The following is a 115,343-nucleotide window of genomic DNA, read 5'->3' as shown; positions in this document are numbered from 1 at the left end:
GGTAAATTAGTGAGTTAGTGAATTGTGATTGAGTGATTTTTATATGGTATAATAAATACTTAAAAAAGCACAATTATTAACTCGCAATTCACTAACTCACAACAACTTACTCATGGCATGACTTTTAGTAATCTGTCTATTATCAAGATAATTCCATAGTCATGCCATGAGTAAAGATTCACAACTCATCACTCACAACTCAAAACTCTAGTTGTTCCATTCAAAACTTACAACTTGTTCTAAGTCTGGGTGGAGGCTTAGTGAAACTGGGCATTTATGTGCCGTGTTTTCTAGTTTTTGAATTTGTTCTGCTGTCAGGACAATATTTGTCTTCATTTTTAAGTTAATTTCCAAACGAGCTACTTTTCTTGGAGGTGTTTGAGACATGATTTTTGAGACCTCTACGCTTGAGCCCGACAATTCAATTTCATCACGTTGAGCAACAATTGCCATTGTCGTTAGCATACAAGTACCCGTAGCTGTAGCCAATAAATCTGTAGGAGAAAAGGCCTCTCCTTTACCCATATTGTCTGTAGGTGCATCAGTAAGTAATTGTGTACCAGATTGCAAATGTGTTGATTCTGTGCGAAGTTCGCCTAAATAAGTAGTTTTTACAGTTGGCATTATGTTGTTGTTATGTGTTAAAAATTTGATGATTTTTGTCCTAAATTTAAACAAATAGCATCATATTACGTATTTTTATTGTAATTATATACTTTAAACCGAAAGTGATTCCTAATTGGTAAGCACTCAATCGGAATAGTTGTGTCAATATCAATATTCATTGTATGGTTATTTCATTCATATAAAATTTTTGATTAAAGCATTGTGAAAAAACTACTAAATACATTCTTATTCTTCATTTTTGCTTTGTTATCGTTTTATTCGATAGAAGCTCAGCGTAGAAATTCATCTCCTACTACTGCTACTAAGCCTGCGGCTAGCAGGACTACACAACAACCTCGTGAAGTAGTGGATGAAGAAAATTATCATTCTATTTTGTCATTTGGATTAACTACTAATACTAATTCTGGTTTACTAGGAGGGTTGATGGCTCGTAAAGAAATTTTGATTGAAAACAACTCTTTGCACCGTCAATTTCATTATTTCAACCTTGAAATCGTGAATGTAAATCATCCTAGAGAAAATACCCTCAGCTTATTAGGAAACGGAGGAAGTTATGTAGAAGAAAAACAAAACTATCTTTTTGCTATTCGTCCACAGTATGGTCGCGAAATAAATTTATTCCATAAATCATCTGACGGAGGCGTAAATGTAAATGGTATTATAGCGGGTGGTCCAACTATTGGGGTTGTAAAACCTTATTATGTACAGGTTTTTTATGGTAGAGGAGTTATCAGAGACGAAGCTTATGACCCAAGCAAGCATACTATCAATAATATTTATGGAAGCGGAGGTTTTTTTGAAGGCATTGGGCAGTCGACGATAGTACCCGGAGTGAATTTAAAAGCGGCCTTGAATTTTGAATTAGATGCTTTTCGCCAGTCGAATATTAGCTTAGAGATTGGTTTTTTAGCAGAAGCGTATACTAAAAAAGTAAATATTTTGGCTAAAGGAGATAATAAAAGTGTGTTTACTTCGGGCTATTTAACCATCTTCTTTGGTGGAAAAAAATAGTTAATGCAATGATTTTAGAAAAGATAAGCGTGTTATAAAGGCTTATTATTGATAAATAATACCCGTTATTAAAAAATAGCGTCAGGAAAATGTAAACCAATTTCATTTTCCTGACGTTTTTATTTTATTAGCATTTAACTTTGTAGTGTAATAGCGTTTTGTACAAGGAATAGACAGAAAATGATAGAACTTCCAGTAATAGCTCCGAAAGCGGAGACTGCCTCAAAGCATTCTAAAAAACCAAGTTGGTTAAGAGTAAAACTGCCGATTGGTCAGGAATATGCAAGGGTACGTAATATTGTAGATGAATATAAATTACATACCATTTGTCAGTCAGGAAATTGCCCAAATATGGGTGAATGTTGGGGTGCAGGTACGGCAACCTTTATGATTTTAGGAAATGTGTGTACTCGTTCTTGTACATTTTGTGCAGTAGCGACGGGTCGCCCGAATGAATATGACGCAGATGAACCACGCAGAGTAGCTGAAGCCATTAAATTAATGGGTGTAAAGCATGCTGTAATTACTTCGGTAAACCGCGACGAACTAAAAGACCGTGGAGCTGAGGTGTGGTATCAGACAGTAGTACAAGTAAAGGAGGCGTCGCCAACTACAACGATTGAAACTTTGATACCTGATACAAAAGGTAACTGGGATGCGCTTTACAGGATGATTGAAGGAGGGCAAGAGGTAGTATCGCATAATATGGAGACGATAGAACGTCTTTACAGAAATGTGCGTCCACAAGCTAAATATGCACGTTCTTTAGAACAAACCAAACGTACCAAAGAATTTGGAAAAAGAACCAAATCAGGTATTATGTTGGGCTTGGGCGAAACCCAGGAAGAAGTATTTAAAGCAATGGACGATTTAGTAGAAAATGGTTTGGATGTATTGACATTAGGACAATACCTTCAACCTACTAAAATGCACCATGAAGTAATAGAATGGGTACATCCAGACACTTTTGCGATGTATAAAGAAGAGGGGTTGAGCCGTGGGTTGAAATATGTAGAATCTGGAGCGCTAGTTCGTTCTAGTTATCATGCTGAGAAGCATATTTAAGAACATAATTTATTATATTATTAACGAAGCCTCAGTTTTTCTGGGGCTTTGGTGTTTCTGGGCTTGTCGTTTTATAGGCTGGAAGCCTAATGATAGTCGTCACTCGTTAGAAACGAGCGACTGCTTTAGAGAATAGGACAAATTAGTGTGTTTTACGATAAGTCTCTGAAAATATTTAGTAAATTCGTTTAATAAATGGATGGAATTATTTACTTGATATACAGTTTTTTATAAAAGTATTTTGTCAAGCTATGATTACCAAAATTTATTATCGGTTAGTTAAACATTATCTAAAATTTAACCTAAGTGTCTACCATGTCAAAGAATGTAAATATCACTCCTAGTGGAATAAAAAAAGTACTTAAAAATTATGACTCAAAACTCGCTATTGCTGAATTTATCTGGAATGGTTTTGATGCAAAAGCAGATACTGTTCACTTGAATTTTAAAATTAACGAACTTGGTACCGTTGAAACAATTGAGGTAGCAGATAATGGTTACGGTATTAATTTTGAACAATTAAGCACTAAATTCGATTTGTTTTATTCCTCAGAAAAAGCCATAGAGGTTAATTCAAGAGACGAGAAACATATTTCTACCATCCACGGGAAAAATGGCGTGGGAAGATTAACCTTTTTTACTTTTGCTCAAATCGCTCAGTGGCACACAACTTTCCAGAAAAACAGGTTATTATTAGACGGAAATATTACCATCAACACAGAGAACATCAATAATTATAATGCTTCTGAGGTAACGAAAAGCCAAAAGGATAAAACAGGTACAAATGTTATTTTCTACAATATTACTATTAGTAAAGAAGAATTAGAAGGAGAGATTATTCCTTTTCTAAAAAGTGAATTTTGTTGGTTTTTAGCGTTGAATAAACCTAAAGGCTTTTCAATTATCATTAATGGTACTCCTTTAGACTATCAATCATTTATAGAGGATTCGGAGAGCTTTACGCTTACTTATGAAGAAAGCAATACAAGTTTTTATTGTAAATACTATCAATGGAATAATAAACCGCATAAGGAACTATCAAAATTTTATTATCTCAATGCAAAGCACGAAGAAGTGTATAAAGATTATACTACGCTAAATAATAAAGGTGACGAGTTTTATCATAGTGTATATATTACAAGTAGCTTTTTCAATGATTTTGATTTTCAATCCAAAGAAAACAATCAGCAAACAAACCTTTTTAGTAAAGTAAAATATTTGTCTGAATATAAATTTCTTGATAATAGTTTAAATGAATTTCTTCGTAAAAAAAGAAAGAATATTCTTCATAAAACATCAACTAAACTCATTGAAAAATATGAACAAGACGAAATTTTTCCAACATACGAAAACGATTTTGATAAGTCTCTGCTTGAAGAAACATTGATAAATCTTTATGAAGTACAACCAAAATTATTTATTTCGCTTAATGTTGAGCAGAAGAAATTTTTTGTACGGCTTTTAAATTTATTATTAGCCTCAGAAGAGCGTGAACATATTTTAGAAACGTTAGAAGGAATTATTGAAATGGATTCAGAAGAAAAAGAAAGCCTTTTTCAGTTATTCCAAAAATCAAGCTATACGTCGTAGCGGCAATTCCTTACGGTTGTCGTTTTACCACAAGACGGTAACCGCAAGGATTACCGCTACTTTTTTCAAGGTTCTTTTTTAGGTTGGAAGCCTAATGATAGTCGTCACTCGTTGGAAACGAGCGACGACGTGATGCCATCACTAGCGAGTGACTTAAGTCACTCGCTAGTGATTTTTGGTATATTTGCTTAACGAATGATTGCTTCGATTTACTTTAAATGCTTATTTAAGAAAGTTATAATTTCTTTCCTAAGATACTCTGCATCAAACATTTCACCATAATGTGGTGCGTCTTTTACGATAAATACCTGATTCTCTATACCTGAAAGCTTTAACCAAGAACTTAGTAAAACAGATTGTGAATAAGGAACAGATTGATCTTTTTCTCCGTGAATGATTAAGAATGGAGGGTCATTTTTATCTACGTACGTCACTGGACTAGCCCATTTGGCTAAATCTGGTCTTTGCAAAGGCGTGTCTCCTAATAAAATACTTTCAGATGTTTTAACTGCACCTGCTGGTTCAAGGTTTTTGGGAATAGCCAGAAAGTCTGAAGGGCCATAAAAATCCACGACGCCCTTAATCTTGAAAGACATCTTATTGTCTTTGCCATAAAAATCCTTCACTTTATTATTATTTGATAAAGCTAGGAGGGAAGCCAAATGTCCACCCGCCGAAAACCCGACTAACACAATCCGATTTTTATCTAAGGAATACTTTTCAGCATTTTGGTACAGAAATTCAATCGCCTGATTACAGTCTTGTATTTGTGCAGGAAATATTGCCTGAGTGCTATAACGATAATCGATAGATGCCAAAGCATAACCATTTTCTACAATAGTACGAATGGTATTTTTCATATAACTCATGTCTGCATACTTGTCATTCAGCATCCATGCACCACCATGTATCCAAACCACTAGCGGCGTATTAGGCTTGGCATTAGCAGGCAAATAGATGTCTAGAAGATGATGTTTGGAAGTATCTTTGGCATAGGGTACATTTCCATAAAGTGTAGTATTGGCAGGAAAATAGTTTTGGACTCTATTGGTAGTTTGTCCAATAGCTTGATTTGTAAAGTATAATAATATAAATAAAAAGAGTGGATAATATTGATTTTTCATGTTATTAGGGAGGATAATATTAGCGTGTAACCTTCAAAGGCTTTGGATAACTAGCAAGTAAAATATTACATTAAAGCTAATATAATTAGAAGAAGTATTTATCCTTTTTAGTCTGCTTTATGTTGAGTATGAGTAAGTGATATAAAATTAAATGATAAATAAGGCAAGTAATTCAGGAAAACGTGCATCTTTGGTGTTATAAAAACACCCTATAAGAAAAAACCTAAAACAGCAAATAAATGTCTAATATCAAATTAATCATCGAAGAACGACCAAGTAATATTGGGAATTTTATGGTGGGTCGGTTATTACCTTTCAGAGAAAAAAGAATGGTAGGTCCATTTTGTTTTATAGACCACATGGGGCCTGCACAACTAAGCGACCATGAAAATTTAGATGTTGGGCCACATCCACATATTGGACTTTCAACGTTAACTTACCTTTTTGAAGGAAGCGTAATGCATAAAGACAGTCTGGGAACAGAAATGGAGATAAAACCCAATCAGGTAAACTGGATGACGGCTGGTAATGGCATTGTGCATTCTGAAAGAACTCCCGAATATTTGCGCCATTCAGATAAAACGTTGCATGGTTTACAAATTTGGGTAGCATTACCGAAAGAGCTAGAACAAATGCAACCAAGTTTTGCACACGTAACAGAAGAAGAGATTCCTACATGGGAAACAGATGGTATTGCCTTTAAATTAATAGCAGGCGAGGCATTTGGCAAAAAATCGGCTGTACCCGTTTATAGTCCTTTGTATTTTATAGAAATCAAAAATACAAGCCCTCAGACTGTAAATATCGGGAATGATTTATTTGGAGAAAGTGCCTTGTATATTTTAGAAGGAAGCATCAGTAGCGAGGGACATACCTATGAGCCAAAGCATATTTTGATAGCGAATGATAGCAAGCTATGTAGCTTTGAAATGGCAGAAAACACAACAGTGTATATTTTTGGAGGAGAACCTTTTCCAGAAGAAAGATTCATTTATTGGAACTTTGTAGCCTCGACGAAAGAACTAATTGAAGATGCCAAGACTAGATGGATAGAGCAATCTTTCCCGAAAGTACCAGGCGAAACAACATTTGTACCACTTCCACAACCTTATAGAAAATAATGGAAATAGTAAACGCACACATAGGCAAAGAACTGTATAAAACTACTATTCAGACAGCCACAAATACCATTATCTCGGATGAACCAGAAGAGGTTGGTGGAAAAAATTTAGGCTTTAGTCCTAAAGAACTATTGGCTGCAGCGCTATCAGCTTGTACTTCGGCTACTTTAAGAATGTATGCAGATAGAAAAGGTTGGGATTTAGCAGAGGTGAAGGTAGAAGTACAGCTTGAAAGAGATGTGAAGGAAAACAAATCTTTTATCACGAGAAAAGTCGAACTTTTGGGTAATTTAGATGACGAGCAACGAGCAAAATTGTTGGTGGTAGCCAATAGTTGTCCTCTTCATAAAATATTGACAAACCCCATAGAAATTACTACTGAATTGGTTTGAATGAAGGAAAAGTAAGAAGTCATTATAATAATATTTCAAAGAAATCAGTCTTTAGTATGAAAGAATACCAATCTTCATGCTAAAGACTGATTTTTATTTTATGCTGACCCCAGGTTAAAAACTAGTTACGAAAATTTAGTTTTACCTAGATTATCCATATATTTATATGGATTTGATGAGTCAAATAAAACCCAAAACCGTCACTACCTTTAATTAAAATCAACAAATGAAAAAACAAATACTAACGCTTGTAGGATTATGCCTTTTAAGTACAGCCTCTTTAGCTCAAAAAACACTTATCCATTGTGGAACACTTATCGATGGTGTTCAAAATGAAGCCCAAAGCCAAGTAACCATTGTTGTAGAAGGCAAAAAAATAACGGCTATTCAAAAAGGTTTTACAGCTCCATCTGGAACAGATAAGGTAGTGAATCTGAAAACTCAAACCGTAATGCCGGGACTTACTGATATGCACGTGCATTTAGAAAATGAAACTAGCAAAGGCGGAGAATTGAAAAGGTATCAACAAAACCAAGCTGATGTAGCCTTTGATGCTGCCAAATATGCCAAAACTACTTTGATGGCTGGCTTTACTACCGTTAGAGACTTAGGTGGCTCTGGCGTAAATATTGCGCTACGCAATGCTATTAATAAAGGTACAACCATTGGTCCAAGAGTATTTACTTCTGGCAAAACTATTGCTACTACTGGTGGACACGGTGACCCTTCCAATGCTTTGGCAGATAAATTAAGCCTAGACCCCCAATATTTAAGTGGAGTGGTCAATGGTGCAGACGAATGTCGTCAGGCTGTTCGTCAACGTTATAAAGAAGGTTCAGATTGTATTAAAATTACCGCAACAGGGGGAGTATTGAGTTTAGCAAAAAGTGGTAAAGCACCACAATTTACAGAAGATGAAATTAGAGCCATTGTAGAGACCGCAAAAGACTATGGTTTCCATGTAGCTGCCCATGCTCATGGTGCAGAAGGGATTAAAAGAGCCATCAGAGGAGGCGTAACCACTATTGAACATGGTACATATATGGACGATGAAGCCATAGAATTGATGAAAAAATATGGTACTTACTTTGTACCTACTATTATTGCAGGTAAAACCGTGGCCGATTCAGCAAAAATCCCTGGCTATTATCATCCCTTGGTAGTTCCCAAAGCGTTAGAAATTGGTCCACTGATTCAAGCTACTTTTGCCAAAGCATATAAAGCAGGGGTGAAAATTGCCTTTGGTACTGACTCAGGTGTTTCTATCCACGGGTACAATGCTTATGAATTTCAATATATGGTAGAGGCTGGTATGCCTGCTATGGAGGCTATCAAGGCTGCTACGATGACTCCTGCTATCATTATGGGAACTCAGAAAGAAGCAGGTTCTATTGAAACAGGTAAGATTGCGGACATCATTGCTACTGATGGCAACCCTTTGCAAGACATTAAAGTAATGCGAAAAGTATCGTTTGTGATGAAAGATGGTATAGTGTATAAAACGCTGTAAGTATAAACAAGGATTGAATAATTGACTAAAATGATTAATTTACGAGCCAAATAAAACAATACTATTATTTCAATTCACAAACATGAAAAACATTTTTATAATCATTACGTTGGTATGCGCTTCGTTATCAACAATTGCCCAGAAGCCGAATACGTTGACTTCTCAAGAAAAAAAACAAGGATGGAAACTTCTTTTTGACGGTAAAACGTTGAACGGTTGGAGAAATTTCAATAAGAAAGACCTTGGACCAGCTTGGAAAATTTCGGATAATGCCATTATGTTAGACAATAGCCAAATGGATGGTTGGAATGCTGAAGGTGGTGGAGAGTTGACTACTGATGGTATTTATGAAAATTTTATCTTGGCTTGCGACTGGAAAATCTCTGAAGGAGGAAACTCAGGCATTATTTTCAATGCACAAGAAGACGATGCTACTAAACATCCTTACTCGTGGTATACTGGCCCTGAATTTCAGGTATTGGATAATGACGGACATGCTGATGGTAAAATCGACAAACACAGAGCAGGTAATTTATATGATTTAATCAAATATGAGCCTGAAAATGTAAAGCCAGTAGGTGAGTGGAACAAAGTAATGATTGAACAAAAGAACGGTCATGTAAAATTATATGTGAATGGCAGAATGGTCATTGAATATACCATTGGTAGCGAGGAATATAAAAAATTAGTTGCTGTGAGTAAATTCAAAGGAATGGAAAACTGGGGGACTTATACGAAAGGTCATATTGTATTCCAAGACCACGGTAATAAAGTTTGGTTCAGAAACATCAAAATAAAAGAATTATAGTTTAATAATCTTGATAGTATAAAGCAAAAACTGTAAGTACATGAAAGCATGTCACTTACAGTTTTTTGCTTTATAACACTTTTATTTTCTGTATATTGCACCCTTATATATTAATGATATCACGTTTTCTAAACAATTATATAATGTTAAAATCAATGACTGGTTTTGGCAAATCGGTGATAGAAGCTCCGCATCTGACCGTCACTGCCGAAATAAAAACCTTGAACTCTAAGTTTACAGATATTTATTGTAGAATTCCTAAAAGTCTATCTTTCAGAGAAATAGAAATTAGAAACCTGCTGACACAGAATTTAGAAAGAGGTAAAATCGAACTAAACCTAAGTACAAACTATACAAACGTTGCTAGCTCAGGAACAAGTATCAACCGCCCTTTAGTGGATGCTTACATGAAGGATTTGCAGGATACGGGTAGTGGGTATGGTGTAGAGAATACGACAGAGTTGTTCAAAATAGCCCTTTCTTTGCCTAATGCTTATAATACTGAAACTGTTTCGGAAGAACAAGCAGAGGAGGAATGGAAGATAATTTTGTCGGCTGTAAATCAGGCAATTAGTGAATGTACTAAATTCCGTTTGCGTGAAGGCGATATCGTTACGAATAAATTCATTGAATACATTGATAAAATAGGAGAGTTACTAAAAGAGGTAGAAGTGCAAGATAAACTTCGTATTCCTGCTGTTCGTGAAAGATTGAGAAGGTCTGTAACAGATTTATTAGAAGCAGATGATTTTGATAAAAATCGCTTTGAACAAGAGCTGATTTATTACATAGAAAAATACGATATTTCAGAAGAAAAAGTACGTTTAGGAACACACTTAGTATATTTCAAAGAAGTATTAAAAGAAGGAAACGGCAAAAAATTAAACTTCCTTTGCCAAGAAATTGGTCGTGAAATCAATACAATCGGTTCTAAAGCAAACGATGTGGTGATTCAAAGAATGGTCATCAATATGAAAGATGAATTAGAAAAAATCAAAGAGCAGACTTCTAATGTTCTGTAATAATTAACTTACTCTTAGGGTGTGACTTAAGTCACACCCTAAGAGTAAAGCTACTTCATACTGACCAAAGTAACGCCCGCGCCTCCTCTATCAGCGTGTTCGTCTTGTGTACTCGCTACTTGTTTATACCCTCTGAGATGTTGACGAATTAAATTTCTTAAAATACCATCTCCCTTGCCATGCACAATCCTTAGTTCGTTATAGCCTACCATGATGGCATCGTTCATGAATTTATCTACTTCTACCAATGCTTCTTCGCCACGTTTGCCTCGTAAATCAAGATTGAATGAGAAATTCATCAACTTATCATTCATATCCACGCCAACAATTTTGGTAACTGATGTTGTCCTTTGTTTGAATTCTTTCCGAGATATTTTCTCTAAACGATTTATCTTCACCGTAGTTTTCAAATCACCAATCGCAATTTCAGCATCTTTTCCACGTAAACTCAATACTTCACCTAAAGCTTCCTGTCCTTTAATTCTCACTAAAGAACCTACTGAAATTTCGCCCAAAATCACTTCAATCTCCTCACGTTCTTCTTTCTCTTTTTCTTCTTTTGGACTTGGCTTTTTAGCTGCTACTTTTTCAAGGACTAAACTTTCCTGAAAATCGACTAAATCTTGTCTGATTTCTTTTGTAGCTAATTTTTCAGCGCCTTGTTCACGGATTTCCTTAATAGTCGCTTCAATCTTCTGGTTGGTATTCTTGATTAACTCCTTCGCTTGAACCTTCGCTGTATTTAGAATCGTTTTCTTTTCTGTATCCAGATACGTTTTCAAAGAGTTATACTGTTCTAGCAATTGATCGAGCTTGCGTTGTTTCTGTGCATTCTCTACATTCTTATCAGCAAAAACTTTCTTTTCAATTTCTAGTTCTTTAATCAACTTCTCGAAACTAACCTGTTGATTACCAATTTTTTGCTTCGATTTATCAATAATTGCTTTTGGTAAACCAATTTTATAGGCAATCTCAATGGCAAAAGAACTTCCAGGTTTTCCTATTTCTAGCTCATACAAAGGCTCAAGGTGTTCGGCATCGTAGCGCATCGCACCATTTACCAAACCTTTGGTACGGTCGGCAAAAGTTTTTAGATTAGTATAGTGTGTATTGATGGCTCCGTACGCGCCTGAACGATTCAAATCTTCTAGGATACTCTCTGCAATGGCTCCACCCAAAGTTGGTTCTGTTCCTGTCCCAAATTCATCAATCAAAAACAATGTTTTTCTATCTGAATTAATCAGGAAATATTTCATATTGGTAAGGTGTGACGAATATGTACTCAAATCATTTTCAAGACTTTGCTCATCTCCAATATCAATAAAAACACTTCTGAAAATACCGATGGTTGAGTGTTCAGCCATTGGCACTAACAACCCACATTGATACATATATTGCACCAACCCAAGGGTTTTTAATGTAACTGATTTACCACCTGCGTTAGGGCCTGATATTAATAAAATCCTTTGGTCTGAGTCTAACGTAATGCTAAGAGGCTGTACTTTTTTCCCTTGTTTTTTGAACGAAAGAAAGAGGAGGGGATGTACCGCATTTTTCCAATCGACAATTTGGCTATTCAAACTCAATGGAGCTATCCCGTTAATTTCAATGGCTAATCGTGCTTTGGCACGGATAAAATCAATGATACCTAAAAATGTATAAGCTTTGCGTAATACCGACACATGCGGACGTACTCGTGTCGTTAATTCCATCAGAATTCTGATGATTTCACGTCTTTCCGCCGATTCTAATTCTCTGATTTCATTGTTGGCTTCCAATACTTCGGTTGGTTCCATAAATACTGTTTTACCAGTATCAGATTCATCATGAACAAAGCCTTTTATTTTGCGTTTATGTTCGGCTGCGATTGGAATAACCATTCTACCTCCACGTAAAGTCAAAGAAAAGTCATCCGAAATCCAGCCATTTGAACGTGCCATTTTCAGGATACTTTCTAACTTTTTACGTAATTCTATTTCCTGACTTTGGATTCTGCGACGAATAGCCTGTAATTCTGGACTGGCGTTATCTTTCAACTTACCACGATCGTCGATTACCTTATCTAATGAATCCAGAATTTGACGAAGGTTTAAGTCGGCTGAGAAAGCCGTACCAACTAATTCTCTTAATTGCGGATAAGCGTCAGGCTCTTTGTTATCAAAAAAACGCAAGCACTCTTGAATCGTTCTTAAAGAAAGTTTTAAATCAAAAAACTCTTCTTCAGTCAAGAATGCTCCTTCAATAGCAGCTTTAGAAAGTTGATGGTTGACATCAAGATAATTTTGAGCAGGGAAAGCCTGTGGCTCAAACTGCAAAATATCTTTCATTTCGGCTACTTGCCGAATCATCTTTTGAATTAAATCGTAATTATCGGCAAAACGAATTTTATTGACGAAGGCTCTTCCCAGAGAACTCACACACAATTCATTGAGGTGTTCTCGGATGCGGTCAAAGCCTAATTTTTGCTCTATATTTTGTGGGTATAACATGTCATATTGATTGCGGAATTTAGAGTACGGATTGTAGCGCTAACAATTTAGTCGTCACATTGTTATTCGATTGATACTGTAGATTCAGCAGGATTACTAAATTTTTAAATAAATATTTACTCTTTTATAAAACCCATGAACACAACACAAAGTTCGAAGGTTTAAATACATGGATAACTGACTATTTAGCCGTGAAAGTAAAGGTTCCGTCTGGATTGGGTAGCAATTCTTCAACTTTTAAGATAGCATCTTTGTTTAGCCTTCCGTATAAATGCGGAAAAGTATCGGCATTACGAACAGTTTCAAATCGAAGTTCAGCACTCAATTTGTCCATATCAAGATGAAGTAATAATAGCTGGGCTTTACCTACAAAATAATTGTTTAGCGTACCTTGTACTTGTCCTGAAGTAGAAAGATGAATAAATTTTTCTACTGAAAGTGTTTCTGATTCATAATAATCTAAATCCGAAAACTCAGCCCACCATTCTGGACTCACGATGTGATAAAGTGTTGGTTTCATTGCTTAAATTTACTACATTGTTGTGAGCTAATTGGTAAAAAAATAAAATTATGTATGATATCATCATCGTTGGCGGAGGCTTGGCTGGTTTGGTCAACAGTATTTTGCTTTCAAAAGCTGACAAAAAAGTACTATTGATTGAGAAGAAACACTATCCTTTCCACCGTGTTTGTGGTGAATATATTTCTAATGAAACACGTCCGTTTTTACAGCAGTTAGGACTTGATTTTAGTCAGTTAGATACCAAAGAAATTACAAGATTTCAATTTACCTCGCCCTCAGGGAAAGTTTTAGAAACAACCCTTGATTTAGGAGGATTTGGCATTAGTCGCTATACTTTTGATGAAGCTTTATATTACTTAGCTCAACAAAATAATGTTCATTGTTTATTAAATAAAAATGTCGAAAATATTGATTTTCAGAATGACCAATTTACGGTAAGTACCTCCAATCAAACTTTTGAATCCCGTTATGTTATTGGGTCATTTGGAAAAAGAACAAAACTAGATGCTACTTTAAACCGTAGTTTTTTTAGCAAAAGAAGCCCGTATATTGGGGTGAAATATCACATCAAAACTGATTTTCCACAAGATTTAATAGCCCTTCATAATTTTAAAGATGGTTATTGTGGCATCTCTGCCATCGAAGGAGATAAATATTGTCTATGTTATCTTACTACCAGAGAAAACCTAAAAAAGCATGGTGCTATTCCTGAAATGGAGAAAAATATTCTTTGGAAAAACCCGCACCTTAGAAAGATATTTACAGAATCAGTTTTCCTATACGACAAGCCAGAAGTAATCAACGAAATTTCTTTTACGCCAAAAACAACCATCGAAAATCATATTTTAATGGTAGGTGATTCGGCAGGACTGATTACACCTTTATGTGGAAATGGAATGGCTATGGCTATCCACGGGGCTAAAATTTTATCCGAACACATCTTACAACATTTCGACGACAGGACATTGTTAGAACAAAATTACCAAAAAGCATGGAAAAAAACTTTTGCTCAAAGACTTTGGGTAGGACGAACAGTCCAACAATTATTTGGTAACGAAGTGCTTTCTGAAATAGCCTTATTAAGTTTGAAAAACTTCAAGTTTGCCCTAAAAGCCATTATCAAAGCCACTCACGGAGAGGTGTTTTAATCCAGAAATGTCATTCAAAAAATGCCTATTTCCTAAACACAATAGATTTAACAGGTTCGATACGGGTAATGACAAAAGTTGGAATAATTAATACGAACAATACCAAAGAAACAGTAGCTAAATTAAGTAAAAGAATCACGGGCCAATTCATCATTATCGGAACGGTGTTCATGTAATAATTCACAGGGTCTAGCGGAATAATTTTGTAGTGTTTTTGCAATAAACAAATGCCAATGCCTAACAAATTGCCATAAACAAGGCCTCTAAATATCATAGAAAAGCCACTCCACAAAAATATTTTCCTGATTTGCCAATTACTTCCTCCCAATGCTTTTAATACGCCAATCATTGGTGTACGCTCTAGCATCAATACCAACAGAATTGAAATCATATTAAAGGAAGCTACAAACAAAATTAAGCTTAGGAAAATAACCATGTTTCTATCCAACATACCTAGCCAGTCGAACAAACCCATATAAGTAGCTGTTACTTTCTCTAATTTCATATCTGGCTGTATTTTACGCTGAATTTTCTTGGCAACAGCATCTATTTGCGTAAAGTCGCTGATATAAATTTCATAACTACCCACAGAATCCACTCCCCAATTATTCATTTTTTGAATAAGCCTGATGTCGCCAATGATTAAATTCTTGTCAAACTCCTCCATTTGGGTTTCATAAATACCTTTCACCACTAATTTTCTAGGGCGGTCGGGGGCATTCAAAAAATATATAATTACATCATTACCAACCGCTAAACTCAATTTATCGGCAATAACTTTACTGACAAGAATTTCCTTTGAATATCCACTTGTATCAAAGCTAATCTGTTTGCCTTGAATGATATTCGGTTCAAACCTTTTGAAATCAAAATCACGATTGATGCCTTTCAAAACCACGCCTAAAATATCCTGACGAGTCTTTAGAATGCCAGCCTTTAAAGCTGAGGTCTGGAAATGACTAATTTCCTTAATACTTTTATGGTTTCTGAATAAATCACTTTGTTGCGTAATAGGATTTTCTTCATACGATTCATTAGCGGAAAACTTAGAAATTTTGATGTGTGGTGTAAGGCTAAATAATTTTTGATGGATGGCATCTTTGAAGCCAAATAACACTGCAAAAGCAATAATCATTACAGACAAACCAATTGCTATACTTCCCACACCGATTTTAGTAACCGTACCCGAAAAAGAGGTAGTTTTAGTATTTTGAATGCGCTGAGAAATGAAATAAGGGAAATTCATGCAGTATTTTGTAATTTTGTTTCTTGACTACAAATTAAGTAGTTTTTACTGGTAAATTGATTAATGAGTCTATTTTCGTGCGATGGAATTTGGTAAAGACCTTGCTTTTATGTCGAAGCTGTTTAAATTTTCCCTTTTGGGTTAAACTAAGTCTTTTAGAATAGCTTGTTCCAAAATTCACTTAACGTAGCGATGCTATGCTTCGTAAATTTTGAAAAAATCAATTCAAAAATACAATACTTTCACCTCAGAAACGGAAAGTTTAAACAGCTTCACCTTTTAAAATGAAATAACAAGTGCAAAAAAACAAAACTCATTACTCAAAACTCATAACTTGCTTTATGCTTCATTCAACAAAAATCTTTTTTATCCTAACAGGCTTATTGCTTATTTCTTGTGTAAGCAGTAAAAAAAATACAATCGCTACCCTGCAAACAGGAGCAGAGCAGACAGCAATATACCTGCCCCTTTTGAAAGGCAAAACGGTAGCTTTGGTTGTAAATCATACTTCGGTAATAGGCAAAATACATTTGGCTGATTCCTTAATTAGTTTGGGAGTAAAGATAAAAACGATTTTTGCTCCAGAACATGGCTTTAGAGGAACAGCTGATGCAGGCGAACACATTGCGAATGGCATTGATAAAAAGACTGGCTTACCGATAGTATCCTTGTACGGTGCTAATAAAAAACCTAGCCCTGCTCAATTAGAAGGCATAGATGTTGTAATTTTTGATATTCAGGATGTAGGAGCAAGGTTTTATACGTACACCTCTACAATGCATTATGTGATGGAAGCTTGTGCCGAAACAGGTAAAGCGGTATTAGTGTTAGACCGACCAAATCCTAATGGACATTATGTAGATGGACCAGTGTTAGATAAGAAATTTGCATCATTTGTAGGTTTAAATACTATACCAGTAGTACATGGTTGTACTGTGGGCGAATTAGCACAAATGATTAATCAAGAAGGTTGGCTAAAAGATGGCGTGAAGGCTAACTTAACTGTTGTAAAGTGTTCGAATTACCATCATTCAATGGTTTATGCACCACCCATTGCACCTTCACCTAATTTACCCAATTTACAATCAATTCTTTTGTACCCTTCCATCTGTTTTTTTGAAGGAACAGACGTAAGCGTTGGTAGAGGAACTGACAAACAGTTTCAAGTGATAGGTTCGCCTAATCAAGCTAACAGAGCTTTTACTTTTACACCTGAAGATAAGCCAGGGGCTAAAAACCCACCTCAAAAAGGTAAATTGTGTTATGGGTTAGATTTAAGCCAAATTGATGCTCGCAAACAAGGCTTTACCTTAAAATATGTATTAGACTTTTATCTGCAATCAGTCGATAAAAATAAGTTTTTTAGTAATAACGCTTTCTTTAATCTATTGGCGGGATCAGATGTTTTAAAAAAGCAAATTATAGAAGGGAAAACAGAAGCAGAGATTCGAGCGTCTTGGGTAAAAGACCTAGACCAATATAAAGCAATCAGGAAGAAATATTTATTGTATGCAGAGTAATATTTTGATGATTGATTCTAAAGCGATAACATTATAAAATCACATATTTTGAAATTATTAAAGTTTATACTAAAACTGTTTTTGATTGGTTTTTTGCCATTGTTAGCCATTGATAGTGCCAGAAAGTTAGATTTGATTTTCGACCCACGCTCACAAAATGCTTATATAGCTACTATTATCGATAAAACAAAAATGCTAGCGACCGTACAAAGCCCTAGATTAGTTTTAATGAGTGGTTCAAGCATGGCATTTGGTGTTGATAGCGATATGCTAGAGAAAGAAATTGGTTTGCCAGTGGTGAATGCAGCATTGCATTTCAATTTCGGAAGTAAGTATATGATGGAAGAGCTGAAAACTTATTTGAAAAAAGGAGATGTGGTGTTGATAACGTTAGAATATATGGTTACGTCTGAAGGAAAATATGAAGAGCAACTGATAGCTGCAGATTTTTTTCCGCCTTCCCAAAAATGGATTCATTTTCCATCTATTACCGAAAAAATAGGCAATTATGCTACCCACCGATTGACTGATTGCAGATTGATGATTGGTGAAGCTTTGAACCATTCAAGAAGTAAACCAATAAGTATAGCTGATACAACTTCTATTTTTTACCGAAATTGTTTTTCACCCAAAGGAGATTTACTTTGCCATTTGAATAATCCTCCGACTAAAATTGTCTATCCAACAATACCATCTGACCAAGATTTCACTCAACAAATAAAGGATTTAAACGATTTTTATGCTTTTGCCCAACAGAAAGGAGCTAAAGTGTTTTTTACCTTCCCTTGTTTAGCACAAAAAAGTTTTGAAGAAAATGCCAGCATTATTAAAAAAATCAGTGGGCAGATAAAGAGCCAACTCAAAATCCCAGTATTGGGTACGCCCCAATATGCTTTGATGGACGATACTTTGTTTTATGATAATGCTTATCATCCAAATAATAAAGGAAGAGAAATATTTACTTCAAGGATTCTACAACTTTTTAAAAATGAAGGTGGTATATAATTTTTTTTATTTTCAATATTACATTAGAAGAACAATAAATCATTCTATAAAAATTTAAATCATTAAATAATGTCCCAATTTTTTAGTAAAATTACTTTATTAATTGTACTGATTGCGATAACTATTTTAGGAATCATATTCATATTCAGCAAAGAAATTCATCAGAATTTCTTTGCTGGAATTGCTGATAAACATAAATGGGCAGCATCTATCAAAGAACCTAAAATCATTTTAGTAGGCGGTTCAAATTTAGCGTTTGGGGTTGCTTCTGATTCAATAGAGAAAGCTTTACACCATCCTGTTGTAAATTTAGGGCTTTATGCGGGTTTTGGATTAGACTTTATTCTGAAAGATGCTTTAACTGAAGTGAAAAAAGGAGACTGGGTAGTATTATGCCCTGAATATTATCTTGATAAAGCAGGAGATAACTATAGTAAACAGGCAACGACTATGTCATATCCAGAGGCGAATAAATATATTAATTATACAAACCTTAAAGATAAATTTGAAAAAAAAGCCCTTTTTTTTATTCGCTATGCAAGAAACTTGATTTTTTTTCCAAATCGTATTTCAAATCCTTCCATTGAGGATACCATTTCTGATTACTTTAGAAAAGGGTTTTCCGAGCGAGGTGATTTAGTATCTCATTTAAATAATGTCCCACATAAATTGGATAAATTCGATAAAGTTGAGTCACAAGATTATTCCCCTGAGATTGTTTTAATAAATCAATTTATTAAAACTGTAGAAAAAAAAGGAGCTATAGTCTATTGGACTTTTCCATCATATAGTTACAGTGCTTATAAGGGAAATTTACAAGGGTTATCTTTTTTTGAAAAACAAATTATAGAAAAGGTGAATTGTAAAAAAATTAGCCAAATTAAAGATGATATCTATCCAGATGATTGTTTTTATGATACTCATTTTCATTTAAATGGTGATTGTCGTATTCAGAGAACAAACAAATTAATAAGTGCATTAAAGAAAAATATCCACTAAACCTTACTGTTCCATCCTCAAGCTCTTAAAGAGAAATAAAGAGCAAAGAAATTTTCTCAGATATGTTATTTAATTCTATTGATTTTTTAATCTTTTTTCCCATCGTTACGGTATTCTATTTTTTAATACCCTATCGTTTTCGTTGGTTATTATTATTGGTAGCGAGTTGCTATTTCTATATGGCTTTCGTACCTATTTATATGCTTATTTTGGGTTTTACCATTGTAATAGACTACTATGCTGGGATTTATATAGAACAGTCGGAAGGTAAAAAAAGGAAATTATTCTTGACAATGAGCCTTATTGCAAATATTGGCGTTCTGGCAATTTTTAAATACTATAATTTCTTGAACGAAAATATAGGCTTTCTATTAAAAGGCTTTGCCCTTCAAAACCCTATTCCTTACCTCAAAATTTTACTACCCATAGGGCTGTCTTTTCATACTTTTCAGGCGATGTCTTACACGATAGAAGTATATAGGGGCAAGCAGAAAGCTGAACGACATTTTGGGATTTACTCGTTGTATGTAATGTTCTATCCACAATTGGTGGCTGGACCTATCGAAAGACCACAGAATGTATTACATCAATTTTATGAAAAATTTGATTTTGATTATCAGCGCGTAACAGATGGCTTAAAGCTAATGGCTTGGGGAATGTTCAAGAAAGTTGTGATAGCCGACCGTCTTGCGGTGATGGTAAATCAAGTATATGATAATCCTTTTGACCAAAAAGGAATACCGCTGATAGTCGCTACTACTTTATTTTCAATTCAAATTTTCTGTGATTTCTCAGGATATTCTGATATTGCCTTGGGTTCGGCACAGGTAATGGGATTTGATTTGATGAAGAATTTCGACCGTCCTTATTTTTCAAAAACCATTTCTGAATTTTGGCGTCGCTGGCATATTTCACTTTCTACTTGGTTCAGAGATTATCTGTATATTTCACTAGGCGGAAATAGAGTGTCTAAATGGCGAAGAGAATACAATCTTTTTATTGTTTTTCTGGTTTCAGGTATTTGGCACGGAGCTAGCTGGAATTTTGTTATTTGGGGAGCTATGCATGGTTTTTACTTAATTTTTGCAAATCTTACCGTTGATTTTAGAAATAAAGTAGTTGATGTAATAGGTTTGAAAAAATTGCCATTTCTTTATAAAATTATTCAGATTCTTACCGTTTTCTGTTTGACTAGCTTCGCTTGGATTTTCTTTCGTGCCGTTGATTTCAAATCGGCATATTATATTGCAACACATTTGTTTTCTGGCGTCGGTGAACAACTTTCGCAACTTACTAACAGAAGCTTTATTAATAAAAATATTTTCTTAGGACAAGGCTTTGCCAATTTTGTTATGGTTGTTTTCTCTTTGTTAGTGATGGAAACGGTACATTTTTACCAAAGAGGTCAGCGTTTAAGAACCGTTGTAAGTCAAAAACCACTATTGTTTCGTTGGGTACTTTATTACGGAATAGTATTAGCGATACTCTTTTTAGGAATGTTCGACGCTCCAGCGCAGTTTATTTATTTCCAGTTTTAAAAACACTGAAGATATATTTTATAAAAAAGTAAAATTTATTACTTCAAAACCGCAAATTTTCCCGAAATTTGCGGTTTATTTTTTAGCATAGTTTTCGGAAGGCTCAATTTTGCAATCCGAATTCAGCAATCCGAAATCGAAAAATGTCCGAAAAAATTCTTATCCTCGACTTTGGTTCACAAGTCACTCAATTAATTGCCCGCAGAGTTCGTGAACTTAATATTTATTGCGAAATTCATCCTTACAATAAAATCCCATCAATTGGTGAAGATGTAAAAGGCATAATATTGTCTGGTAGCCCATGTTCAGTACGTGATGAAGAATCGCCAAGAGTTGACATGAGTCTTTTCAGAGGCAAACTGCCAGTATTAGGTATTTGCTATGGTGCACAACTATTGGCTTATATGGGTGGTGGAGAAGTATATAATGCTGGACATCGTGAATACGGAAGAGCTAAATTGCAAAAAGTAGCTGAAAATCCGTTGTTGAATGATGTTTCTGAAAACAACCAAGTATGGATGTCGCATGGAGATACAATTATGTCGATTCCAGAAGACTTTGAAATCATTGGTTCAACTGAATCTGTGAAGATTGCTGCTTTTCATATCAAAGGAGAACAAACTTACGGCATACAGTTTCACCCAGAAGTGACACATTCATTAGAAGGCAAAACGATGTTGAAAAACTTCGTTGTTGGCGTTTGTGGATGTTCGCAAGATTGGACGGCAGATTCTTTTGTAGATACTACAGTGGCTGAATTGAAAGCTCAGTTAGGGGATGACAAAGTAGTTTTAGGACTTTCAGGCGGTGTAGATAGCTCAGTAGCAGCGGTGTTGATTCATAAAGCAATTGGCAAAAACCTTTATTGTATTTTTGTTGACAATGGTTTATTAAGAAAGAATGAGTTTGAGGATGTACTTGAGTCATATAAAAACCTTGGCTTGAATGTAAAAGGAGTGGATGCTAAAGACCAGTTTTATACAGCATTAGCTGGTTTGACTGACCCAGAAGCAAAACGCAAAGCCATCGGTAAAGTATTTATTGATGTGTTTGATCAGGAATCACATTTGATAGAAGATGTAAAATGGTTGGGACAAGGTACAATCTATCCAGATATTATTGAATCTGTTTCGATTAAAGGACCATCAGCTACGATTAAATCTCACCATAATGTTGGCGGTTTGCCAGATTATATGAAATTAAAAATCGTTGAGCCACTAAAGACACTCTTTAAAGACGAAGTACGTTTGGTAGGTAGAACGCTTGAAATTCCTCAGTTTATACTTGGCCGTCACCCATTCCCAGGGCCAGGTTTAGGAATTAGAATTTTAGGAGATGTTACTGCTGAAAAAGTACAGATTTTACAAGAAGTAGATGCCATTTTTATCAATGGACTAAAAAGCAAAGGCTTATACGATAACGTTTGGCAAGCAGGAGCAATGCTTCTACCGATTCAGTCGGTTGGTGTAATGGGCGACGAACGTACCTATGAAAGAGTAGTAGCATTAAGAGCGGTTTCGTCTGTAGATGGAATGACAGCCGATTGGTGCCATTTACCTTATGAGTTTTTAGCAGAGATTTCAAACGAAATTATCAATAAAGTAAAAGGAGTAAACAGAGTTGTTTATGATATTTCGTCGAAACCACCAGCAACGATTGAGTGGGAATAAGCATAGAAAATAAGTAAAGATAGAAAGCTCGGTTGTCAATCGGGCTTTCTATCTTTAATTTTATACCGTTTAATAAATTTTAAGCTTTATTATTTACCATATTTCTTACATTTAAGTCTTGAACGCTAAAAATTATCCTAATGAAAAAAATCACCTTATTCATTATCACATTGATTTCTATCATTTCTTTTACTGCCTGTGAACAAAAGTTTGGTTCTGATGTTGTGCCTAAAGCACCAGTGAGCATTGTAGGGAAATGGACTGTTTCAGGTTTTGGAACTATCACGAATGCTAAAACATACGAGGCAACATTACAAGAAATAAAAAGTGCCCCCAAAGCTGATACGACACTAGTTAGTGCATTGGCACAATCTTTTGCATTTGAATTTAAACAAGATGGTACGTTTGGTGGTGGTGCAGGAGGTACTTGGAAATTAAATGATAGTGCCAAAACAATAGATTTAACTAGTAAGGATAAAACTGGAAAAGAATCAGTTCAGACATTTTCTGTGTTGGAACTATCAGAAAATAGTTTGGTATTAGGCAGTAAGAAATTTACAGCCAATGCTAGTGGTAATATTGAAATTACTAATTTCCAAGATTTACCCTTCTATATAATGGGTACTCTAGCTGTTATGGTAAAAGGTAGCGAACAAGAATTGGATGATGCTACTTCTCTTCAAGGTACCCTGATTTTTAAACGATAATGTCAAAAAAAGAGAGTATTTAATTACTTCTACGTTTTGATAAATATACTTTCTTGCTAAGAAATCGTTATATTTCTTTAAGAAAAGCGTTTGTAATATTTTAACAACTCTAATAAAGCCCAATGAAGATTAAATTCCTGATGTTTTTGGCATTGATAACATGCCTTCCGACTTTCGCACAGAAAGTTACTCAAAATGCCAATTACCAGTTTTTTATTGATTTAACAAAAGTTCAAAACGATAAATTAGAAGTAACATTGACTACTCCTAAAATCTTGAAAGATGAAATAGTGTATAATTTCCCCAAAATTGTTCCTGGTACTTATGCCAACTACGATTTTGGCCGTTATATCACTGCATTAAAAGCTTTTGATGACAAAGGAAAAGAATTGACCGTCAATAAGGTTGATGCAAACAGCTATAAAATTAAAGGAGCGAAGAAACTTAGTAAAATCACGTACTTAGTAGATGATACTTGGGATTCACCAGAGATTTCGGGTGAATATGTTTTTGAACCAGCAGGTACTGATATTGAAGAAAATAAGCTTTTTGCCATTAATACGCATGGCTTTTTTGGATACTTTGATGATTTAAAACGCAGTACTTATGAAGTGACCTTTACAAAACCTACAGGTTTTTATGGTGCATCGTCATTAACGGCTATTAAATCAGATGATACAAAGGATGTTTTCAGTGTTTCAAATTACAATGATTTAGTAGATGCACCTATCATGTATTCAAAACCTGATACAACTATTTTGAAAGTTGGTGGTGCAGATATTTTAATTTCGCTTTATTCGCCTAATAAAAAAGCTACTTCTGCTGAAATTGCTGAGAATGTAAAAACATTATTAGAAGCTCAGAAAGAATATTTAGGAGGAACATTGCCTATTAAGAAATACGCCTTTGTGATTGTACTTTCAGATAATTTGAAAAATGGAAGCTATGGTGCTTTAGAACACTCATACTCATCTTTCTATTATTTGCCTGAATCTTCATCAGACGAACTGGCACAAACGGTGAAAGATGTTTGTTCGCATGAGTTTTTCCATATCGTTACGCCGCTTAGTATTCATTCAAAAGAAATAGGTGAGTTTGATTTTAACCATCCTAAAATGTCTAAACACCTGTGGATGTATGAAGGAATTACAGAATATGCAGCGGGACACATGCAAGCAAAATATGGTTTGATTGAGTTGCCAATGTATATGAACATGCTTCGTTCTAAAATTGGCAATATGTATGACCATTATAAAGATGACATCCCTTTTACGGTAATGTCGGCTGATGTATTGGAAAAATACAAAGACCAATACCAAAACGTATATGAAAAAGGAGCATTAATAGGGCTTTGTTTAGATATTAAACTTCGTCAATTATCAGGAGGAAAATATGGAACACAGAATTTGATGAAAGATTTATCTAAATATTATGGTAAAGATAAATCGTTCAATGATGATGAACTTTTCGATAAGATTACTGAAATAACTAAATTCCCAGAGATTCGTCAGTTTTTTGCTAATTACGTGGAGGGTAAACAGCCTTTACCTTTAATAGAAACCTTGAATAGTGTGGGTATCAACTTCCAAAAAACGAACAAGAAACTAGAAAAAACGTTAGGCTTTTCTGTATATAACTTAGGCATCAATCCTGAAACAAAAGGGATTTTTATCATTGATGATGAAGGAATTGATGCTTTTGGTGCAAAAATTGGGTTTAAAGCAGGGGATGAGTTAGTTTCTTTAAACGGAAAACCATTAGACCTGAATACGTTCAGAAATACTCGTTCTGATTTTATCAACAACACTAAAGAAGGTGATAATGTTGAATTTGTTGTGCTTAGAAAAGATGGAGATAAAAAAGTAGAAACCAGACTTGCATCTAAAATCTTTATTCCAGAAGTAATTGAGAAAAACCTTCTTTCTCCAGCAGAGAATCCGACAGAAGCACAAATTGCTCTACGCAAAGCTTGGTTAGTACCAGCAGAAGAAAAATAAATCATTAATATTATTTAAAAGCCCGTCAGGAATTATTCCTGACGGGCTTTTAAATAATGCTATCATGCAACTGAAAATCACCTAAATTTGTCTAATTATTAGCTAACTATATCTGGCCAATAAGATTGAATAAGAACAAGTTTTATCATGAAGACTATGGAAAAGATGAATACAAATCACTTTAGTGTGAAAGTTATAATATTAAGTGTGTTCTTCGCTTTGAGTTTCCTAGTTCATCAATCCGCCAATGCTCAAACTTTGCCAGCAAAGTATCTTTTGGTTTTTAAAGATAAAAGCAATTCACCTTATTCGGTTTCCCAACCTTTAGCCTATTTGTCCCAACGTTCAGTCAATCGTCGTCAGAAACAAAATATTGCTTTCACAACGAAAGACTTACCCGTAAATCCAGCTTACATAGATGAAGTAAAAAAGAAAGGTGCAAAAGTAATCTATACTTCTCGTTGGATGAATGCTGCCTTGATTGAATGTACAGCTACCGTTTTAACAAGTGTTTTACAATTATCCTTTGTAAAAGGGTTAGAAATCAATACTTCAATTGATAATCCTAGCACTCGCACAGCCAGAAAAACAACTAAGTTTGAAAGTTTAGGTACAGAAGCCTTGGGCTATGGTTTATCTAAAACTCAGATAGAAATGATTGGTGCAGATAAAATGCACGACCAAGGTTTTCATGGCGAAGGAATGATGATTGGCGTATTGGATGCAGGGTTCAATAACGCTAATAATATTGCTGCATTAAAACCACTTTTTGATGAAAACAGAATAGTGGGTACTTATGACTTTGTGAAAAATGAAAAGAACGTTTATGAAGACGATGCCCACGGAACAGCAGTTTTATCATGCATGGGTGCTTATCTAGACGGACAGGTGATAGGTACTGCTTATAAATCCTCTTTCTTATTATTACGTTCAGAAGATGCTGCTTCAGAATATCTTATCGAAGAAGCCAATTGGCTATTTGCCGCTGAATATGCAGATAGCGTAGGCGTAGATTTAATCAACTCATCTTTAGGTTATTCAGAATTTGATGATGCTAGCACCAGTCATAAATATGCAGATTTGAATGGCAAAACCACCATAGCGGCTAGAGCTGCCAGTTGGGCAGCTTCCGTAGGAATTGTCTGTGTGATTAGTGCAGGCAACGAAGGAAATGCTGCATGGCGTTATATTTCTACGCCTGCTGATGCTGATTCTGTTATCACTGTTGGAGCAGTGGATGCGTTAAAATCGTATGTGAGTTTTAGTTCTATTGGCCCTTCGGCTGATGGTAGAGTAAAGCCTGATTTAGCCGTAATGGGCAGGAGTGCTGCTGTGATTACGCCTAATGGCAATGTATCAACCAGTGATGGTACTTCTTTTTCTTCCCCTATTTTGTGTGGTATGGTAGCAGGTTTTTGGCAAGCCAATCCTACTTTAACAGCCATGACAGTGATTGATAGAATGCGGAAATCGGGCAGTCAGTATCAGAATCCAGATACACGATTAGGCTATGGTATTCCTGATTTTACCAGAGCCAATACACCAACGGTATTATCAACTGAAAGCGAAAATAATCAACTATTTAACGTATATCCTAATCCTACAACTTCAGAAATTACTATTCAGCTTAACGATACTAAAGTCAACAATTACTCTGCCATTTTAATGGATATTTCGGGCAAAACACTTCTTTATCAGCCTATTACTACGCTCTCTTTTAAACTATCATTGACGAACTTAAATGCAGGAATTTACTTTTTACGTATTGGCAATGAGCGTAAAAGTGCGTTGGTGAAGGTTTTGAAAATAGAGTAAGGTTTTATTTTGTAAGCTAAACGGTAACCATAAGGGCTACCGCTGTTGATGCTGGTAATAAGTTTTCCTATGACCCAAAATAAGAAAGAGTAGCACGTTCGTATTTATTTGGATTTTGTAGTAATTGGCTAACATCATTGCAAAACTAATTCTAGGAATCAATTGATAATTTCGCTTCTTAAACCATTATCTTAGGATCTTTAATCTTCTCAACACAAACACATCATTGATGAAAAACTTTTTAGCCTGTATTTTATTAGGTTTCATAACCATCTTACAAACAAACGTCTATGCCAGTACAGATTTGGATTATCATTTTGACATAAAGCCAAAAGTGATGCACGTCACGTTGAATTATCGCCCAGTCCAGCATGATAGCACTGTTTTTCAATACGGAAACGAATATTATGGCGGTATGAAAGACTTACTAAAAGGCTTAATCAATATTCAAGCTTCTGTAATATTCAAGGTTGATTCAGCAAAAAGTCAGCTTACTTTTTATCATCCCCAAAATACCCCGATTCAGATACAATACGATATTATTGATACCCACAAACCCCAACAAAAGGTTCGTGGTGAAATGTTTCGTCCGATAATTACAGATAGCTACTTCTTTTCGCTTTCACACTCACTCTTTTTGAATCCTCAAATAGATGAAAAACGACAGGCAAGTATGATGATGTCGGTAACCTTAGAGAAAAATCCAGCGTTTCCGATGTACTTTAGCTTTGCCCCAACACTAACAGCAGGCAAAACGGTAAGCCTTAAATTCTCGGAAGGAATGAATGCCTTGGTAACGGGGGCGTCTGACCTCCACATTGTCAAACGAAAATTGGCAGGCATTCAAAACTATGTGGTGCTACGCATAAACCAGAAAAATCCGTATAACCTCAAACGTTTTATGGACTATTTTGATAAATTTCTACCCGCCATGACCAACTTTTGGGGCAATCTCAATGGGACTTATTATTCCCTAATTGCCTCGCCTTTTCTTGATATTAAATATCATAATATCTCAGGCACGGCCTTCAACTCAGGCTTTCATGTAAAGTATTCGGGCGATACCATTTTAGCCAATGAAGAAGTAGTCACCACGATTTCGCATGAAATTATGCACCGCTATATTGGTGCGGGCTATGTATCAATGGGCGAAAACAATCAATGGTTTGATGAAGGCTTTACCGATTATACCACTTGGTACTTGTTGGCAAAAGCAGGAATTTTCTCAGAACATAAATTAGCCAAAATGGTAAAAGATACCTATCAACAATTATCTGCCAACCCCGTAAAAAATACAGCCAATGAAGACATTCTAAAGCACTTCTGGGAAAATCATAACTACGAAAAAATACCCTATCATCGAGGCGCATTGTTTGCAGCCTATATCAGCAAAAGGATTACCGAACAAAGCAAGGGAACTAAAAGCTACCAAGATTTTCTAAGAAGCCTAAAAGCCTTAGCGGAACAAAAAAAGCAATTGCTAACCATAGAAGACTTTATCGCAGTAGCCTCTGCCTATATCCCAAAAGCCGAAATAGAAGCCTCCATTGAACAGTATATTATTAAGGGAGAAATGATAGAGGAGGAGAGGATTTAGTAGAGTTTCGTTAAATCTTAAATACTCTCTTTTGAAATTAAGAATAAATAATTATCTTGAAAGGTGAAATCAAATTTCTACATACTAATATATATAACTTTAGCATACTGACCAGCAATATTTAATTGAGTAACAGGAAATGTAAATATGGGGCAATACTGTGAACTTTATATATCAGATTATCCGATCTCAACTACAAAGAATGAGATTGACACCTTTATTCTTTCTCTTTTTCAGCCTGATGATTTAAATCATTTTGACCGACGCATAATTGACCGAAATCAATTGTTATATGGACGTGGGGATTATGAAGACGAAATTGAGCATGCAGTTGAGTATTCAAATACGTCTAAAAATATTAAAGATCGTTTAGAAATTATGGGTTTTACCTTAAAGAAGGCAATCTCCGAATTTAATAATAGTAAAGTAGAATCGATAGAAACTCTTAAAGGATATATTAATGATAAAAACTTTTCAAGTAATCCAGAAATTAAAGCCAAGTTAATATTCGAAAAAGAACTACTTGAGAAATCATCTTATAATGACTTTCTAGTAGCTTGTAAAGAAATTATTGATAATGGGTACGGATATAAAGTTAAAAAAGAAGACTTGCCAAAAGAAACTAATCCATTAATCTATTATCTACTTGAATATGGAAATGGACTTGACCGGTTCCCATACATTTACGACCAAAGAGTATTATTACGTTCTTTACTTGAGATTACTCAAGATGAAAAGAAAGTAACTTATGACATAACAGAACTAATAGACCAAGAATATTATGAAGATAAAATAGAAAATATTTATACAGACACCATTCTGAATGTAACTTATGATTACGAGCTTGGAGAAAAATTTCTAATTCTTACCGAAGGATCATCAGATATTCAAATTCTTAAATCAGCAATGGCAATATTATATCCTCATTTAATGGGATATTATTCATTTATGGACTTTGGAATATCAAATGCGTCAGGTAGTGCCAGTTCTCTAGTTGCAAGTGTAAAATCTTTTGTAGGTGCTGGAATTAAAAATAAAGTTATTGCATTATTTGACAATGATACAGCAGCTGAATCTGCAATAAGAGGATTTCAAAAAACCATAATTCCCAGTAATATAAAGATTCTTCAATATCCTAACATTAAAATTGCTGAAAATTATCCAACCTTAGGCCCTACTGGAATTTCACTTATGAATATTAATGCTTTGGCATGTAGTATTGAATTATATTTAGGGAAAGACATACTAAGCAAAGATGGACAATTTATTCCTATTCAATGGAAAGGCTATGACCAAACATTAGGAAAATATCAAGGTGAGATTATTGATAAATCTAGAGTTCAAAATGAATTTCAAATAAAAATTGATGAATGTTTGAATGATTCAGCTAAGATAAATAATTATGACTGGACTGAATTAAAACAATTATTACATACAATATTTGATGCATTTAATAACAACAACGTAGATAATTAATTCAATATTCCAATGTTTAATTGAATCCTTAAGATGACAAATAAATTATAAATTAGACCCAAAAATAAATTCAGGCTCTATCTCTATTCAATGATAGACAGTAACATTCTCTGAAAGTTCTGGCATTTGGGTGTAAATCTTAAAGTCTACTGTATTCTGTCAGGCTTGTTATTATTGACTTGAAGCCTGATAAATAGTCGTCACTCGTTAAAAAAACGAGCGACTGCTAAAAAATAACCTAAGCATATACTTTGATTCAAAACCCCAAAAACTATGACCACGAATGCTGGTAATACTTTTTTTGCCCCAGAGCTTTATATCAATAATGGGGTAAAGGATATTTCATTCTATAAAAATGCTTTTGGTGCTACAGAGAATCTATGTTTTAGAAACGAAGATGATACTATTCACGTAGCAGAACTTTGTATAGATGGTGCTATTTTTCATGTTCATGAAATAACCTCCAATCTTTTTTTTCCTCCTGATAAACACAATGGCTGTACCTGTTGCATTGGTTTATTTGTACCAGATGTAGATGCCGTAATGAACCAAGCAATCATTGCGGGTGCCATCGAAATAAGCCCTGCCCAAGATTATGATTATGGTTACCGACAAGGAACATTAAAAGACCCTTTCGGGCATTATTGGCAAATTCAAAAAAAGATAGGATAAGGCTTATTCGCTCCACTAGTCCAAGCCATAGGCTTGAACTAGTAAGAGTTTATATTTTTGGATTAAAGTCTATTTTATCAAAACATCTTCTTCTTAAAGTTCTCAAATCCCAAAGTCTCCCAATCTTAAAGTCCTAAAGTCCCCCAATACCAATCATTTACACTTTTTTACACTCTTTTTACACATTTATTGCCTGTATAGTGGGTATTAAAGATAGCTTTGTTTGCCCTTGTTGTTATTTCATTAACAAGGGCGGAGTGTATCAACAGTATTTAAAGTCAAATCCTAACAGAAAAGAGTTAATGACAGATTTGATAATACAGAAAAATTTGACAAATGACAATGTATAAACTTAAAAATCCATTTTTCGCTTTTCTGTTAGTGTTCATATTTGTTACATTTTGTAACGGCCAAACAAAAAGTAAACGAACAAATGAAATTGTTGTGAAGCAACAATCATTTACCAGTAAAAATACAAAGCTGACCAAAACACAAGGCACAGACCAATATCAGCAAGTTGGTTGTAGTTTAAAGGATAAGTCAGGAAATATTTGGTTTGGTACCACAGGCGAAGGTGTTTATCGATATGATGGAAAAGTATTTACCCAGTTTACCCAAAAAGACGGTTTATGTGGGAATGGTATCTTTTTTATCCTACAGGATAGATTAGGCGACATCTGGTTCGGCTCGAAACAGGCAATATCCCGTTTCGATGGAAAGAAATTTACAAACATATCAATCCCCACTACTATTGGAAGCAATTTTCCATATAATAATTCTTTCAACAATTACCCATCAACAAAGAATGAACTGTGGAGTATGATGCAGGATAGAAGTGGGAAAATGTGGTTAGGTACAACTGATGGTATTTATTGCTTTGATGGAAAATATTTTACCCGTTTTTTAAATAATAATATCCTAAATATAGGCAACGTTAGCCTCAAATGGACACAATGTATTTTTGAGGACAAATCAGGGAATATTTGGTTTGGGTCATGGGTGCTTGCCAATGAGGGTATTTGCCGTTTTGATGGAAAAACAATCACGCAATATAAACCTTATGGAGAAGGATGGGTTCGTTCTATATTAGAGGATAAAAATGGAGCTTTGCTAATTGTAACCAGACACAACGGTGTATGTCGTTTTAATGGCAGAAATTTTACAAATTTTACAGAAAAAGGAGGCATTCAAAATGGTTCTATTAATTTGACCTTTGAAGACAAAATGGGCAATCTTTGGTTTGGGACAGAGTTAGGTAGCGGAGAGCTAAATGAGGATGGTGGACTATGGCGTTACGATGGTAAATCCTTTACTCGGTTTACAAGAAAAGACGGCTTGTGTCACAATGGTGTATATTCTATTTTGGAGGATAATGATGGAAACATTTGGATAGGTAGTAGAAATACTGATTTATGCCGTTTTGATGGAAAAACCTTTACCCGTTTTTCAGAATAAATAAAGGCTAATTGAAAATATGACAACTTCGCTGGTCTAAGCGTTTGTTCACTTAGACCCCAAAATAAATGCACTTTTCGAAGAGTAAATTGAAATACAGATAACAACGTTCGCTGAACGTCTAAGTAATGATGTTTTGGACTAAAAACTTTTTAACAAAATTTCTTAGTTCCTAAAGTTCTTCAGTCCTAAAGTCTCAAAACATTGTTTAAGCTTCATCTTTTATTGAACGTATTAGACTTATTCCTGAAGAAAAGAAAATAAAGCCAATAATTCCATAAGTAATAAGAGATTTCACATTGTGTCCACCTGATTTATTGACAAATAACGTGGCAGCATAAATAAGTCCGATGACACCTAATAGGGTGAGCAAAGCTCCAAAAATTCGTTTTATGTTCATGAAATTATGTTGTTATATTGATAAAAATTATCTTGTAATATGTTTATTGGGTATTAAATAACGTGATGCAATAAAGAATTTTGTATCATCAAAGGTAAAATACTACTTTACCTAATGTGTTAAATAATTGTGCCAATGACTTACACTGTTTAAGCTGTTCGATTTATTCCGAAAGGCAAATCGAACGATATATAACAACTAAAGTTTTCTGAATGTACAAATGTTTAGATTAAAAACCTATTTATCACGAATTTCGCTTGTCTTTCAGTACAAGTGGAAGGGAAAATGTTTTTTGTTAACCTTATTGTACGGCCAATAGTTTAAATCTGTACTTCCCTGATATGGTAGCCGTAGTTGTTCCTGGCAACTGTTGTCCCTTACAATTATACTCACCTTCTACCCAATATATTCTTTTGCCGTTTTCAATCTCAGCTTTAGTGATAGATTTTATAGTATGTTTATGAGTAGCTTCAGATGGAGCCAAGCTATAGAAATAATCGTTACTACCAGTAGTTTGAGGCACTTTTAAACTTAAGTGCAGGGGAGTAGCTGATGATGCTGGCATAAAGCTAGAATATGCTAATAAAGGATGATTACCAGCTTTTACTGTATCTAAGGCTGCTGCTGCACCATAAAAAGCAAAAGTGAATGTTGAGTTTGTAGAAGCAGAAGTGGCAACAACAAGTGTAACTGTACTACCCCCACTTGTAGCTTCAAACTTAATAGCACTACAATCGACATGCACGGCGGAGTTATTGTTAATCTTGTATTCAAAATACGGCTCCTCTGTTGTGGTAGGAGGAGTAACTGGCTTGGTAGGGTCATCTTTTTTAGTACAACTAATGAAACCCAGCACCAAAAGTGCTAAAAATAAAGTAGAGAGATTTTTCATAATAGAGCAAATTTGAATAGTATAATATTACGGCAAATTTTGTAAAAAACCATGATAAAAACAGGCTTTAAACGCCTAATTACTGTTATTTTTATTTTACGGCGATTATATAGTAAGGCTTGAAGCCTCCTAATAGTCGTTACTCGTTAGAAACGAGCGACTGCTGGGGAGGTTTCTTTCTTCTTAAAGTCCTCAAGTCTAAATATCTTTAAGTCTTGTTTCTTTTATCTTCCAGTCTTAAAGTCCTAAAATCCTAAAGTCTCCAACAAAAAAACCGTCATTTTGGCTTAAATAAATCAAGTTTTTGCGGAAAAATATGCCATTTTTACCGCAAAACTAGCTTGGCTTAGCTTTTGATGAAATAATACTATCAACGATTGAAAAACAGAAAATCATTTATACGATGAATTTTAATAAATATACAACCAAGACTCAAGAGGTAATCCAACATGCCGCTTCGATTGCCTCAGCAAATGGCCAGCAAGCTATTGAAACGGGACATTTGCTAAAAGCCATCATTGACGAGGAACCAAATACTTCAGAGTTTTTGATGAAAAAGCTACAAGTTAATCAGGCAATTTTTTCATCGAAACTGGAAAGTATAGTGAATGGCTATCCAAAAGTTTCTGGTAGAGCACAGCCCTATTTAGCAAACGATGCTGCTGCGGCTTTTACCAAAGCAGAGAATTTATTAAAAGAATTTTCAGACGAATTTGTATCCATAGAATTATTAATATTGGGAATCCTGTTAGGGAAAGATGCTGTGGCAAGTTTGATGAAAGAGAGTGGATATAAGGAAAAAGAATTAAAAAGTGCCATAAAAGAACTAAGAGGAAACACAACCGTGAAAGACCAAAATGCAGAAGCAACCTATCGTTCATTAGAGCGGTATGCTCGAAACCTAAATGAATTAGCCAAAGCTGGGAAAATTGACCCTGTGATTGGTAGAGATGAAGAAATACGCAGAGTACTACAAATATTATCACGACGCACTAAAAATAACCCTATGTTGGTCGGTGAGCCAGGAGTTGGTAAAACTGCTATTGTAGAAGGCTTAGCACAAAGAATCGTAATGGGAGACGTACCCGAAAACCTGAAATCTAAGCAGATTTATACGTTAGATATGGGTTTATTGATTGCTGGAGCGAAATACAAAGGTGAATTTGAAGAAAGATTAAAAGCAGTTATCAAAGAAGTAACAGATGCAGCGGGAGAAATCATCATGTTTATTGATGAGATTCATACCTTGATTGGTGCAGGCGGTGGCGGAGATTCGGCGATGGATGCTGCTAACTTATTGAAACCAGCGTTGGCGCGTGGAGAATTACATGCTATTGGTGCAACTACTTTGAAAGAGTACCAAAAATACATTGAGAAAGATAAAGCCTTGGAACGTCGTTTCCAGATGGTAGTAGTTGATGAACCAGATATTACTGATGCCATTTCTATCTTAAGGGGGATTAAAGATAAATATGAATTACACCACGGTGTAAGGATTCAGGACGATGCTGTAATTGCAGCTGTTGAATTATCAAGCCGTTATATTTCAGACCGTTTTTTACCAGATAAAGCCATTGACTTGATGGACGAGGCTGCTGCAAAAATGCGGATGGAAATAGATTCTGTTCCTGAAGAGATTGATGCTTTGAAACGTAGAATCATGCAATTAGAGATTGAACGTGAAGCAATCAGAAGAGAAAATAACATTGAACGTGAAAATATTATCAGCCGAGAATTAGCAGAACTTACCGACAAGAAAAGTGGCTTGATGGCGAAATGGGAAGGTGAGAAGTCTGTCTTGGATGAAGTTCGTAAAGAAAAAGAAAATATCGATCGCTTGAAATTGGAAGCTGAACAAGCTGAGAGAGCTGGCGATTATGGTAAAGTAGCAGAGATACGTTATGGTAAATTAGTGGAGGCTGAAAATAACCTGAAACAATTGCAAAACGAAAAAACTGCTGATAAAAATGGTGAAACGCCAATGTTGCAAGAAGAAGTAACTTCAGAGAACATTGCAGAAGTGGTAGCTAAGTGGACAGGCGTACCTGTATCAAAAATGATGCGTGCTGAACAAGAAAAACTGCTACATCTGGAAGTTGAATTAGGTAAAAGAGTAGCGGGACAAGAGGAGGCTATTGAGGCTATTTCTGATGCTGTTCGTCGTTCTCGTGCAGGAATGCAAGACCCTAAACGCCCGATAGGTTCGTTTATTTTCTTGGGAACGACAGGGGTTGGTAAAACGGAATTGGCTAAAGCTTTAGCAGATTACTTGTTTAACGACGAGAATGCGATGGTGAGAATAGATATGTCGGAATACCAAGAACGCCATGCGGTAAGCCGTTTGGTAGGAGCACCTCCGGGATATGTTGGTTATGATGAGGGTGGACAATTGACTGAAGCTGTTCGTAGAAAACCATATTCTGTCATTCTGTTGGATGAGATAGAAAAGGCACATCCAGATGTTTGGAACATTTTGTTACAAGTACTTGATGATGGACGTTTGACTGATAACAAAGGTAGAATTGCTAATTTCAAGAATACGATTATTATCATGACTTCCAATATTGGTAGCCATATTATCCAAGAAAAAATGGGAGAAATGGAAGGTTGGAACAACCATATCGTGATGGAGAAAGCCAAAGAAGAAGTAATGGTTTTATTGAAACAAGTAGTAAGACCAGAATTCTTGAACCGTGTGGATGAAATCGTGATGTTTGAGCCATTGTCTAAAGATAACCTTAGCCAAATCGTTAGAATTCAGTTTAGACACATTCAAGAACGTTTACAAGAACAAGGCATTACTTTAGAAAGCACTGATGAGGCCCTTGTGAAACTTGCCGAAGAGGGTTATGAACCAACGATGGGTGCAAGACCTTTGAAGCGTGTGATGCAAAGAAGAATTTTAAATGAATTATCGAAACAAATCTTAGGTAATTACATTAATAAAGATTCTGTAGTAATGATGGAAGTGAACGACGAAGGAGCAATTAAGTTTGAAAATGTAGGGAAATTGGAAGTGGAATAAACTCCTGTTACCGTTTAATAAAAAATAGTTAAATAATTGGAAGCCAGCCTTTTAAAGGGTTGGCTTTTTTATTAGGTTTGGGTGTTATATCAAAACCCTTTAACTTAAAAAACCAATGACTGCAATTTGTAATATCATAGCACTGCTGATTGTCTTCGGTGCTATTTATCTTTCTGTTACAACCAAAATTTTAAAAGATGTTTGTGTAATTGATTCTGACATTGGGCCAGTGGAAACCTATAGTTTTGCTCGTACCCAAGGATTGTGGTGGACTACCCTGATTGGAGCTTGCTTTGTGATTGGTTTTGGTAAGCGAGGCGAAGTTATTGAGCTTAATTCTACTTGCTTAGTTTTATTAGCAATCGGTGTAGGAACTACAGCTGTTGCTAGTGTAATAGATAATAATACACCACCAGAAGAAACACCGAAGGATAAGATTGAGACTGAAAAAGACTTACCTCCAAAACTCAGAAAACCAACCAATTTTTTTACTCAAATTCTTTCAGATTCAACAGGCATTACTGTCTATCGCTATCAAGCCTTAATTTTCAACCTTATATTTAGTATGGTATTTTTGGTGACTTTCTTTGAAAAGTTATCACACGGCGATAGAGAATTCCCTAGTTTTAGTTCTGAAACACTGGGATTGATGGGTATTAGTGCCACTACTTATTTAGGCATGAAAGCTACTGAAAAATAACAAAACTTACCTTAAACTTTACTACCATGAAAAGAATCTTAACTTTAATTTTAGCCCTCTTCTTTAGCGAAGATTGTATTGTTGGTCAAACTACTTGTGAAAAAGTTGATTTGAAACTTTCTTATCCTAAAAATCCAACTGCGAAAGTTTGGAAGATTAATAATGCGGTTATTGGCTATGTATCTGAAATGACGATTGATGTAGACGGTTCGCCTCAGGCTTATCATCCTCAGAATATAGGCTTGGATAATCTTTCTAGTGCTGGAGGAATTGGCAATTTAAGCCCAAGTGTGATTGTATTTGAGGGTAACAAACCATATATACAGAAATCATCTGACCCTTTTCCTGGATATTACCTCTCTCAAACTTCTTTGGTAGATGCTACTAAAAAAGTAACGGACTATAGAAGATATGTAAATTCTGAAGAAATCCCTTACATCGCTATTCCTCCTAATTTGATAGCAAAAGGTGTTGTGAAAGGAGATTTAGCCTATGTGTTTAATCGAAAAACAGGTAAAGGAAGTTTTGCAATCATCGCCGATACAGGTAATAACAAACACATAGGAGAAGGCTCTGTAAAACTATCTGAGAACCTGGGTATTAAATTGATTTATAAGAAGAAACTTAAACAAATTATTGGCTCTGATTCAAGCGGAGGAATTGTCTATTTGATATTCACGAAGTCAGGTAATAAAAAACCAATGAGTTTGACAGAAATTGAAGCCAAATCTCAACAATTTGATAAAGCTGAAATCAAGAAAATGATTGAGTGTTTGTAATAATAGTAGGGACGAATTGCATTCGTCCTTGTGTACGAACCAATAGGACGAATGCAATTCGTCCCTACGTGTTGTTTTGAGTCCAAGTGATGCTTTGCTTAACACGTGAACTATTGGGATTTATTTAGAAATTTAGGTAGCTTGCTTTTGAAAAATACTTAAACAATAATTGATGGTAACAACTGATAGACCAAATATTTTAGTGGTGTGTGGGCGTAATAAAAAACGAAGTAGAACAGCAGAGCATATTTTTAAAAATGATAATCGCTTTAATATTCGGTCGGTAGGGTTGAGTCCTAAGAGTGTAAGGAAGATTTCTGAAAACGATTTGAACTGGGCTGATTTTGTTTTTGTGATGGAGACGGATCAAAAAGCGAAAATCAAGGAGGTTTATAGTTTTCTGGAATTACCAATTATTGAAAACCTACATATTCCAGATGATTATGAATTTATGGATGAAGAACTTGTAGAGATGCTCACTGATAAAATCAATGATACCTTAAAGGAAGTTTATGAATTATAATACTTCCGCAGTCGTTTATTTCTAACGGTGTAGCGGCAATCCCTTGCGGTTGCCACTACAGGTAGAAAACGGTTACTGCTACTTTTTAATGGCTTATTTTATATTATTGATTTTACGGCTGGAAGCCTTTTAATAGTGGTCACTCGCTGGAAGCGAGCGACCACTGAGAATATTAATCAATTTGTATACTATCAACTGCTTTTGCCATTGCGTGTTCCTTCACGCCTGGTACTTTTAATCCTTCTGCCCTAAAAACGGTTAAATCTGTCATACCTAAAAAGCCAAGAAATGCCTTTAAATAGGGAGCAACAAAATCGTTGGCTTTACCTACACCTTCCGAATAAATACCACCGGAAGTCATGGCTACATAAACTTTTTTTCCTGTTACCATTCCAATAGGGAGTCCATCCTCACCATACCCAAAAGTTATTCCAGGCCTAGTAATATGGTCAATCCAAGCCTTTAGCGATGTGTGGATGGTAAAGTTGATAAGGGGCGCACCGATTACAATGATGTCTGCCGCGAATAGCTGTTTTACTAGTCTATCAGATAAGCTAATAGCTTCTTTTTCTTCTTCGTTCAGTTGATCTTTAGGAATAAAGAAGGTGCGAAGTACAGTAGGGCTAAGATGCGGTATTTCGATATCTACTAAGTTTAATTCTTCAAGTTCACTGTCAGGATACTTTTCCTGAATTTTTTCGATAATAGCGTTACCTAGCTTAATGCTATAGGATTCTGTACCTAGTAGGCTAGATTTTAAATGAAGGATACGTTTCATAAATGTTTTATTGATTAATTTAAAATTCCGAGATTGCCAGACTTCCTTTTGTGTTAATAGTGAAAGGTTTTTTCTCTCGAATTGTCAAGGACAAAGGTATTGCCTTGCAGTATACAAAAGTTAGCAGTTACCCAAAGGAAAGCGGTTACCTTTAGGAAAGTTTGTATCTTTGTACCAATGGAAACAATTGAAAATGAAATACTTCTGAGCAAGGCACAATGTGTTGGTTCGCTCAAAAACGTCATCGATGCGATGTATGTTCTTAATGGAAAGTGGAAACTTCCTGTGATACTTTGCTTAGTACAATCACCAAAACGTTTTAGCGAGATTCAGCATGAAATCACTGGTATATCTCCCAAGATATTATCTAATGAATTGAAAGATTTAGAATTAAATTACCTGATAACACGTAAAGTATATCCCACTACTCCAGTGACTATTATTTATGAAGCGACAGAATATAGCCGTACCTTAAAAAGTTTATTAAATGAATTGAGTGTTTGGGGAGAACAGCACAGAAAAAAGATTAAGGAACAGTAGTAGGCACGAATTGCATTCGTCCTATTGTTTGAGAATAAGGTCGTATGCAATACGACCCTACGCATGATAGCATGGTTTTAAATAGTTGGAATGGTTCCTCCATCAATAATATATTCAGTACCAGATAAATAACTGGCACGAGGTGAAACCAGAAAACCAACCAATTCGGCTACCTCCTCAGGTTTAGCGGGTCTGCCCATTGGGATTCCTCCCAATGCTTTCATTAAGCTTTCCAAAGCCTCTTCCTTGCTTGTATTTGCACTCTCTGCCAAGCGTTCTAGCATTCTTTCAGCAGCGGTTGTTTGAATGAATCCAGGGGATACTGTTAAAACCCTTACACCCTTGGGAGATACCTCGTTCGATAAGCTTTTGCTATAATTAACCAATGCAGCTTTTGCGGCAGCATAAGGCAAAGTAGAATCGTATAAAGGTAATGTTCTTTGAATAGAGCCTATATGGATAATTACTCCAGTTTTTTTTTGAAGCATAAAGGGCAAAAAACCTTTATCTAGCCTGACAGAAGCAAATAAATTAGCGTTAAATATTTCTTGCCAATGGATATCTGTCAATACTTCAAAACCACCTCCAGGCGTTTCTGAGCCACCAAGATTGTTGATAAGTATATCTAATCCTCCGTATGTTTCCTTAATTTCCTGAATTACTTTTGCTGCACCTTCAATTTGGCTTAAATCGGCAGCAATAAAGTGTATATTTTTTTCAAGATTATCAGGGTTATTTCTGGCTGTTACTATTACTTTTGCTCCTGCTTTTACTAGTCTTTCAGCAATTGCTTTGCCCGTACCTTTTGTGCCACCCGTTACGAGTGCTATTTTTCCTGAGAGTTCGTTGTTGAAATTAAAATCTATGTTCATTGCTATTTTTTGTATTTATTTGATGACAAAATTCGACACTATGAACAGATAGTACAAGTAGGGGCAAAAGATTCAGATAGTGACAATTTTTTCCCTATTGCACCTTATACGTCAACTAATTACATTTGTATCATGTACGAAAGAAAGATTCCAATAACCTTAAATTGTGGGCTCGACCTAATCGCTGAAGTTTTGTATGGCAAATGGAAAATCAGGATGCTATATTTTATTTCGGAGGGCTGTATTCGTCCAAGCGACTTGCAAAGGAAAATACCTGATGCAAGTAGAAGAGTATTAAATATGCAGTTGAAACAATTGGAAGAACACGAATTAGTAACCAAAACTATCTATCCGCAATTGCCTCCTAAAGTGGAATATCGTTTAACTGATTTTGGTGCATCGTTGATGCCAATTATCAATATGTTGGGCCAATGGGGTGACGAACACCAAGAACGATTGCGCAGTGTTATCGAAAAACAGCATCATAACCAACTCTTGGAAGCGGAGGAATAAGCATTAACAAAGTGTAAAAACATGATTTTTTCCTATTAGCAATCAATCAAAAACAACATCTCAATAAAATGAAAACAATATGCTCTTTTCTCTTTATTGTTAGCTCATTTTCAACTTTTTCCCAAGCAAATTGTCATAATGATATTTTGAATGGGGAAAAGATTTATGAAGAAAACAAAAAAAATGTATTTCTCTCATATGATTTTTCGGATTTGTGGAGCAAGACAGATAATTATAACGTATTGGGTGTGCTAGGAGATGATTTTCAACGTATTAAGGTAAAGGTTCTTGCTGTTGTTAAAAATACCAATAATCCAGAAGAGTATTTTGTTTATGGGAAATCAAATGTAAAAGGGAATGTCTGTGATTTTATTGGTAAAATAGTCATCGAGAAAATTCAAGAGACTAAGCGAGAGCAGTTTGGTGTTGATAATCAAGCAAAAGATGCTGGCATTAAAACACAAGGGCTATTAATAGCTAAATATGAATTCTTTGAAAATAAGAATCAACCACATACAGGTATTTTTGCGGGACAATTACACACAAAATGGTACATTAATAAAGATAACCAAATAAAGTATGATGACATAAACTTGCTTTCAGATGGATATTTTAATAATGCTTTTGAAGGTACTTGGACAATGTATAATGCTCAAAAATCTAAAATTTGTAAATGGGCAGATTATCGAGTACCTAATATTACCTGTGACTTTGATTTAGGAGCAGGAGAGTTTAGTCCCAACGAAAAATATTTTGATAAAGGATGGTTGAGTTATGCGAAGGCTTTTCTATCAAATGATGAGCAATATAAAAATGAAGAGTTTGCCGAATGGTGGAAATAAATGCTAAGCTAAGGTGTTCAAATAATATAAATGGATAGTAAATTGTATTAACCTATTAAAACTTTAGTCATTACTCAGATGAGTACGTCTCTACTGCAACTCGATATTATTCACACTGGCATTGCTACCTTAGCACTACTTATTGCAGGTATTGCTTTGTGTAAAGAAGGGTTTATTAAACCCTATCATACACTGGGCAAAGGTTATAGCGTATTAACGGCAATTGGTTGTATCGGTTCTTTTGGGCTTTCTGAAAGTAAAAGATTTACCTCTCTTGGTTATGTTATATTTATTTTGATACTTGGTTTATTATCAATCGCTTATTATTTAGGAGAAAATGTGCTTGCAAAAAGTAAAGCCATTTATCTACAAACTTTTTGTATGTCTACTACAGTTTTTCTATTATTAATTCCTACAGCCTATGAAATTCTTTCACGCTTACCTGTCGGTCAACCAATAGTCGATAGTCCTGATTCGCCCATTATACAGAGTTTGATAAAAGTTAGTTTTGTCTTTTTAATAACAGGACTAATCATTCAAGGTTTAAAACTAAATAAAGTTAGTTAATAGCCTAGCATCTTTAAATTTTCCTAAGAAAGTTTTACTTTATTCTTTTGATTTGAAGCTGTTAGCCTATTTAATTCCACTGTTTTTATTTAGCTCTTCCAGAATATCGTTAGCCATAATCGTCATGTTCTTTTTATTCATTGTTTCGTTGACAAAAATGATAATGCCTGTTTTATATTTGGACGAAAACTTACAAATACTATTACAGCCCCAACCCGTTCCTAAATGATAGATAGTGTTGTTTTGTTCATCCAATCGCCAAGCTAATGCCATTGCATTATTGTTATCTTCAAAGGTTTTCTGGTGCGATAGTTTTATAGCCTCGTTGATTGCTAAGATATTTGCTTGGATATATTTCAACATATCGTCGGTAGTACTGCATAAACCTGGGCCTGTAGTCATGTCTTCAATGCTTTTTGTACGGCTCACAATTGCTTCATCTTGCTTGCCGAAAGCATAGTTTTTCCATTCCGTGATATTTAATAATTCTTTGGTAGTACCAAGACTTAAAGGTTTATTGAAGTATTGGTTAATCAGTTCTTGAAAAGGCTTTTGATACACATTTTCAAGAATTAATTTCAAGAGTGTCATTCCACTTCCAGAATAACTGTATTTGTAGCCAGGTAAAGTGTCAAGTTTAATAGTATATAAATCTTTATAGAATTCCTCACGATTATATCGCTGTTTGAATACATATTTTTCCTCTTGATTCATGCTTTGCCAATTATTGGGAAATTTACAAAGTGATTCAGGTAGTCTAGCTGTATGGTTAGCCAGATGTACCAACGTGATAGGATAATTATTGAATTGGAGATTAGGATAATTACCTTTTAGGTATTTTCTAATATCATCCGTTAACTGTACTTTATTCTCCTTTACAGCTTGGGCTAGTAGTATTCCAACAAATGTTTTCGCAATGGAACCCATTGCATAAATGGTTTTGTTCGTTGGCAATTCATTTACTCCCTTTTTTACAGTGCCATAATTATAAAAATATTTTTTCCCGTGTTGAATAATGCCGACGGATAATCCTACAGCATTAGAATCACTCATATAAACATTTGCATATTTATTGACAATAGCGTCTAATCGATTTTTAGGTAGTTGGGCATTTACCCTAGCAAGGCAAGCAATTAGCAACAGTATTATTAAAAATATTTTTTTCATGATGTTGATTAAAGTAGTGAGATACATTATTTCCAAATAGGTACATTTATAAAGCTATCATTATACCATTTTATTTTTAGGGGTTCTTTGGCATCAGCTATTGTTTCATCACTCACATCTTTCCCAGTTCCATAATTGATTTGAGCAAAGGAGTTTTTATCAATATTTAATACTACTAGCAATCTACTACCTTTACTTAGCTGACGACTTACCAAGCGAGTATTGGAAAACGGAATGCTTTCCACTTTATTAGGCGTTAAAAGATTTCTAGAAGTAATATCTTTGGCATAGCTTGCTCGTCCTAAAAAATAGCTTAATTCAAAATATTCCCCATTGGGCATCACCTCGTATAGTACCACCCCGATATCCATATCTTTTTTATTAATACTAGCTTTTATTTCCCCACTGAATGCCCCAGCAATTGAAATAGATTCTTTGAATGGCTCACTCAAAAAGAAAAAACCATTAGAAGTATCAAGCTCTTTGCGGATAATTGGGTCGGGATAATAGTCGTTGTTACTGGTAGTTCTGTCAGCTAAATCTATTTCCTGAAAAAGGTAATTATGTTGCTTAGGCTTTTGTTGCGTTAGAAGATAATCTTTCCCAGATTTGATGTTGGTAAGGTATAACTGCAAAGTATTGTTACTCATTTTTTCTAATGAGGGAGCATGTTTCCATTCATTAGCACCCATTACTTCATAATTTATTTTATCCTTTAAAATTTCTGGCTTTTTACCATCTTTAAGAATGTAATCAAACCATTCGTAAGTGATTTGTTTTGTATTGATTAAGGCAACCGAGTCTACTTGATAACCTTGCAAAACAGCTTCACCGCCTTTTTGTGCACCAAAATGGCTATACGGACCAATAATTAAATAATGATTAGCATTTTTATTGTATTTATAATGCTCTTTGAGGTAATACAATCCTGAAATCTGAGAGTCATTGTAGTAGCCATCTATCGATAAAACAGGAATGTTAATATGGGCAAATTCATCTTTGTAGGGAACCATGTCTTGCCAATATTTATCATAAGCAGGATGTTGGAGCCATCGTTGTAAATGTTTATTAGGAGTACCTTCTAAACTATCTATTTTTCGGTATGCCACACCGCTTTCCCACCATTTATTTTGCATGGCTCTCCAGCGAGGTCTGTTATTGCCTACAAGCGTATCAAGGTATTTGTTGTTGGAAACATAAAATGCCCACTCATAATTTGCATTCAAGAATACATTATTTTCCATCGGTAACCCCATTCCTGGTCGGTTAGCTACATACGGCACAATGGTTTTTAAGGCTGGATGCATTTGTTTAGTAGCTGCCCACTGGCTAAAGCCATTATAGCTCCCTCCATACATTCCGATTTTACCATTGCACCAAGCTTGATGACTAATCCAATCAATTACATCATAGGCATCTTTACCGTCGTATTCATAAGGGGTTACTTCATCGGGACTAAGTCTTTTACCCCTCGTATATGCTATTACACCCACATAACCTTTATCTACTGCTTCTTTAACACTCTTAATATCTCTACTACGGGCATAAATCGTGAATTGTAGGATAACTGGTTGTGGTTTGTCATTATCTTTTTTACGTACAATAATGGCTGAAATAAAAGCGCCATCTCTGGTTTTTATCAGCACACTGTCCTCTATATGATATACGTTGTCTGCTAGATTTGTTTGAAATGCGGAGGATTTAGAACCTATTAGAAGCAAGCAAAGGATGATAAAAATATGTCTCATCAAAATCGTCGGTTTAGGGAGGTAAATATTCATGTTACTAGGCATTACAAACAAATGATTCACATTAGTACTGAAATGTTGCATGATTCAGCGTTGACCAACAACTAACCAATCATAAAAACTATCGTACAAAATTCAAATACTTTTTCAGGAATACAAATATGTCATCAAACCGAACAGTTGTGTACTAAAACCGTACACCTGTGGAAAAGGTATTAAATTGTAAGTGTCTGATAATTAATATTTTATATTTTTTGGCACAGTTCTGTTAATACTATTAGCATAATCGGAAAGATTAATCTCAGAAAATTTAATTTAAATAAACAGGAACTTTTAATTTCTAAACAACAAAAAAATGAAATCAATCGTAAAAACTTTCGCCATTGCTTTATGTTCAGTATTGTCATTCTTTGCTAATGCAACAGACAAAAACGAAGCTACTAATACTCAGAAAACTTTTGCAGTAGGGATGTATCAAACAATTAATACATTACAAATGAATATATTGATTGAAAAGCTTGAAGGTAAAAATTTATCAATTTCTCTGAAAAATGAAAAAGGAGAAGTATTGGCTAACGAGCGTGTTGGTAAAAAAGGAACTACCTATCGTGGTAAATTTGATTTAAGCGAATTGGAAGATGGTAAATATAGTTTTGAAATTACCGATGGTGCTACTAAAATTGTTAAGACTGTAAATGTAGGTACAGTATCACCAGAGCCAGCTACAACAGATCGCTTTATTTCGATGAACTAGTAGCAAAGTTTGAATAAAAGACATTGCTGAAACCTCTAAACTTCAATAATAAAGGGAAGATTAAAAAGTTTACTTTTTAATCTTCCCTTTTTATGTTAGATAACATTCATTTCTTCATCTTTCCTCCAGAATAACTCAATACTTCTTGCATGATTCTAATCAACTATTTGCAATTATTGCAAATAGTTGATGTTTTTAGTGTGAAATTATCTATTTTTCTGCTTTTATTGCGGTGTTTTTAAGGAGATTATGGTTTTAATATCGATTTCTTATAAAAAAGGATATAAAATCTGTATTTAATCACTATTTTTCCTACTCGATTCAATAATACTCTTCAACCAAAAAAATCATTTAATAAATGCTGGACTTTCAGATTAAAGAACAATCAACAGTATATGATGTCGTTATCATTGGCTCGGGTGCGGGCGGTGGTATGGCAGCTTATGAACTGACCAAAGCAGGAGCAAAAGTTTGTGTACTAGAAGCAGGTCAATATTATGACCCTGCCGACCCAAAATATATTACACAACTAAAAAGTCCTTGGGAATCTCCTCGCCGTGGAGCATCTTCTACGCGTGCTTTTGGTGATTTTGATGCTGCTTATGGTGGCTGGGATATTGAGGGAGAACCTTATACTCGTAAAGATGGCACTAAATTCGACTGGTTCCGTTCTAGGATGTTGGGAGGAAGAACCAATCACTGGGGTAGAATTTCCCTTCGCTTTGGTCCTGATGATTTCAAAAGAAAATCTATTGATGGTTTAGGAGAAGATTGGCCAATTGGTTATGACGATGTAAAGCCATATTACGATTATGTAGATAAACTAATTGGTGTGTTTGGTACGAACGAAGGAAGAAGAAATGACCCAGATGGATATTTTTTACCTCCTCCGAAACCACGTTTGCATGAATTAATGTTAAAGAAAAGCGCTACCAATATTGGTATTCCAGTAATTCCGTCACGTCTTTCAATCTTGACAAAGCCTATTAATAAAGACCGTGGACAATGTTTTTATTGTAGTCAGTGTAATAGAGCTTGTCAGGCGTATGCCGATTTTTCTTCTTCATCAGTATTGATGATTCCAGCGATTAAAACAGGAAACTGTACGTTGATTACCTACGCAATGGCTCGTGAAGTATTGACAGACCCAACTACGGGTTTAGCAACGGGCGTATCGTATGTGGATACTCGTACAATGACCGAGAAAGTTGTAAAAGGTAAAATAGTAATATTAGCAGCCAGTGCAGGAGAAACAGCTCGTTTGTTATTAAACTCAAAATCTGCTCGTTTCCCGAATGGATTGGCTAATTCAAGCGGTATTGTAGGGCGTTATATCAATGACTCTACGGGTGCCTCTCGTTCGGCGATTATTCCTGCCTTGTTTGATAGAAAACGTTATAATGAAGACGGAGTAGGAGGGATGCACGTTTATACACCTTGGTGGGGAGATAACAAAAAGCTGGATTTCCCAAGAGGCTATCATATTGAATATGGCGGAGGTATGGGTATGCCTGCTTACGGTTTTGGATGGGGTATTGAAGGAATCAATGAAAAATTCCCTACACGTGAAGGTATCAAAAAAGCAGCGGGTGGTTACGGGGCTTCATTGAAAGAAGATTATCGTCGTTTCTATGGAGCATATATCGGTATGGCTGGTAGAGGAGAACCTATACCAGATTATAATAACTATTGTGAAATAGACCCTACCGTTGTTGATAAGTACGGTATTCCTGTATTACGTTTCCATTACAAATGGTCGGACTACGAAATCAAGCAAGCTAGACACATGCAGGAGACTTTTGAACAGATTATTACTGAAATGGGTGGTACACCGCTTGGTAAAAAGCCAGATGCAAGTACAAACTATGGCTTAGCAGACCCAGGAAGAATTATCCACGAAGTAGGAACGGCTAGAATGGGTAAAGACACTAAGACTTCTGTATTAAACGCAAACTGTCAGGCACACGATGTGAAAAACTTGTTTGTAGCTGATGCTGCACCTTTTGTTTCGCAAGGGGATAAAAATGCAACTTGGACAATCCTAGCTTTATCGGCTCGTACTTCAGAGTTTATTATTAACGAAAAGAAAAAAGGGAATTTGTAAGGAGGATTAAGCTTACATAGCTGATTTTCAAATTTTCAAATCATCAAATTTTCAAATTATTTTTATGAAAAGAAGAGATTATCTTAAAAATATAGGGCTTTCGTCACTGGGTATGGCCGTGATGAGCCAAGAAGCAGTAGCCATGGAGTTATTGCAAGGGCCAAAGCCTAAACCAAAAGCGAAAGCTACGGCTCCCGCAACGCCAAAATATAATTATGGTAGAACAGAAGATGAAATCGCTCGTGATGCTAAATTATTGGCTGAAAAATTCTTTACTGACCATGAAATGAAAACAATCACAGTGTTGTCGGATATTATCATTCCTGCCGATGAACATTCAGGAAGTGCTTCGCAGTCGGGTGTACCAGCTTTTATAGAGTTTATCGTAAAAGACCAGCCAACTTTTAAAACACCTATGCGTGGAGGTTTACGTTGGATGGACTCTGCATCTATTAAGCGTTTTGGAAAAGATTTTATTCTTTGTACCAAGAAAGAGCAGATTAGTTTAGTAGATGAAATAGCTTATACTAACGAAGCAAAACCTGAAGTATCACAGGGCGTAAATTTCTTTTCTTTGATGAGAAACCTAACAGCATCAGGTTTTTATTCTTCTGAAATGGGGCATCACGATATGGGCTATGTAGGTAACAGACCTAACAATTGGGAAGGTGTGCCCGAGGAGGTTTTGAAGCAATATGGTTTAAGCTACGATTCTTAAAATAAAAAATAGGTAGGGACGAATTGCATTCGTCCTATTCCTTTGCCATAAGGACGAATGCAATTCGTCCCTACCTATTTATATCTCCACACTCACAAGGTTTCTCACAATATCATCAAAAGTTTCTCTTTTGCGAATCAACTTTGCTTCACCACCTATCACCAACACTTCTGCGGGTAATAACCTTGAATTATATTGCGAAGCCATCGAAAAGCAATAAGCTCCAGCATTTTTCATTGCAATGATGTCTCCTGCCTTTACTTTATTCATTAAGCGTTCGCCTTGTTTTCCTTCTGGTGTCCATGAGAAAGTATCTGTTTCACATATATAACCCACCACTCTGTATTCGTCTTGTTCAGATTCATCTTCATTAGAAGCATTGAAAATATCATGATATGAACCATACATCATTGGGCGACCAAGGTGATTGAGTCCTGAATTTACACAAACAAAAGTTTTGATTGGGTCAACTTTTACTGTATTGGCAGTTGTCAAAAACGTTCCTGCTTCACTTACTAAAAACTTGCCTGGTTCAAACCATAACTGTAATTCACGACCATATTTTTTAGAGAAATTCAAGAAAGCATTGCTTAAAACTTCCCCTACTTCTTTCATATCCGTAACGATGTCGCCGTCTTTATAAGCCACTTTGAACCCACCCCCTAAATCGATAATCTCTAAATCTTTAAAGCTGAAAGCCATTTCCAAAATAGCACTTGCGGCTTGTGTAAAAGCATCAGCATTTTTTACATCAGAACCCGTATGTTGATGTAAACCGATAATTTTCATATCGTATTTTTCGACAATCGCCAAAATTTCAGCCTTCTGATGGATAGAGATACCAAATTTAGATTCAGGGTGAGCCGTCATGATTTTTTCATTACCGCCCCCAAAAACATGTGGTTTTAGGCGAATCAATGCCCCTTTGGTATTGCCATAACGTTGCCCGAATTTTTCCAACACATCCAAATTATCCAAATTGATTCTTGTACCCAATTCAGCCGCTAATTCAATTTCATCAAATGACACTCCACTTGGCGTAAAAGTGATTTGCGAACCTTCATATCCAGCCATCATGGCCAAGCGCAATTCTTCAGGAGAAACCACATCGATTTCTACCCCATGCTTTCGCATTAATTTCAAAATTGCCAAATTGGTATTGGCTTTACAAGCATATTTTATTTTGAGATTAACATTCTTGAAAGAATCACGAAGGATAGAGATTTTTTCGATAATTTTATCGGCATCATAGACGTATAATGGCGTACCGAATTGATTAGCTAAATCAGTAAGTTTGATGTTTTGGATTTGATAATAAGACATTTTTAGAATTAGGATTGCGGAAATCAGAAGGATTTATGGCTCTTTTAACTTCTCTTTTGTTTTTTTCTACGAAATAGAAGTGCAAAGATACGTAATACTCGCATTCAACCTTCTTGCCAATCGACTAAATAAATCTTAACTTTGAACTTAATATTTTGTATAAAAGTTAAGATTTAAAAGGTACCTCAGAAAATTAAAAATATATAATTAAGTTAAATTCTTGAAATCATGCAAGTAGAATTAGTTAGAATAGATGATGCCTTTCATTTTCAGGCAAATGGGATGTCGGGTGTGCCAGTAGATATTGATGCTGCCGAAAATATTGGAGGACATAATGCGGGTTCTCGTCCGATGGAATTATTATTGATGGGCTTAGGTGGCTGTACTGCTATCGACGTGATTCTAATCATGAAAAAGCAACGTCAAGTAATCGAAGATTTAAAGATTTCAGTTTCTGGTGAACGTGAAAAAATTGAAGGAACAGAAATGACGCCTTTCCGTAAAATCAATATTCATTTTCAATTCAAAGGAAATATTGTAGAAGATAAAGCCAAAAAGGCAATAGAATTGTCGATGGAAAAGTATTGCTCGGCCACAGCACAATTTAGGGGGTCGGCAGAAATTACACATACTTACACTATTGAACCTGTTTTGGTAAATAATTGAGTGAGCGATTGAGTGATTAATTTACTAATAATAAGTAAATTCAAAGAATCAACATTATTTAAAGTGTTTTTAACTATCATTTGATTTCAAACATTTAATGCACATATATATGAAAAAGGTAATTTTAGGTTTATCATTATTAGCCTTTGTAGCTAATGTGTCTTTAGCCCACGATAAAGATAAGGGTTCAAAATGTTGTAGTGCTAAAACGGCAGCTTCACACAGTAAGTCAAAATCGAAATGCTGTGCAGAAATGACTAAATCAGTAAAAGCTGAAAAGGTATCAGATAAAAAAACTGTAAAGAAAACAGCTTAAATAAAAGAGCGTGTTTCATTGAAAGGCTCATCAATAGTGTAAGAAGCTATTGATGAGTTATTTTTTATGTAATTTTGAATTTGCAAGAATATTTCTTCATGTCAATCTTGTCTTTTATCACAAAACTAAAGCTCATTATTCATAGCTTACAGCAAAAAAATGCAACAATATCATACTCTTTTAAAACATATTCTTGAAAACGGAGCAGAAAAAACTGACCGTACAGGTACGGGTACAACCAGTATTTTTGGTTATCAGATGCGTTTTAATTTACAAGAAGGTTTTCCGTTAGTTACTACTAAAAAAGTACACTTAAAGTCGATTATCCATGAACTGCTTTGGTTTATCAATGGCGATACCAATATCAAATATTTAAAAGATAATGGTGTAGGCATTTGGGACGAATGGGCTAATGAAAATGGTGATTTAGGACCAGTGTATGGTAAGCAATGGAGAAGCTGGACGGCTCCTAATGGTAAAGTAATTGACCAATTGAAAGAGGTAATCGAGACATTGAAGAAAAGCCCCGATTCAAGAAGAATTATCGTAAGTGCTTGGAACGTAGGAGAACTTTCTGAAATGGCTTTAATGCCTTGTCATGCACTTTTTCAGTTTTATGTAGCTGATAATAAATTATCTTGTCAATTATACCAACGTTCAGCAGATGTATTTTTGGGCGTGCCTTTTAATATTGCCTCTTATGCTTTATTAACGATGATGATTGCACAAGTGTGTGATTTGGAAGTCGGAGATTTCATTTGGACAGGTGGAGATACGCATATCTATTCTAATCACTATGAACAAGTAGCTACTCAGCTAGCTCGTGAACCACGTGCCTTACCAACCATGAAAATCAACCCAGCCGTAAAAAGCATTTTTGATTTTAAATTTGAAGATTTCACGTTAGAAAACTATCATCCATATCCTGGTATTAAAGCCCCTGTCGCGGTTTAGTATTAGTGGTAGTAAAGTATAACCTATATCTTTCCTAACCCCATCGGGGTGAAATATTTCGCCCCGATGGGGCTAAGAAAGGTTAATAAGAAGGATTTTTACTACCGATATTACGTTCCTAAAGGAACTATAAATCAATCAAAAAAGCGTTCAGAAAACTAATTTCTGAACGCTTTTTTGTAATGCTAAATTCGAAATAATACATACTTCTTTATTTATGCCCCATAATGGTATGTCCCATTTTATCTCTTTTGGTAAGCAAATAACTTTCGTTATGAGGATTTGAAGCAATTTCAATCGGTACAGTTTCTACAATTTCTAAACCATATCCGAACAAGGCTGCTCTTTTCTTTGGGTTATTAGAAATTAATCTGATTTTGCTCAATCCCAAATCTCTTAAAATAGAAGCTCCCACGCCATAATCACGTTCATCCATTTTGAAACCCAATTCCAGATTAGCTTCTACAGTATCGCGTCCCATTTCTTGCAATTTATAGGCTTTTAATTTATTAATTAATCCTATTCCTCTTCCTTCTTGGAACATATACAGAATGACGCCTTTGCCTTCTTTTTCTACAATTTCCATTGCACGGTGTAGTTGTTGCCCACAATCGCAACGACATGAACCAAAAATATCACCCGTAACACATGAGCTATGTACCCTCACTAAAACAGGCTCATCTTTTTCCCAAGTACCTTTAATCAATGCTAAATGTGTTTCGCCCGTATTGATTTGCTTGAAAGCAATTAGGTCAAAATGACCAAACTCAGTTGGCATATCAACGCCTATTTCACGTTTGATTAGGCTTTCATGTTTTAAACGATACTCTACTAAATCCTTAATGGTTACTAACTTCAAATCGAATTTATCAGCAATTGCTCTTAAATCAGCTAAACGAGCCATCGTTCCATCTTCATTCAATACTTCAATCAATACACCTGAAGGTTTAAAACCCGCTAGTTTAGCAAAATCCATCGCTGCTTCAGTATGACCTGTTCTACGAAGAACACCTTCATTACGTGCTTTCAAAGGGAAAATATGCCCTGGTCTGCCTAAGTCTTCTGGTTTGGTGTCTTCATCTACCAAAGCCTGAATCGTTTTAGAACGGTCGTGTGCTGAAATACCTGTCGTACAACCATGCCCTAGTAAATCTACCGAAACTGTAAATGGTGTTTCGTGCGTAGCAGTATTAGAACCAACCATCATGGTTAATTCCAATTCCTTACAACGTTCCTCGGTAAGAGTTACACACATCAAGCCACGTCCTTCACGAATCATAAAATTGGCTAATTCTGGAGTCATCGCTTCAGAGGCACAAATCATATCTCCTTCGTTTTCACGGTCTTCATCGTCGGCTACGATGATAATTTTTCCTTGGCGAATTGCTTCAATCGCCTCTTCGATACTATCTAATTTTATCTTTGACATTGTTTTCTTGGTAAAATCTTGAATCTAGGCTCAGAGGGTGCTTCGTCATTACAATTCACTTGTATTTTTATAACCTCAAAGGTACGTTTTTTTGTTCCTTTGCGTTAAACATTAAAGCGACTATTGGCTAAAATATCTCTTGTCTTCCTTAAGAAATACTCTTTTTGGCATAAGTCAGTCGTGCTGTTATTTACTGTTCTAGCATTTTTATTAAATTTAGGCTTGTTAATCAGTAAATAAAATCAATTTGTTATTCTTAAATTTTATAGCACAATTTTTGTAAATAGTTTTAATAAAAATAACCTTTTTAAATGAATCGAATTTTTAATAAATCAGCAAAAATATTGATTGCCTTAATCTTGCTAACAAAGATGGCTGTCAGTACGTATGCACAATGTAAAAATAAAGCTGAGCCTCCGGGAACGGTTTCAGGACAATTCAGTATCAATGGTACAAAAGTACAAGTAGTGGGTGATGGTGATGGAAACAATACTGCATCCAATAATATTCCAGTTAAAATTTGTGAAGGAGAAACGATTACGCTAAAAAATACAATTAGTGCTACGAATACTAATGGCGTAAACTATTGGCTAATGCCAGCAACTCAGTACAATGCTTTAACAGCGCCACCTTCTACACCCAGTACTGCCAATGCCAGTTACATGACAATCAGTGGTGATGCTTCCATTACTGTCAACACCTCATCTTCATGGTATACTGGCCCAGGTATCTATGTCATTACGCAAGGGGATAATTCGGGTAATGGAACTTCCAACGATTACCACCATGCTTGTCAAGTAATAGAAGTTATCAAGCCTAGTACTCCTAAAATTACTTACAGTGTGTGTAATGCTACTTTAATTAGGTTAAAATTAGAAGCTGACCCTAGTAATAATTATGACGAGTATGAAGTCAAGTTTTCATCAACAAGTAGCTTATTTAATCCTACTTTTAGAGAGAAACCTACGTCGTATCCGCATACAGTTTCAAGTGGCCCTTTCCCTGATCAATCTGATAGAATAATTACCATAAAAGGACAATCTAAAACAGGTACTTGTCCTGCTCCAGTGTATACTTCTCCGCCTATTTCGATGACGGGAACGATGATTAATCGTCCGTTAATTACTGCTATCGCAGGAACTGCTATCTCGAAAGAATACAAAATGACTGTTCTCGCACAAAAAACGATTCAACGTAAAGTGTATATCCGTGACCCATTAACGACGAGTACCTATGATTATACCAATCCATTGCTGACTTATACATCTACTGCCACTACGGTGTTTGATGATGTTACGGTAACTGTTCCTAATCAAGACAGGCAATATTGTTTTAGGACAGAAGCCTTGGATGCTGTTTGTCCTGCTACTATTTTTAATCCTGCCAATTTAAGTAATGAAGAAGTATGCACTACGCCAGCAAAAGTAGCCGTGATTAATAATGCCATTCAGGCTTCGTGGCTGAGAGCTTTGACAAACATTACAGGAGGCGTATTCACAGATTATCGTGTAGAACGAGTGAACGCTAATGGCACGATTGATAAAGTATTTCCACCTATCAGCAATATTTCGACACTGACTTTAACAGACCCTGATGTGGTTTGTGGAAAAGATTATATTTATAGAGTCATTACTAATTATGGACAAAAATCGACTTCCCAGCTTTTAAATATCCAAGCTACTTCTACAAAGAGTCTTACTAGAATAGCCAATGTTTTCGCAGATGTAGAAGCTACTGCTAAAACAATTAATATCAAGGGAACATTTTCAACAGGAACTGGCGAGCCGTCTCCCACTGATATGGTAGAATACCGTTATTATAAATCAACGTCTCTTAATGGAGCGTACCAATTATTGCAGTCAACTAGTCCTGCTATAAATTCGATAAAAGATAATAATGTTTCTATTGACAGCCAATCTTACTGTTATTACATGACTTGGAAAGATTTATGCAATAAAGAATCTGACCCTTCACAAAAGGTTTGTAGCATATTGGTGTCTTCGAGTGTTTCAGAGGTAGATTGGACTCCGCAATCTTCGTTTTCAATAGCGACAGATTATTATAGGGTAAACAAAGTTGACCCAAACACTGGAACTACCATGAAGACTTTGGCAGATAATCTTAAAAATGTTTATTCCTATAATACGATTGGTTTGCCAGATAGTGAGGGGCAAGAAATATACTTGCAGATAGAAGCCAAGCCTATTTCGGGAGGTATTACACAAAATACACATTCAAACATTGTACGTATTTATAGGTCATCGCTACTATTGAATCCAGATGCATTTACGCCTAATAATGATGGCATAAATGATAAATTTATCATTTATGGAAGATTCATCCAGAAACTGAAAATGACCATTTATGACCGATGGGGGAGTGTTGTGTTTTATGATGAAACCAATAGTTTTCCAAGTAATAGTCAAATAGGATGGGACGGGTTTTCTAAAAATGGGGAGAAGGCCTCGCAAGGAATGTATATTTATAAATTAGAAGTAGAAGATACTACTGGACAAGTAATTAATAAGGAAGGAACACTTTTTTTAACGTATTAATTGCCTTACAATACATCAACACATTTAAGCGATTAGCTAGCTAAAACAAGCTTAATTTTTGTGTTAAATGAATAGTATTGTAACTTGCAAGAGAAATTTATTAACAAAACCTAAAAGACTATGTTTGATATGATGGGAATGCTTGGCAAGGTAAAAGACCTTCAAGCTAAAATGAAAGAGGCACAAGATTCATTAAGTTCAATTATTGAAACGGGTGATGCTGGTGCTGGTATGGTGGTTGCAACGGTGAATGGTAAAAAACAGCTTTTGAAAATTGAAATTGATGAAGATTTGATTAAACCCGCTGACCGCGAAGTACTACAGGATTTAATTGTAGCTGCTACGAACAATGCTTTGGAAAATATTGAAGGTAAAATAAAAGAGCATCTTCAAAAAGCTACTCAAGGTTTGATGCCTAATATTCCAGGAATGGATTTAGGAAGCATGTTTGGACAATAACTTGTTCAGTTCAAAGAATTTAGGAATTTAACCAGTTTCCTTAAATTTTAATCACATTCCTAACTTCTATTTATGTCGTTAAAAATTCAGAATTTAGTAAAAGTTTACGGCACACAAAATGCGGTAGATAATATTTCTTTTGAGGTAAAACAAGGGGAAATAGTCGGTTTCCTTGGGCCAAATGGTGCTGGTAAATCAACTACCATGAAGATTGCAACTTGCTATCTTACTGCTACTAGTGGGAAGGTAGAAGTATGTGGTTATGATGTACAAAACGATGCGATGGAAGTACGAAAAAACATTGGTTACTTACCAGAGCATAATCCTTTATATTTAGAAATGTATGTAAAGGAATTTTTGGCTTTCGTCGGAGGACTTTATCAGATTAAAGGACAAAAACTACAGAATAGGATAGCGGAGGTAATTGATTTAGTTGGCCTACAACTAGAGCAAAAGAAGAAAATAGGTCAATTGTCAAAAGGTTATCGTCAGCGTGTTGGGTTAGCTCAGGCACTTATTCATGACCCTAAGGTATTGATTTTGGATGAACCTACTACGGGACTTGACCCTAATCAATTAGCTGAAATCAGAGGAGTTATCAGAAACATAGGCAAAGAAAAAACAGTCGTTTTTTCAACCCATATTATGCAAGAAGTAGAAGCTATTTGTGATAGGGTAGTAATTATTAATCACGGTAAAATAGTAAATGACAGTGAGCTGTCGGCTTTAAAAACTTCTGGAAAAACAATGGAAGAAGTATTCAGAAATCTTACAAACAGTTGAGTGATGGAATTATTTTCCATCACTTAATCTCGGAATTAACATCGGTACTTCTTGTTGATATTTTATATATTGCTTCCCAAATTCCTTTACTAATTTTTTCTCTTCAAAGTAAATTCCAATCCTGATATAAAATGTTAAGCTTATGGCAGTAACGAGGTACAAGGATGTACCAAAAAAGCCAAAAGTACCCCATACAAATATCAGTATACCCAAATAGAGCGGATGACGAACAATTGATGACAATTCATCAATCCTCAATACAGGTTTTTTAGGTGAACCTTTCAAAGCATCTGTTCCTAAAAACTCGGATAAATCATATTGTTTCAAGGCTGAAAAACCAAGGAATATACCTGACCCCATCATTAAGCCACCCAAAATTTGATTCATGATTGATTTTTCTAACAGTACTTCGGAAGGAGCTTCTAGCTGATACTTGATGATTGGTATTAGCAATATCACAAATACGATATTGTAAACAAGACGGTAATAAATAGAAAATCTTCCCAAAATAGGTTTGAGAAGATTTTTAAAGCTTTCAGAGGCTGTTAAGGTATGGAGTAAGCCATAGCTAAACCATAAAGCCATTAAAATAATTTCTGATTTCATTGTGTACTCAAACAAAATTTTATTTGTTATTCTTGAGGTTTACTTTCTGATTCTTCTGTAGGTTCTTCTTGGAAATCCGTGCTGTGGTTCTCAATATTGTCGCTACTGGTTGTTTTCTCTTCTTTATCAGCTGTTTTAGCGTTATTTTTTGGCTTTGGTTCTTCAAAAAATTGACCCTGAAAAATTAAAATCACCACAACACCACAGAATATAGAAGCATCGGCAAAATTAAAGATAGGGGTTGAATACCAAGTGCCTCCCCAGATAGGAACCCATTCTGGCAACCAACCTTGGTAAAGGTCAAAGAAGAACATATCAATTACTTGGCCATGAAACCAAGGAGTAGGCGAATCAGCAGGAGCATTATCGAAAATAACGCCATAGAAAGTACTATCTACCACATTACCAATAGCGCCTCCTAAGATAGCAGCAATACACCAAAGTAAGCCCGGATTAGCCTTTTTGCGTGCTAACGAAACCAGATACGCCCCGATTCCAAACATGGCAACAACCCTAAAAAGACTTAAAACAATTTTATCATATCCCTTTGGTAAAAAGTTGAGGGTCATTCCAAAGGCCATTCCCTTATTTAATACATAATGGAGTTTGAAAAAATCACCAATGATAGGTACTTCATTACCTTCGTATTCTAAATATTTATGAACAGCTACTTTAATAACTTGGTCAATAACAATAAGCAAAAAGGTAAGCCAGAAGTATTTATATGGGGAACGAAACATATTAAATTTGAACGATTGGTTTGATAAACTGATATAGATTGTTCGATATTACGTTTGCAATAATGTTTGCAAGTTACAAAATAAAAGTCACAAAGTCAGAAACCCTTAGGTTTAGTGCCTTTGTGACGAAATATTTAATCTAATATTATATATACAGCAAAAAAAATATTATTTAGTGAACATTAGTCTCTTTCTTCTCACGATTTCACGCTTAATCAATACAAACTCTCTGCTAGCTTGACCAGATACCGAAGTGTTTTCTGCTGCACGACGGAATAAATATGGCATTACTGCTTCAATAGGACCATAAGGCACATATTTAGCTACATTATAACCTGCTTTTGAAAGATTGTATGAAATGTTATCAGACATTCCTAAAAGCTGTGCGAAATAAAAATGTTTATCGGTAGGGTCGATTTGATTTTTTTTCATTAAATCTACCAATTGCTTACAGCTAAACTCATTGTGTGTTCCTACGCATAGTGAAATATTATCACGGTTTTCTACGCAGAAAACTACGCCTAAGTTATAATCATGGTCAGTAGCTGCTTTAGTTTCATGAACAGGCTCACAATAGTTTTCCTCATGTGATCTTTGGCGTTCTTTTTCCATATAAGCACCACGCACCAATTTTACGCCTAGTGAAAAATGCCCATCTCGAGCTTGTTGAGTTGCCTCTTTTAAGTTTTGCAACATATCTTTTCTATACATCTGAAAAGTGTTGTAAACGATACACTGCTCTTGGTTGTATTTCTCCATCATCCCATAGGTAAGGGTATCGATGGTATCTTGAATCCAAGATTCTTCAGCATCCACAAAAATTCTTACATTCAAGGCGTGTGCTCTTCCACAGAGGATATTCATTCTTTCTCTTACTCTTTCAAAGGCTGCCTTCTCGTCGTTGCTTAATTCCTCTTCATTTTGGATTTTTTCCAATAAATCCATACTCGCAATGCCTGTTACTTTAAATACGGCGAAAGGAATAGCAATATTCTCATTAGCTTTTTCAATCGTCAAGAGGACTTCTTGCGTAGTTTTGTCAAAACTTTTTTCGTTATCTTCCCCCTCTACAGAATAGTCTAAAATTGTGCCAATATGAGATTTGTCCAAATTTTCTATTGTCTTGTTACATTCTTGTAAGGTTTCTCCACCACAAAACTGTTCAAATACAGTAACTCTTATGAGTTTTTTTATGGGAAAATGAAGAAAAATAAAGAGTTTGATAAAAAAAGTCCCTAACTTTACGAGCCAATTCTGGTTCATGCTTGCGAAGAGTAAATATATCTTCTTCAATTGTAAGTTAGATTTTGAAGAAAAAGCAATTGAGGTGTCTTCAAAACTAACTTTTGTGGACTCCATAAGGGTTGATGTGGCTGGCATTTTGGTCATGTTACAGACGAATAATCGTATATAAATTAAAACTGAATGATAATTTATTGATTGATAATCAGTTTAATATGATTTAGAGAGTCGTCAGTTGTTTTACTTAAACGTGCAAATATAGCATATTAGAATAATACAAAAACAAATTTTATCGGATTAAATTTTTTAATGCTATAATTTGATGAATTTTAATAACATAGACTGGGTTATATAAAATAAACCTTTCACAATGTTAAATAAAATTTTGATTAAGTTGATACGATTTGTTACAAAATAATGTTTTGAAAATTTGTTAATTGTTGTTTAAAAATTATTTAATATTTTTTAGAAGATACATCAATCTGACTCATAAAAATTGATAGTAATTAATAGATAGCAGTTGATTTTACTTAATACTGTTTGCCAAATGAACGCAAATTTAGATGTAGTGCCGATGCAGGAATGGATTAAAACTGACGGCAAACCCTTGATTATCGCAGGTCCATGTTCAGCCGAGACGGAAGAACAAGTGTTGGAGACTGCTAATAGAATTAAAGCAGAAGGATATGCCCATATCATGCGTGCAGGTGTGTGGAAACCACGCACACGTCCAGGAAGTTTTGAAGGAATGGGAGAACCAGCTTTAAAATGGCTTGTTGAAGCAAAAAAACAAACTGGATTACCATTAGCTATCGAAGTAGCAACTCCAGAACATATCGAACTTGCTTTGAAGTATGGTGTTGATGTATTATGGATTGGTGCTAGAACAACAGTGAACCCTTTTAACGTACAAGATTTAGCTGACGCTTTGCAAGGTGTTGATATTCCTGTATTGGTTAAAAACCCTGTTAACCCAGACTTAGCGCTTTGGGTAGGTGCTTTTGAACGTTTGCAAGGTGCTGGTATTAAAAAATTAGGTGCTATCCACCGTGGTTTTTCTAATGCTCAAGAAGTAAAATACCGTAACTCGCCAATGTGGCAAATGGCTGTTGAGATGAAACGTTTGTTCCCTCAATTACCAATCATCGGTGACCCATCGCACATGGCTGGAAAACGCTCTTTGTTGATGGAATTATCTCAAAGAATTCTTGATTTGAATTATGATGGGATGATTATTGAAACGCACCGTGACCCTGATGCTGCTTGGTCTGATGCTTCGCAACAATTAACACCAGAAGCATTAGGTACAATGTTACGCGAATTAGAAGTACGTCAAGCAAACTATGGTGCTGAATTTACAGACGAATTAGCTGCATTGCGTGCTAAAATTGATAACATCGACCGTGAATTAATGGAAGTGTTGGCTGCTCGTATGGCTGTTGTTGAAAAATTAGGCGAGTACAAACGTGATAACAACGTAGCAGTATTACAATTAGACCGTTGGAAACAACTACATACTGACCGTGCTAAACAAGCAACAGGATTAGGGTTGTATCCAGAATTTATTGAAGAATTATTCAAATTGGTTCACTTAGAATCAATTCGTAAACAAACAGAAGTAATGAGCTCTACAGTAGCTTAATTGTTCTGAATAGAATAGAAAAGGGGTTGTTTCAAATTTGAAACAACCCCTTTTTATTTTATCGTATTAACCTGTAAATCAGGATGGCAGTTCTTTGAACCAATTTCGGAAATTCCTTGATGTTCATTGTCTCGCCTGGTGCATGAGCTCCTTTGCCCGATGCGCCAAGGCCATCTAAACAAGCCATGTATTTAGCAATATATGAAATATCACCTGCACCTCTTGAACCTGGGTCACCCGCCTTTACTTCGCCCAAGCCTAAATCCAAACTTACTTTATTAATAACAGCAAGCAAGTTTTCGTTTGTTGGCGTAGGCTCCATCGCGGGAATGCCGTCTGAAAAAGTAATTTCCGCTTTGGTTTTATTCAAACTTTGCGAAACTATTTCTTTCATTCTGGCTCTCGCATTTTCTTTTTGGCTTTCTGTTAAGAACCTCAAATCTCCTGAAACCATCACTCTTGGCGAGATGATGTTATCCTTCCCGATAGTTTCTTTATTATCATTGATTTCAGAACCGCCCATAATTAAACCGGGATTAAATGTTAGGTATTTTTCGGTACTTAATTTTTCTCTGAATTCATTTAATATTCTAGCGGCCTCATAGATGGCTCCGTAACCAGATTGTTGACTAAATATAGTAGACGAATGTCCCATAACTCCCTTTACATTTAATTTCCATCCACTAGAGCCTCTACGAGCAGTAGCAACAGTGTTTAAATTGACGGCAGTTTCAAAAGCTAAAGCTATATCGTTGGTTTGGGCTCTCTCTATAAAGTCTTTTCTACTAACGCTAGTTGGGCGACCTGCGCTTTCTTCATCGCCTGTAAAGTAAGCCGTTAAAGTAGTGTTTTCAAGCAAGCCATTTTGATGAAGGGCTTTCAAGGCTGCTAGTAAAACGATGTCACCGCCTTTCATGTCGTTTACCCCTTGCCCTGTAACCGTAGAATCGTTTAAATAAGTATAGGGCGTAAAAGTCATTGCCTTTTCAAAAACAGTATCTAAATGACCAATCAAAAATAGTTTTTTACCAGCTTTCCCTTTTCGTTCTGCCACTAAATGCCCTGCTCTATTCAAAGAATCGGGCAAAGAAACCCATTCTGTTTTAAAACCCAAGTCATCAAACTCTTTTCTCAGGATATTTCCAACCTCTCTGACTCCTTCTTTATTAAGTGTTCCGCTATTAATATTGACAATCTTTTTAAGCAATGCCTCAGTTTGGGGCATTTGTTGCTCAATATATTCCGCAATTTTTTTCTCGGTTTTGTTTAGTTGCTGAGCATTCGAAAAATGACCAAACAATGCTAATAAGCCAATGGTTAATACAATTTTTTTCATATTCTATATTTTATTTACCCTAAAGTATAGAATATTTGACGAAATCGGAAACGATAAAATGTGCTTGGAACGATTTTATACCCATTTTTTTTTAGATGTATAAGCCTAATTAGCTTTAATTTGGTTTCGGACTTACGATAAATATAAAATTTATCAATCTACAAATTGTCATATAATTAATTTAAGTCACTCTTTAAAGATATCAAGTAGAACTTATCAAATCTCTTGTTGACTTATTTTAAGATTAAGTTTTTTATAAACAAATTTTGAGTACTTGCAAGCTATTTTATGCTTGTAGTAAAGACAAATCATGACAATTATGTAATTTTTTTATAGTATTTTCGTTCCAAATTTTAATAAGCAATTAGCATAAAAACTAAAAGTATGAAAAAAATAATTTTGTTTGCCTCATCAATTGTAATCATGTCTTCGTGCGTGAGTAAGAAAAAATTCGCAGCTGCTCAAGCGGAATACGCTAATTACAAAGCGAGCACAGAGAGTACTCTTGCTAAAGCAAAAGCTGACTTAAATGACTGTGATAAGACAAGAGCAAGCTTAGAAACTGACTTAAAATCGAAAGACAGTGAATTGCAAGCTAAGATTAAGCAGTTAAAAGGGTTTGAAGACCAAATTGACTACTTGAAAAAAACTAATACTAATTTATTAGACAGAATGTCTGACCTATCAGTAGTTAGTAAAGCAGGTGCTGAGAGCATTAAAAAATCTTTGGAAACTTTGAACGATCAAAGCAAATATATCAAAGATTTGAACTCTTCAGTACAACGCAAAGATTCTTTAAATTTAGCTTTAGTAATGACGTTGAAACGTTCATTAGCTGATGTAAATGATGAAGATGTAACTGTAGAAGTGAAAAAAGGAGTTGTTTATATCTCAATTTCTGATAAAATGCTATTCCAATCGGGTAGTGCTGTAATCAACCAAAAAGCTGAAACAGTGTTAGAAAAAGTGGCTAAAGTTGTGAATGATCACAAAGAATTAGACATTTTAGTTGAAGGTCATACTGACAGTGTGCCTATCGCTACTGACTGTTTGAAAGATAACTGGGATTTAAGTACAAAACGTGCTACTTCAGTTGTTCGTTTATTACAAACTAAATTTAGCGTATCTCCTGAGCGTATGACAGCTGGTGGTCGTTCTGAATTTGCTCCAAAAGATTCAAACGAAAACAGTGCAGGTCGTAAGTTGAACCGTAGAACTGAAATCATCGTAACGCCTAAATTGGATCAATTCTTCCAATTATTAGCGAACGGTCAAGGTAAATAATTTGAAAGTAAAAATGTGAAAAGGTAATATAATAACCTCATTACATTTATATATTTCAACCATAAAAATAGGCTGTCTTCATCTCGAAGACAGCCTATTTTATTATTTATCACTTAGCATAATAGGGGTATTCCCTTTCCCACCTAATATGATTATTTTAGCATTAGGCGAAAGAGCAATGTCCTTCTGAGCTTTAATAGACTCGTATTGTAATTGCTTGTCACTTAGTCCAGTAGAAAGAATTTTCTGGTAATCTGCTATACCTTGTGCTTCAACACGCTTACGTTCTGCTTCTTGCTTCTCTTTCTGAAGGACAAATTGCATTTTTTGCGCTTCCTGTTCTGCATTGATTTTTGATTCAATCGTTTGCTTTACTGAAGTAGGCAAATTGATATTTCTGATTAATAATTGTTCAAGCAATAAGCCTCTTCGAGATAAATCTTTTTCGATAGATTTGAATATTCTCGTTTGAAATTCATCCCTTTTAGTAGAATAAAGTGCTACGGCATCATAATAAACAGCATTATCTCGGATTTTTGTTCTGGTGATTGGTCTCACGACTTTATCGTTATAATCTAAACCAATTTCTTTTAGAATCTTCGGCGCATCGGCTGGAACTACTCTGTATAAAACAGTGAGGTCAATAATTACCTCCAAACCATCCGCCGTTAATACCCTAATGGCATCGTCACCTTCTTTACCTCCCTCATCATGCACTGCCGACATCGTGTAGTTTTGTGTCTTGATATCGAAAGTCTGAACTTCTGCCAGAGGATTCACAAAATTCAGTCCGCTCGATAATGTATTAGGATTTACATTTCCGAATATCGACTGTACGCCCACTTCGCCTGCATCAATTTGTTTAACTCCTGAACTAAGCACCCCAATAACAATGATTACGCCACCAATAACTTTTACAGGACGCGAAAAACGAGCACTCGCTAACGATGGTGTATTAATGGCAAAGCCTACCACTAAAATAATAGCACCTAGAATAATTAAAAACATGGTTTTGGTTGATTTAAGTTTAATTTTTCGAGTTGTTTTCTAGGCAAGTATAAACGACATTATGTGAAGGGTAATTTGTGAGCGGTTTATCACCGCAGTTTAAAAGGACTAATCACTAAATCACTCATTCATTAAATCACTCAATGACTTAAATGCCTGAAAACAAAAACAGTATCAAATATTAACTACTTGATACTGTTTTATCCTGAAATAGTATGGATGGTAAGCTTGAAGGACAGAGTGTATAATTGAGGTGCTGTAAAATAATTCAACATGTAATTGTTAATAATGGATACCTAAACGTTGATAAATGAAACTCATTAGCCAAGCAGGGCCAATCATCAGAAATAATAAATCTTTAAAAAAAGAAGGTTTTTTACCCTCTATTTTATGCCCCCAAAATTGCCCTAGCCAAGCTAACACAAAAATAGTTAGGCATACTTGCCACAAAGGAACGATGGCAGAATTTTCTATAAGGTAGCAAAGCAACACACAGGTAGTAGCAAATAAAAATAAGCCAGCCGATAAGGATTTCGACAAATTGAAGTAATAAATCATCGTAAGTGTTAATACAATCAGTGCAACATTTCCTTCGATGTCTCCGATACTGAAAAAAGAAAGCTTTATGCTATAGAGTAGTCCTAATAAACTAAAAAAAATAAGGGGTACACAAATCCAATGGACGGTTTTGTTTGTGGGGTTTTTATGGCTCTCTCCGTATTCGTCGAGCCATTGGTTAATTGTCTTCATATGTGTATTAGTGATTTAAGGTTAGTTGATTGCAATAATACTAAATATTCTCTAAATAAGACAATTTTATGTTTACTTTTTTGTATTATTCTTCTATAATCTAATTTACATTTTTTTGACATATAAAAGATAATTTCATTTCATCCATTTTAAATTCTTTATCTTCGTAAAAAGGATAATTTTTAACGCTAAAATTTTTTAACAAAGTGTTTATTGAACCGTATCATCACCAACATCAACTAAATGGGAAAAAGGCAGGCTGGATTGAAGTAGTCTGTGGATCAATGTTTTCTGGAAAAACAGAGGAGTTAATTCGTAGGTTAAATCGTGCAAGGATTGCTAAACAAAAAGTAGAAATTTTTAAACCAAGTATTGATACTCGTTATCACGACGAAGATATTGTTTCACACAATGCTTCTTCAATTCGTTCAACACCCATTCATTCGTCAGAGATAATGCTTTTGCTTGCGGGAGACTGTGATGTAGTTGGCGTAGATGAAGCTCAATTTTTTGATGAAGGAATCGTTGAAGTAGTAAATACATTGGCTTTTAATGGAAAAAGAGTAATTGTGGCGGGGCTGGATATGGATTTCCAAGGAATACCTTTTGGCCCAATGCCAGCCTTGATGGCTATTGCAGAATACATTACAAAGGTTCATGCTGTCTGCATGGTTTGTGGTGATGTCGCTAATTATTCATATCGCAAAACTGCGGGACAAGAGCAGGTAATGTTAGGAGAAACAGATAGCTATGAAGCAAGATGTAGAAAATGTTTTCATTCATAATTTAATGATGTATGTCCGTTCCCAGCTATAACACAGCTACTTTTACACTAAAAAATGCACAAAGGGTTAGCTTCAACCTTTTTGGTATTGCTGTTTTAATAAGCATTATTTTAAGTTTTCAGACTTCAGTATTAGCCCAAGTGCCAATAGGCACTTGGCAAACATATTTCAATTACTCTACTGCCAAGGATGTCGTTATAGTTAAAGATAAGATTTATTGTGTGACCGAGAATGGCTTCTTCTATTATGATAAAGCTAATAATGAATCCATTAAATTATCTAAAATTGATGGATTGTCTGAAACAGGGATTATAAAAATTGCTTATTCTGCCCATCAAAATACATTAATTGCTGCTTACCAATCTGGAAATATCGACTTAATCAAATTGAATGAACAGGCCGAGCCTGCTAAGATTTCGAATATTTCATTATTGAAAGAATCTAGTTCAATACAGGATAGCAAAATTGTAAATCATATTGCTATCAATGGAAATACCGCTTATTTGGCGTATGATTTTGGGTTGGTGATACTTGATATTGATAAAGAAGAGATTAAAGAAACCTATCAAAACTTAGGTGAAAGCGGAGCATCCATAAAAATATATAAAACTGAATTTTCAAGCGATTCTATATTTTTAGCTACTTCTGTGGGTATTCGTAAAGCAAAATTTGCCATAAATGTCAATTTGCAGTTTTTTGGTAATTGGTCTTCCTTAAATACAGAACGAAGTACGTTAGTTAATTGGCAAAATGGACTCATCATTGCTGCTGAAACAGGGAAAGTTTCGTCCTATCTCAATGGAAAATCATCAGGGATTTTAATACTTCCCAATAAAATTGAAGTAATCGATAAGATTGTAGGTAACAAGTATTTTGTTATCACCAATGGCACATTAAATATTTTGGATATGGATTTGCTCACATTTAGTAAAGTAGCAGATTCAAAAATCAAACAGCCTAAATTCCTACGGACAGATGCCCAAGCGAAGTATTGGTTAGCAGATTATCAGAATGGACTATTAAGTAATTTAGAAGGAAATTATAAAAGCTATAGTCCTACTAGTTTAGATACTTTGTATCAAACCCGAAAAGATTCTGTCGTAGTCGACGACGGAGGGAATACTTGGATTCGTGGCAGTGGGTTTGGTGGAATTATCGTAAAGAATACCGCCAATCAGCAAAAATTTATTACCACAGGCACAGGCTTTGGAAATTTACCTAGTACGAATGTAAAAACGTTGGCATTGGATAAAGACGGACAAATGTGGGTAGGTACTGATAAAGGAGTTGTCGTGTTTGATAGCCCTGCCTCAGTATTTTCAGGTAAAAATTTTGATGCTTATACACCCGTTTTTGAAAGAAGACGTTTGCTTGGTAATGAGACAGTCACCTCTATCGGAATAGATGGCGGAAATAGAAAGTGGATAGGTACATTGAACGGAATCTTTTTATTTAATTCAGACGGTACAGAACTAATCACAAACTTTACCGAAATTAATTCCCCCTTGCCTTCTAATAACATAAATTATATCACGCCTGAGCCACAGTCTGGTAATGTCTTTATTCGTACCTCAAAAGGCTTGGTTTCATATAGAGGAACAGCAACGGAAAGCACTAACAGCCAATTAGATAATACAGTAAAAGTATTTCCTAACCCTGTTCGTCCAGATTTTGAAGGACAAATCGGTATTGAAGGATTAGTGGAAAATGCTTTTGTAAAGATTACCGATGTTGTAGGAAATTTGGTGTATGAAACAAGAGCAAACGGAGGCACTGCTGTTTGGAATGGAAAAACATTGGATGGAAAAAGAGTCGAAACAGGCGTTTACTTGATTTTTTCTGCTAATGCAAAAGGAGAGGAAACCTTAGTAAGTAGGTTGGCAGTAGTAAAATAGTTTTTATTGTAAAATTTTATCAAGCAAAGATTAAAGAAAAAGGGTTCAGAAATATAACTTCTGAACCCTTTTTCTTTAATCTTCTAACTTAACATGTCCCCAGTTTTCACCAGAACGAATTCTGTTGAGCTGCGTATGAGTGATGCCAAATTGCTTGGCAATCATTTTTAATCTGTTTTTATCTGACCTTAGCATTTTTTTAATCATAATTACTTTGCTTTCAGTCAGCTTGTAATTTTTAGTACGCTTTGGAATAACCCTGTCTTTTACGGCTGGGTTTTCGCGATTATGGATTGTCATCTCATCGCGAGTTACCCATTTTAAGTTTTCCCAATAGTTATTTAGCTTGTCGTGATCAAGATGAATAACAAATTTTTGTTCTTCGTTTTGTTTCTCTACAAAGAATTCTGCAACAAGTTTGTGAACATACCTATTAAGGGATTTATTTCCTTTGGCTCTGATATTAAGCGATCTGTATCCTTGAATTTTTGAGCCATTGATGATATCTCCTTGAACGGGGTCATTCTGAAAACTTTTCAAGCGTCCATAGTTGGAAACTTTATAAACAGGAGGGTTCTCTACTTCTTGAAAAGGAATATCTACCCATTTTTCATTCCAAAAACTAGCGCTTTTTTTGGTTCCTAAATTGGTTTTTTTGTCTATCATTTGTTTTGTTTAAAGATTTTTGTGGTTATTTTCTATGTTAAAACTATGAGATTACTCAAATGTTTTAAAAAAGATAACGGTAAATACTATATTCTCCTTTTTCTAATGAGTTAATCCTGATGTTGCCTGTATTATAAGATAAATTTGCTTGCTGATTATTACTATAAATAAGTTCTAAATGCTTTGTAACTAATATATCTTCAAAAGATATTTCAGCGCTTTTGTTCTCTGTATCTAAATTTACGATAAATAGATAAAGAGGGTTCTCTGCCTGAGTCCAAATGATTACCTTATTTTTCCCTTCAAAATCTGGTGGAATAAGCCATTTGGTTTGCTGATTTCCTATCGATAAAGTTATTTCTTCCGAAATTTTCCTTAAAATAGTCAATGCCTTAAAAAATGCCCCATTTTTACCCCACTGATATTTTGTATGAGTTGCTTTAGGCCCTTTTGTAAGCTGAAACACATATAATTTAGTATAATACTCGTTTGGTAGGGGAGTATTGTGTAAATCTCTCTGTTCAAAGCCCAAACTCATATACGAAGGCATATCACTCAAAAATAATGCCATGAAAATTCTAATGTCATTTCCTTGCAAATAAAATTCATCAAATCTCGGATCGTCTTTGTCTGCTGTAATAATTGTAAAGTTGGGAGCAAAAGTACAGCGTTCTAATAATGAATGATAACGAGCAAAAGAGGTAACAAATTTTTCAGAACCCAGTACCATCGATTGTAAATCGCCTAAAGTACTATCTGCATCAGACCCTTGTAGGTGTTCTTCTTCCACACCATAAGCCATTGTATTGGGCGGAGCTAAAAAACTCTCTGCAAAATACGAAAAAGTTGGTTTTATTTCACAAATAATCTTTTTGATATATTTGTGGATATCATAATATTGGTCTAGGTCAGCAGGCGTGCCTTGTTTCCTTAACTGCACATGCGACATATCACCACGCATGAAGTCAAAATTATAATGTTGGGCGAAGCCTAAATATTTTTGTGCTGCATATTCCCAAACTTCTTTTCTTGGTTTCGAAAAATCAATTTCCCAATGTTGGTTGTTATCTAAACTCTCATATAGTTTAAATCTGGCAAGTGGTCCAAAAACCCTAGACATCCCTTCGGGCTTTGAGATACAGTAATCCCTCCATACACGCCCGTCTTCATCAATCGTTTTGGCTTCATCACGCTTATCTACCTCCAACCCTCTATAAGGCGGAGCCATTGTAGCAGGCACAGGCTCAAGCCCTTCATGATATAAATGACTGATTAATTGATTGCGTTTTTTATTTCTATCCCAAAGGTTATCTTTTTCACCAAACAGCACTTTTAACCGTTGTTCTTCTGGAAAGTAAGCATTATTAAAAAAAGTCTCCGTTTCTTGAGGATACTGTGTTTCAGTAGCAGGCCTATACTGATGAATAAAAGCTAGAATTTGTTCCTGAACTTTTTTGTGTAAGTCGGCATCATGGTTGATAATTTCAAAGTCTTTTCTTTGTAACCATTCAAAAAACTGAGGATTGGCTAATGCTATTTCAGAATACCTATCGGTGTGGGGAATCACATCCATTCCAACTGTTTTGCCCATCAGGTGTAAAAGATTAGTCACTACCTTCAACTGTTTTTCTACCGTATCAAGATGAGGATATGTTCTCGCTAAATCTTCATCAAAAAACTCTGGATTGATATTCCAGCTTGCCATTCCATACAAACTAGCTACCACACCACATTCCCAAATAGGCAGTAAATGAATAGAAGACTGAGAAGAAGGTAGGGTTAATGCATATTTTACTACGTTAAAGAAACTACTAATGGTACGAACATTGATGCCCACCATGTTGACGGTTTTTATCCATGTAGTATCTGTGTGATGAGCAATTGGGCTTTGAACGGTGAACGACGTATTGAGTGCTTGATATAATGCTGCCTGACCGAAACGTTTTTCTAAAATATAAAATAATTGAATAGCAGGCATGGATATTGATTGTTCAGGCAGTAGCCCTACAATAAAAGAATCTTTTTGGCTTGTGTATGCCAAGATAGCCTCTTGTTGATGATTCGTCCAGAATTGACTCAATTCATCATAAGAATCAGGAATGTGCATAGATTATATGTTGTATAAAAATGGTCTTGAATTTTCTAAAGAACTAAAAGCCATCAGAAAAATGTTTAAAAGTAAAATAAATTATTGAAAAATTGATACAGTTATGAAAACATTAGTAGTAGGAGCATCGAGCAACCCCGGAAGATATTCATTTAAAGCCACCCAAATGTTATTGGCGAACGGTCATGAAGTAGAATTATTGGGAAAGGAGAAGGGGCAGATTGCTGGACACACCATAAAAACGGATCAGTTACCTCTTGAAGATATTGATACCATCACGATGTATGTAGCACCCAGAAATCAGCCAAATTTATATGATTATTTATTAGGGTTAAAACCAAGAAGAATTATTTTTAATCCAGGTACAGAAAATGATGCCTTTGAAGAAATGGCTCAGAAACAGGGAGTAATTGTAGAAGAGGCCTGTACATTAGTATTATTATCTATTAAGCAGTATTGATCATAAACAAAAAAGCTCAGAGAATCTCTCTGAGCTTTTTTGTTTATGATATCTTTCAAGTATTAGTTGAAGATATAACGGATACCCAACTGCATTTGCCAAACGTTATCAACTGTGATACTTTTTACAAATGAATCACGTAATAAGATTGTTTGGTTGTTGCCATCAGCATCTTGAATAACTTGTGTTCCGATTCTATATGTTGGTACACCAGTAGAACTGATAGTTACGTTCAATGGGTTACTGCTTGTTGAAACATTACCTACACCCCAAGCATTGTTTAATAAGTTACCAATGTTTAAGATATCAGCACGTAAACGGATAGTGTTTTTCTTTCCTTTAGCAGATGTTTTAACATAGAAATCCTGTTCAACTGTGAAGTCAAAACGTGTTAACCATGGAGAATAACCACCGTTACGTTCTGCATATTGTCCACGACGAGTTTTCAAGTATGGGTTACCTTCGATATAAGCATCAAACGCTGTAGCTTGTTCAGCAGCAGTATATGTTTTAGCTGTTGCACCAGTACCCACTGTTAATGGAATAAAGCTTAAATCAGAAGCTTTGTTAGGAACATAGATTAAGTCGTTGATTTGACCATCTCCGTTGAAATCACTACCGAATGTATATGATTGTTTGAAACCACTGTTAGAAACAGCACCTAACGTAAACATTGTTGATCCACCAAATTCACCACCATAGTTGATACGGTAATTTACATAACCTACAAAACGGTGACGTAAGTCGTTATCTGAATAAGAAGCTGTCAAATAATTTTGTCCGTCTACTGTAGGAATGTTTGCTTGTACTGTACTACCTACCGATTGGATATCTTTAGCAACAGCATACGTATAACCTAACATACCACCTAAACCATTAACAGTTGGTTTTTCAATTTTAGCAGTGAATGAATAAGATTCACCTTTGTTAGTATTTGTTAATACGAATACGTTTGTAGTAGCAGCGTTATAATAACGAGCAGTGTTTACTGCTGTACCAGAAAGACCAGAAGCAGGGAAACGGCCACGAGCATCAGCACCGTCAAATTTAGCAGAAGCACCTTTTAAGTTAGCATCGATATAACGTAAAGCATTGATGTTTTTGTTATAAAGAGCTTCTAAAGTACCGATTAAACCAAATGGCAATTTATAATCAATTGCAAGGTTTGATTTCCAAATCATTGGGTTTTTCAAATCTTCTGTTGAAGCGTTTACAACGTAAGCAGGCAATTTAGTGATGTCTGTTGTAGCTGGCTTGTAAACTGTAGGATTCAATGTAAATGGATAAGCTGTTGTAGCAGTTTGGTTAATTACAGCAGTATTCACACCGTTGTTACCCAATTGGTTTGATACCAATACTTGAGGAATACGAGATACGAAAATACCAGTACCACCTCTTACTTGAACAGATCTATCTCCTTTAACATCATAATTGAAACCAATTCTTGGAGAAACTAATACTTTAGCAGTTGGGAAAGCACCAGTGTTTACTCTTAAATTATTATTATTTTCGTCTTTGTAAGTCAAAGCACCAACAACTGGGTTATAGAATGCCTCAGATGTTGAGTTATCATAACTAAAGATATCAAAACGAAGACCACCAGTAACTTTTAATTTATCGTTCACTTGGAATTCATCTTGGATATAAGCAGCGTAGTTAGAAACTTTCAATGTTTGAAGAGGTTCTACTCCGTCAGGTAATAATGAATAACGATAGTTGAAACGGTTGATTGTAACTGGAGAAACCGTTAAAGCAGGGTTAGCTTTGTAAGCTAAAGCGGCAGTTTTGAAATCAGCAATTGAGTTGAATACCCAAACACCGTTTGAAGAAGGGAAGAATACGTTATTAGAAGTAAAGTATTCGTAGCTTAGACCTAATGTGAATGTGTGTGCACCTGCGAAGTAACTTAAATTATCCGTGAAGTTTAACGTTGAATAATTCAATTTGTTATTTGGCGTAAATGGATCCATACCCATTGTAGTATAAGTAGAACCATCTTTCAAAATATCAACTGTTGGGAAAAGAGATACTTGAGCTCTGTCTTCAATTTGTTTGTTGTATGTAGCGATGAAGCTATTGGCAAACTTACTGTTGAATGTTGAACTTAATTCAGCAACGATTGAACGAGTGTTATCTTGAATTTTATATCCTGAATTTTGTGGAGACAAAGCCAAAGAAGAGTTTGTACGGTTACCATTACCAGCAGTACTACTACTGTTACTGTTACTGATGATTGAACCAGTTTCAGAATCGTGGTGAGAATAACGAACACTTAATTTATGGTTGTTATTAATGTTATAATCTAAACGTAACAAACCTTTTTTACTGTTTACTTCATTGTTGAAACCATCAATTGCACCAATTTCATAACCGAAGTTAGTTCTCATGAAATTTCCTAAATCTTCAATATCTGAAGCTAATACACGAGATACGTTACCTCCTGTAGCACCTGGACGGTTAGCTACCCAGTCTAAAGCAGGGTTTGAGCTTTTAAATTGCTCGTAGTTAGCAAAGAAAAATAATTTATCTTTGATGATTGGACCACCAACACGGAAACCATACGTTTTTTCATCGATGTTAACAGTTGATAATTTTCTTCCATCAGCTTTCTTTCCTACTAAATCACTATTTCTGAAAATGTGATAAGCTGAACCTGTGAATTCGTTTGTACCTGAACGCGTAACGGCGTTGATACCTGCTCCAGCAAAACCAGACTGACGAACGTCAAAAGGTGCAATGTTTACTTGTACCTGTTCGATAGCGTCTAAAGAAACAGCAGTTGTACCAGTACGACCACCCGCTTGTGCAGAACTACCTAAACCAAAACCGTTGTTGAATACAGAACCATCAATCGTAAAGTTATTGAAACGGCTATCTTGACCAGCGAAAGAACGACCATTGCTATAAGCGTTGTACTTAGTAATATCACTGATAGTACGGCCGATAGTTGGAAGGCTGTTGATAGTGTTTGTTCCAAATGAAGCTGCCGCACCTGTACGGTTTGAAGACATGATATCAGAACGACTACCAGTTACCTTTACTTCATTAAGTACATTTTCTGTTTCAGCTAATTTGAAATTTACATTTGATGCAGCTCCTAAGTTAGCGCTAACGTCTTCTTGGATTTGGTCTTTAAAACCAACAAAAGAAGCTTTAACTGTGTAAGGACCACCCACACGAACGGCTGGCAAGGTATAACGACCAGCAGCATTTGTGATTACTCCGTAGCGAGTACCAGAAGGAGTATGGACAGCAATTACTGTAGCTCCTGGAAGCCCAGAACCTTTGTCATCCGTAACGATACCCGTAATTTGTGAGCTTGTTACTTGACCAAAAGTATTTCCTGAAAAAAAAGCAGTAAAAATCAGTAAGAAACCGAAAACTACCTTTGTTGTAAAGAATTTTTTCATGTTGAAAATTTGGAATTTAGTTAGAATTTGAATTGGTGAATTTGAATGCAAAATAACAACTTTTTTTTAGTATGAACAATATACTACTATTAAGAAACTGTAAACAAGATTGCCCTAATTGCTTGATTTATAGATATAGTGCAATTAAATATTTGAAAAGTTTATTTGTGTTTTATTTTATTTATGATATTGTTTTAAATACAATACAAGTGAGAGAAAACTCTATTAGTTTAGTATTTTTTTAAGATTATACAATATAAGTAATATTATTATTTATATGTTAAATGTTGTTTTTGGAGACCCTCTAAAAGGATATTAGATGGATAAATTTGCCCTAAAATGACTTTGAGAGCGATTTGTAATATTGGAAAAGAAAGAGGAACTTTGAAAAAGCAATTTATCAATACTTTATTTGAGATAACTAAAATTATCAAAAAAATGTTTTAGTCTCAAATAATATAGAAATTATAATTATCAGAAACTATAAAATTAATTACCAAATTTAAAGGTTTAGCTATATTAAGTGTAATAAATAATACTTTTAGAAATTTTGGGAAATTAAACAATTTAAATGAAATTATTTTTTAGAAAATCAGGAGATAGCCCTACAACAATCATCATTTTACATGGTATTTTTGGTTCGTCTGATAATTGGCTTACCATAGGAAAGGTACTCGGAGAGCATTTTACTGTATACATGCTTGACCAACGAAATCATGGTCAGTCGCCTAGAAGTGAGGAGTTCAATTATAAAGTAATGGCTGATGATTTAAAAGAATTTATAGACGAAAACAGCATCGAAAACCCCATTTTAATCGGGCATTCGATGGGAGGGAAGACCGTCATGCAGTTTGCCATGAATTATCCTGAGGCATTTGCTAAGATGGTGGTGGTAGATATTGCTCCTAAATTTTACCCTGTACACCATTCTATGATTTTACAAGGGTTGGCTGCCGTAGATTTGAAAACGCTTAAAAGTAGAACGGAAGCCAACGAAACTCTAAAACGCTTTGAAGAAAGCGAAGGAGTACGTCAGTTTTTATTGAAAAATCTTTGGAGAAATCCTGAAAAAAATAATGAATTTGACTGGCGTATTAATGTGCTTGTGATTGCCAAAAATATTGATGTAGTAGGGCATGAGCTTGAAAATGAACACACTGTACAACAGCCAGTATTATTTTTGCGTGGTGCGGAATCTCATTATATTCAGCCTGAGGATGAGCGTAAAATCTGGGAATTGTTCCCAAATTATGAAATACAAAGCATTGAAGGAGCAGGGCATTGGGTACAAGCCGATAAGCCACAGGAATTTATTGAAATCGTTTCTCGATTTGTAAATTCATAATTTATAACATACAAATCGTACTTAAAATGCTTTTTTTAATTCCTTCAATACTTGCGCCTGATACGTCTGAATCTGTGCTTTCGCCTCAAATAAAGGAGGTAATCAAAGAGACAGATTATTATTTTGTTGAAAATATTCGTACAACTCGCCGTTTTATCAGTGAGTTGAAAGTAGGGAAAGTAATTGACCAGCTTCATTTTTTTGAATTAGACAAGGATACGCCGCTTGCTAAAATAAAGCAATATTTTAAAGCAATTCCAGCGGGTAAATCTATTGGGGTTGTTTCAGAAGCTGGTTGTCCAGGAGTGGCCGACCCTGGTGCTTTGGCTGTACAAATAGCCCATCAGTTAGGCATGAAAGTGGTACCCTTAGTGGGGCCTTCGTCTATTTTATTGGGACTGATGGCCTCTGGTTTTTCAGGACAATCGTTTGTTTTTCATGGCTACTTGCCCATTGATAAGGTAGAAAGAAGTAAAAAAATAAAAGTATTGGAGAACGACTCTAAGAAAGGACAAACTCAGATTTTTATGGAAACGCCCTTTCGGAATAATCAACTTTTGGATGACTTGCTAAGTAGTCTGGCCCCAAATACATTCTTATGTATTGCCTGTAATGTAACTGGTTCTGATGAGTTTATTCACACAAAATCAATTGCTGACTGGAAAAAACAGAAACCTGATTTGCACAAAAAACCGACGATGTTTTTATTGTCAATTTAAAAATTCGAGTATTTATCTTCATCTTTGTGCACTCTTTAACTTTACTAATTACAATATAAAATGATTCAGGTACAGACATTCAGATTTAACCCTTTTGGCGAAAATACTTATGTTCTTTTTGACGAAAGCAAAGAATGTGTCATTATTGACCCAGGCTGTCATGTGTATGAAGAACGCAGTGCTTTAAAGAACTATATCGAAGACCAAGGTTTAAAGGTGGTTCATTTGCTCAATACGCATGCTCATATTGACCATGTACTTGGCAATGAGTTTATCAAAAGAACCTATGGCGTGAAATTGCATTTGCATAAAGAAGATTTACCTGTCTTATCAAATGTTGAAAGTAGAGCTGAATATTATGGCTTTCCAAACTATGAGGCTTCCACGGTAGATGTTTTTATTGAAGAAGGAGATATCATTACTTTCGGAAAGTCTACGTTAGAAGTAATTTTTGTGCCGGGGCATGCTCCTGGTCATGTAGCCTTTTTAAATAAAGCCCAGAAGATTTGTGTAAGTGGAGATGTGCTATTCAAAGGAAGCATCGGCAGAACCGACTTCCCTTTATCTAGTTTTGAAGCGTTAGAAAAAAGTATTAGAATCAAACTTTACACCCTTGATGATGATATGGTTATTTACCCAGGACATGGAGAGACCACCACTATTGGATACGAAAAAGTAAATAATCCATTTATCAAACTGTAAAAACCACTTCTCATTCGAATAACTAATGATTGAAATTAAAAAACACATTCCTAACACACTAACTTGTGCCAATTTACTCTGCGGATGCTTTGGCATTTTAAATGTTTTTGACGGTAATTTAGAAATAGCTTCTTATTTAATGTGTATCGCATTGGTGTGCGATTGGTTCGATGGTTTTGTCGCTAGATTATTACACGTAACTTCACCTATCGGAAAAGAATTAGATTCTCTAGCAGATATGGTTAGTTTCGGTGCCTTGCCTGCATTTATCATGCTACATTTGATAGAGGGTAGTTGCGATGGATTCTGTACTACGGGGCTTTTTGGTTTTCATAAACCTTATATAGCATTGTCACTGGCTGTATTCTCGGCTTTGCGTTTGGCTAGATTTAATGTTGATACTCGTCAAAGTGATTCTTTTATTGGCGTACCCACGCCTGCAAATGGATTGGTAGTAGCAGCTTTACCATTAATCGCCATCTATCAGCCCGAATACAAATCGATTTTTATCAATTATAATGTTTTGATTATCTATTCAATCGTGATGTCTTATCTATTGGTTGCTGAATTACCATTGTTTGCCTTGAAATTCAAGGATTTTGGATGGAAATCAAATCAAATCAAATATATCTTTTTGATTCTCTCCATCTTACTAATCATCTTACTGAAGTTTGTAGCAGTTCCTATCATTATTTTAATGTATATCGCGCTGTCTATTATTCAGAATATGGTTCAGAAGAAAGAAAGTTGATAATATAGCTTACACAAAAACTGGCTTCCTAATCCGCATATTTGCTTGTTAGGAAGCCAGTTTTTTATAAACTACCAAATAAGCAACCAGAAGTCTATTTCTTAATAAACTTCTGGTTAAATTGTTTTTGTCCCTGCGTCACATTCAACAAATAAATACCCTGTTGAAACTTATGCACATCTATTGTATAAGGCTTACTTGCATCTTTTTGCTCACTTTCAAAAATCGTTCTTCCCATCAAATCATGAATCTTGAATACTAGATTTTCCCTTTGATTTCCGTTCACTTCAATATTGATGATTTCTTCACTTGGGTTAGGATATATTTTTATATCCGCGTCCAATTCTTGTTCACTTGCCAACACTCTTTCTTGTTCTAACTTCCAAGGAACCAAATTTGCTTCTGGTTGAGGAAAGGCAGTAGTGCTCAATACATGAAATTGACCAGGAGCAAACGGGTATTTTGCTTTTAAGTCGCTTACATTAATTTCAGCATTGCTAAAGAAGTCATACCATTTGCCTGTATTTGGGAAAATATCCGTAATTGTTTTCTGTTCTAAATCAAAATTGCCCACAATTATTACTTGCTGAGTAGTTGAATTTAAGATAATTTTTTTTACCGTATTACCCAAATCCGTTTGTGTATCTGTACTTTTAAATATTGCTTGAGTGGTCTTTAATTTAATTAGTTCAGAAAACACTTTGTAAAGTTTTAACCTATCGGCATCATCCTTATATTCCCAGTGAATAGGCTTTTTGCCTGTTCTACCATTTTGGTCGATTGAAACATCGTAGCCTAATTCCCCAAATTGCCAAATCATTTTTGGCCCTGGTATCGCAAAAAACATGGCCGCTGCAGCTTTCGTTCTTTCCATCACAGTAGCCACACTAAAGATTGCTTTGCTGTTTTTCAAAGCATCATAAGCCACTCTTTCTTCATCGTGACTTTCCATATAACCAATAGCCCCAGGATTTTTGAAGCCATGAGCTTTGTATGAAAGTCGGGTGAAATCACTAGCATTACCTTTTACAGCATTTCTAAAATCGCCATTCAAGTTTGTCCAAACCATCATCCCCAAATCGGTAAAGGTTTGTTCTTCTTTGTCTTCCGAAAATAATTCTAAAATGAAATAGGCATCTTTGTCAAAACTTCTGATATTATCATAATACCCCTTGATAATATCAACCCTACTTTGGTCATAAACCCTGAACTGACTATCATTTGAAGAGCTTTTTTGAGTAAAGCCTTTGGCTAAGTCAACCCTATATCCATCAATTTTATATTCTTTCAACCAAAACTCATTGGCACGATTCACATAATCTTTGGTATTGTTGCTTTCATGATTAAAATCAAAAAACACGCTGAATGGGTGCGTAGCTTGCTGATTGAAAAAAGGCGAATCCGTTGATGGTTGTGTACCATCCCAATACATTTTTACATAAGGAAATTCATAATCAGCCTGATTGAACACAATATCAAGCACGACGGCAATGCCATTTTCGTGACAAGTATCAATGAATTTTTTTAAATCCTCTTTAGTACCGTATGCTTTGTCAGGGGCAAAGTAATAAATTGGATTATAGCCCCAAGAGTCATTCCCCGAGAACTCATTCACAGGCATTAATTCAATACAATTGATGCCTAATGTTTTAAGATAAGGAATTCTATTAATAGCATTTTTGTAGGAACCATCTACATCAAAATCACGAATATGTAATTCGTATACGATTAGATTATCCTGTGAAGGACGTTTGAAGGTAGTAGTTTTCCACGGATATACACTTTGCCCAGTCTGAAAAACAGAGGCGATGCTTTTTACAGCATCAGGAAGTTTTTTCAGATTAGGATAAGTAGTACTTGAAATATATTGGTCGTTGTTTGGGTCAAGTATTTTTTCAGCATAAGGGTCCCCCACTGCTAGTGTACCGTTTACCAAATACTGAAAAGCATATTCTTCACCTTTGTTTAAACCTTCAACTTCTAGCCAATAAGTATTCCCATCGGGAGTACGTTTCATTAGGTATTTAGCATCAGTTTTCCATTGGTTAAAATCACCGATGAGATAAACAAAATCTTTTTTAGGCGCAAAAAGTACTAACGCAACCTTTGTATCGGAAATATAATTAATACCATTTTTAAACCCTGAAGGTAGGATTTCAGTCTTAGGCGTTGGTTTTACTATAATGGTAAATTCAGTGGTTGAAGTTTCACTTGTAGTAGTAGCTGTAAATTTTACTGTTTGACTTTCGCCAGAAACATTACCAACATTAAGCGAATACGTTAAAGAATCTTTGTCAATCATTGTTAAAACATTCGTATTATTAATACTTAAATTCAAAGTGGCTTTTTTAGAGGCTACCGCTAAAATTGGAATAGTGCTTCCAGCAGTAGCAAAAAATGATTTTTCTTGGGGTTTAATAAAAGCTACATTTAGCTTTGTATCGTACATCGTTACGATTAAATCTTCTGTTTGAGCTTTACCATCACCACTTTTTAAAAGTACTCCTAAGCGTTTGATGGTTAAAGCAGTGGGTACAGCAAAATAATCTCTAGGTTTTAGTTTGATACTCCACACATCATTTCCTAGTGATGTCATTTTGCCCTTTTCAAAAGGAAGTGCAAAATTGGTTTGTCCACTGGGTTGATACTGGAAGGCATCGCCCGTATCGGTTGTACCTGCACCCGACCATAAATAAACGTCGGATGTTTTTCCTAATAATGCTTTTGCACGTGAATCTTTAGCTAGTTTGAGGTCGAAGATGAGTGTAACGTCTTGGTCTCCATTAGGTAATGCTGGCGTTGTGGTGACGACCTGTGCCAACGAGCAAAGGTTAGTCACCCAGCATAAGGTGAATAGTAAAATTATTTTTTTCATGATATTTACAAAAGATTGGTTAATGGAAATGCTAAGGTAATAGAAATAGATGAGTAGTCGGGAAGAGTGCTATACAGGTATATTGTAGAAATATTTTTTTGATAAATAGTATTATGTTGCGAAGGTCAGCAAGGGAATGTGCTATTGTATAAGCTTTTAGCTTCTGATTCTATCAAAAAAGCGTTTTGTAGAATCAGAAACTAGGTAAATGCTGGTACGAAATTTTAGTCAATTACAAAGAAAGGTTTAAGGGCATCATAAACACGATGGACAGGTAAGCCCATTACGGTAAAATATGAGCCTTCCATGCGCGGAATACCAACCATACCAATAAAATCTTGAACACCATAGGCACCTGCTTTATCGAAAGGCTTACAGGTTTTAATGTAATATTCAATTTCTTGGTTCGTTAACTCACGGAAGAAAACATTAGCAACATCAATGAAATTTTGTGTACTTTCCTTTGTCATTACACAAACGCCAGTGATTACTTGGTGCTGTCGGCCAGATAATTTTTTAAGCATCAAGCTTGCTTCGGTAGCATCTTGGGGTTTATTTAGGATTTCATCATCCACAACAACGATAGTATCGGCTGTAAGGATAATCTGATTATCGAGTTCTTGTCTGAAAGCCTCCGCTTTTTTTAATGCTAAAAAAGCAGGAACTTCAGTAGGAGGCATGGTAGCTGGGAAATCCTCGTTGGTATCTTTTACCCTTACTGTAAACTCAAAACCAGCGTCACGTAATAATTGTTGGCGACGTGGCGAGTTTGATGCCAGCATAAGTGGTTTAGTTAATTGAAGCATTTTTTCTTTTGGGAAATTAAAAAGTAATGAATAAAGCTCGACAAATTTACTTAAATTCAGTGAATCAATTCATGAAGTTTCTTTTCTTCATGATGCTTTTGCTTTTTATTACTCCCATCAATCTAATTGCACAAAACCTAGACTCACTTCTGAAACAAGCTCCTCCAGAGATACCCGTACCCGCTAAAATAATACCAGTTTCTGTCAGTATGAAGTCTGCTAAGGATAGCATCACGTATGCCAATCTGAAAAAAAGATTTTCAAAAAATAAAATACTCAGAGAAATTCACGGGTTTTTGTTTAGAGATGTTTATAATGTAAACAACCAAGGGCAAGAAGTAGTAAAAATTGACGAAGACCCTTATACACAATATGAAGGAAGGGTAATTCGCAAAATATATGTGAAGCGTTTGAAAGTTTTTGGAGAAAGTATCGCCGATACTGCCAGAAAAGCCCAAGGCTTAGATAAATTTCTGAGTTCATTACATGTCAACACGCAGGAGAGTGTCATCAGGAAATCGTTTTTGATGTTTAATGTGGGCGATATTATTGATGCAGATAGACTACGAGACAACGAAAGGGTGATGCGTCAAAGTGCTATTTTGCATGATGCCAGAATATTGATTATTCCTGACCCAGAGTTTCCTAATTTAGTAGATTTACTGGTGCTTACCCAAGATGTTTGGTCATTTTTGGCTGACGGAGAGATAAATGGTTTTCAAAATTATACACTCAGGGTACGTCAGGTTAATTTTAGAGGAATAGGGCATTCATGGAGCAATACATTTTTTTTGAATACCCAGCGGCGTCCTGCTTTGGAATATGCCAGCATTTATACTATTCCATATATTGGTCGTTCGTTTATTACTGGTCAGGCCGAACTCGAGCTCAAAAGAGATGTTGCTCACTATGCCCTTCGATTCTACCGTCCTTTTCTTACTCCAGAAATGAAAGTAGCTGGTGGTTTTGTAGTAAGTAAAGACGATAATGATTTGACCACCTTCAGAGGGTATGATGGCACAACTTATCTACTTAACGATACCACCTATTACACTTTTCCGATACAAAAGAATTTTGTAGATTTTTGGCTAGCCAGGGCCTTCAAAGTTAATTTTTTGAACAAAGGGAAAGACAATCGTTCTAGGTTTGTAGTCGGACTTCGATTTAGTGATGTCAGGTTTGATAAACGCCCCATAGTAACTGCTGATACCAATCAGTTATTTAGAAACCATACTGATTATTTAATTGGCATAGGTTTTTCAAACAGAAAATATAAAAGAGATATTTTGATTTATGGTTTTGGATTAACAGAAGACGTCCCTTATGGATCCTTAGCCACTTTTGTAACTGGCTTAGAAAATTCAGACGCATACGGGAGTAGGATGTATGCGGGATTGAAATTAGCCAAGGGAGAGTACATTGGTAAGGCGGGTTATCTTTATGGATTAGTGAATTTTGGGGGATATTCTAATGGCACAACAGGTTTGAGTATAGAATCTAACTATTTTAGTACCCTTCATGCCTTTAGAAGACGCACTCAGATTAGGCATTTTGTCAACATAAAATATGCCTTTGGTACAGACCGCTATACAGGTGAGTTCGTCAATATTAACCGCGAAAATGGTATTTTGGATGTAAATAGTGATAAGCTGTGGGGAACAAAAAAACTGGGTATAGGTTATCAAATAGTATTTTTTTCAAGGCTAAACTTTGTTGGATTTAGGATTGCTCCTTTTTTCCAAACAGATTTTGCTTTTATTAATCCTAAAAACCAGTTTTTGCTTAACAAAACGCCTTATACCAGTATTGGCATTGGTATACGATTAAGGAATGAAAATCTAACATTTAATACGTTCCAAATAAAGTTTTCATACTTCCCCAATTTGCCGAATGTTAATTTATTAGATGCGTCGTTTAATACGACTTATAACCTCAGATTGAAAGATTTTGATATTTCTGCACCCGAGATAGTTCCATTTAAATAATAAAAATGACCGTTAACTAACTTTTAACGTATTGTTGAAACAATATCAAGTTAGCTTACGTTTTTTTAAACAATGAAAAAATATCCTATAAATTAAAATAATACATTTGCCTATGTCCATTGAAAAAGACATTAAACAGAAGTCATTTAAGAATGTTTATGAAAAAGTTGCTGTGAATTTGATGTACACAGATAGTTGGTTGCTTAATCACTATTCACAACTTTTAAAGTCATATAATTTATCAGACAAACAATATTTTGTGTTAAAAATCCTTCTTGAAAGTTCGCCAAATCCTGTTTCAGTAAATTTTATCATCGAGCGAATGCTAAATAAAATGTCGAACGGTTCTCGTTTGGTAGATAAATTAATTGAAAAAGGATTGGTTTTAAAAGTACGTTCTAAAACGGATAAGCGGTCGATGGATGTAGCGATTACGGATAAAGGCTTATTATTGATAGACGAATTAGACCAAAAGGTGGCTGAATGGGAGGGGAATTATTCCAGACTAAGCAAAGATGAGATTAATAATCTACACGATTTACTTAATAAAATGAGAAAATCGGCGTAATAGTATTTTTTAATTGGTTGAAATTCAGCAATTTAAATATATTAACAAAAAATTAACAAATAAATGTATTAACATTAAATGTTTTTACATTAAATTTGTAGCGTATTAAAATTATGAGCATCGAAAAAGACATAAAACAAGCAAGCTTTAAATCAGCCCATGCCAAAGCAATGGTCAATATTGTTTATACGAACAATTGGCTGTCAACGCTGCAAATGGAAGTTTTTAAACCTTATGATTTAACACTTCAGCAGTATAATGTGCTTAGAATTTTGAGAGGGCACTATCCAGAGCCTATCACCGTAATAGGCATTATAGAAAGAATGCTTGATAAGATGTCTAATGCTTCTAGGTTAGTTGATAAGCTTTTATTAAAAGAGATGGTAATAAGGCGTGAATGCCCGAATGACCGTCGTGCGGTTGATATTCTTATCACTCAAAAAGGTTTAGACCTATTGGCAGAATTAGATATTTTGCAAAAACAATGGGAGCAACAAATGTATGGTTTAACCGAAAGCGAAGCCCTACAATTAAGCGATTTATTAGATAAATTAAGACAATCGCCACCAGAATCAGAACAATAAAAAAGTAATAAATAATAATTAAATAAAAATCAAAGTAATGAAATCTATCAAATCTATTCTTAGCATTTTCGCAGCAGCTTTATTAGTAAATGTAGCAGTTGCAGGTACTCCAAACAACGGTAAAAAAGAAACAGCTTTACCAGTAGACACTAAAGCTAGCAAAATTCACTGGTTAGCTAAAAAAGTAACAGGTCAGCACGAAGGAACTGTAGGTATCTCTTCAGGTTCATTATTAACTTCAGGTGCTAAAGTAACTGGTGGTACTTTTGTAATCGATATGAAATCTATCGTATGTACTGATATTACAGATGCTGAATACAACAAAAAATTCATTGGTCACATTACAACAGGTGATTTCTTCGAAGTAGAAAAATTCCCAACATCTACTTTCAAAATCACTAAAGTTGCTGGTGCGAATATCACAGGTGATTTAACTTTACACGGTGTAACAAAATCTATCACTTTCCCTGCAAAAATTACTTCTGCTGGTGGAAAAGTTACTGCAACGGCTTCTATTCCAGTTGACAGAACAGATTTCAACGTGAAATATGGTTCTAAAAAATTCTTTGAATCAATCGGTGACAAAGCTATCGACGATGTATTCAACTTAGATGTTACTTTAGTAGCTGGAAAATAATCTTTCCAAGCCTTTTACTAAAGGACTATTAAAAGCTTCCCAAGTATTCTATTCAAGAATGCTTGGGAAGCTTTTTTTATTTATCATGCTAAATTAAAATGGTATGCTTGCATAATAATATTATTTAATTCATATTGCATTATATTTTATCTTGAAATTGTATAAAATCTATTGTTATGAATTTTAATGAACCAATGCTAAGGGATGGAGCCCTGAGAGGAAAAACGATTATTGTAACAGGAGGAGGAACAGGGCTAGGACGGTCGATGTCGAAATATTTTTTAGAACTTGGCGCCAATGTGGTGATTGCTTCACGCAAGAAAGCAGTATTGGATGAAACCGCAGCAGAACTAATAGCTGAAACAGGAGGCAAAGTATTAGCCATAGCCTGTGATGCGCGCAATTATGAAGAAGTAGAAAATGTACTGAAAACCTCAGTAGAATACTTTGGTGCAGTACATGGCTTGGTGAATAATGCTGCTGGCAATTTTATTAGCCCTACTGAAAAGCTATCACATAAAGCATTTGATATTGTTGTGGATATTGTATTGAAAGGTTCTTATAATTTTAGTTTAGCTGTCGGCAAATATTGGATAGAACAAAAAATAAAAGGAACAGTAATGTCTATTGTGACTACTTATGCTTGGACGGGCTCAGCTTACGTAGTGCCATCGGCAACAGCAAAAGCAGGCGTTTTGGCATTAACACGTTCTTTGGCAGTAGAGTGGGGGGCAAAGTATGGTATTCGTTTTAATGCTATTGCTCCAGGACCATTTCCAACACAAGGGGCATGGGAACGACTTTTCCCTGCCGAAGCCATGGGAGAAGAATTGGCAAGCAAGTTAGCACCCGAAAATAGGATTCCATTAAAAAGAGTAGGAGAACACCAAGAGCTAGCTAATTTGGCTGCCTATTTAATGTCAGAATTTTCGGCCTATATTAATGGCGAAGTAATCACGATAGATGGCGGAGAATGGTTAATGGGAGCAGGGGAATTTTCAGATTTAAACGAAGTGTCTGAGGAAAAATGGGTAGCTATTGCTCAGGCAGTTCGAGGGAAAAAGTAATAGTGGGTATGAGTTGAAAGTTTATGAGTTGAAGGTTTATGAGTTAAAACTGTATTTGTTTCCGTGGCTGGTCTCCTGACCATTGCTGTTCGGAAGACCAGCCACGGATGTAAAAAATAATAGGGGTTATGAGTTGAAAGTTTATGAGTCAAAAGTGTATTTGTTCTCTCATAAACCTTCAACTCATAAGCTCATAAACTTATTATCTGCGGTTAATTAATTTGATGGCTCTTGCTATTCTTGGTCGGTTGTATCGTTGAAGAAAAATAGGATATATATTCAGTATGATATTTAATATTAGTAGTGACAACGATTTGAGAAACCCAAATTTGAATGCTACGAAAATATTAAATCCTAGTACTATCAACATAATAATTGTGTGTCCTAATTCATCTTGTTTTGTTCGATAATGTAGGTTCATTAGCGCTGTTATATTCTTTTCTACTGGTTTGGTTTTTTTGTTCAGCTTTTCCCAACCAATCCCAACTAATAATTTTCTATAAAAATTTACTCCAAGAGACTCATATATTTTCCCTCTCTTTTCCCAAGACTTTTCATTAAAATACGGATAATTTAGTTCGCTTTTCAATGCTTCTGTAAAAGAAAGTACGCATGCCATCAACAAGAAGTTCAGCGCGAACGCGAATGAAAAGCCCTTCATCCCCATATAGTAAACTAAGGCATAGACTAAACCAATTGTAATGATGGCAATAAAAACTAAAATTAAGATTTTCTTCATAGATTAATTTTGTTTGGAGTTTATGAGGTTGTACAATGGTTTTTAACTTGGGGATGCGGTAGATTTTTTAGCGCTAAAGTTCAATAGAATTTCTAATGTTGAACCTTTCAGAAATGTCTCATAGAAGTACTTCTGCCGTATCTTTAATTTAATAATAAATGCAAGCTCTTTATATTAAATATTTTTTAGCTGTTCTTAATTTCAATTTTGTTAGTTTGGCTATTGTATGTCATTGTTACGTGTTTATTACAATTTAAAAAATCGTCACAAGTAAATTCAAGTTTTGAATTATCCCAATTTTTAAACTCAATCATGTCCATTTGAATTAGACTTTTAATAAGTTCTTTATGGTTTATGCTTGTCGTAACTTTTTCAAAATGATAATAGTCTGCAAGTATAAAATCTCCATTTGGTGTAACAGTTAAATTTTGATATTGCGACTGATCTTCTAACTCTGTTAAGTCTCCTGTTTCTCTGTCAAGCTGATATAAATAGTCTGAAGTTAAAACTAAAACAATGTCTCTAACTGTCGAAATAGCAACTTGTTTAGGAAAGCCTCGAAATTGTCCGCACCATTCTGAATAGTTTTCATTAGTGAACTTTATGAAAGTCCAACTTTGAGAATTCCACGAACTTTTATTGTCGTAAATTCTTTCACTGTATTCTCCTGAAGAGGGTAGGCTTATTATTTCTGCTTCAATTATCATTCGAGGTATCAATCTTTAAAATGCCACACAACTCGTAAATATAGACATGTTTGTGTTTTTTTCTTTAATATTAAAGTAAACAAACCAATTATTACTTTAAATAATTGTCAAATACTTAACATTTCTTATTTTTGATAATACCTAAAAAATATGAGTCTAGCATTTATGAGCAAACAAATACTGTTTCAACTCATAAACACTAAACTCATCAACTTTTAACTCATAAGCTCTATTAAAACTGCACTTTCTTAATCCATTCCAAATCATACTTCATAGATTCCTTTGGAGTATGCCCTTGATAGGATTCTTGTTCTATAATATATTCAGTCGTTCCACCGATTTTAGCAGCTAACTTTAATACTTCGGCTACATTCATTACGCCTTTGCCAAGCATCGAGCTTTCCCAAGGTTCTTTTTCGCCTTTTACTTCATCTTTTACGTGTAGGAGTTCAAAACGTCCTGGATATTGTTTTAATAATTCCATCGGACGAGCACCTCCGCCATACATATTACCAATATCTAATTGTTGACAAACCAATTTAGGGTCGGTATACTGCATAATGATATCGTACACTTTTACACTTGTTAAACGAAGACTAAATTCAAAGTCATGATTATGATACCCGAACTTCACACCCGATTTCTGACAAAGCTCGCCTGCTTTATTAAATACCTCCATAAAGCGTTTACAATCTTCAAAGTTTCGGCGGAGGCTAATATCTAGCCAAGGACTAATTAAATATTTTTGTCCCAAAATAGCCGCATCCTCTACCGTTTGTTTCCAAGAATCTGTAAAATCTTGCTTTGAAGCATCCCAATCTTCCCCTTTCATCACTACGTGACCACTTCGCATAGATAAATCTAATTCATCAAGAATTTTACGAAATTCCTTTGCTTCAAATCCATAAAATTTATGGTCAACATAATTGGCGTGTTCTACATTTTTATACCCCATTTCCTTTACCGCTTCCAGCGTAGCAAGAGGGTCTTTCTTCATGTCATCACGAAGTGAATACAATTGTAGGCCAATATTCTTTTTAGAAGGTTTACTAGCCCAAAGCGTATCTGGCACTAATAAAGCTGTTCCAGCCAAAGCAGCAGTTGTTTGGAGAAATTTGCGTCGAGAGTGTGATTGGTTCATTGCTGATTTTTTTTCAACAATATATCTGAATTTGTAATGAGTGCTATCTTTGTTTATAAGGTGCTGTGTGGCTATTGTTCTTTCTCAACAGCCACCAATCCCAACTTAGCACCTTCTTCCAACACAAATGGAATACCCGATGCTAATGTATTTTCAATTTGTCCTTCTAAAATGGCTTCACGAACGGCTATTTTGATAATGCCTACTTCTTTAGAGGGCTTAATCCCAAACAATTCCATGATGATTTCCCCTGTTACTACGGGTTGAAACTGACGAAGTTTGTCGCTTTCTTCTACTTCTTTTAGCTTCTGTTCAACGATATCGAAATTGCGGAGGTATTTTTTTACTTTCTCACCATTTTTAGAAGTAATATCTGCTCTGCACAATATCATCAAGCCTTCTAAATCTTCACCTGCTTCGTATAGTAACCGTCTGAGGGCAGAATCAGTAATAGCTTCTTTTGAAAGAGCAATCGGGCGTAAATGCAAACGCACTAATTTTTTTACATAGCGCATTTTCTCATTCAACGGTAAACGCATTTCGGTGAAAATACCTTTCACCCATTTTGCACCCATCTCTTCATGCCCGTGGAAAGTCCACCCTCTTTTTTTATCAAAACGCTTGGTAGCAGGTTTGGCAATATCATGTAGAATGGCTGCCCAACGAATCCATAAATCATCCGTTTTAGTAGAGGCATTGTCTAACACTTGAAGTGTATGATAAAAATTATCTTTATGTCCTTTGCCTTCTTCGGTTTCTACCCCTTTTAGTTTGACAAACTCAGGGAAAATTTTCTCTAATAATCCGCAAGAATCTAAGAGTAAAAAGCCGTAAGATGGTTTTTTAGCCAAAATGATTTTATTCAATTCATCCGTAATACGCTCTTTCGAGATAATATCTATTCTATCTTTTTCTTTGATAAGGGCATCAAAAGTATCAGGATGAATATCGAAATTAAGTTGCGTAGCAAAACGAATAGCACGCATCATTCTGAGCGGGTCATCTGAAAAAGTAATGCTAGGCTCTAAAGGCGTTTTGATGATTTTCCTGCGAATGTCTGCCAAGCCATCAAAAGGGTCGATTAATTCTCCGAAATTGTTTTCGTTTAAAGAAATCGCCATCGCATTAATCGTGAAATCTCTGCGATTTTGGTCGTCCTCAAGTGTGCCATCTTCCACGATGGGCTTGCGTGAATCTCGTTGATAGGATTCCCTTCTGGCTCCTACAAATTCTACTTCCCAATCGTCTAATTTAATCATGGCTGTGCCAAAATTCTTAAAAACAGAAAGATAGGTGTCTTCTCTGCCAGAGTTTTTGGCAACCAATTCAGCTAATTCAATGCCCGAGCCTACACAAACAATATCGATGTCTTTGGAAGGTCGGTTTAATATCAAATCACGCACAAATCCACCTACTACATAAGCTGGTACATTTAAGGTTTTTGCGGCATCTGCCACAATTTTAAAAATTGGATTTGTATGTAAAGTTCCTGCGAAATTCATATTGTTAAGTAATTGAGCGATTTAATGAATGAGTGATTTAGTGATTACTACATTTAAACCGCAGCGGCTGACCGCTCACAAATTACCCTTTGTATTATGTTGTTTGATTTTACTTGCTTTGGGCTATAGGCTTTAAGCTGTATGCAATAAGCATAAAACTATCTTTTTTCAATTAAATAAATATTTTGCCTAATGCCTATAGCTTATAACATCCCTATTGACTAATCACTATGTAATTTATTTTCTGATGAATTTAAAGTCACCACCAATCCCTAATTTCACAATTTGTGAAGGCTGTACATTTTTATTTTCTCCTTTAGGATTCTTCAAAATGAAATCTACATTTTCAATAATTTTTGGAGAAATATCTTCAAATTTTTGTGGTGAAGACTCTCCTGAAATATTGGCAGAAGTAGAAACGATGGCTCTTTCAAACTTGTAAACCAGTCCTTTGCAAAATTCATCTTTGACCAATCTGATGGCAATAGAACCATCCTCGCCTAAAAGATTAGGCGCAATATTTTTACCTTGAGGGTAAATTACGGTAAGGGGTTTCTCTGCAAACTCAACCAGATTCCAAGCAATTTCAGGCACTTCTAACACATATTCAGAGAGCTGTTCTATTTTGGAAATCAAGATGATAAAAGCTTTATTATCAGGTCGTTGTTTTAGTTGATACAGTTTTTCAACGGCTTTTTCGTTGCGGGCATCGCATCCTAAACCCCAAATGGTATCAGATGGATAAAGAAGCGTGTCTCCTTTTCGTAAATGTTGAAGGGCGTCGTGATACATTTTAAATATTTTTTGCAAAGGTAAGAAAAAAGCTTCGCTCTGCCTTCACAAGCCTGATGAATGTAACTTTGAACTTGTTTTTTTACTGACCTTTTTCGTCTTTTTGAGAGGAATAACTAAGTTTGCGAATGTAAAAAACTTCTCGTTGAGCTTCTTCAAAGCGAGTCTCTATTCTTCTTGTACCCCAAACCAAAAAATTCTGATTATACCATGCAGCAACACTAGCATCTTCGTCGGGTTTAGAAGTACTATCACTCTTGATTTCAAAAATTTCCATTTCGCTTATTGTCTGATTGCCCTTTATTTGCTGTAAATGCACTTCGCCTTTTTTGAAATATGCCATCAGCCAGCGGTCTTGTAAAGTAGATACCTGTACTTGTTCTACCAATTCGCCACTTTCTATATTATCCATTACCAAGGCGTTATCCCATAGCAGATTGCCCTCTTTATCAAACTCACAAATGACAGCATGGGTAAAACGGTAATCATCTTTGTTTTCACCATTCTTGAACCTACTTCTTAACGCTGTATTAAAAGCATTATAATTCTTGGGTAAGGTATAATATATTTCTGCGACTAATACTGCCCCTTTGTCTGTTTCTAATAAATTATGAACCAGTAGTTTATAGCTAAAATTAGGGTCTTTTCCCTCTTTCTTTTTTTGCTCTATTTTTTCTTTCAATTTCTCTTGTCGCTTAGGAGACATAAAGCTGAAAAAGTTTTTAAAATCGGCAAATTTGATAATATTAGTATTCTTCTCAATGCCTTCTTCTAAGCGTGTGAGGTATAACCCTTTTGAAAATTCATTACAATTATTGGAAAAATTCCCTACTAAAAGCGATTCTTTTTCATTCAAAGACAGCATTTTTCCACTGATAAAACTTAGGCTATTGCCTTCTTTATCTGGTACGTGGATGGTACGTAAAGATTTTCCTTCATACGAATATGTTTGAATAACTAATCCACATTTTCCTTTGCGTCTTTCTTTTACGATAACATTCAGTTCGGTTCTTTTTTCGTCTATTTCCAAGGCACTAATTTCTAGGCGGTCGTCATACAACCCATGTAAAACTTTAGATTTTTGGTTGAAAAAAGTGAATGAAGCAACAACAGGTTTGTCAAAATAATTACCTCCTACAAATGCTGTATTGCTCAATACCTTGAAAAAAGAAACATCAATAATACTTGGAAGTTCGCCTTTGAATTCATCAATTTCTCCTCTGACAATATCCAAACGGACAATATTTATTTTAGGTGACTCAGGAACAGTAAAAAGCCAAAATAGATATTCTTTGTTCTGGAAACTCATCTGTAGTTCATACTCATGCGAGATACTAAGATTGGTATTCCACTCTAAATGGAGGTCGGTATTATATTTCTGGAATGTCCATTGCATACCGTCACGATTGAACATACCATATTTTTCAATGGTAAATAACAGACCGTCTTTTCCAAGCGGCAAAACCGAAACAGATTCCTCTGATTTATTGTTTTTAGGAATTTCGATGGCCGCAACTTGTTTTAACTGCGCCCATAAAATGTTTTGGGAAAGCAATAACAAAGGCAAAACTATTGCCAATGAAATGTTTTTATGGACTGAACAAAAACGGGGCTTTGTTCTAAAACTCAACAGTAACGAAAGTTTAGTTAGTAGATATTCCATAGCTTAAATACATTTAGAATAACAAGTTACAAAATCCGATGTTTACTCAAGATAAAATTGGCTAACTTTGTAGAAAATTATATGAATGAAATTTAATTTTATTTATTTCACTTCAAAAAAGGAAAGAGATGAAAGGAATTAATTATTTGACGAATGATAAAGGTTTAAAAACAGCAGTGGTTATTGACCTTAAAATTCATAAAGAAGAAGTAGAAGATTTTTTAGATGCCTTAGAAGCTAAATCTCGTAAAAATGAAGCTAAAGAAGAAGCTTCATTGGTTTTTGAACGAATTTTAAATCAGAAAATCAAAAATGGAGAAGTATAAAGTTTTAATTTCTAAAACGGCTGAAAAAGAAATATATAAACTCCCTGTTAAGGAAATTCTAAAAATTAAAGATGCAATTATGGATTTAGCAGATAATCCAAGGCCTTTTGGCGTTAAAAAATTGGAAGGATTCAATGATTTGTATAGAATTAGGAAAGGGAATTACAGAATTATTTATGGAATAGAAGATAATATTTTAACCATTGAAGTACTAAAGGTAGGAAATAGAAAAGAAGTTTATAAGAAATAAATTTACTTGTCTCTGTAGCAAATTTTAAGATTTGATTTTACAGACAGTTAGCATAAAAAACCATTTTAATGAATTTAGAAAAAATATTACAAGACCACATCGTAGCGGCATTAAAGGCTGAATTTGACGTAGAAGAAACCAATATCGCCCTTCAACCTACTCGTAAAGATTTTGAAGGCTCTTTTACCTTTGTGGTATTTCCTTATGTAAAAGCTTTGCGTAAATCGCCTGTAGAACTTGGAAATGCTATCGGGAATTATTTAGTAGCTAACTCGGGTGTTGTGAAAGGTTTCAATGTTGTTCAAGGGTTCTTGAATCTTTCCATTGCTGATACAGCTTGGCTTACAATGTTTGGAGGAATTTTTAAAGATAAAAAATTCGGACAATTAGCGGATAAAAACGAAGTGGTAATGGTAGAATACTCTTCGCCAAATACTAATAAACCTTTACATTTAGGACACCTTCGTAATAATTTCCTAGGGTTTTCGGTTTCACAAATTTTATTAGCCAATGGCTATGAGGTAGTAAAAGCTAATTTGGTTAACGACCGTGGTATTCATATTTGTAAGTCGATGTTGGCTTATCAAAAATTTGGACAAGGAGAAACGCCTGAATCAACAGGAATAAAAGGCGACCACTTGGTTGGAAAGTATTACGTTGAATTTGATAAGCATTATAAAGTAGAAATTGAGGCATTGAAAGAAAAAGGCTTATCGGAAGAGGATGCTAAAAAACAAGCACCACTTTTGGTAGAAGCCCAAGAAATGCTATTGAAATGGGAAGAAGGCGACGCTGAAACACTAGCCCTTTGGAACAAAATGAACGATTGGGTATTTGATGGTTTTAATAAAACTTACCAGAAAATGGGCGTAAGTTTTGATAAAATTTATCGTGAATCAAATACTTATTTGTTAGGTAAAAAATCAGTTGAAGAAGGATTAAAATCAGGCGTATTCTTCCAGAAAGAAGATTCATCGGTTTGGATTGATTTAACAGACGAAGGACTTGACCAAAAATTGGTTTTGCGTAAAGATGGTACTTCGGTATATATTACCCAAGATATAGGCACGGCAGATTTAAAGTATAATGACTTTAAAATGTCGAAATCGGTGTATGTAGTGGGTAATGAACAAGATTATCATTTTGAAGTATTGTTTAAGATTCTTAAAAAATTAGGTCGCCCTTATGCCGACGGTACTTATCATTTAAGCTACGGAATGGTGGATTTACCTTCGGGTAAAATGAAGTCTCGTGAAGGAACAGTAGTGGATGCTGACGACTTGATGCAAGAAATGACCGATACAGCTCGCGAACGCACTTTAGAGCTTGGTAAAATCGATGGTTTCTCGAAAGAGGAGGCAGAAGAACTTTATCATACCTTAGCGATGGGAGCTTTAAAATACTTCTTACTAAAAGTAGACCCTAAGAAAAGAATGCTGTTCAACCCTGAAGAATCTATTGATTTCCAAGGAAACACAGGGCCTTTTATTCAATATACGCATGCACGTATTTGTTCAATTCTAAGAAAAGCACACGAACAAGGCATCATTGGTGTAGCGGGTAATTATAAAGCCTTACAGGAATCTGAACAAGAAGTAATATATTTATTAAGCGAGTATCCCAAAAAAGTTGCTGATGCTGGTAGAGAACTTGCACCATCATTAATTGCGCAATATGCTTATGATTTAGCAAAGGCCTATAATCGCTTTTATAACGAAGTAAGTATCTTTAATGAGACAGATTTGGATGCCCAACAATTTAGAATTGCTTTTTCTAGTGTGGTAGGAGAAACCATTAAGAAGGCAATGGCGTTATTAGGAATAAATGTTCCAAGCAGAATGTAGCATTTTCAATTTCATGAAAAAGAAAATTATTTTAACTTTCATCTTAATCTTCATAACAATTATGTTACTCAAACTATTGAAAATTGGCTCTTTGGTAGGTGCGTTAGCCTTACCTTTTACTCAAAATGATGTTGCTAGTCGCCCAGAAAATATGGAAGCTCCTGCTAAACAAAGTCTGTATGATTTCAAAGTGAAATCTTTAGATGGAAAGAATGTTGACTTATCTATGTATAAAGGCAAAAAAGTAATTATTTTAAACACAGCTTCAAAATGTGGATTTACTCCACAATATGCAGACTGGGAGAAATTTTATACTGAAAACAAAGGTAAAGTAGTAGTATTGGGTTTCCCTGCCAACGAATTTGGTGGTCAAGAGCCAGGTTCTGATGAAGAAATCTCTACTTTTTGCAAGAAAAACTACGGTGTTTCTTTCCCAATGTTTTCTAAAGTAGTGGTAAAAGGAGAAGGTAAATGTCCATTGTATCAATGGTTAACGACTAAGTCATTAAACGGTTGGAATGATAAAGAACCATCTTGGAACTTCTGTAAATACGTTATCAACGAAAAAGGAGAACTTACCCATTTCTTTGCTTCAAAAATCAAACCTGATAGTCCAGAGTTTTTAGAAGCTATTAAATTATAATTTAATGTGATTGAAGATTTCGGATTGTCAACACAATCCGAAATCATTATTTTATCTCAATATGAAACACTGGATTTCTGCTGCCAGACCTCGTACTTTACCCCTAGCTCTTTCCAGCATCTTTATGGGAAGTTTCTTAGCTGCGGGCGCTCATGCTTTCTCTTGGACTACCTTTATCTTAGCCGTTCTTACAACCATTTTTTTGCAAGTATTGTCAAACTTTGCAAACGATTATGGCGATACCGTTAGTGGAGTTGACACGGTAGAAAGGACTGTAGCTACCCGTGCCGTACAAACAGGGGCTATTACTCGTGAACAGATGACAAAAGCCATGATTATCATGTCAGTGCTATCCTTCATTACAGGCTCATGGTTAATTTATGAAGGATTAAAAGATACTTCTACACAAGCAATTCTTACTTTTTTTGGCTTAGGAATTTTGGCTATTATTGCCTCTATTACTTATACTGTTGGCAAACGTCCCTATGGATATATGGGGCTTGGTGATATTTCTGTTTTGATTTTCTTTGGTTGGGTAGGCGTATTGGGTACTTATTATTTGTTTGCCCATGAATTCGTTTGGCTAAATGTGTTACCTGCTACTTCTTGCGGATTGTTTGCTGTGGGAGTATTGAACATCAATAATATCCGTGACATAGAATCCGATACCAAAACGGGAAAAAATTCAATACCAGTACGTTTAGGCAAAGCGAAAGCCGTTATCTATCATTGGTTTTTATTAGGCACAGGCTTTTTGTGTGCGGTAATTTATGCAACAGTCATTACTTTAAAAGAACACTCACAGTTTAATCTTAACTTAAGTTATACAAATACTGACCTTCATATGAAGCTGGGTACGGGCGAACAGAATTTCAATCTGCTATGGCTAAATTGGCTTTTTGTAGTAACGATTCCGCTTTTAATCAGAATTTGTAGAGGAGTATCCAAAGGAAAAACGCCTGCACAAATAGACCCTTTCTTAAAAGTTATGGCATTAACTACGCTTTTATTTGTCATTACTTTTGGTATCGGTCAATTGCTTTAATAATCTATTTACCTTTATGTGAATTTATTAGTGCTGTTTTGCAAATTTGAAGGAACAGATAATAAGCTTTAAAAACATCCCGTTAAATTTGTAATATTGTATGCTTAAATCACTATCACAAAATAATACATTCTTACTTATGAAGAAGAGTCTACTTTTTTTATCCTTAGCTTTTTTGCTAAACAGCCACTTTAGTTATTCACAGAGTCAGAGTTTCCAAGAATTGATGGATTTAGGGGTTACTCAAAGTCGCCTTGGCAATCATGCTGCGGCTCAAAGCTATTTTTCACAAGCGATTGCTATTAAGCCTGATGATGCTATTGCCTATTATGACCGCGGAGTAACGAAGGCAAACCTAAAAGACAACAGAGGGGCTATTAACGATTTTGATAAAGCGATTGAATTAAACCCAAAATATGCGGAGGCGTATAGTGGTAGAGGACAAAGCAAAGCGCGTCAAGATGACCATAAAGGAGCACTACAAGATTATAACAGAAGTATCGATTTAAATCCAGTAGATGCTAATGCGTATTTTATCCGTGGTATCAGTAAAGCAAAATTAGAAAACTACAGAGGTGCATTATCTGACTTCAATAAAACACTTGATTTAACGCCTGATAATGCACAAGGACTTGCTTCTCGTGGGACTATTAAACAAAGATTGGAAGACTATAAAGGGAGTTTAGAGGATTTTACCAGAGCCATTGAGATTAGCCCTAAAAGAGCAAATTCTTATTCTGGAAGAGCATATAGTAAAATGAAGATGAGCGACTTTAAAGGAGCCATTGCTGATTATGGAAAAGCATTAGAATTAGTGCCAGAGGATGCTGAATCGTTATACTACAGAGGTTTTAGCAAATGTCAACTAGAAGATTTTCAAGGTGCTTTGGTTGATTTTGACCAAGCGCTTACGCAAGACCCTGAAAGTGCAAGTGCTTATTACGGAAGAGGTTTTGCGAAAAGCAGATTAGGAAATACAAAAAGTGCTATTGAAGACTATAACAAGGCAATTGCCATCGGCAATACTGAAGGAACGAAAGTGGTTCATGTAGGGGCAATCACTAAAACGATTTTAGATGAGCTTCGTAATAATGTTCAAGAGCGTTTGAAAATGTCTGAAATTACGGCACAGCGTTCTGAAGTGTATTATAACAGAGGGTTGGCGAAAGCTCGTTCGGGCGATAGCAGAGCTGCTATTGAGGATTATAACAAGGCTATTGCGTTGAATCCTACTTATTCGGAAGCATATTTCACTCGCGGGATGGTTAAATCACAAATGGGCGACCAAAGAGGTGCTATTCAAGATTGTAACAATGCTATTATTCTAAATCCTAAATATTCTGAGGCTTACTATGTCAGAGGTATCATTCGTCATTCACTAGGTGATACTGATGGCTGTAACGATTTGAGTAAGGCGGGCGAATTAGGTTTTACGGCAGCGTATGCAGCTATTCGTGATTATTGTAACTAGGATTTTTGGAGACTTTAAGACATTAGATTTAAGACTTTAGACTAGAGGACTTTAGGATGTTGGGTTTTAGGATTTGGAGGTTTTAGGACTTTCTACTTTAAACTTTAATTTATAAAGAGATTCAAGATTTGGGCTTTGGAGACAAAGTTTAAGTTTTGAATCTTTTTTTATGCATTAGGTTAAAATGGCTAATAAATTTTTATACAGATGTTGGAAAAATATAGATTATTAATTTCAGTGAGTGGACATAAAAAACATTCAATGCAGAATAGGGTAATAAATGTATAAAAAAATAGTTAGTTTAGAGATAAATTTGAAGTAAATAACACTTAGATTTAGCTTTGTAAATGGTGGAATGTTTTGAATTTCCAATAATGCTACCGATGAATAAATTTGAAGAATCTTTGGATATTACTGAGGCTTTAAGCGCAATTTTAGATAATGCCCCTGTAAGCATTGTCTTAATATCACCCGAGCATAAAGTTTTGGCTTTCAATAAAGCAATAGGAGAACTTCTGATGCTTTATTTTGAAAGACAAATACAGGTTGGAGACGATTATAGGTTGTTTGTACTTGAAAGTATTATGGAATTATACAATGATACTTTTGAGAGAGCTGTAAATGGAGAAACTGTTATTGTACAGCATCAAACAGTATCAAAAAATGCATCTATGTGGTTTGAATACGCAATAAAACCTGTATACAATTCCTTAGGTGGTTTATTAGGTGTAACACTTATTGCCAAAAATATAGATAAGCAGAAAAAAGTAGAATTAGAACTTGAAAATATGGTTGAGACTTTTCAGGCCATTATTGAAAACAATACTGAATCTGTAATACTACTTGGAATCGATTATAAAATAATACAATTTAACAAGCCAGCTAAAGAGAGGATTTTGAGGAACATTGGTCTTGAGATGAAAATTGGCGATGATTTCAGGGAATTTATTTATCAAGACCAGAAAGAAGTATTTTTCAAATCGTTTGAAGAAGCAATGAATGGTAAGAATTATGAGGTTGAGGTTTTAGTAATTGATAATCAAAAAGAGAAATATTGGTTTCAGTCTAGGATGTTTCCTGTTTATAAACGCAATGGTGAATTGATGGGAGTATCGCTTTTTGCCTTGAATATTACAGATAGAAAAAGGGCAGAAGTATCTTTACAAGACAGTGAGGCAAAATTTAGAAGTATTGTTGAAGCAGCACCTACTTCTATGTTGATAGTGGATGAAAATATGAATATTATTCTTTCAAATCCTGAGGTAGAGAAAGTATTTGGCTACACCTTTGATGAGTTGAAAAAACAAAATATTCAGATGTTGATACCTGAAATCTTTGGGAAAGACGGTAACCAGAAAGATTGTTCAAAAATAGCAGACAATAAGTTTACTCCTGCGATTAAGAAAGATGGAAGTGAAATTATTGTAGATACTAGCCTGAACAGTTTTGAATTGGATGATAAAAAACATGTACTCATTATTATTCAAGATGTAACCCAAAGAGTAAATAACGAAAAGCAAATTCTGGATCAATTAAGTCGTTTAAAAGCCATTGCTTGGCAACAGTCGCATGGCGTGAGAAAGCCAGTTGCTAATATTTTAGGAATATGCCATTTGCTTAAAACAGATAAAGATATTACACCACAAGAAAAAGAGCAATACATCGATTTACTTTTTCAGTCAACCGAAGAATTAGACCAAGTGATACATAGGATAGTAAATTATACTTGTGAGAGTAAAATATTTAAACAAGAATAAATGATATTGAAGATGATATATTTTATTCGTACTACTAGTCTGTAACGCTAGCGGTTCTCTCGTAAAGCTCAGTCGGTGCTTTGCCAAATAGTTTTTTAAAGGCAAAAGAGAAATGAGAGAGGTCTTCAAAACCTAATTCAAGGTAAATATCAGAAGGCTTTTTGTTTTTCTTTTCAATCAAAAAGTAGGCTATGTTTGTAACCATCATAACCATCTATTTTTTCTTTGATGAGATATAAAAAGAAATGCTCTGAAATAAATTGTTCAGGAGATATTTCAGGCCCTATATAACAAGTAGTAATTGAATTTACTTTCACGGCTACAATTTTGCTAATTTCTTGATGTCTGCTATTTCTAAGATTGATTTTTCATACCCTTTTGTTACTGTTTTAATCATGGCTTCACCAAGTTCTTGAAGCGTTATAATCTGTTTAGGAACAAACCAACCTAGGATAGTCACGATATATTTATAAATAGCCCTTCCGTTTTTTTGTCCCTCTATTTCTTTCATACCGCCTGGTCGGAAATTGTACACTGCCTTAAAAGGTAGTTGTATCAAGTCGTTTTCGGTTTTGCCTTTTACTCTTGCCCACATTATTTTTCCTTTTTCAGAGCTATCTGTATGACTTCCTGATACAAAATTAAACACCATTTCAGGGTTTTGAGTAAGCAATGCTTTGGCAAAATGCAAAGTAGTGTCGTAGGTAATAACGGTGTATTTTTCTTCGCTCATTCCTACAGAACTGATTCCTGCACAATAAAAACAGGCATCATAACCTTTCAACTCGTCAGTAAAGGCATCTAGTTTTAAAAAATCAGGAACGATTAATTCTGTAAGTTTAGGGTGACTCAATTCATAGTGCTTGCGATTGACGATAAGTACTTTTTCTACGATAGGATTTTGTAGACATTCTAGTAGTACACCTTCACCTACCATGCCTGTGGCACCTGTTATGATAATTTTCATATTATATGATATTAAATTTTATTAGACTTTCTGCTGCTGATAATACTGCTTCTTCATTGCTTCTGGGTTTCCAGTTTAACTAAAGCTGGGAGAGACAATATACTCCTACTAAACCTGTTCCACCCGTTACTAATACTAATTTATTATTGTGTTGATTTGTCATGGCATTTGAAATTTATAAGACAAATTTCTCGCTAAAATCTCATGATTGCTTTGTTGAAAAGTCCAAAATTACTTTGCTGAAAAGTTCAGCAATTGTCTGCTTGCAGTGGTATAAAAATTAAATTGAGTTAAAAGTTCAATAGGCTAGACTGAACAGGTCATGAAAAATTAACGATATAATTATTGTGCTAAACAAAAATGGTATATTCGTAATAAATCTAATTTATGTTCAATATTGTATCTTAATATTATGAAAATTGTTTTGTTCGTTATAATATGTTTTTTTTCCAATGTCGCATTGGCACAAAACCAACCCAATGTAATATTTATTATTTCAGATGACCATACATCTCAGGCTATCAGTGCGTATGGGAGTAAATTAGCAAAAACACCCAATATCGACCGCATTGCGCGCGAAGGTGCAATTCTGTATAATAATGTGGTATCAAATTCAATCTGTGGTCCTAGCAGAGCTACTTTGCTGACAGGTAAGTATAGCCATATTAACGGTTATAAATTCAATGAAAAACAATTTGATATTAGTCAGCATGTTTTTCCAGAAGAACTACAGAAAAATGGTTATCAGACTGCATGGATTGGTAAAATGCACCTTGGCACCCTTCCCCATGGATTCGACTACCTGAATATTTTACCCGGTCATGGCAGTTATTACAATTCAGATTTTGTTAATTCAAAAAATGAAACACATCGCCACGAAGGTTATGTGACGGATGTAATAACCCAACTTTCAAAACAATGGCTTGAGGGAAGAGATAAGAATAAACCATTTTTTATGGTGGTTGGTCACAAAGCTACACATCGCTCGTGGTTGCCTTCTTTGCAAGATTTGGGTGCTTTTGATAACGTAACTTTCCCTGTGCCAAGTACTTTTTATGATACCTACAAAGGGCGTATTGCTGCACAAGACCAAGATATGAGCATCGAGAAAACGATGTTGCTTAAAGAAGATTTAAAAGTCGATGCTGATTATGATAGTAAGGGTGCGTGGTCGTCGTATAATCGTTTTACCCCTGAACAAAAAAGTCAGTTCAAGGCATACTATGATAAAATCGGTGCTGAATTTGCAGCCAAAAAATTGACAGGCAAGGCTTTGACCGAATGGAAATATCAACGCTATATGCGTGACTATCTTTCAACGGGCAAGTCGCTAGACCGTAATATTGGTGAATTGCTCGATTACCTTGATAAAACAGGTTTATCTAAAAATACAGTAGTAATTTATACGTCAGACCAAGGCTTTTATTTAGGCGAACACGGCTGGTTTGATAAGCGTTTTATTTATGAAGAATCGCTTAAAACACCCTTTGTCATACGCTATCCTGGGGTAGTGAAAGCAGGAACGAAAGTAAACCAAGTGGTATCAAATGTAGATTGGGCGCCAACTTTGTTAAATATCATGAAGACGAAGATTCCAGATGAATTTCAAGGGCATTCGTTTTTACCACTTCTGACAGGTAAAACCAGCGGTTGGAAAAGCGAATCATATTACCATTATTATGAATACCCACAACCGCATCATGTGTATCCCCATTTTGGTCTTCGTACCGAACGCTATACTTTGGCTAGATTCTATGGCGAGAAAAACTTCTGGGAATTATATGACATCAAAAATGACCCTAAGAATCTAAAAAACCTGTATAACGATAAGCAATATGCTAAAATAATAGTTGATTTAAAGAAAAAGCTAAAAGAGCAGATTGTCCAATTGAAAGATGATGAGGCACTTAAGATTTTCTCTGAATGAGATAGGATTGTTAAATACTATTTTTTTCTATTAGCCAGTGACTTAAGTCACTGGCTAATAGAAAAAAAATTATAACCTTATTTTTAATCCTCCATTGATTACAAATCCATCTACAGGAGCATAAATATCTCTAAACGTAGGATTGCTAATTGAACCCGTATAAATAGTGTCAAACTTAGTCTGTCGGGTATTTAAAAAGTTTTCAAAATTCATGAAAACAGAGAAGCTTTCCCAAAGTTTTTCAACCATTAAGCCAGTAATCCAATAGGCTTTTCCTATTGTTCCATCATTTAGTTTTTGGGGACTAAAATAATATCCTTCCAACCCGATTTTCAATTTGTCTTCTATCTCATACATCAACACATTGTTTAAACGGTGTTGAGCCACCAATGGAAATTGAGTAGTATTTCCGTTGTAATGTTGTTTTACATCTGCCAACGTATAACCTATAAAAAGCTTGAAGTCATTATACGTCAATTTTACATTTGTTTCTATTCCTTTCGTATCGATAAAACCGTTCGGCTGTTGAAATTCATAAAAGCCAGTAGTAGTAGGCACAAGCACTAACGGGCTTTTTACTTGTGTATAAAAAAACAAGGTATTGATTGATAAGAATAAGTCTTCTGTAATGGGCGTTTTGTAATTGAAGTCAAAATTACCACCGATAGATTCCTCCGCTTTTGTTTTAGAAACATCAATGGGCAACACATTTTTAAATTGTATCCGTTCAGCATCTTCTGTAAAAACAGTAGGCGTTTTATAACCCATTCCTCCGCCTAAACGCATAGTGAACTTTGGATTAACTTTTAAAAGTGCCGAAATTCTTGGTAACAGGAAAAAGCCATATTCCGTTTGATAATCACCTCGCAGACCTGTTTCTATGGTCAATTTTTCAGTAGCATTCCAAGTGTTTTGCACAAATGCTCCTAAGGTTGTGTGTTGATAATCAACTAATTGTTGGGTATCAAATTTATGTTGATTAAACTTATCTGTCCAAAGATTTAGCCCCGTAATCCATTCTTGTTTTTCTGCTGTATGACTATACGTTGCTTCACTAAATGAAGCAATTTGTACCCCTGAAAATTTAAACGTTGGAATTTCTATACTTCTGTCGTAATAACTTATGCTATTTTTGAATGAAATTTTTGATTTTTCATTTAATTGATGATCAAGTCCAAGTTGGGTAGTAGCACGATTGGTTTTATTGATTTCAAAAAAGCTGTTTGCCTTATTGCTGTTGTGCTTGATATAGGCTATATCTCCACCGATACGTTCTTCAATGGTAGTATTTACGCCAATGTTTAACGTTGTTTTATCATTAATATACACAAATAATTTAGGATTGACAGTATATCTTTTAAACTTCGGAATCGCTGTTAATCCAATATTGGCAGGGTCGTAAGGTGTTCCAGCATTGTATGAAATAAACACCGTTGTTCCCACTTTTTTAAACTTTTGACTATAAAATCCGCTTGCATCCAGCCCTAATGCTGATGTTCCATTCAGCAAAAAGCTCAATTCTCTTTTTTCTTGTGGTTTTTTGGAAATCAAATTCACCAAGCCCGCAATGGCTCCTCCACCATAAAGTGTCGAGGAGGCTCCTTTGATAACCTCTACTTGCGATAAATCAAGTGGAGCTATCTGCAATAAACCTAATCCTCCTGAAAAACCTGCGTATAAAGGAAATCCATCTCTTAAAATCTGTGTATATTTCCCGTCGAGTCCTTGAATCCTGATACTAGAATTATACGAAGTAGCGGAGGTCTGTTGTGTTTGGATACCTGTCGTTTCATTGAGCATCATCCTAATGTCCCCAGGCTTCATGTTGCCTTTCTCCTCTAATTCTTCTCCTGAAATGGTTTCTATTCTAGTCGGAATATCTTCAATATTTTTGTTAGAACGTGTTGAAGTAACGATTACTTCTTCCATTTCTTCATTTTCTGTCATTAATAAAATTTCTAAAGGCTCGGTTTGAGAATAGGGGAAGTTTAACGTGTCTATTCTTTCTTGATAACCTACAAAGTGAAACCTAACTACTTGCTTGCCATTAGGAATATTTTTGATAGTAATAAGCCCACTTTCGTCTGAACTTGCTCCGTTTGTGGTGCCTTGCAAAGTTGCTGTTGCTCCAAACAAAGGTTCTTTGGTTTCAGCATCTTTTATCGTGGCTTTGAAGCTATTTTGACTAATGGCTATATAGGGGCATAAGATTGCCAAGAAAGGCAAAATTATTTTTTGCATTTTGATGAATTTTTAAGTGAATGAATGAGAAAAGAAGGATTGATCCCTTGTTTTTAATAAGGAATTCGTCTTAACGTTACATTAACTTATTTTTGGCGGTTGCCAAATGGTAGCGATGAAGTAGTCTACAAAAAGGACTTTGAAAGAAGGAGTTAAGCTATTGTTCTCAATAAACTTTGTAGTGGGCTCGAAGCTAAAAACTTGCGTTGAAAAAGTAAATCCTGTACAAGAACCACAAGTCATAAAGGGCGAACAGCCCTCACAATCGTCATGTTTTTCCTGAGATTGATTGGTTAATTGCGCTGTTGCTATATCATCCTCGCATTTGTCTTCTGTACAGCAAGGGACTGTAGAAAGCAGAAGCACATACATGGATAATATAAAACAGAGTATTTTCATCCATGCAAAGTTAATTAACGTCACTGAATTACCAAGATTTAACCTGCTTGGTTTAATAACTTAAGCTTTTCTCGGTTATCCTTGATAACCGAGAAAAGCTCTAAGCAAATATTTTATTCTTTTACTGGAGGAATATCAGATTTATTTTCAATCGTTATTTTGGTTGCTCCCGCTCGTTGAATCATTACTTGTTTGCCAAGTTCTTGTAAAGACTTGCTTTCATAAATTTTCATGGCTGTTGATACATCAATGGCTTGGCGTGTCTGCTCGTCTAAATCAAATGTCAACGTAATAAAGTTCAAATGAACGCCTAAAGGTTCTAGTACTTTATTACTCGCAATCAATAATTGATTTTCTATTTCAGCTTGGTCAAGTTCTACAATATCTTGGTCTAAAAAAATATCCTTTGCCACATCCTTTATTCTTTTGTCAATGACCATATTTTCGGCACCCTCAAATGCTGAATTATTCAAGGCGTCATCGTCGTCAGCATCCGAATTGGCTTTCCCTAAATATTTTGCTTGTTTGATAAATGCAAGCGGGTTAATAATCGAATAATCATAATCAATGTGGATAGAAGCACGCACCCTATCTTTTAAATTACTGATGAATTTGCTCTCGCCCTGCATGGGATAATTCGGAATAACTACTTTCATATAACAAGCATTTAATCCCCCTTTTGGCACAGCGTCGCCTGCTTTAATGAGGCTCCAATTCATACCGCAGTCATCAGAGACTACCACTTGTTGGTTAGACTTTGCGTAATTACAACTTTGCATGGTGAATAATGCACCAGTGAGAAGAGTAGCAATTGGCACTATTTTAATAAATCTATTCATTACTTATCGGTTAAAGGTTTACGGGTTTTAATCTACCCCAATTTTATTATATTTATTCTTGTATTCAACAGGACTAAGCCCCGTTATTTTTTTAAAGGTAGTTCTAAAAGCTTTAGTATCTGTATACCCAACGTCAAACATTACTTCATTAATATTTTTACGGCTACTTTCTATGCTTCTTTTGGCAGCCTCAATCTTAACCCTTTGGATATATTCCAGTACAGAATTATTAGTAGCCAATTTAAATCTTCGTTCAAAACTTCTCCTTCCCATCGATACTTTCTCGGCTAATTCTTCTACCGTAAGTTTTTCTTCGATATTCTGTTCGATATACTCTTGCACCGTTCTGATGGCATCGTCATTATGCCCTTTTTGCCCTTTGAACATCGCAAAGGATGATTGACTGGTACGGTCTATATCTATCGCAAAAAACTTTGAAGTAAGGATAGCTGTTTCACGGTCAGTATATTTTTCAATAAGGTACAGCAACAAATTCCAACAAGAATTCGCACCTCCGCTTGAGTAAATACCATCTTCGTCCGTCACAATTTTGCCGTCTTGCAAAATGACTGACGGAAACATATTCCTAAATTCATCTGTAAAACCCCAGTGCGTAGAACATTTTTTGCCATCTACCAAGCCCGTAGCCGCTAACAAAAAAGCACCCACACAAAGCGAAGCTACTTCAGAGCCTTTTTGATGTTGGGAGATAATCCAGTTTATCGTGTTTTGATTAGCCGAAATACCTTCATGGATACTCCCTGATAGGGGTGGAATAATGATTAAGTCTGTCTCACTGACATCTTTCATGAGCAAGTCAGGGTCAACCATAAAAGGCCCATCAATTAATTTCATTTGTTTGCGTTGACCTACCAGCTTAACGTCAAACAGTTTGTCTTTGCCCGAACTGATAAGAAACTGATTTACAGTTTCAAACATAAAGCGTGAGATAGCTATCACATGAATAGCGGCATGATCAGGAACTAAAATGGCGACTTTTTTCATAACACAAATATAGAAAAATAGTTTGTCGTAAATTACCCTTCATTTGTCGTTTTTGTATAGTTAATTTAGAAAAAGCTTTTGCACATTTGTATCATAAATTTTTCACATAAAAACCTCGTAACATGGAAAGTACAACAAAAGCAAAAATCACCGTAGAAGTTACCGTAAATGCTCCATTAGAAAAAGTGTGGGTAGCATTTAATGACCCCAAACATGTAATCAATTGGTGTTTTGCTTCAGACGATTGGCATGCACCAGCTGCTGAAAGTGATTTTAGAGAAGGTGGCAAAAGCAAAACCGTAATGGCTGCAAAAGATGGTAGCTTTTCTTTTGATTTTGAATGGATTTATACAAAAATCAAAGACCTAGAAACCGTAGAATATGCTTTGGGAGATGGTAGAGAAGTAAGTGTACAATTTGAAGAAACGGCAGAGGGAGTAAAAGTAACAGAAACGTTTGACCCTGAAAATCAAAATCCTGTAGAAATGCAAAAAGGCGGATGGCAAGCGATTCTTGATAACTTTAAAAAGTATGTTGAACAAAACTAAACAGCATTATAATGTACACTGACGCTCTTATTTCATGCTTATGGTTTGACGGACAAGCTAAAGCTGCCGCAACTTTTTATAGTTCAATTTTTAAAAGTAGCAAAATCACGGCTGAAAATCCGATGGTGGTGACTTTTGAGTTGGATGGAACAAAATTCATGGGTCTAAACGGTGGACCAATGTTTAAGATTAACCCCTCTATTTCATTTTTTGTGACTTGTACTACTATCGAAGAAGTAGATGAAGTATGGAGTAAATTGATAGAAGGAGGCAAAGCCTTGATGCCTATTGATACTTACCCTTGGAGTCAACGATATGGTTGGTTGCAAGACAAATTTGGTGTAACATGGCAAGTGAGTATGGGGAATGGAGGACAAACTGAGCAGACAATAAGACCATCGTTTTTATTTACCAATAAACAGTTTGGTAAAGCCGAGGAGGCCATTAAGTTTTATACTTCAGTTTTTGAAGGGGGGACGATAGACCTACTTTTGCCTTATGGAGAGCAAGATGCTAATGCAGGAAAAGTATTGTATTCAGAGTTTACTCTCGGAAAAAGCCCTATGATTGCGATGGATGGACCGGGCGATCATCAATATACCTTTAATGAAGGAGTGTCCTTGGTGATTAATTGTGATACACAAAGTGAAATTGATTACTATTGGAACAACCTTACCAAAGGAGGAGAAGAAAGCATGTGTGGTTGGTTAAAAGACCAGTTCGGGGTGTCGTGGCAAGTAGTTCCTTCAATGATTGGAAAATTGATGAGTGACCCTGAAAAAGCACAGAGAGTGATGCAAGAAGTGTTCAAAATGCGAAAACTTGATATAGATGTATTATTAAATGCTTGATATGTAGTTGATTATGTTGTGTTTTGGGCTGTTTGTTATTATATTAGCACAACTTCCATTTTTTAAATGAAGTATCTTAAATGTCAACGATTAGTGTTTATTTAAGTTTTAACGGTAATTGTAGGGAAGCAATGACTTTTTATCAGCGCTGTTTGGGAGGAGAGCTTTTTTTTCAAACATTAGGTGAGCACCCTAATGCTGAAAAAATGCCCGACCGTATGAAGGCTTGTATTCTACATGGTACCCTTACCAGAAATGGGTTGGTCATTATGGGGTCTGATATGTTGGGGGAAGAAGGATTAAAAAAAGGCAATGCCGTGTCATTAATGTTGCATTGTGATAGTGAAATAGAAATGAAAGAATGTTATCAAAAGCTCTCTCGAGGAGGTGCACAAACTTACCCCATCGCCCAAAGTTTTTGGGGTACATTATTTGGTGATTTAACAGATAAGTTTGGTAACCAATGGTTACTACATTACAAAAAGAACTAACAATTAAACATACTAACATTATGAAAAGCACAAAAATTACCTTTTGGATTAGTACAGCACTAATATTCTTATTTTTTGGCGTGATGCCTGCTTTGACTGGCCACACTGAAATGGCAAAAGAAGGCATAAAGCATTTAGGGTACCCGCAATATTTCGGAGTGGCCTTGAATATCTTTAAAATAATAGGTTCATTGATATTAATAATTCCTCAGGTTCCTAAAACACTTAAAGAATGGGCTTATGCAGGTTTTGTGTTCGATATTATTTTTGCTGCTATTAGCTTATGGGCTGTTGATGGCGTTAGTGGTATGCTTTTGATGCCAGTAGTTGTAATGGTAATATTGCTTGTGTCGTATTTCAGCTACCATAAATTACAAAGTCCACAACTTTAACATATAGCCCCATGAGCATATTGTTTATTATTCTGTATATCATTTTTGGCTTCATCGCTTTATTGTTGATTATCGGCTTATTTACTAAAAAGGGTTATGCCATAAGTAGAACCATTGTTATTAATAGACCCATCGACGAAGTATTTTATTACTTGAGGCATATAAAAAACCAAGACTTTTTCAGTAAATGGGTAATGACAGACCCTAATATGAAAAAAACCTTTACTGGAATTGATGGAACCGTTGGTTTTATCTATGCTTGGGAAGGGAACAAAAAAGCGGGAATGGGGGAACAGGAAATAACGAGTATTGAGGAAAATCAAAGGTTGGATTTAGAAGTACGCTTTAAAAAGCCCTTTGAAGCAATTGCTAATACGCCCTTTATTACTGAGGCGATAGATGCTAATGAAACAAAAGTAACGTGGGGGGCTAGTAGCGAAATGAAATATCCTATGAATATTTTTTTATTAATAGGCATAGAAAAAAACCTAGAAAAAGATATTGACATAAGTCTTGGTAACTTAAAAAGGATTCTTGAAAGTAAATAAAACATCCATGAAAGCCGTAAACAACATTGATGAATACATTGCGGATTTCCCTGAAGAAACCCAAGCACTTTTAAGGGAAATCCGCCAAACAATCAGCATGGCTGCTCCTGAAGCTACAGAAAAAATTAGTTATGCTATGCCTACTTTTTATTTGAAAGGGAATGTAGTGCATTTTGCAGGCTATAAAAATCACATAGGGTTTTATCCAGCATCTTCGGGCATTAGCAATTTTCAAGAAGAAATTGCAGGTTATAAAAGCTCAAAAGGAGCAGTGCAGTTTCCCCTTGACCAACCTTTGCCTAATGATTTGATTACTAAAATTGTTCAATTCAGGGTAAAAGAAAATCTGGAAAAAGTAACGAAGAAATGAGTCTACAGGGTTGTAATAGCAGGCATAATCGATACGGAATGCTTCTATCAACAAGGGCTAAACTTTAAGTAAGACGATGGCAAAAAGACCAAAGCTTTCAGAGGCTGAACTAGTAATAGCATATTTTGAGGCACTTGAACATCCTTTGAAAGAAGTAGTTCAACTATTAAGAACAATCGTTTTGTCGACCGACAAGGAAATTGCTGAACAAATAAAATGGAACTCACCAAGCTTTTATTATTCGGGAAAAATGCAACCGTTTGATCCTAAGGAATATAAAAGAGATATCGTGGTGTTTAATCTGCATAAAAATGATAGTGTATTATTAGTATTTCCGACGGGTTCAAAGATTAATGATTCATCAGCATTGCTGGAAGGAAAGTTTGCTGATACTAGAAAAATTGCTAAATTCACAAGCATAGAAGAAGTGAAAACAAAAGAAAACGCTTTGAAAACAGTCATAAAAGCGTGGCTAAACCAAATTGATTAATAAACTTTTATTAAGGATGACCTACATTTCAATAGAAATATTCAAAACCAGTGTGAGCAATCAGCGAGCATCAGAGGAGATATTAAACTTATTGAATATATCATTTCCTCATCTGAAAATTAATTTTGACCTTGACGATTGCGACAAGATTTTAAGAATTCAAGGACATAGTTTTTGTTCAACCAGTATCATAGAGATATTAAGCAATATGGGGCATCACTGCGAGCGTATTGAATAAACTTTTGCGTGCTGACCGAACTTTAATATCATAAACATGAGTCATCCCGAATTTTAAAATCACAAGAAAGCGGTCAAAATTAGTTTTTTGACCGCTTTCTTGATTTATGGATACAGATTATAGTTCCGTTAGGAACACTATATCGGTAGAAGAAGCATCCTATTAATCCTCCAAGCCCCATCGGGGCGAAATATTTCGCCCCGATGGGGCTTGGAAGAGAATTTTGTTTACATTTTACCGCAAATGCAGCTACCGATATATCGCCTCTATGAGGCTATTTTGTTAAACTTCCTATTTTAAGAAAAATTCGGGATGACTCATGTTTGATTTAAAAATGTATTGACGATTTTATCATCATGGAACGCCAAAATTAAGATTGTCGTTTAACTACTATCTATTATTAAATTACATTGAAAATATTGACTTTGGATGATGAAAGCAATCGTTTTAAAAGGTTTTGGAAGTATTGATAATTTTGAATTATCCGAGGTTGATACCCCAATAGTTACTTCAAATGATATCTTGGTAAAGATTAAGGCTACAGCGTTTAATCCAATTGATTATCAGATGCGTCAAGGAGCAACAGAAAGTAAATTGCTGAAATCTCCTATCTTAGGTCGTGAGTTATCAGGAATTGTTAGCCAAATAGGCGAAGAAGTCACTGGATTTACCATTGGGGATAGTGTAACTGCTTATGTTGGCAGTTTAGCCTCAAATGGTACTTATGCCGAGTTTATCAGTATTCCTCAACAGTTGGGTGCTAAAAATCCAGCTTTATTGTCATTTGCACAAGCGACTGCCCTGCCAATGGTAAGTATGACAGCCCTGCAATGTTTTCAGCGAGCAAATATTCCCAAAGAAAAACCTGTGTTTATCAGTGGCGGTGCGGGTGGAGTAGGTACGCTATTGATAAAACTTCTTTTAGCAAATGGGAATAATGAATTGATTACAACCGCAGGAAATGAAGATAGTAAAAACCAATTAATCTCATTGGGACTGAACCCTGATAATATTATCAATTATCATGAGCCAGATTTTTTAAAAAAAATACAATCAAAGGGCGTTAATGGTAAATTTGAGTATTGCATCGATTTAGTAGGAGGCAAAATGTCGGAAGTATGTGCCAACCTTTTGAAAGTTCATGGTGTATACGTTGATGTGACATTTTTGGCTACTGAACAAGCTAGAGAAACATTATTTGACAAAGCCACTACCATCATTAATGTTGCTAATTTTGCGTATAGTTTAACGGGAAATAGTAATGATACGGCATTTTATGGCAACGCACTGAATGAAATCTTTAATAAAATAACCGATAAAATTATTTCACCCATAGATATTAATATCATAGGTAATTTGAGTGTAGAAACTGTTCAAAAAGGACATGAAATGATGGAGAGGAATGAAACTAGAGGAAAGAAATTAGTCATGATTAATGAGTGGAATGCTTAATCAACTACAATAAAAGCATATTAAATAGGCTGTCAAATTTAGGGGATTTGAGTCAAGAATCTCCGCAAGCGTTTTAAACGCTTGTGGAGGTAATTTTTCTGTATCAACAGCAAAAACTCAAACCTTTACTCAAATCTCAAATGTTTTACTGATTCGCCAGAGACTGCTAATTCTACCAAAGAATCTATGCCAATTTGTAAGTGTTTTTCTACAAAATTGGTAGTTACTTTTTTATCACTTTCTTCCGTTTTTACACCTTCTGGCGTCATTGGGTTATCCGAAACTAACAATAATGCTCCATGAGGAATTTTGTTGGCAAAACCAGCCGTAAAAATAGTAGCGGTTTCCATATCAATTGCCATAGCACGAATATCAGTCAGGTACTGTTTAAAAGCCTCATCGTGTTCCCATACGCGCCTGTTGGTAGTATATACCAAGCCTGTCCAGTAATCTAGTTCATGTTTTTTAATCATCGATGAAACTGAACGTTGCAAACGGAAAGATGGCAAAGCGGGCACTTCTTTAGGCATATATTCGTCAGATGTTCCCTCTCCACGCACAGCAGCGATAGGCAAAATTAAATCTCCCAAGCCAAGGTTTTTCTTTAAACCTCCGCATTTCCCTAAAAACAAAACAGCTTTAGGCTCAATCGCTGAAAGTAAATCCATCACGGTAGCCGCCATCGGTGAACCCATTCCAAAATTGATGATTGTAATGTTGTTGGCAGTAGCAGTTAACATTGGTCTATCTTTCCCTCTGATTTCCACAGAAAATTGTTCCGAAAACATCGTTACATAATTACTGAAATTAGTCAATAAAATATACTGACCAAATTCATTCAGTTTCATTCCTGTATACCGAGGAAGCCAATTTTCTACTATTTCTTGTTTTGTTTTCATAAATTTGGTTTTAATTTGTGATTAAAAATGAGCGGTTAGTCAATTTATTTGTAGCATTGCATTATCCTTATTTTTTTAATAAAAACTCAGTCAACGGTCTTGGAAAATCTAAACATCCCATCATACGATTACAAATTAAGGAAAGTTGATGAAAAAATCTATATATATGATATCCTCAGACGCAAATATATTATACTAACACCCGAAGAATGGGTTCGCCAACACTTCGTTCATTTCTTAATCAACCATTATCAGTATCCTAAAAGTTTAATCAAATTAGAAAGTTCTTTAAAATATAATAC

The 115,343-nt window shown here is 35.2% G+C and carries 106 protein-coding genes and 1 pseudogene (1 of these 107 cut by a window edge); 70 read left to right on the top strand and 37 right to left on the bottom strand.

Annotated elements, in window-relative coordinates; genetic code table 11:
- Nucleotides 1-207 precede the first annotated feature (207 nt).
- Entirely contained in the window at nt 208-624 is a 417-nt protein-coding gene (locus tag AC07N0_RS12435; RefSeq protein WP_492802921.1) for an OsmC family protein, read from the bottom strand.
- Between the two features lie 204 nt (nt 625-828).
- Between AC07N0_RS12435 and AC07N0_RS12430 the strand changes: the two genes are divergently transcribed.
- The 3 genes from AC07N0_RS12430 to AC07N0_RS12420 all read left to right on the top strand — a co-directional run bounded on the left by AC07N0_RS12430 (nt 829) and on the right by AC07N0_RS12420 (nt 4,293).
- Nucleotides 829-1,638 carry a hypothetical protein gene (locus AC07N0_RS12430; protein WP_492802923.1) on the top strand — a complete coding sequence of 270 codons (810 nt, stop codon included), beginning with the start codon at nt 829-831 and terminating at the stop codon, nt 1,636-1,638.
- 180 nt (nt 1,639-1,818) lie between these two features.
- Nucleotides 1,819-2,703, top strand: a complete 885-nt coding sequence (lipA, locus tag AC07N0_RS12425) for a lipoyl synthase (RefSeq protein ID WP_494589413.1) — start codon at nt 1,819-1,821, stop codon at nt 2,701-2,703.
- Nucleotides 2,704-3,018: 315 nt separating this feature from the next.
- Nucleotides 3,019-4,293, top strand: a complete 1,275-nt coding sequence (locus AC07N0_RS12420; protein ID WP_494589412.1) for an ATP-binding protein — start codon at nt 3,019-3,021, stop codon at nt 4,291-4,293.
- Nucleotides 4,294-4,502: 209 nt separating this feature from the next.
- On the opposite strand, the gene AC07N0_RS12415 is transcribed toward AC07N0_RS12420, so the two are convergent.
- Nucleotides 4,503-5,417 carry an alpha/beta hydrolase fold domain-containing protein gene (locus tag AC07N0_RS12415; RefSeq protein WP_494589411.1) on the bottom strand — a complete coding sequence of 305 codons (915 nt, stop codon included), beginning with the start codon at nt 5,415-5,417 and terminating at the stop codon, nt 4,503-4,505.
- A 239-nt stretch (nt 5,418-5,656) separates the two neighbouring features.
- On the opposite strand from AC07N0_RS12415, the gene AC07N0_RS12410 reads away from it, so the two are divergent.
- From AC07N0_RS12410 to AC07N0_RS12390, 5 genes are all read left to right on the top strand, one after another.
- Complete coding sequence (locus AC07N0_RS12410) at nt 5,657-6,538, top strand: pirin family protein (protein WP_494589410.1); 882 nt, start codon at nt 5,657-5,659, stop codon at nt 6,536-6,538.
- Nucleotides 6,538-6,930 (top strand): OsmC family protein, encoded by a 393-nt coding sequence (locus AC07N0_RS12405; RefSeq protein ID WP_494589409.1) that lies wholly within the window; start codon nt 6,538-6,540, stop codon nt 6,928-6,930. Before AC07N0_RS12410 ends, AC07N0_RS12405 begins: the two co-directional genes overlap by 1 nt.
- A 226-nt stretch (nt 6,931-7,156) precedes the next feature.
- The gene (locus tag AC07N0_RS12400; RefSeq protein WP_494589408.1) at nt 7,157-8,440 is read left to right on the top strand and encodes a metal-dependent hydrolase family protein; all 1,284 of its coding nucleotides are present in this window, start codon (nt 7,157-7,159) and stop codon (nt 8,438-8,440) included.
- Between the two features lie 82 nt (nt 8,441-8,522).
- Nucleotides 8,523-9,248 carry a 3-keto-disaccharide hydrolase gene (locus AC07N0_RS12395; RefSeq protein WP_494589407.1) on the top strand — a complete coding sequence of 242 codons (726 nt, stop codon included), beginning with the start codon at nt 8,523-8,525 and terminating at the stop codon, nt 9,246-9,248.
- Between the two features lie 143 nt (nt 9,249-9,391).
- Complete coding sequence (locus AC07N0_RS12390) at nt 9,392-10,270, top strand: YicC/YloC family endoribonuclease (RefSeq protein WP_492802935.1); 879 nt, start codon at nt 9,392-9,394, stop codon at nt 10,268-10,270.
- 50 nt (nt 10,271-10,320) lie between these two features.
- Here AC07N0_RS12390 and AC07N0_RS12385 read toward each other — a convergent pair whose 3' ends face one another.
- Together AC07N0_RS12385 and AC07N0_RS12380 are read right to left on the bottom strand one after the other, a co-directional pair.
- The gene (locus AC07N0_RS12385) at nt 10,321-12,759 is read right to left on the bottom strand and encodes an endonuclease MutS2 (RefSeq protein WP_494589406.1); all 2,439 of its coding nucleotides are present in this window, start codon (nt 12,757-12,759) and stop codon (nt 10,321-10,323) included.
- 181 nt (nt 12,760-12,940) lie between these two features.
- Nucleotides 12,941-13,279: a DUF952 domain-containing protein gene (locus AC07N0_RS12380; protein WP_309920560.1), complete on the bottom strand. Its 339-nt coding sequence runs from the start codon at nt 13,277-13,279 to the stop codon at nt 12,941-12,943.
- A gap of 50 nt (nt 13,280-13,329) precedes the next feature.
- Here AC07N0_RS12380 and AC07N0_RS12375 point away from each other — a divergent pair, with 50 nt between their 5' ends.
- Entirely contained in the window at nt 13,330-14,430 is a 1,101-nt protein-coding gene (locus AC07N0_RS12375; RefSeq protein WP_494589405.1) for an NAD(P)/FAD-dependent oxidoreductase, read from the top strand.
- Nucleotides 14,431-14,455: 25 nt separating this feature from the next.
- Here the strand turns inward: AC07N0_RS12375 and AC07N0_RS12370 are convergent, their stop codons facing one another.
- Nucleotides 14,456-15,676 carry an ABC transporter permease gene (locus tag AC07N0_RS12370; RefSeq protein ID WP_492802941.1) on the bottom strand — a complete coding sequence of 407 codons (1,221 nt, stop codon included), beginning with the start codon at nt 15,674-15,676 and terminating at the stop codon, nt 14,456-14,458.
- 341 nt (nt 15,677-16,017) lie between these two features.
- Between AC07N0_RS12370 and AC07N0_RS12365 the strand changes: the two genes are divergently transcribed.
- The 12 genes from AC07N0_RS12365 (at nt 16,018) to AC07N0_RS12310 (ending at nt 32,127) form a co-directional block, all read left to right on the top strand.
- On the top strand, nt 16,018-17,196 hold the full coding sequence (locus AC07N0_RS12365) for an exo-beta-N-acetylmuramidase NamZ family protein (RefSeq protein ID WP_494589404.1): 1,179 nt from the start codon (nt 16,018-16,020) through the stop codon (nt 17,194-17,196).
- A 48-nt stretch (nt 17,197-17,244) separates the two neighbouring features.
- Entirely contained in the window at nt 17,245-18,201 is a 957-nt protein-coding gene (locus AC07N0_RS12360; RefSeq protein WP_492802945.1) for a hypothetical protein, read from the top strand.
- 69 nt (nt 18,202-18,270) lie between these two features.
- Nucleotides 18,271-19,200 (top strand): hypothetical protein, encoded by a 930-nt coding sequence (locus tag AC07N0_RS12355; protein ID WP_494589403.1) that lies wholly within the window; start codon nt 18,271-18,273, stop codon nt 19,198-19,200.
- A gap of 62 nt (nt 19,201-19,262) precedes the next feature.
- Nucleotides 19,263-20,738 carry an MBOAT family O-acyltransferase gene (locus AC07N0_RS12350; protein WP_494589402.1) on the top strand — a complete coding sequence of 492 codons (1,476 nt, stop codon included), beginning with the start codon at nt 19,263-19,265 and terminating at the stop codon, nt 20,736-20,738.
- A 143-nt stretch (nt 20,739-20,881) separates the two neighbouring features.
- Nucleotides 20,882-22,408, top strand: a complete 1,527-nt coding sequence (gene guaA / locus AC07N0_RS12345) for a glutamine-hydrolyzing GMP synthase (RefSeq protein ID WP_494589401.1) — start codon at nt 20,882-20,884, stop codon at nt 22,406-22,408.
- 140 nt (nt 22,409-22,548) lie between these two features.
- The gene (locus tag AC07N0_RS12340; protein ID WP_494589400.1) at nt 22,549-23,115 is read left to right on the top strand and encodes a hypothetical protein; all 567 of its coding nucleotides are present in this window, start codon (nt 22,549-22,551) and stop codon (nt 23,113-23,115) included.
- 122 nt (nt 23,116-23,237) lie between these two features.
- Nucleotides 23,238-25,112 carry a M61 family metallopeptidase gene (locus AC07N0_RS12335; RefSeq protein WP_494589399.1) on the top strand — a complete coding sequence of 625 codons (1,875 nt, stop codon included), beginning with the start codon at nt 23,238-23,240 and terminating at the stop codon, nt 25,110-25,112.
- Between the two features lie 186 nt (nt 25,113-25,298).
- A complete protein-coding gene (locus AC07N0_RS12330) occupies nt 25,299-26,927 on the top strand; it encodes a S8 family serine peptidase (RefSeq protein WP_494589398.1) in 1,629 nt (542 codons plus the stop codon).
- Between the two features lie 229 nt (nt 26,928-27,156).
- Entirely contained in the window at nt 27,157-28,524 is a 1,368-nt protein-coding gene (locus AC07N0_RS12325; RefSeq protein WP_494589397.1) for a M1 family aminopeptidase, read from the top strand.
- Between the two features lie 147 nt (nt 28,525-28,671).
- Entirely contained in the window at nt 28,672-30,000 is a 1,329-nt protein-coding gene (locus tag AC07N0_RS12320) for a HEPN/Toprim-associated domain-containing protein (RefSeq protein ID WP_494589396.1), read from the top strand.
- A 273-nt stretch (nt 30,001-30,273) separates the two neighbouring features.
- A complete protein-coding gene (locus AC07N0_RS12315; RefSeq protein ID WP_494589395.1) occupies nt 30,274-30,672 on the top strand; it encodes a VOC family protein in 399 nt (132 codons plus the stop codon).
- Between the two features lie 444 nt (nt 30,673-31,116).
- Nucleotides 31,117-32,127 carry a ligand-binding sensor domain-containing protein gene (locus AC07N0_RS12310; RefSeq protein WP_494589394.1) on the top strand — a complete coding sequence of 337 codons (1,011 nt, stop codon included), beginning with the start codon at nt 31,117-31,119 and terminating at the stop codon, nt 32,125-32,127.
- 208 nt (nt 32,128-32,335) lie between these two features.
- Here AC07N0_RS12310 and AC07N0_RS12305 read toward each other — a convergent pair whose 3' ends face one another.
- Nucleotides 32,336-32,527, bottom strand: coding sequence for a hypothetical protein (locus AC07N0_RS12305; RefSeq protein ID WP_492802968.1), 192 nt, complete (start codon nt 32,525-32,527; stop codon nt 32,336-32,338).
- 301 nt (nt 32,528-32,828) lie between these two features.
- A complete protein-coding gene (locus AC07N0_RS12300; RefSeq protein WP_494589393.1) occupies nt 32,829-33,419 on the bottom strand; it encodes a hypothetical protein in 591 nt (196 codons plus the stop codon).
- A gap of 403 nt (nt 33,420-33,822) precedes the next feature.
- Here AC07N0_RS12300 and clpB point away from each other — a divergent pair, with 403 nt between their 5' ends.
- From clpB to AC07N0_RS12280, 4 genes are all read left to right on the top strand, one after another.
- On the top strand, nt 33,823-36,444 hold the full coding sequence (clpB, locus tag AC07N0_RS12295; protein WP_494589392.1) for an ATP-dependent chaperone ClpB: 2,622 nt from the start codon (nt 33,823-33,825) through the stop codon (nt 36,442-36,444).
- Nucleotides 36,445-36,559: 115 nt separating this feature from the next.
- Nucleotides 36,560-37,144 carry a hypothetical protein gene (locus tag AC07N0_RS12290; RefSeq protein WP_494589391.1) on the top strand — a complete coding sequence of 195 codons (585 nt, stop codon included), beginning with the start codon at nt 36,560-36,562 and terminating at the stop codon, nt 37,142-37,144.
- Between the two features lie 26 nt (nt 37,145-37,170).
- On the top strand, nt 37,171-37,923 hold the full coding sequence (locus AC07N0_RS12285) for a hypothetical protein (protein ID WP_494589390.1): 753 nt from the start codon (nt 37,171-37,173) through the stop codon (nt 37,921-37,923).
- 172 nt (nt 37,924-38,095) lie between these two features.
- Nucleotides 38,096-38,446, top strand: coding sequence for a protein-tyrosine-phosphatase (locus AC07N0_RS12280; RefSeq protein WP_494589389.1), 351 nt, complete (start codon nt 38,096-38,098; stop codon nt 38,444-38,446).
- Between the two features lie 172 nt (nt 38,447-38,618).
- Here the strand turns inward: AC07N0_RS12280 and AC07N0_RS12275 are convergent, their stop codons facing one another.
- On the bottom strand, nt 38,619-39,224 hold the full coding sequence (locus AC07N0_RS12275) for an FMN-dependent NADH-azoreductase (RefSeq protein ID WP_494589388.1): 606 nt from the start codon (nt 39,222-39,224) through the stop codon (nt 38,619-38,621).
- A 177-nt stretch (nt 39,225-39,401) separates the two neighbouring features.
- Between AC07N0_RS12275 and AC07N0_RS12270 the strand changes: the two genes are divergently transcribed.
- A complete protein-coding gene (locus AC07N0_RS12270; protein WP_494589387.1) occupies nt 39,402-39,764 on the top strand; it encodes a winged helix-turn-helix transcriptional regulator in 363 nt (120 codons plus the stop codon).
- 77 nt (nt 39,765-39,841) lie between these two features.
- Here the strand turns inward: AC07N0_RS12270 and AC07N0_RS12265 are convergent, their stop codons facing one another.
- On the bottom strand, nt 39,842-40,636 hold the full coding sequence (locus AC07N0_RS12265; protein ID WP_494589386.1) for an SDR family oxidoreductase: 795 nt from the start codon (nt 40,634-40,636) through the stop codon (nt 39,842-39,844).
- A gap of 132 nt (nt 40,637-40,768) precedes the next feature.
- Between AC07N0_RS12265 and AC07N0_RS12260 the strand changes: the two genes are divergently transcribed.
- The 3 genes from AC07N0_RS12260 to AC07N0_RS12250 all read left to right on the top strand — a co-directional run bounded on the left by AC07N0_RS12260 (nt 40,769) and on the right by AC07N0_RS12250 (nt 42,558).
- A complete protein-coding gene (locus tag AC07N0_RS12260; RefSeq protein WP_494589385.1) occupies nt 40,769-41,149 on the top strand; it encodes a winged helix-turn-helix transcriptional regulator in 381 nt (126 codons plus the stop codon).
- A 68-nt stretch (nt 41,150-41,217) separates the two neighbouring features.
- The gene (locus tag AC07N0_RS12255) at nt 41,218-41,991 is read left to right on the top strand and encodes a hypothetical protein (protein ID WP_494589384.1); all 774 of its coding nucleotides are present in this window, start codon (nt 41,218-41,220) and stop codon (nt 41,989-41,991) included.
- Between the two features lie 78 nt (nt 41,992-42,069).
- Complete coding sequence (locus AC07N0_RS12250; protein WP_494589383.1) at nt 42,070-42,558, top strand: hypothetical protein; 489 nt, start codon at nt 42,070-42,072, stop codon at nt 42,556-42,558.
- Between the two features lie 66 nt (nt 42,559-42,624).
- Here the strand turns inward: AC07N0_RS12250 and AC07N0_RS12245 are convergent, their stop codons facing one another.
- Together AC07N0_RS12245 and AC07N0_RS12240 are read right to left on the bottom strand one after the other, a co-directional pair.
- Nucleotides 42,625-43,725 carry a serine hydrolase domain-containing protein gene (locus tag AC07N0_RS12245; RefSeq protein ID WP_494589382.1) on the bottom strand — a complete coding sequence of 367 codons (1,101 nt, stop codon included), beginning with the start codon at nt 43,723-43,725 and terminating at the stop codon, nt 42,625-42,627.
- 26 nt (nt 43,726-43,751) lie between these two features.
- Nucleotides 43,752-45,557: a CocE/NonD family hydrolase gene (locus tag AC07N0_RS12240; RefSeq protein WP_494589381.1), complete on the bottom strand. Its 1,806-nt coding sequence runs from the start codon at nt 45,555-45,557 to the stop codon at nt 43,752-43,754.
- Nucleotides 45,558-45,828: 271 nt separating this feature from the next.
- Here AC07N0_RS12240 and AC07N0_RS12235 point away from each other — a divergent pair, with 271 nt between their 5' ends.
- From AC07N0_RS12235 to AC07N0_RS12225, 3 genes are all read left to right on the top strand, one after another.
- Nucleotides 45,829-46,227 carry a T9SS type A sorting domain-containing protein gene (locus AC07N0_RS12235; RefSeq protein WP_494589380.1) on the top strand — a complete coding sequence of 133 codons (399 nt, stop codon included), beginning with the start codon at nt 45,829-45,831 and terminating at the stop codon, nt 46,225-46,227.
- Nucleotides 46,228-46,585: 358 nt separating this feature from the next.
- Complete coding sequence (locus AC07N0_RS12230) at nt 46,586-48,331, top strand: GMC family oxidoreductase (protein WP_492802991.1); 1,746 nt, start codon at nt 46,586-46,588, stop codon at nt 48,329-48,331.
- Nucleotides 48,332-48,395: 64 nt separating this feature from the next.
- The gene (locus AC07N0_RS12225) at nt 48,396-49,049 is read left to right on the top strand and encodes a gluconate 2-dehydrogenase subunit 3 family protein (RefSeq protein ID WP_494589379.1); all 654 of its coding nucleotides are present in this window, start codon (nt 48,396-48,398) and stop codon (nt 49,047-49,049) included.
- Between the two features lie 78 nt (nt 49,050-49,127).
- Here AC07N0_RS12225 and lysA read toward each other — a convergent pair whose 3' ends face one another.
- Entirely contained in the window at nt 49,128-50,372 is a 1,245-nt protein-coding gene (gene lysA / locus AC07N0_RS12220; RefSeq protein WP_494589378.1) for a diaminopimelate decarboxylase, read from the bottom strand.
- 228 nt (nt 50,373-50,600) lie between these two features.
- Here lysA and AC07N0_RS12215 point away from each other — a divergent pair, with 228 nt between their 5' ends.
- The 3 genes from AC07N0_RS12215 to AC07N0_RS12205 all read left to right on the top strand — a co-directional run bounded on the left by AC07N0_RS12215 (nt 50,601) and on the right by AC07N0_RS12205 (nt 52,308).
- Nucleotides 50,601-51,038: an OsmC family protein gene (locus tag AC07N0_RS12215; RefSeq protein WP_492802997.1), complete on the top strand. Its 438-nt coding sequence runs from the start codon at nt 50,601-50,603 to the stop codon at nt 51,036-51,038.
- Between the two features lie 109 nt (nt 51,039-51,147).
- A complete protein-coding gene (locus AC07N0_RS12210; protein WP_494589377.1) occupies nt 51,148-51,354 on the top strand; it encodes a hypothetical protein in 207 nt (68 codons plus the stop codon).
- Between the two features lie 159 nt (nt 51,355-51,513).
- The gene (locus tag AC07N0_RS12205) at nt 51,514-52,308 is read left to right on the top strand and encodes a thymidylate synthase (protein WP_323252080.1); all 795 of its coding nucleotides are present in this window, start codon (nt 51,514-51,516) and stop codon (nt 52,306-52,308) included.
- Nucleotides 52,309-52,519: 211 nt separating this feature from the next.
- On the opposite strand, the gene AC07N0_RS12200 is transcribed toward AC07N0_RS12205, so the two are convergent.
- Entirely contained in the window at nt 52,520-53,737 is a 1,218-nt protein-coding gene (locus tag AC07N0_RS12200; protein WP_492803002.1) for a bifunctional 3,4-dihydroxy-2-butanone-4-phosphate synthase/GTP cyclohydrolase II, read from the bottom strand.
- A gap of 311 nt (nt 53,738-54,048) precedes the next feature.
- Here AC07N0_RS12200 and AC07N0_RS12195 point away from each other — a divergent pair, with 311 nt between their 5' ends.
- The 3 genes from AC07N0_RS12195 (at nt 54,049) to gldA (ending at nt 57,534) form a co-directional block, all read left to right on the top strand.
- Complete coding sequence (locus tag AC07N0_RS12195) at nt 54,049-56,292, top strand: T9SS type B sorting domain-containing protein (protein WP_494589376.1); 2,244 nt, start codon at nt 54,049-54,051, stop codon at nt 56,290-56,292.
- Between the two features lie 120 nt (nt 56,293-56,412).
- The gene (locus AC07N0_RS12190; protein WP_309920443.1) at nt 56,413-56,751 is read left to right on the top strand and encodes a YbaB/EbfC family nucleoid-associated protein; all 339 of its coding nucleotides are present in this window, start codon (nt 56,413-56,415) and stop codon (nt 56,749-56,751) included.
- Nucleotides 56,752-56,823: 72 nt separating this feature from the next.
- Entirely contained in the window at nt 56,824-57,534 is a 711-nt protein-coding gene (gene gldA / locus AC07N0_RS12185) for a gliding motility-associated ABC transporter ATP-binding subunit GldA (RefSeq protein WP_494589375.1), read from the top strand.
- Between the two features lie 9 nt (nt 57,535-57,543).
- On the opposite strand, the gene AC07N0_RS12180 is transcribed toward gldA, so the two are convergent.
- The 3 genes from AC07N0_RS12180 to AC07N0_RS12170 all read right to left on the bottom strand — a co-directional run bounded on the left by AC07N0_RS12180 (nt 57,544) and on the right by AC07N0_RS12170 (nt 60,239).
- Nucleotides 57,544-58,140, bottom strand: coding sequence for a methyltransferase family protein (locus tag AC07N0_RS12180; protein WP_494589374.1), 597 nt, complete (start codon nt 58,138-58,140; stop codon nt 57,544-57,546).
- A 26-nt stretch (nt 58,141-58,166) separates the two neighbouring features.
- Nucleotides 58,167-58,880, bottom strand: coding sequence for a lipoprotein signal peptidase (locus AC07N0_RS12175; protein WP_494589373.1), 714 nt, complete (start codon nt 58,878-58,880; stop codon nt 58,167-58,169).
- Between the two features lie 168 nt (nt 58,881-59,048).
- Nucleotides 59,049-60,239, bottom strand: a complete 1,191-nt coding sequence (locus AC07N0_RS12170) for a proline dehydrogenase family protein (protein ID WP_492803012.1) — start codon at nt 60,237-60,239, stop codon at nt 59,049-59,051.
- Nucleotides 60,240-60,669: 430 nt separating this feature from the next.
- Here AC07N0_RS12170 and AC07N0_RS12165 point away from each other — a divergent pair, with 430 nt between their 5' ends.
- Nucleotides 60,670-61,764, top strand: coding sequence for a chorismate mutase (locus tag AC07N0_RS12165; RefSeq protein WP_494589372.1), 1,095 nt, complete (start codon nt 60,670-60,672; stop codon nt 61,762-61,764).
- A 58-nt stretch (nt 61,765-61,822) separates the two neighbouring features.
- Here AC07N0_RS12165 and AC07N0_RS12160 read toward each other — a convergent pair whose 3' ends face one another.
- The gene (locus AC07N0_RS12160; protein ID WP_494589371.1) at nt 61,823-63,100 is read right to left on the bottom strand and encodes a M20/M25/M40 family metallo-hydrolase; all 1,278 of its coding nucleotides are present in this window, start codon (nt 63,098-63,100) and stop codon (nt 61,823-61,825) included.
- A gap of 384 nt (nt 63,101-63,484) precedes the next feature.
- On the opposite strand from AC07N0_RS12160, the gene AC07N0_RS12155 reads away from it, so the two are divergent.
- The gene (locus AC07N0_RS12155) at nt 63,485-64,384 is read left to right on the top strand and encodes an OmpA/MotB family protein (RefSeq protein ID WP_492803017.1); all 900 of its coding nucleotides are present in this window, start codon (nt 63,485-63,487) and stop codon (nt 64,382-64,384) included.
- Between the two features lie 102 nt (nt 64,385-64,486).
- Here AC07N0_RS12155 and AC07N0_RS12150 read toward each other — a convergent pair whose 3' ends face one another.
- Nucleotides 64,487-65,392: a prohibitin family protein gene (locus tag AC07N0_RS12150; RefSeq protein WP_494589370.1), complete on the bottom strand. Its 906-nt coding sequence runs from the start codon at nt 65,390-65,392 to the stop codon at nt 64,487-64,489.
- A gap of 282 nt (nt 65,393-65,674) precedes the next feature.
- Nucleotides 65,675-66,142: an Mpo1 family 2-hydroxy fatty acid dioxygenase gene (locus tag AC07N0_RS12145; protein ID WP_492803021.1), complete on the bottom strand. Its 468-nt coding sequence runs from the start codon at nt 66,140-66,142 to the stop codon at nt 65,675-65,677.
- Nucleotides 66,143-66,348: 206 nt separating this feature from the next.
- Between AC07N0_RS12145 and AC07N0_RS12140 the strand changes: the two genes are divergently transcribed.
- Together AC07N0_RS12140 and porZ are read left to right on the top strand one after the other, a co-directional pair.
- Nucleotides 66,349-66,927 carry a thymidine kinase gene (locus AC07N0_RS12140; protein ID WP_494589369.1) on the top strand — a complete coding sequence of 193 codons (579 nt, stop codon included), beginning with the start codon at nt 66,349-66,351 and terminating at the stop codon, nt 66,925-66,927.
- An 11-nt stretch (nt 66,928-66,938) separates the two neighbouring features.
- Complete coding sequence (gene porZ, locus AC07N0_RS12135; protein ID WP_494589368.1) at nt 66,939-68,822, top strand: type IX secretion system anionic LPS delivery protein PorZ; 1,884 nt, start codon at nt 66,939-66,941, stop codon at nt 68,820-68,822.
- Nucleotides 68,823-68,897: 75 nt separating this feature from the next.
- Here the strand turns inward: porZ and AC07N0_RS12130 are convergent, their stop codons facing one another.
- The gene (locus AC07N0_RS12130) at nt 68,898-69,488 is read right to left on the bottom strand and encodes an HNH endonuclease (RefSeq protein ID WP_492799985.1); all 591 of its coding nucleotides are present in this window, start codon (nt 69,486-69,488) and stop codon (nt 68,898-68,900) included.
- 64 nt (nt 69,489-69,552) lie between these two features.
- A complete protein-coding gene (locus tag AC07N0_RS12125) occupies nt 69,553-71,595 on the bottom strand; it encodes a hypothetical protein (RefSeq protein ID WP_494589367.1) in 2,043 nt (680 codons plus the stop codon).
- Between the two features lie 103 nt (nt 71,596-71,698).
- On the opposite strand from AC07N0_RS12125, the gene AC07N0_RS12120 reads away from it, so the two are divergent.
- Nucleotides 71,699-72,055: a CoA-binding protein gene (locus tag AC07N0_RS12120; RefSeq protein ID WP_494589366.1), complete on the top strand. Its 357-nt coding sequence runs from the start codon at nt 71,699-71,701 to the stop codon at nt 72,053-72,055.
- Nucleotides 72,056-72,117: 62 nt separating this feature from the next.
- Here the strand turns inward: AC07N0_RS12120 and AC07N0_RS12115 are convergent, their stop codons facing one another.
- Nucleotides 72,118-75,465, bottom strand: a complete 3,348-nt coding sequence (locus AC07N0_RS12115) for a TonB-dependent receptor (RefSeq protein WP_492799982.1) — start codon at nt 75,463-75,465, stop codon at nt 72,118-72,120.
- Between the two features lie 571 nt (nt 75,466-76,036).
- Between AC07N0_RS12115 and AC07N0_RS12110 the strand changes: the two genes are divergently transcribed.
- Genes AC07N0_RS12110 through pssA form a run of 4 tightly spaced genes read left to right on the top strand, consistent with a single transcriptional unit; the run spans nt 76,037 to nt 78,982 of the window.
- Nucleotides 76,037-76,810 (top strand): alpha/beta fold hydrolase, encoded by a 774-nt coding sequence (locus tag AC07N0_RS12110; RefSeq protein WP_494589365.1) that lies wholly within the window; start codon nt 76,037-76,039, stop codon nt 76,808-76,810.
- Nucleotides 76,811-76,836: 26 nt separating this feature from the next.
- A complete protein-coding gene (locus AC07N0_RS12105) occupies nt 76,837-77,529 on the top strand; it encodes an SAM-dependent methyltransferase (protein ID WP_494589364.1) in 693 nt (230 codons plus the stop codon).
- Between the two features lie 60 nt (nt 77,530-77,589).
- The gene (locus AC07N0_RS12100) at nt 77,590-78,231 is read left to right on the top strand and encodes an MBL fold metallo-hydrolase (protein ID WP_494589363.1); all 642 of its coding nucleotides are present in this window, start codon (nt 77,590-77,592) and stop codon (nt 78,229-78,231) included.
- Between the two features lie 25 nt (nt 78,232-78,256).
- Nucleotides 78,257-78,982, top strand: a complete 726-nt coding sequence (gene pssA, locus AC07N0_RS12095) for a CDP-diacylglycerol--serine O-phosphatidyltransferase (protein WP_494589362.1) — start codon at nt 78,257-78,259, stop codon at nt 78,980-78,982.
- Between the two features lie 94 nt (nt 78,983-79,076).
- Here the strand turns inward: pssA and AC07N0_RS12090 are convergent, their stop codons facing one another.
- On the bottom strand, nt 79,077-81,857 hold the full coding sequence (locus tag AC07N0_RS12090; protein ID WP_494589361.1) for an alpha-amylase family glycosyl hydrolase: 2,781 nt from the start codon (nt 81,855-81,857) through the stop codon (nt 79,077-79,079).
- 224 nt (nt 81,858-82,081) lie between these two features.
- On the bottom strand, nt 82,082-82,639 hold the full coding sequence (locus AC07N0_RS12085; protein WP_494589360.1) for a Maf family protein: 558 nt from the start codon (nt 82,637-82,639) through the stop codon (nt 82,082-82,084).
- A 95-nt stretch (nt 82,640-82,734) separates the two neighbouring features.
- On the opposite strand from AC07N0_RS12085, the gene AC07N0_RS12080 reads away from it, so the two are divergent.
- The 5 genes from AC07N0_RS12080 (at nt 82,735) to AC07N0_RS12060 (ending at nt 87,504) form a co-directional block, all read left to right on the top strand.
- The gene (locus AC07N0_RS12080; protein ID WP_494589359.1) at nt 82,735-84,648 is read left to right on the top strand and encodes a hypothetical protein; all 1,914 of its coding nucleotides are present in this window, start codon (nt 82,735-82,737) and stop codon (nt 84,646-84,648) included.
- A 112-nt stretch (nt 84,649-84,760) separates the two neighbouring features.
- Nucleotides 84,761-85,216: a MarR family winged helix-turn-helix transcriptional regulator gene (locus AC07N0_RS12075; protein WP_492799975.1), complete on the top strand. Its 456-nt coding sequence runs from the start codon at nt 84,761-84,763 to the stop codon at nt 85,214-85,216.
- Nucleotides 85,217-85,329: 113 nt separating this feature from the next.
- The gene (locus tag AC07N0_RS12070; protein WP_492799974.1) at nt 85,330-85,800 is read left to right on the top strand and encodes a MarR family winged helix-turn-helix transcriptional regulator; all 471 of its coding nucleotides are present in this window, start codon (nt 85,330-85,332) and stop codon (nt 85,798-85,800) included.
- 37 nt (nt 85,801-85,837) lie between these two features.
- Nucleotides 85,838-86,437: a YceI family protein gene (locus tag AC07N0_RS12065; protein WP_494589358.1), complete on the top strand. Its 600-nt coding sequence runs from the start codon at nt 85,838-85,840 to the stop codon at nt 86,435-86,437.
- Between the two features lie 176 nt (nt 86,438-86,613).
- Nucleotides 86,614-87,504: an SDR family oxidoreductase gene (locus AC07N0_RS12060; protein ID WP_494589357.1), complete on the top strand. Its 891-nt coding sequence runs from the start codon at nt 86,614-86,616 to the stop codon at nt 87,502-87,504.
- Between the two features lie 202 nt (nt 87,505-87,706).
- Here AC07N0_RS12060 and AC07N0_RS12055 read toward each other — a convergent pair whose 3' ends face one another.
- The 6 genes from AC07N0_RS12055 to AC07N0_RS12030 all read right to left on the bottom strand — a co-directional run bounded on the left by AC07N0_RS12055 (nt 87,707) and on the right by AC07N0_RS12030 (nt 94,048).
- Nucleotides 87,707-88,243, bottom strand: a complete 537-nt coding sequence (locus AC07N0_RS12055; RefSeq protein ID WP_494589356.1) for a glycosyl-4,4'-diaponeurosporenoate acyltransferase CrtO family protein — start codon at nt 88,241-88,243, stop codon at nt 87,707-87,709.
- 185 nt (nt 88,244-88,428) lie between these two features.
- Nucleotides 88,429-88,950 (bottom strand): hypothetical protein, encoded by a 522-nt coding sequence (locus AC07N0_RS12050; RefSeq protein WP_494589355.1) that lies wholly within the window; start codon nt 88,948-88,950, stop codon nt 88,429-88,431.
- A 232-nt stretch (nt 88,951-89,182) separates the two neighbouring features.
- Nucleotides 89,183-90,091, bottom strand: a complete 909-nt coding sequence (locus tag AC07N0_RS12045; protein ID WP_494589354.1) for a sugar phosphate isomerase/epimerase family protein — start codon at nt 90,089-90,091, stop codon at nt 89,183-89,185.
- A 71-nt stretch (nt 90,092-90,162) separates the two neighbouring features.
- Nucleotides 90,163-91,593 (bottom strand): CCA tRNA nucleotidyltransferase, encoded by a 1,431-nt coding sequence (locus AC07N0_RS12040; RefSeq protein ID WP_494589353.1) that lies wholly within the window; start codon nt 91,591-91,593, stop codon nt 90,163-90,165.
- Between the two features lie 237 nt (nt 91,594-91,830).
- The gene (locus AC07N0_RS12035; protein ID WP_494589352.1) at nt 91,831-92,385 is read right to left on the bottom strand and encodes an L-threonylcarbamoyladenylate synthase; all 555 of its coding nucleotides are present in this window, start codon (nt 92,383-92,385) and stop codon (nt 91,831-91,833) included.
- Between the two features lie 82 nt (nt 92,386-92,467).
- A complete protein-coding gene (locus AC07N0_RS12030; protein ID WP_494589351.1) occupies nt 92,468-94,048 on the bottom strand; it encodes a hypothetical protein in 1,581 nt (526 codons plus the stop codon).
- A gap of 128 nt (nt 94,049-94,176) precedes the next feature.
- On the opposite strand from AC07N0_RS12030, the gene AC07N0_RS12025 reads away from it, so the two are divergent.
- The 7 genes from AC07N0_RS12025 (at nt 94,177) to AC07N0_RS11995 (ending at nt 101,384) form a co-directional block, all read left to right on the top strand.
- On the top strand, nt 94,177-94,374 hold the full coding sequence (locus AC07N0_RS12025; RefSeq protein WP_494589350.1) for a hypothetical protein: 198 nt from the start codon (nt 94,177-94,179) through the stop codon (nt 94,372-94,374).
- Nucleotides 94,361-94,624, top strand: coding sequence for a type II toxin-antitoxin system RelE family toxin (locus AC07N0_RS12020; RefSeq protein ID WP_494589349.1), 264 nt, complete (start codon nt 94,361-94,363; stop codon nt 94,622-94,624). Before AC07N0_RS12025 ends, AC07N0_RS12020 begins: the two co-directional genes overlap by 14 nt.
- A gap of 68 nt (nt 94,625-94,692) precedes the next feature.
- Entirely contained in the window at nt 94,693-96,468 is a 1,776-nt protein-coding gene (gene argS, locus AC07N0_RS12015; protein ID WP_494589348.1) for an arginine--tRNA ligase, read from the top strand.
- A 61-nt stretch (nt 96,469-96,529) separates the two neighbouring features.
- Nucleotides 96,530-97,111, top strand: coding sequence for a glutathione peroxidase (locus AC07N0_RS12010; RefSeq protein ID WP_309920350.1), 582 nt, complete (start codon nt 96,530-96,532; stop codon nt 97,109-97,111).
- Between the two features lie 61 nt (nt 97,112-97,172).
- Nucleotides 97,173-98,156 (top strand): 1,4-dihydroxy-2-naphthoate polyprenyltransferase, encoded by a 984-nt coding sequence (locus tag AC07N0_RS12005; protein WP_492799964.1) that lies wholly within the window; start codon nt 97,173-97,175, stop codon nt 98,154-98,156.
- A 139-nt stretch (nt 98,157-98,295) separates the two neighbouring features.
- On the top strand, nt 98,296-99,627 hold the full coding sequence (locus AC07N0_RS12000) for a tetratricopeptide repeat protein (protein WP_492799963.1): 1,332 nt from the start codon (nt 98,296-98,298) through the stop codon (nt 99,625-99,627).
- A gap of 383 nt (nt 99,628-100,010) precedes the next feature.
- Complete coding sequence (locus AC07N0_RS11995) at nt 100,011-101,384, top strand: PAS domain S-box protein (protein ID WP_494589347.1); 1,374 nt, start codon at nt 100,011-100,013, stop codon at nt 101,382-101,384.
- A 34-nt stretch (nt 101,385-101,418) separates the two neighbouring features.
- Here AC07N0_RS11995 and AC07N0_RS11990 read toward each other — a convergent pair.
- Both AC07N0_RS11990 and AC07N0_RS11985 read right to left on the bottom strand, forming a co-directional pair.
- A pseudogene (locus AC07N0_RS11990) lies at nt 101,419-101,574 on the bottom strand (helix-turn-helix domain-containing protein); the annotation flags it as partial.
- A gap of 129 nt (nt 101,575-101,703) precedes the next feature.
- Nucleotides 101,704-102,351, bottom strand: a complete 648-nt coding sequence (locus AC07N0_RS11985) for an NAD-dependent epimerase/dehydratase family protein (protein WP_494589346.1) — start codon at nt 102,349-102,351, stop codon at nt 101,704-101,706.
- A gap of 412 nt (nt 102,352-102,763) precedes the next feature.
- Between AC07N0_RS11985 and AC07N0_RS11980 the strand changes: the two genes are divergently transcribed.
- Nucleotides 102,764-104,278: a sulfatase family protein gene (locus tag AC07N0_RS11980; RefSeq protein WP_494589345.1), complete on the top strand. Its 1,515-nt coding sequence runs from the start codon at nt 102,764-102,766 to the stop codon at nt 104,276-104,278.
- Between the two features lie 69 nt (nt 104,279-104,347).
- Here AC07N0_RS11980 and AC07N0_RS11975 read toward each other — a convergent pair whose 3' ends face one another.
- From AC07N0_RS11975 to AC07N0_RS11960, 4 genes are all read right to left on the bottom strand, one after another.
- Nucleotides 104,348-106,519 carry a TonB-dependent receptor gene (locus tag AC07N0_RS11975; RefSeq protein WP_494589344.1) on the bottom strand — a complete coding sequence of 724 codons (2,172 nt, stop codon included), beginning with the start codon at nt 106,517-106,519 and terminating at the stop codon, nt 104,348-104,350.
- 81 nt (nt 106,520-106,600) lie between these two features.
- A complete protein-coding gene (locus AC07N0_RS11970; protein ID WP_492799956.1) occupies nt 106,601-106,918 on the bottom strand; it encodes a DUF6660 family protein in 318 nt (105 codons plus the stop codon).
- 113 nt (nt 106,919-107,031) lie between these two features.
- On the bottom strand, nt 107,032-107,757 hold the full coding sequence (locus AC07N0_RS11965; protein ID WP_494589343.1) for a hypothetical protein: 726 nt from the start codon (nt 107,755-107,757) through the stop codon (nt 107,032-107,034).
- Nucleotides 107,758-107,784: 27 nt separating this feature from the next.
- Nucleotides 107,785-108,762 (bottom strand): GlxA family transcriptional regulator, encoded by a 978-nt coding sequence (locus AC07N0_RS11960; protein ID WP_492799954.1) that lies wholly within the window; start codon nt 108,760-108,762, stop codon nt 107,785-107,787.
- 122 nt (nt 108,763-108,884) lie between these two features.
- Between AC07N0_RS11960 and AC07N0_RS11955 the strand changes: the two genes are divergently transcribed.
- The 9 genes from AC07N0_RS11955 to AC07N0_RS11915 all read left to right on the top strand — a co-directional run bounded on the left by AC07N0_RS11955 (nt 108,885) and on the right by AC07N0_RS11915 (nt 114,142).
- Nucleotides 108,885-109,310 carry an SRPBCC family protein gene (locus AC07N0_RS11955; RefSeq protein WP_494589342.1) on the top strand — a complete coding sequence of 142 codons (426 nt, stop codon included), beginning with the start codon at nt 108,885-108,887 and terminating at the stop codon, nt 109,308-109,310.
- A gap of 11 nt (nt 109,311-109,321) precedes the next feature.
- Nucleotides 109,322-110,161: a VOC family protein gene (locus AC07N0_RS11950; RefSeq protein ID WP_494589341.1), complete on the top strand. Its 840-nt coding sequence runs from the start codon at nt 109,322-109,324 to the stop codon at nt 110,159-110,161.
- A gap of 80 nt (nt 110,162-110,241) precedes the next feature.
- The gene (locus AC07N0_RS11945) at nt 110,242-110,652 is read left to right on the top strand and encodes a VOC family protein (protein ID WP_494589340.1); all 411 of its coding nucleotides are present in this window, start codon (nt 110,242-110,244) and stop codon (nt 110,650-110,652) included.
- A gap of 20 nt (nt 110,653-110,672) precedes the next feature.
- Nucleotides 110,673-111,044, top strand: a complete 372-nt coding sequence (locus AC07N0_RS11940) for a DoxX family protein (protein ID WP_492799950.1) — start codon at nt 110,673-110,675, stop codon at nt 111,042-111,044.
- Nucleotides 111,045-111,055: 11 nt separating this feature from the next.
- On the top strand, nt 111,056-111,592 hold the full coding sequence (locus tag AC07N0_RS11935) for an SRPBCC family protein (protein ID WP_494589339.1): 537 nt from the start codon (nt 111,056-111,058) through the stop codon (nt 111,590-111,592).
- Complete coding sequence (locus AC07N0_RS11930) at nt 111,579-111,962, top strand: iron chaperone (protein WP_492799948.1); 384 nt, start codon at nt 111,579-111,581, stop codon at nt 111,960-111,962. Before AC07N0_RS11935 ends, AC07N0_RS11930 begins: the two co-directional genes overlap by 14 nt.
- A gap of 76 nt (nt 111,963-112,038) precedes the next feature.
- Nucleotides 112,039-112,452: a DUF1801 domain-containing protein gene (locus tag AC07N0_RS11925; protein WP_494589338.1), complete on the top strand. Its 414-nt coding sequence runs from the start codon at nt 112,039-112,041 to the stop codon at nt 112,450-112,452.
- 16 nt (nt 112,453-112,468) lie between these two features.
- Nucleotides 112,469-112,690, top strand: a complete 222-nt coding sequence (locus AC07N0_RS11920; protein ID WP_492799946.1) for a hypothetical protein — start codon at nt 112,469-112,471, stop codon at nt 112,688-112,690.
- A 429-nt stretch (nt 112,691-113,119) separates the two neighbouring features.
- Nucleotides 113,120-114,142 (top strand): quinone oxidoreductase family protein, encoded by a 1,023-nt coding sequence (locus AC07N0_RS11915; protein WP_494589337.1) that lies wholly within the window; start codon nt 113,120-113,122, stop codon nt 114,140-114,142.
- 125 nt (nt 114,143-114,267) lie between these two features.
- Here the strand turns inward: AC07N0_RS11915 and AC07N0_RS11910 are convergent, their stop codons facing one another.
- On the bottom strand, nt 114,268-115,041 hold the full coding sequence (locus AC07N0_RS11910) for an AMP nucleosidase (protein WP_492799944.1): 774 nt from the start codon (nt 115,039-115,041) through the stop codon (nt 114,268-114,270).
- Nucleotides 115,042-115,140: 99 nt separating this feature from the next.
- Between AC07N0_RS11910 and AC07N0_RS11905 the strand changes: the two genes are divergently transcribed.
- A protein-coding gene (locus tag AC07N0_RS11905; protein WP_494589336.1) for a type I restriction enzyme HsdR N-terminal domain-containing protein crosses the window boundary here: on the top strand, nt 115,141-115,343 show its beginning. 241 nt of this gene lie beyond the right edge of the window; 203 of the gene's 444 nt are visible here — the first part of the coding sequence; the start codon lies at nt 115,141-115,143; the stop codon falls past the right edge of the window.

The sequence above is a fragment of the Arcicella sp. GW821-FHT09D11 genome (assembly GCF_059416265.1).
This window is presented reverse-complemented; position numbering and strand designations above follow the sequence as displayed.

Coding starts and splice junctions, on each gene's coding strand:
- AC07N0_RS11925 (WP_494589338.1), top strand. CDS start 112,039: ATGGCAAAAAGACCAAAGCTTTCAGAGGCTGAACTAGTAATAGCATAT.
- AC07N0_RS11910 (WP_492799944.1), bottom strand. CDS start 115,041: ATGAAAACAAAACAAGAAATAGTAGAAAATTGGCTTCCTCGGTATACA.
- AC07N0_RS12190 (WP_309920443.1), top strand. CDS start 56,413: ATGTTTGATATGATGGGAATGCTTGGCAAGGTAAAAGACCTTCAAGCT.
- AC07N0_RS12130 (WP_492799985.1), bottom strand. CDS start 69,488: ATGATAGACAAAAAAACCAATTTAGGAACCAAAAAAAGCGCTAGTTTT.
- porZ (WP_494589368.1), top strand. CDS start 66,939: ATGTCCGTTCCCAGCTATAACACAGCTACTTTTACACTAAAAAATGCA.
- AC07N0_RS12250 (WP_494589383.1), top strand. CDS start 42,070: ATGAGTACGTCTCTACTGCAACTCGATATTATTCACACTGGCATTGCT.
- AC07N0_RS11935 (WP_494589339.1), top strand. CDS start 111,056: ATGAGCATATTGTTTATTATTCTGTATATCATTTTTGGCTTCATCGCT.
- AC07N0_RS12170 (WP_492803012.1), bottom strand. CDS start 60,239: ATGGAGTCCACAAAAGTTAGTTTTGAAGACACCTCAATTGCTTTTTCT.
- AC07N0_RS12395 (WP_494589407.1), top strand. CDS start 8,523: ATGAAAAACATTTTTATAATCATTACGTTGGTATGCGCTTCGTTATCA.
- AC07N0_RS11975 (WP_494589344.1), bottom strand. CDS start 106,519: ATGCAAAAAATAATTTTGCCTTTCTTGGCAATCTTATGCCCCTATATA.
- AC07N0_RS12085 (WP_494589360.1), bottom strand. CDS start 82,639: ATGCTGGCATCAAACTCGCCACGTCGCCAACAATTATTACGTGACGCT.
- lipA (WP_494589413.1), top strand. CDS start 1,819: ATGATAGAACTTCCAGTAATAGCTCCGAAAGCGGAGACTGCCTCAAAG.
- AC07N0_RS12180 (WP_494589374.1), bottom strand. CDS start 58,140: ATGAAATCAGAAATTATTTTAATGGCTTTATGGTTTAGCTATGGCTTA.
- AC07N0_RS12300 (WP_494589393.1), bottom strand. CDS start 33,419: ATGAAAAATCTCTCTACTTTATTTTTAGCACTTTTGGTGCTGGGTTTC.
- AC07N0_RS12000 (WP_492799963.1), top strand. CDS start 98,296: ATGAAGAAGAGTCTACTTTTTTTATCCTTAGCTTTTTTGCTAAACAGC.
- AC07N0_RS11995 (WP_494589347.1), top strand. CDS start 100,011: ATGAATAAATTTGAAGAATCTTTGGATATTACTGAGGCTTTAAGCGCA.
- AC07N0_RS12400 (WP_494589408.1), top strand. CDS start 7,157: ATGAAAAAACAAATACTAACGCTTGTAGGATTATGCCTTTTAAGTACA.
- AC07N0_RS12070 (WP_492799974.1), top strand. CDS start 85,330: ATGAGCATCGAAAAAGACATAAAACAAGCAAGCTTTAAATCAGCCCAT.
- AC07N0_RS11920 (WP_492799946.1), top strand. CDS start 112,469: ATGACCTACATTTCAATAGAAATATTCAAAACCAGTGTGAGCAATCAG.
- argS (WP_494589348.1), top strand. CDS start 94,693: ATGAATTTAGAAAAAATATTACAAGACCACATCGTAGCGGCATTAAAG.
- AC07N0_RS12415 (WP_494589411.1), bottom strand. CDS start 5,417: ATGAAAAATCAATATTATCCACTCTTTTTATTTATATTATTATACTTT.
- AC07N0_RS12355 (WP_494589403.1), top strand. CDS start 18,271: ATGTCCCAATTTTTTAGTAAAATTACTTTATTAATTGTACTGATTGCG.
- AC07N0_RS12390 (WP_492802935.1), top strand. CDS start 9,392: ATGTTAAAATCAATGACTGGTTTTGGCAAATCGGTGATAGAAGCTCCG.
- AC07N0_RS12055 (WP_494589356.1), bottom strand. CDS start 88,243: ATGAAGAAAATCTTAATTTTAGTTTTTATTGCCATCATTACAATTGGT.
- AC07N0_RS12025 (WP_494589350.1), top strand. CDS start 94,177: ATGAAAGGAATTAATTATTTGACGAATGATAAAGGTTTAAAAACAGCA.
- AC07N0_RS12270 (WP_494589387.1), top strand. CDS start 39,402: ATGGAAACAATTGAAAATGAAATACTTCTGAGCAAGGCACAATGTGTT.
- AC07N0_RS12320 (WP_494589396.1), top strand. CDS start 28,672: ATGGGGCAATACTGTGAACTTTATATATCAGATTATCCGATCTCAACT.
- AC07N0_RS12225 (WP_494589379.1), top strand. CDS start 48,396: ATGAAAAGAAGAGATTATCTTAAAAATATAGGGCTTTCGTCACTGGGT.
- AC07N0_RS12290 (WP_494589391.1), top strand. CDS start 36,560: ATGACTGCAATTTGTAATATCATAGCACTGCTGATTGTCTTCGGTGCT.
- AC07N0_RS12235 (WP_494589380.1), top strand. CDS start 45,829: ATGAAATCAATCGTAAAAACTTTCGCCATTGCTTTATGTTCAGTATTG.
- AC07N0_RS12115 (WP_492799982.1), bottom strand. CDS start 75,465: ATGAAAAAATTCTTTACAACAAAGGTAGTTTTCGGTTTCTTACTGATT.
- AC07N0_RS11970 (WP_492799956.1), bottom strand. CDS start 106,918: ATGAAAATACTCTGTTTTATATTATCCATGTATGTGCTTCTGCTTTCT.
- AC07N0_RS12405 (WP_494589409.1), top strand. CDS start 6,538: ATGGAAATAGTAAACGCACACATAGGCAAAGAACTGTATAAAACTACT.
- AC07N0_RS12210 (WP_494589377.1), top strand. CDS start 51,148: ATGAAAAAGGTAATTTTAGGTTTATCATTATTAGCCTTTGTAGCTAAT.
- AC07N0_RS11915 (WP_494589337.1), top strand. CDS start 113,120: ATGATGAAAGCAATCGTTTTAAAAGGTTTTGGAAGTATTGATAATTTT.
- AC07N0_RS12165 (WP_494589372.1), top strand. CDS start 60,670: ATGAACGCAAATTTAGATGTAGTGCCGATGCAGGAATGGATTAAAACT.
- AC07N0_RS12420 (WP_494589412.1), top strand. CDS start 3,019: ATGTCAAAGAATGTAAATATCACTCCTAGTGGAATAAAAAAAGTACTT.
- AC07N0_RS12325 (WP_494589397.1), top strand. CDS start 27,157: ATGAAAAACTTTTTAGCCTGTATTTTATTAGGTTTCATAACCATCTTA.
- AC07N0_RS12030 (WP_494589351.1), bottom strand. CDS start 94,048: ATGGAATATCTACTAACTAAACTTTCGTTACTGTTGAGTTTTAGAACA.
- AC07N0_RS12285 (WP_494589390.1), top strand. CDS start 37,171: ATGAAAAGAATCTTAACTTTAATTTTAGCCCTCTTCTTTAGCGAAGAT.
- AC07N0_RS12375 (WP_494589405.1), top strand. CDS start 13,330: ATGTATGATATCATCATCGTTGGCGGAGGCTTGGCTGGTTTGGTCAAC.
- AC07N0_RS12340 (WP_494589400.1), top strand. CDS start 22,549: ATGAAAAAAATCACCTTATTCATTATCACATTGATTTCTATCATTTCT.
- AC07N0_RS12245 (WP_494589382.1), bottom strand. CDS start 43,725: ATGAAAAAAATATTTTTAATAATACTGTTGCTAATTGCTTGCCTTGCT.
- AC07N0_RS12195 (WP_494589376.1), top strand. CDS start 54,049: ATGAATCGAATTTTTAATAAATCAGCAAAAATATTGATTGCCTTAATC.
- AC07N0_RS12335 (WP_494589399.1), top strand. CDS start 23,238: ATGAAGATTAAATTCCTGATGTTTTTGGCATTGATAACATGCCTTCCG.
- AC07N0_RS12240 (WP_494589381.1), bottom strand. CDS start 45,557: ATGCAACATTTCAGTACTAATGTGAATCATTTGTTTGTAATGCCTAGT.
- AC07N0_RS12040 (WP_494589353.1), bottom strand. CDS start 91,593: ATGAATTTCGCAGGAACTTTACATACAAATCCAATTTTTAAAATTGTG.
- AC07N0_RS12145 (WP_492803021.1), bottom strand. CDS start 66,142: ATGAAGACAATTAACCAATGGCTCGACGAATACGGAGAGAGCCATAAA.
- AC07N0_RS11985 (WP_494589346.1), bottom strand. CDS start 102,351: ATGAAAATTATCATAACAGGTGCCACAGGCATGGTAGGTGAAGGTGTA.
- AC07N0_RS12125 (WP_494589367.1), bottom strand. CDS start 71,595: ATGCACATTCCTGATTCTTATGATGAATTGAGTCAATTCTGGACGAAT.
- AC07N0_RS12350 (WP_494589402.1), top strand. CDS start 19,263: ATGTTATTTAATTCTATTGATTTTTTAATCTTTTTTCCCATCGTTACG.
- AC07N0_RS12150 (WP_494589370.1), bottom strand. CDS start 65,392: ATGTTTTTAATTATTCTAGGTGCTATTATTTTAGTGGTAGGCTTTGCC.
- AC07N0_RS11960 (WP_492799954.1), bottom strand. CDS start 108,762: ATGAAAAAAGTCGCCATTTTAGTTCCTGATCATGCCGCTATTCATGTG.
- AC07N0_RS12090 (WP_494589361.1), bottom strand. CDS start 81,857: ATGAAAAAAATAATTTTACTATTCACCTTATGCTGGGTGACTAACCTT.
- AC07N0_RS12020 (WP_494589349.1), top strand. CDS start 94,361: ATGGAGAAGTATAAAGTTTTAATTTCTAAAACGGCTGAAAAAGAAATA.
- clpB (WP_494589392.1), top strand. CDS start 33,823: ATGAATTTTAATAAATATACAACCAAGACTCAAGAGGTAATCCAACAT.
- AC07N0_RS12370 (WP_492802941.1), bottom strand. CDS start 15,676: ATGAATTTCCCTTATTTCATTTCTCAGCGCATTCAAAATACTAAAACT.
- AC07N0_RS12120 (WP_494589366.1), top strand. CDS start 71,699: ATGAAAACATTAGTAGTAGGAGCATCGAGCAACCCCGGAAGATATTCA.
- AC07N0_RS11945 (WP_494589340.1), top strand. CDS start 110,242: ATGTCAACGATTAGTGTTTATTTAAGTTTTAACGGTAATTGTAGGGAA.
- AC07N0_RS12275 (WP_494589388.1), bottom strand. CDS start 39,224: ATGAAACGTATCCTTCATTTAAAATCTAGCCTACTAGGTACAGAATCC.
- AC07N0_RS12155 (WP_492803017.1), top strand. CDS start 63,485: ATGAAAAAAATAATTTTGTTTGCCTCATCAATTGTAATCATGTCTTCG.
- AC07N0_RS12380 (WP_309920560.1), bottom strand. CDS start 13,279: ATGAAACCAACACTTTATCACATCGTGAGTCCAGAATGGTGGGCTGAG.
- AC07N0_RS12005 (WP_492799964.1), top strand. CDS start 97,173: ATGAAACACTGGATTTCTGCTGCCAGACCTCGTACTTTACCCCTAGCT.
- AC07N0_RS12230 (WP_492802991.1), top strand. CDS start 46,586: ATGCTGGACTTTCAGATTAAAGAACAATCAACAGTATATGATGTCGTT.
- guaA (WP_494589401.1), top strand. CDS start 20,882: ATGTCCGAAAAAATTCTTATCCTCGACTTTGGTTCACAAGTCACTCAA.
- AC07N0_RS11965 (WP_494589343.1), bottom strand. CDS start 107,757: ATGAATAGATTTATTAAAATAGTGCCAATTGCTACTCTTCTCACTGGT.
- AC07N0_RS12080 (WP_494589359.1), top strand. CDS start 82,735: ATGAAGTTTCTTTTCTTCATGATGCTTTTGCTTTTTATTACTCCCATC.
- AC07N0_RS12280 (WP_494589389.1), top strand. CDS start 38,096: ATGGTAACAACTGATAGACCAAATATTTTAGTGGTGTGTGGGCGTAAT.
- AC07N0_RS12060 (WP_494589357.1), top strand. CDS start 86,614: ATGAATTTTAATGAACCAATGCTAAGGGATGGAGCCCTGAGAGGAAAA.
- gldA (WP_494589375.1), top strand. CDS start 56,824: ATGTCGTTAAAAATTCAGAATTTAGTAAAAGTTTACGGCACACAAAAT.
- AC07N0_RS12200 (WP_492803002.1), bottom strand. CDS start 53,737: ATGTCAAAGATAAAATTAGATAGTATCGAAGAGGCGATTGAAGCAATT.
- AC07N0_RS12045 (WP_494589354.1), bottom strand. CDS start 90,091: ATGAACCAATCACACTCTCGACGCAAATTTCTCCAAACAACTGCTGCT.
- AC07N0_RS11940 (WP_492799950.1), top strand. CDS start 110,673: ATGAAAAGCACAAAAATTACCTTTTGGATTAGTACAGCACTAATATTC.
- AC07N0_RS11950 (WP_494589341.1), top strand. CDS start 109,322: ATGTACACTGACGCTCTTATTTCATGCTTATGGTTTGACGGACAAGCT.
- AC07N0_RS12100 (WP_494589363.1), top strand. CDS start 77,590: ATGATTCAGGTACAGACATTCAGATTTAACCCTTTTGGCGAAAATACT.
- AC07N0_RS12035 (WP_494589352.1), bottom strand. CDS start 92,385: ATGTATCACGACGCCCTTCAACATTTACGAAAAGGAGACACGCTTCTT.
- AC07N0_RS12175 (WP_494589373.1), bottom strand. CDS start 58,880: ATGTTTCGTTCCCCATATAAATACTTCTGGCTTACCTTTTTGCTTATT.
- AC07N0_RS12410 (WP_494589410.1), top strand. CDS start 5,657: ATGTCTAATATCAAATTAATCATCGAAGAACGACCAAGTAATATTGGG.
- AC07N0_RS12105 (WP_494589364.1), top strand. CDS start 76,837: ATGCTTTTTTTAATTCCTTCAATACTTGCGCCTGATACGTCTGAATCT.
- AC07N0_RS12255 (WP_494589384.1), top strand. CDS start 41,218: ATGAAAACAATATGCTCTTTTCTCTTTATTGTTAGCTCATTTTCAACT.
- AC07N0_RS12075 (WP_492799975.1), top strand. CDS start 84,761: ATGTCCATTGAAAAAGACATTAAACAGAAGTCATTTAAGAATGTTTAT.
- AC07N0_RS12110 (WP_494589365.1), top strand. CDS start 76,037: ATGAAATTATTTTTTAGAAAATCAGGAGATAGCCCTACAACAATCATC.
- AC07N0_RS12385 (WP_494589406.1), bottom strand. CDS start 12,759: ATGTTATACCCACAAAATATAGAGCAAAAATTAGGCTTTGACCGCATC.
- AC07N0_RS12260 (WP_494589385.1), top strand. CDS start 40,769: ATGTACGAAAGAAAGATTCCAATAACCTTAAATTGTGGGCTCGACCTA.
- AC07N0_RS12160 (WP_494589371.1), bottom strand. CDS start 63,100: ATGAAAAAAATTGTATTAACCATTGGCTTATTAGCATTGTTTGGTCAT.
- AC07N0_RS12305 (WP_492802968.1), bottom strand. CDS start 32,527: ATGAACATAAAACGAATTTTTGGAGCTTTGCTCACCCTATTAGGTGTC.
- AC07N0_RS12435 (WP_492802921.1), bottom strand. CDS start 624: ATGCCAACTGTAAAAACTACTTATTTAGGCGAACTTCGCACAGAATCA.
- AC07N0_RS12315 (WP_494589395.1), top strand. CDS start 30,274: ATGACCACGAATGCTGGTAATACTTTTTTTGCCCCAGAGCTTTATATC.
- AC07N0_RS12215 (WP_492802997.1), top strand. CDS start 50,601: ATGCAAGTAGAATTAGTTAGAATAGATGATGCCTTTCATTTTCAGGCA.
- AC07N0_RS11980 (WP_494589345.1), top strand. CDS start 102,764: ATGAAAATTGTTTTGTTCGTTATAATATGTTTTTTTTCCAATGTCGCA.
- pssA (WP_494589362.1), top strand. CDS start 78,257: ATGATTGAAATTAAAAAACACATTCCTAACACACTAACTTGTGCCAAT.
- AC07N0_RS12265 (WP_494589386.1), bottom strand. CDS start 40,636: ATGAACATAGATTTTAATTTCAACAACGAACTCTCAGGAAAAATAGCA.
- AC07N0_RS12010 (WP_309920350.1), top strand. CDS start 96,530: ATGTTACTCAAACTATTGAAAATTGGCTCTTTGGTAGGTGCGTTAGCC.
- AC07N0_RS12050 (WP_494589355.1), bottom strand. CDS start 88,950: ATGATAATTGAAGCAGAAATAATAAGCCTACCCTCTTCAGGAGAATAC.
- AC07N0_RS11955 (WP_494589342.1), top strand. CDS start 108,885: ATGGAAAGTACAACAAAAGCAAAAATCACCGTAGAAGTTACCGTAAAT.
- AC07N0_RS12365 (WP_494589404.1), top strand. CDS start 16,018: ATGCTTCATTCAACAAAAATCTTTTTTATCCTAACAGGCTTATTGCTT.
- AC07N0_RS12065 (WP_494589358.1), top strand. CDS start 85,838: ATGAAATCTATCAAATCTATTCTTAGCATTTTCGCAGCAGCTTTATTA.
- AC07N0_RS12205 (WP_323252080.1), top strand. CDS start 51,514: ATGCAACAATATCATACTCTTTTAAAACATATTCTTGAAAACGGAGCA.
- lysA (WP_494589378.1), bottom strand. CDS start 50,372: ATGTCTTATTATCAAATCCAAAACATCAAACTTACTGATTTAGCTAAT.